At 35.7% G+C, this 103,869-nt stretch carries 109 protein-coding genes and 2 pseudogenes (1 of these 111 cut by a window edge); 96 read left to right on the plus strand and 15 right to left on the minus strand.

The genetic code is table 11. The features are described 5' to 3' along the window. From PY093_RS05520 to PY093_RS05575, 12 genes are all read left to right on the plus strand, one after another. Window positions 1-332, plus strand: partial view of a nucleoside recognition domain-containing protein gene (locus PY093_RS05520; protein ID WP_275644879.1) — the 3' portion only. It extends 268 nt beyond the left edge of the window; 332 of the gene's 600 nt are visible here — the last part of the coding sequence; the start codon falls outside the window, past its left edge; its stop codon occupies window positions 330-332. Then, window positions 329-859 (plus strand): spore maturation protein, encoded by a 531-nt coding sequence (locus PY093_RS05525; protein ID WP_275644880.1) that lies wholly within the window; start codon window positions 329-331, stop codon window positions 857-859. The genes PY093_RS05520 and PY093_RS05525 overlap by 4 nt, the downstream gene beginning before the upstream one ends. Before the next feature lie 296 nt (window positions 860-1,155). Beyond that, complete coding sequence (rluB, locus tag PY093_RS05530) at window positions 1,156-1,893, plus strand: 23S rRNA pseudouridine(2605) synthase RluB (RefSeq protein ID WP_275644881.1); 738 nt, start codon at window positions 1,156-1,158, stop codon at window positions 1,891-1,893. A 227-nt stretch (window positions 1,894-2,120) separates the two neighbouring features. After that, window positions 2,121-2,642, plus strand: a complete 522-nt coding sequence (gene resA, locus PY093_RS05535; RefSeq protein ID WP_275644882.1) for a thiol-disulfide oxidoreductase ResA — start codon at window positions 2,121-2,123, stop codon at window positions 2,640-2,642. A gap of 11 nt (window positions 2,643-2,653) precedes the next feature. After that, window positions 2,654-4,303, plus strand: a complete 1,650-nt coding sequence (resB, locus tag PY093_RS05540) for a cytochrome c biogenesis protein ResB (RefSeq protein WP_275644883.1) — start codon at window positions 2,654-2,656, stop codon at window positions 4,301-4,303. A gap of 12 nt (window positions 4,304-4,315) precedes the next feature. After that, complete coding sequence (gene ccsB, locus PY093_RS05545; RefSeq protein ID WP_275644884.1) at window positions 4,316-5,488, plus strand: c-type cytochrome biogenesis protein CcsB; 1,173 nt, start codon at window positions 4,316-4,318, stop codon at window positions 5,486-5,488. Between the two features lie 283 nt (window positions 5,489-5,771). Then, on the plus strand, window positions 5,772-6,488 hold the full coding sequence (locus PY093_RS05550; protein ID WP_275644885.1) for a response regulator transcription factor: 717 nt from the start codon (window positions 5,772-5,774) through the stop codon (window positions 6,486-6,488). Next, the gene (locus tag PY093_RS05555) at window positions 6,485-8,266 is read left to right on the plus strand and encodes an ATP-binding protein (RefSeq protein WP_275644886.1); all 1,782 of its coding nucleotides are present in this window, start codon (window positions 6,485-6,487) and stop codon (window positions 8,264-8,266) included. The genes PY093_RS05550 and PY093_RS05555 overlap by 4 nt, the downstream gene beginning before the upstream one ends. Window positions 8,267-8,684: 418 nt before the next feature. Next, complete coding sequence (gene sigX, locus PY093_RS05560; protein WP_275644887.1) at window positions 8,685-9,236, plus strand: RNA polymerase sigma factor SigX; 552 nt, start codon at window positions 8,685-8,687, stop codon at window positions 9,234-9,236. Next, window positions 9,211-10,452 carry a hypothetical protein gene (locus PY093_RS05565; protein WP_275644888.1) on the plus strand — a complete coding sequence of 414 codons (1,242 nt, stop codon included), beginning with the start codon at window positions 9,211-9,213 and terminating at the stop codon, window positions 10,450-10,452. The genes sigX and PY093_RS05565 overlap by 26 nt, the downstream gene beginning before the upstream one ends. A gap of 261 nt (window positions 10,453-10,713) precedes the next feature. Beyond that, on the plus strand, window positions 10,714-11,715 hold the full coding sequence (locus PY093_RS05570; RefSeq protein WP_275644889.1) for a peptidoglycan DD-metalloendopeptidase family protein: 1,002 nt from the start codon (window positions 10,714-10,716) through the stop codon (window positions 11,713-11,715). Between the two features lie 120 nt (window positions 11,716-11,835). Further along, complete coding sequence (locus PY093_RS05575) at window positions 11,836-12,648, plus strand: histidinol-phosphatase (RefSeq protein ID WP_275644984.1); 813 nt, start codon at window positions 11,836-11,838, stop codon at window positions 12,646-12,648. Between the two features lie 540 nt (window positions 12,649-13,188). On the opposite strand, the gene serA is transcribed toward PY093_RS05575, so the two are convergent. Both serA and PY093_RS05585 read right to left on the minus strand, forming a co-directional pair. Then, the gene (gene serA, locus PY093_RS05580) at window positions 13,189-14,763 is read right to left on the minus strand and encodes a phosphoglycerate dehydrogenase (protein ID WP_275644890.1); all 1,575 of its coding nucleotides are present in this window, start codon (window positions 14,761-14,763) and stop codon (window positions 13,189-13,191) included. A gap of 286 nt (window positions 14,764-15,049) precedes the next feature. Next, window positions 15,050-15,298 carry a 4Fe-4S domain-containing protein gene (locus PY093_RS05585; protein ID WP_275644891.1) on the minus strand — a complete coding sequence of 83 codons (249 nt, stop codon included), beginning with the start codon at window positions 15,296-15,298 and terminating at the stop codon, window positions 15,050-15,052. A gap of 320 nt (window positions 15,299-15,618) precedes the next feature. Here PY093_RS05585 and PY093_RS05590 point away from each other — a divergent pair, with 320 nt between their 5' ends. From PY093_RS05590 to PY093_RS05605, 4 genes are read left to right on the plus strand one after another with little or no spacing between them, the layout of a single operon-like run. Continuing rightward, complete coding sequence (locus PY093_RS05590; protein WP_275644892.1) at window positions 15,619-16,686, plus strand: YpbB family protein; 1,068 nt, start codon at window positions 15,619-15,621, stop codon at window positions 16,684-16,686. Beyond that, window positions 16,676-18,208 carry a RecQ family ATP-dependent DNA helicase gene (locus PY093_RS05595; RefSeq protein WP_275644893.1) on the plus strand — a complete coding sequence of 511 codons (1,533 nt, stop codon included), beginning with the start codon at window positions 16,676-16,678 and terminating at the stop codon, window positions 18,206-18,208. The genes PY093_RS05590 and PY093_RS05595 overlap by 11 nt, the downstream gene beginning before the upstream one ends. Next, window positions 18,209-18,799, plus strand: coding sequence for a CPBP family intramembrane glutamic endopeptidase (locus tag PY093_RS05600; RefSeq protein ID WP_275644894.1), 591 nt, complete (start codon window positions 18,209-18,211; stop codon window positions 18,797-18,799). Window positions 18,800-18,812: 13 nt separating this feature from the next. Beyond that, entirely contained in the window at window positions 18,813-19,481 is a 669-nt protein-coding gene (locus tag PY093_RS05605) for a LysM peptidoglycan-binding domain-containing protein (RefSeq protein ID WP_275644895.1), read from the plus strand. Window positions 19,482-19,643: 162 nt separating this feature from the next. Here PY093_RS05605 and PY093_RS05610 read toward each other — a convergent pair whose 3' ends face one another. From PY093_RS05610 to PY093_RS05620, 3 genes are read right to left on the minus strand one after another with little or no spacing between them, the layout of a single operon-like run. Further along, window positions 19,644-20,213, minus strand: coding sequence for a manganese catalase family protein (locus PY093_RS05610; protein ID WP_275644896.1), 570 nt, complete (start codon window positions 20,211-20,213; stop codon window positions 19,644-19,646). Window positions 20,214-20,260: 47 nt separating this feature from the next. Next, window positions 20,261-20,521 carry a spore coat protein CotJB gene (locus PY093_RS05615; protein WP_275644897.1) on the minus strand — a complete coding sequence of 87 codons (261 nt, stop codon included), beginning with the start codon at window positions 20,519-20,521 and terminating at the stop codon, window positions 20,261-20,263. After that, window positions 20,518-20,748 carry a spore coat associated protein CotJA gene (locus tag PY093_RS05620; RefSeq protein ID WP_275644898.1) on the minus strand — a complete coding sequence of 77 codons (231 nt, stop codon included), beginning with the start codon at window positions 20,746-20,748 and terminating at the stop codon, window positions 20,518-20,520. Before PY093_RS05620 ends, PY093_RS05615 begins: the two co-directional genes overlap by 4 nt. A gap of 299 nt (window positions 20,749-21,047) precedes the next feature. Here PY093_RS05620 and PY093_RS05625 point away from each other — a divergent pair, with 299 nt between their 5' ends. From PY093_RS05625 to PY093_RS05650, 6 genes are all read left to right on the plus strand, one after another. Continuing rightward, window positions 21,048-21,446, plus strand: a complete 399-nt coding sequence (locus PY093_RS05625; protein ID WP_275644899.1) for a hypothetical protein — start codon at window positions 21,048-21,050, stop codon at window positions 21,444-21,446. Between the two features lie 10 nt (window positions 21,447-21,456). Then, window positions 21,457-22,227 (plus strand): metallophosphoesterase, encoded by a 771-nt coding sequence (locus PY093_RS05630; RefSeq protein WP_275644900.1) that lies wholly within the window; start codon window positions 21,457-21,459, stop codon window positions 22,225-22,227. A 90-nt stretch (window positions 22,228-22,317) separates the two neighbouring features. Continuing rightward, on the plus strand, window positions 22,318-23,229 hold the full coding sequence (locus PY093_RS05635; protein ID WP_275644901.1) for a MerR family transcriptional regulator: 912 nt from the start codon (window positions 22,318-22,320) through the stop codon (window positions 23,227-23,229). A 120-nt stretch (window positions 23,230-23,349) separates the two neighbouring features. After that, window positions 23,350-23,958 carry a genetic competence negative regulator gene (locus PY093_RS05640; protein WP_275644902.1) on the plus strand — a complete coding sequence of 203 codons (609 nt, stop codon included), beginning with the start codon at window positions 23,350-23,352 and terminating at the stop codon, window positions 23,956-23,958. A 590-nt stretch (window positions 23,959-24,548) separates the two neighbouring features. Next, on the plus strand, window positions 24,549-25,829 hold the full coding sequence (locus PY093_RS05645) for a Glu/Leu/Phe/Val family dehydrogenase (protein ID WP_275644903.1): 1,281 nt from the start codon (window positions 24,549-24,551) through the stop codon (window positions 25,827-25,829). Between the two features lie 311 nt (window positions 25,830-26,140). After that, complete coding sequence (locus PY093_RS05650) at window positions 26,141-27,106, plus strand: YpdA family putative bacillithiol disulfide reductase (protein ID WP_275644985.1); 966 nt, start codon at window positions 26,141-26,143, stop codon at window positions 27,104-27,106. A 129-nt stretch (window positions 27,107-27,235) separates the two neighbouring features. Here PY093_RS05650 and PY093_RS05655 read toward each other — a convergent pair whose 3' ends face one another. Next, entirely contained in the window at window positions 27,236-28,207 is a 972-nt protein-coding gene (locus PY093_RS05655; RefSeq protein WP_275644904.1) for an asparaginase, read from the minus strand. 118 nt (window positions 28,208-28,325) lie between these two features. Between PY093_RS05655 and prsW the strand changes: the two genes are divergently transcribed. The 9 genes from prsW to fni all read left to right on the plus strand — a co-directional run bounded on the left by prsW (window position 28,326) and on the right by fni (window position 36,792). Continuing rightward, window positions 28,326-28,964, plus strand: coding sequence for a glutamic-type intramembrane protease PrsW (gene prsW, locus PY093_RS05660; protein ID WP_275644905.1), 639 nt, complete (start codon window positions 28,326-28,328; stop codon window positions 28,962-28,964). A 286-nt stretch (window positions 28,965-29,250) separates the two neighbouring features. After that, on the plus strand, window positions 29,251-30,486 hold the full coding sequence (gene sleB / locus PY093_RS05665; protein ID WP_275644986.1) for a spore cortex-lytic enzyme: 1,236 nt from the start codon (window positions 29,251-29,253) through the stop codon (window positions 30,484-30,486). Between the two features lie 14 nt (window positions 30,487-30,500). Beyond that, the gene (ypeB, locus tag PY093_RS05670) at window positions 30,501-31,853 is read left to right on the plus strand and encodes a germination protein YpeB (protein WP_275644906.1); all 1,353 of its coding nucleotides are present in this window, start codon (window positions 30,501-30,503) and stop codon (window positions 31,851-31,853) included. Window positions 31,854-32,018: 165 nt separating this feature from the next. Continuing rightward, on the plus strand, window positions 32,019-32,681 hold the full coding sequence (locus PY093_RS05675; protein WP_275644907.1) for a flagellar brake protein: 663 nt from the start codon (window positions 32,019-32,021) through the stop codon (window positions 32,679-32,681). 74 nt (window positions 32,682-32,755) lie between these two features. Continuing rightward, window positions 32,756-32,938, plus strand: a complete 183-nt coding sequence (locus PY093_RS05680; RefSeq protein ID WP_275644908.1) for a YpfB family protein — start codon at window positions 32,756-32,758, stop codon at window positions 32,936-32,938. 68 nt (window positions 32,939-33,006) lie between these two features. Next, window positions 33,007-33,678 (plus strand): (d)CMP kinase, encoded by a 672-nt coding sequence (gene cmk, locus PY093_RS05685; protein ID WP_275644987.1) that lies wholly within the window; start codon window positions 33,007-33,009, stop codon window positions 33,676-33,678. 6 nt (window positions 33,679-33,684) lie between these two features. After that, complete coding sequence (locus tag PY093_RS05690; protein WP_275644909.1) at window positions 33,685-34,263, plus strand: lysophospholipid acyltransferase family protein; 579 nt, start codon at window positions 33,685-33,687, stop codon at window positions 34,261-34,263. A gap of 300 nt (window positions 34,264-34,563) precedes the next feature. Then, the gene (gene rpsA / locus PY093_RS05695) at window positions 34,564-35,715 is read left to right on the plus strand and encodes a 30S ribosomal protein S1 (protein ID WP_275644910.1); all 1,152 of its coding nucleotides are present in this window, start codon (window positions 34,564-34,566) and stop codon (window positions 35,713-35,715) included. Window positions 35,716-35,727: 12 nt separating this feature from the next. Beyond that, entirely contained in the window at window positions 35,728-36,792 is a 1,065-nt protein-coding gene (gene fni, locus PY093_RS05700) for a type 2 isopentenyl-diphosphate Delta-isomerase (protein WP_275644911.1), read from the plus strand. A 106-nt stretch (window positions 36,793-36,898) separates the two neighbouring features. On the opposite strand, the gene PY093_RS05705 is transcribed toward fni, so the two are convergent. Further along, the gene (locus PY093_RS05705) at window positions 36,899-37,030 is read right to left on the minus strand and encodes a YpzI family protein (protein ID WP_275644912.1); all 132 of its coding nucleotides are present in this window, start codon (window positions 37,028-37,030) and stop codon (window positions 36,899-36,901) included. A 268-nt stretch (window positions 37,031-37,298) separates the two neighbouring features. Between PY093_RS05705 and PY093_RS05710 the strand changes: the two genes are divergently transcribed. The 39 genes and pseudogenes from PY093_RS05710 (at window position 37,299) to PY093_RS05895 (ending at window position 73,877) form a co-directional block, all read left to right on the plus strand. After that, window positions 37,299-37,907, plus strand: a complete 609-nt coding sequence (locus PY093_RS05710; RefSeq protein ID WP_275644913.1) for a YphA family membrane protein — start codon at window positions 37,299-37,301, stop codon at window positions 37,905-37,907. 1 nt (window position 37,908) lies between these two features. Next, window positions 37,909-38,805, plus strand: a complete 897-nt coding sequence (locus PY093_RS05715; protein ID WP_275644914.1) for a YIEGIA family protein — start codon at window positions 37,909-37,911, stop codon at window positions 38,803-38,805. Further along, the gene (locus PY093_RS05720; protein WP_275644915.1) at window positions 38,802-38,987 is read left to right on the plus strand and encodes a capping complex subunit for YIEGIA; all 186 of its coding nucleotides are present in this window, start codon (window positions 38,802-38,804) and stop codon (window positions 38,985-38,987) included. The genes PY093_RS05715 and PY093_RS05720 overlap by 4 nt, the downstream gene beginning before the upstream one ends. Before the next feature lie 241 nt (window positions 38,988-39,228). Beyond that, window positions 39,229-40,539 carry a ribosome biogenesis GTPase Der gene (gene der / locus PY093_RS05725; protein WP_275644916.1) on the plus strand — a complete coding sequence of 437 codons (1,311 nt, stop codon included), beginning with the start codon at window positions 39,229-39,231 and terminating at the stop codon, window positions 40,537-40,539. Window positions 40,540-40,560: 21 nt separating this feature from the next. After that, window positions 40,561-41,592, plus strand: a complete 1,032-nt coding sequence (locus PY093_RS05730; RefSeq protein ID WP_275644917.1) for an NAD(P)H-dependent glycerol-3-phosphate dehydrogenase — start codon at window positions 40,561-40,563, stop codon at window positions 41,590-41,592. A gap of 315 nt (window positions 41,593-41,907) precedes the next feature. Then, window positions 41,908-42,132, plus strand: a pseudogene (locus PY093_RS21375) (IS4 family transposase); the annotation flags it as partial. Between the two features lie 1,334 nt (window positions 42,133-43,466). Continuing rightward, window positions 43,467-43,667 (plus strand): DUF2768 domain-containing protein, encoded by a 201-nt coding sequence (locus PY093_RS05735; RefSeq protein WP_275644918.1) that lies wholly within the window; start codon window positions 43,467-43,469, stop codon window positions 43,665-43,667. A 30-nt stretch (window positions 43,668-43,697) separates the two neighbouring features. Next, window positions 43,698-44,432 carry a hypothetical protein gene (locus tag PY093_RS05740; RefSeq protein WP_275644919.1) on the plus strand — a complete coding sequence of 245 codons (735 nt, stop codon included), beginning with the start codon at window positions 43,698-43,700 and terminating at the stop codon, window positions 44,430-44,432. A 198-nt stretch (window positions 44,433-44,630) separates the two neighbouring features. Next, the gene (gene spoIVA / locus PY093_RS05745; protein ID WP_275644920.1) at window positions 44,631-46,109 is read left to right on the plus strand and encodes a stage IV sporulation protein A; all 1,479 of its coding nucleotides are present in this window, start codon (window positions 44,631-44,633) and stop codon (window positions 46,107-46,109) included. Between the two features lie 341 nt (window positions 46,110-46,450). Next, window positions 46,451-46,723, plus strand: a complete 273-nt coding sequence (locus PY093_RS05750) for an HU family DNA-binding protein (RefSeq protein ID WP_275644921.1) — start codon at window positions 46,451-46,453, stop codon at window positions 46,721-46,723. 383 nt (window positions 46,724-47,106) lie between these two features. Further along, window positions 47,107-47,673, plus strand: coding sequence for a GTP cyclohydrolase I FolE (gene folE / locus PY093_RS05755; protein ID WP_275644922.1), 567 nt, complete (start codon window positions 47,107-47,109; stop codon window positions 47,671-47,673). 197 nt (window positions 47,674-47,870) lie between these two features. Beyond that, on the plus strand, window positions 47,871-48,101 hold the full coding sequence (mtrB, locus tag PY093_RS05760; RefSeq protein ID WP_275644923.1) for a trp RNA-binding attenuation protein MtrB: 231 nt from the start codon (window positions 47,871-47,873) through the stop codon (window positions 48,099-48,101). A gap of 211 nt (window positions 48,102-48,312) precedes the next feature. After that, window positions 48,313-49,107, plus strand: a complete 795-nt coding sequence (locus PY093_RS05765; protein WP_275644924.1) for a heptaprenyl diphosphate synthase component 1 — start codon at window positions 48,313-48,315, stop codon at window positions 49,105-49,107. A gap of 43 nt (window positions 49,108-49,150) precedes the next feature. Next, complete coding sequence (locus PY093_RS05770) at window positions 49,151-49,867, plus strand: demethylmenaquinone methyltransferase (RefSeq protein WP_275644925.1); 717 nt, start codon at window positions 49,151-49,153, stop codon at window positions 49,865-49,867. 63 nt (window positions 49,868-49,930) lie between these two features. Then, window positions 49,931-50,893, plus strand: a complete 963-nt coding sequence (gene hepT, locus PY093_RS05775; RefSeq protein ID WP_275644926.1) for a heptaprenyl diphosphate synthase component II — start codon at window positions 49,931-49,933, stop codon at window positions 50,891-50,893. Window positions 50,894-50,999: 106 nt separating this feature from the next. Continuing rightward, window positions 51,000-51,446 (plus strand): nucleoside-diphosphate kinase, encoded by a 447-nt coding sequence (ndk, locus tag PY093_RS05780; protein ID WP_275644927.1) that lies wholly within the window; start codon window positions 51,000-51,002, stop codon window positions 51,444-51,446. 176 nt (window positions 51,447-51,622) lie between these two features. Next, window positions 51,623-52,396, plus strand: coding sequence for a CheR family methyltransferase (locus PY093_RS05785; RefSeq protein WP_275644928.1), 774 nt, complete (start codon window positions 51,623-51,625; stop codon window positions 52,394-52,396). Window positions 52,397-52,586: 190 nt separating this feature from the next. Next, on the plus strand, window positions 52,587-53,759 hold the full coding sequence (gene aroC / locus PY093_RS05790) for a chorismate synthase (RefSeq protein ID WP_275644929.1): 1,173 nt from the start codon (window positions 52,587-52,589) through the stop codon (window positions 53,757-53,759). Continuing rightward, window positions 53,759-54,832: a 3-dehydroquinate synthase gene (gene aroB / locus PY093_RS05795; RefSeq protein WP_275644930.1), complete on the plus strand. Its 1,074-nt coding sequence runs from the start codon at window positions 53,759-53,761 to the stop codon at window positions 54,830-54,832. Before aroC ends, aroB begins: the two co-directional genes overlap by 1 nt. 11 nt (window positions 54,833-54,843) lie before the next feature. Continuing rightward, entirely contained in the window at window positions 54,844-55,212 is a 369-nt protein-coding gene (aroH, locus tag PY093_RS05800) for a chorismate mutase (protein WP_275644931.1), read from the plus strand. A gap of 420 nt (window positions 55,213-55,632) precedes the next feature. Continuing rightward, window positions 55,633-57,153: an anthranilate synthase component I gene (gene trpE, locus PY093_RS05805; protein ID WP_275644932.1), complete on the plus strand. Its 1,521-nt coding sequence runs from the start codon at window positions 55,633-55,635 to the stop codon at window positions 57,151-57,153. Continuing rightward, a complete protein-coding gene (gene trpD / locus PY093_RS05810) occupies window positions 57,146-58,171 on the plus strand; it encodes an anthranilate phosphoribosyltransferase (RefSeq protein WP_275644933.1) in 1,026 nt (341 codons plus the stop codon). The genes trpE and trpD overlap by 8 nt, the downstream gene beginning before the upstream one ends. Beyond that, entirely contained in the window at window positions 58,161-58,937 is a 777-nt protein-coding gene (trpC, locus tag PY093_RS05815) for an indole-3-glycerol phosphate synthase TrpC (protein WP_275644934.1), read from the plus strand. Before trpD ends, trpC begins: the two co-directional genes overlap by 11 nt. Next, window positions 58,918-59,574 carry a phosphoribosylanthranilate isomerase gene (locus tag PY093_RS05820; RefSeq protein WP_275644935.1) on the plus strand — a complete coding sequence of 219 codons (657 nt, stop codon included), beginning with the start codon at window positions 58,918-58,920 and terminating at the stop codon, window positions 59,572-59,574. Before trpC ends, PY093_RS05820 begins: the two co-directional genes overlap by 20 nt. Next, a complete protein-coding gene (gene trpB, locus PY093_RS05825) occupies window positions 59,555-60,784 on the plus strand; it encodes a tryptophan synthase subunit beta (RefSeq protein ID WP_275644936.1) in 1,230 nt (409 codons plus the stop codon). The genes PY093_RS05820 and trpB overlap by 20 nt, the downstream gene beginning before the upstream one ends. After that, entirely contained in the window at window positions 60,747-61,556 is an 810-nt protein-coding gene (gene trpA, locus PY093_RS05830) for a tryptophan synthase subunit alpha (protein ID WP_275644937.1), read from the plus strand. The genes trpB and trpA overlap by 38 nt, the downstream gene beginning before the upstream one ends. A 10-nt stretch (window positions 61,557-61,566) precedes the next feature. Then, window positions 61,567-62,664: a histidinol-phosphate transaminase gene (hisC, locus tag PY093_RS05835; RefSeq protein WP_275644938.1), complete on the plus strand. Its 1,098-nt coding sequence runs from the start codon at window positions 61,567-61,569 to the stop codon at window positions 62,662-62,664. A gap of 384 nt (window positions 62,665-63,048) precedes the next feature. Next, entirely contained in the window at window positions 63,049-64,155 is a 1,107-nt protein-coding gene (locus PY093_RS05840) for a prephenate dehydrogenase (protein WP_275644939.1), read from the plus strand. Window positions 64,156-64,189: 34 nt separating this feature from the next. Continuing rightward, complete coding sequence (gene aroA / locus PY093_RS05845; protein ID WP_275644940.1) at window positions 64,190-65,482, plus strand: 3-phosphoshikimate 1-carboxyvinyltransferase; 1,293 nt, start codon at window positions 64,190-64,192, stop codon at window positions 65,480-65,482. Window positions 65,483-65,723: 241 nt separating this feature from the next. Further along, complete coding sequence (locus PY093_RS05850) at window positions 65,724-66,638, plus strand: hypothetical protein (protein ID WP_275644941.1); 915 nt, start codon at window positions 65,724-65,726, stop codon at window positions 66,636-66,638. A 24-nt stretch (window positions 66,639-66,662) separates the two neighbouring features. Further along, entirely contained in the window at window positions 66,663-67,919 is a 1,257-nt protein-coding gene (locus tag PY093_RS05855; protein WP_275644942.1) for a tetratricopeptide repeat protein, read from the plus strand. A gap of 59 nt (window positions 67,920-67,978) precedes the next feature. Continuing rightward, window positions 67,979-68,527, plus strand: a complete 549-nt coding sequence (locus PY093_RS05860; protein WP_275644943.1) for a ReoY family proteolytic degradation factor — start codon at window positions 67,979-67,981, stop codon at window positions 68,525-68,527. Between the two features lie 178 nt (window positions 68,528-68,705). Beyond that, entirely contained in the window at window positions 68,706-69,170 is a 465-nt protein-coding gene (locus PY093_RS05865; RefSeq protein WP_275644944.1) for a YpiF family protein, read from the plus strand. Between the two features lie 178 nt (window positions 69,171-69,348). Further along, window positions 69,349-69,858, plus strand: a complete 510-nt coding sequence (locus PY093_RS05870) for a Rieske (2Fe-2S) protein (protein WP_275644945.1) — start codon at window positions 69,349-69,351, stop codon at window positions 69,856-69,858. A gap of 3 nt (window positions 69,859-69,861) precedes the next feature. Further along, window positions 69,862-70,536, plus strand: a complete 675-nt coding sequence (gene qcrB / locus PY093_RS05875) for a menaquinol-cytochrome c reductase cytochrome b subunit (protein WP_275644946.1) — start codon at window positions 69,862-69,864, stop codon at window positions 70,534-70,536. 61 nt (window positions 70,537-70,597) lie between these two features. Continuing rightward, window positions 70,598-71,383 (plus strand): menaquinol-cytochrome c reductase cytochrome b/c subunit, encoded by a 786-nt coding sequence (locus tag PY093_RS05880; RefSeq protein WP_275644947.1) that lies wholly within the window; start codon window positions 70,598-70,600, stop codon window positions 71,381-71,383. A 221-nt stretch (window positions 71,384-71,604) separates the two neighbouring features. Then, the gene (lhaT, locus tag PY093_RS05885) at window positions 71,605-72,198 is read left to right on the plus strand and encodes a lipoprotein heptaprenylglyceryl N-acetyltransferase LhaT (protein WP_275644948.1); all 594 of its coding nucleotides are present in this window, start codon (window positions 71,605-71,607) and stop codon (window positions 72,196-72,198) included. 134 nt (window positions 72,199-72,332) lie between these two features. Then, window positions 72,333-73,127 (plus strand): sporulation protein YpjB, encoded by a 795-nt coding sequence (gene ypjB, locus PY093_RS05890; RefSeq protein WP_275644949.1) that lies wholly within the window; start codon window positions 72,333-72,335, stop codon window positions 73,125-73,127. 75 nt (window positions 73,128-73,202) lie between these two features. Beyond that, window positions 73,203-73,877, plus strand: coding sequence for a zinc metallopeptidase (locus PY093_RS05895; protein ID WP_275644950.1), 675 nt, complete (start codon window positions 73,203-73,205; stop codon window positions 73,875-73,877). Between the two features lie 72 nt (window positions 73,878-73,949). On the opposite strand, the gene PY093_RS05900 is transcribed toward PY093_RS05895, so the two are convergent. Next, complete coding sequence (locus PY093_RS05900) at window positions 73,950-74,819, minus strand: YitT family protein (RefSeq protein WP_275644988.1); 870 nt, start codon at window positions 74,817-74,819, stop codon at window positions 73,950-73,952. Between the two features lie 191 nt (window positions 74,820-75,010). Here PY093_RS05900 and PY093_RS05905 point away from each other — a divergent pair, with 191 nt between their 5' ends. The 19 genes from PY093_RS05905 to PY093_RS05995 all read left to right on the plus strand — a co-directional run bounded on the left by PY093_RS05905 (window position 75,011) and on the right by PY093_RS05995 (window position 93,151). Next, window positions 75,011-75,343, plus strand: a complete 333-nt coding sequence (locus tag PY093_RS05905; protein WP_275644951.1) for a nucleotide pyrophosphohydrolase — start codon at window positions 75,011-75,013, stop codon at window positions 75,341-75,343. Between the two features lie 20 nt (window positions 75,344-75,363). Next, window positions 75,364-76,164 (plus strand): 4-hydroxy-tetrahydrodipicolinate reductase, encoded by an 801-nt coding sequence (gene dapB, locus PY093_RS05910; RefSeq protein ID WP_481769277.1) that lies wholly within the window; start codon window positions 75,364-75,366, stop codon window positions 76,162-76,164. 13 nt (window positions 76,165-76,177) lie between these two features. Then, complete coding sequence (mgsA, locus tag PY093_RS05915) at window positions 76,178-76,597, plus strand: methylglyoxal synthase (RefSeq protein ID WP_275644952.1); 420 nt, start codon at window positions 76,178-76,180, stop codon at window positions 76,595-76,597. Beyond that, entirely contained in the window at window positions 76,590-77,300 is a 711-nt protein-coding gene (gene bshB1, locus PY093_RS05920) for a bacillithiol biosynthesis deacetylase BshB1 (protein WP_275644953.1), read from the plus strand. Before mgsA ends, bshB1 begins: the two co-directional genes overlap by 8 nt. Before the next feature lie 2 nt (window positions 77,301-77,302). Next, window positions 77,303-78,436 (plus strand): N-acetyl-alpha-D-glucosaminyl L-malate synthase BshA, encoded by a 1,134-nt coding sequence (bshA, locus tag PY093_RS05925; protein WP_275644954.1) that lies wholly within the window; start codon window positions 77,303-77,305, stop codon window positions 78,434-78,436. A gap of 11 nt (window positions 78,437-78,447) precedes the next feature. Further along, window positions 78,448-79,644, plus strand: a complete 1,197-nt coding sequence (locus PY093_RS05930; protein ID WP_275644955.1) for a CCA tRNA nucleotidyltransferase — start codon at window positions 78,448-78,450, stop codon at window positions 79,642-79,644. After that, entirely contained in the window at window positions 79,641-80,618 is a 978-nt protein-coding gene (locus PY093_RS05935) for a biotin--[acetyl-CoA-carboxylase] ligase (protein ID WP_481769279.1), read from the plus strand. The genes PY093_RS05930 and PY093_RS05935 overlap by 4 nt, the downstream gene beginning before the upstream one ends. Before the next feature lie 552 nt (window positions 80,619-81,170). Continuing rightward, window positions 81,171-82,010 (plus strand): 3-methyl-2-oxobutanoate hydroxymethyltransferase, encoded by an 840-nt coding sequence (panB, locus tag PY093_RS05940; RefSeq protein ID WP_275644957.1) that lies wholly within the window; start codon window positions 81,171-81,173, stop codon window positions 82,008-82,010. Then, window positions 82,007-82,855 carry a pantoate--beta-alanine ligase gene (gene panC / locus PY093_RS05945; RefSeq protein WP_275644958.1) on the plus strand — a complete coding sequence of 283 codons (849 nt, stop codon included), beginning with the start codon at window positions 82,007-82,009 and terminating at the stop codon, window positions 82,853-82,855. Before panB ends, panC begins: the two co-directional genes overlap by 4 nt. Before the next feature lie 63 nt (window positions 82,856-82,918). Next, window positions 82,919-83,302 carry an aspartate 1-decarboxylase gene (gene panD, locus PY093_RS05950; RefSeq protein WP_275644959.1) on the plus strand — a complete coding sequence of 128 codons (384 nt, stop codon included), beginning with the start codon at window positions 82,919-82,921 and terminating at the stop codon, window positions 83,300-83,302. Between the two features lie 98 nt (window positions 83,303-83,400). Next, on the plus strand, window positions 83,401-86,214 hold the full coding sequence (gene dinG / locus PY093_RS05955) for an ATP-dependent DNA helicase DinG (protein ID WP_275644960.1): 2,814 nt from the start codon (window positions 83,401-83,403) through the stop codon (window positions 86,212-86,214). A gap of 113 nt (window positions 86,215-86,327) precedes the next feature. Continuing rightward, the gene (locus tag PY093_RS05960; protein WP_275644961.1) at window positions 86,328-87,182 is read left to right on the plus strand and encodes a ComEC/Rec2 family competence protein; all 855 of its coding nucleotides are present in this window, start codon (window positions 86,328-86,330) and stop codon (window positions 87,180-87,182) included. 257 nt (window positions 87,183-87,439) lie between these two features. Further along, entirely contained in the window at window positions 87,440-87,610 is a 171-nt protein-coding gene (locus PY093_RS05965; RefSeq protein WP_275644962.1) for a YpmA family protein, read from the plus strand. Between the two features lie 13 nt (window positions 87,611-87,623). Beyond that, the gene (locus tag PY093_RS05970; RefSeq protein ID WP_275644963.1) at window positions 87,624-88,094 is read left to right on the plus strand and encodes a cell wall elongation regulator TseB-like domain-containing protein; all 471 of its coding nucleotides are present in this window, start codon (window positions 87,624-87,626) and stop codon (window positions 88,092-88,094) included. 19 nt (window positions 88,095-88,113) lie between these two features. Further along, the gene (locus PY093_RS05975) at window positions 88,114-89,298 is read left to right on the plus strand and encodes a pyridoxal phosphate-dependent aminotransferase (RefSeq protein ID WP_275644964.1); all 1,185 of its coding nucleotides are present in this window, start codon (window positions 88,114-88,116) and stop codon (window positions 89,296-89,298) included. 182 nt (window positions 89,299-89,480) lie between these two features. Next, window positions 89,481-90,773: an asparagine--tRNA ligase gene (gene asnS / locus PY093_RS05980; RefSeq protein ID WP_275644965.1), complete on the plus strand. Its 1,293-nt coding sequence runs from the start codon at window positions 89,481-89,483 to the stop codon at window positions 90,771-90,773. A gap of 145 nt (window positions 90,774-90,918) precedes the next feature. Continuing rightward, entirely contained in the window at window positions 90,919-91,632 is a 714-nt protein-coding gene (locus PY093_RS05985) for a DnaD domain-containing protein (RefSeq protein ID WP_275644966.1), read from the plus strand. 324 nt (window positions 91,633-91,956) lie between these two features. After that, window positions 91,957-92,625: an endonuclease III gene (gene nth / locus PY093_RS05990; protein ID WP_275644967.1), complete on the plus strand. Its 669-nt coding sequence runs from the start codon at window positions 91,957-91,959 to the stop codon at window positions 92,623-92,625. After that, window positions 92,618-93,151: a YpoC family protein gene (locus PY093_RS05995; protein WP_275644968.1), complete on the plus strand. Its 534-nt coding sequence runs from the start codon at window positions 92,618-92,620 to the stop codon at window positions 93,149-93,151. Before nth ends, PY093_RS05995 begins: the two co-directional genes overlap by 8 nt. Before the next feature lie 127 nt (window positions 93,152-93,278). Here the strand turns inward: PY093_RS05995 and PY093_RS06000 are convergent, their stop codons facing one another. After that, window positions 93,279-95,807 (minus strand): transglycosylase domain-containing protein, encoded by a 2,529-nt coding sequence (locus PY093_RS06000; RefSeq protein ID WP_275644969.1) that lies wholly within the window; start codon window positions 95,805-95,807, stop codon window positions 93,279-93,281. A 102-nt stretch (window positions 95,808-95,909) separates the two neighbouring features. After that, entirely contained in the window at window positions 95,910-96,509 is a 600-nt protein-coding gene (recU, locus tag PY093_RS06005; RefSeq protein ID WP_275644970.1) for a Holliday junction resolvase RecU, read from the minus strand. Window positions 96,510-96,791: 282 nt separating this feature from the next. Here recU and PY093_RS06010 point away from each other — a divergent pair, with 282 nt between their 5' ends. The 4 genes and pseudogenes from PY093_RS06010 (at window position 96,792) to PY093_RS06025 (ending at window position 99,770) form a co-directional block, all read left to right on the plus strand. After that, window positions 96,792-97,814: a DUF2515 domain-containing protein gene (locus PY093_RS06010; RefSeq protein ID WP_275644971.1), complete on the plus strand. Its 1,023-nt coding sequence runs from the start codon at window positions 96,792-96,794 to the stop codon at window positions 97,812-97,814. Window positions 97,815-98,043: 229 nt separating this feature from the next. Further along, a pseudogene (gene tnpA / locus PY093_RS06015) lies at window positions 98,044-98,505 on the plus strand (IS200/IS605 family transposase). Between the two features lie 550 nt (window positions 98,506-99,055). After that, window positions 99,056-99,328, plus strand: a complete 273-nt coding sequence (locus tag PY093_RS06020; protein ID WP_275644972.1) for a hypothetical protein — start codon at window positions 99,056-99,058, stop codon at window positions 99,326-99,328. 58 nt (window positions 99,329-99,386) lie between these two features. Further along, window positions 99,387-99,770 carry a YppE family protein gene (locus PY093_RS06025; protein WP_275644973.1) on the plus strand — a complete coding sequence of 128 codons (384 nt, stop codon included), beginning with the start codon at window positions 99,387-99,389 and terminating at the stop codon, window positions 99,768-99,770. Window positions 99,771-99,790: 20 nt separating this feature from the next. Here the strand turns inward: PY093_RS06025 and PY093_RS06030 are convergent, their stop codons facing one another. After that, the gene (locus PY093_RS06030; RefSeq protein ID WP_275644974.1) at window positions 99,791-99,961 is read right to left on the minus strand and encodes a hypothetical protein; all 171 of its coding nucleotides are present in this window, start codon (window positions 99,959-99,961) and stop codon (window positions 99,791-99,793) included. 122 nt (window positions 99,962-100,083) lie between these two features. Next, window positions 100,084-100,281 carry a YppF family protein gene (gene yppF / locus PY093_RS06035; protein ID WP_275644975.1) on the minus strand — a complete coding sequence of 66 codons (198 nt, stop codon included), beginning with the start codon at window positions 100,279-100,281 and terminating at the stop codon, window positions 100,084-100,086. A 198-nt stretch (window positions 100,282-100,479) separates the two neighbouring features. Here yppF and PY093_RS06040 point away from each other — a divergent pair, with 198 nt between their 5' ends. From PY093_RS06040 to PY093_RS06050, 3 genes are all read left to right on the plus strand, one after another. After that, a complete protein-coding gene (locus PY093_RS06040) occupies window positions 100,480-100,899 on the plus strand; it encodes a YppG family protein (protein WP_275644976.1) in 420 nt (139 codons plus the stop codon). Between the two features lie 83 nt (window positions 100,900-100,982). Next, entirely contained in the window at window positions 100,983-101,261 is a 279-nt protein-coding gene (locus tag PY093_RS06045; RefSeq protein ID WP_275644977.1) for a phage holin family protein, read from the plus strand. Window positions 101,262-101,415: 154 nt separating this feature from the next. Next, entirely contained in the window at window positions 101,416-102,678 is a 1,263-nt protein-coding gene (locus PY093_RS06050) for an MFS transporter (RefSeq protein WP_275644978.1), read from the plus strand. A gap of 35 nt (window positions 102,679-102,713) precedes the next feature. On the opposite strand, the gene PY093_RS06055 is transcribed toward PY093_RS06050, so the two are convergent. The 3 genes from PY093_RS06055 to PY093_RS06065 all read right to left on the minus strand — a co-directional run bounded on the left by PY093_RS06055 (window position 102,714) and on the right by PY093_RS06065 (window position 103,327). Next, window positions 102,714-102,857 (minus strand): hypothetical protein, encoded by a 144-nt coding sequence (locus PY093_RS06055; protein WP_275644979.1) that lies wholly within the window; start codon window positions 102,855-102,857, stop codon window positions 102,714-102,716. Window positions 102,858-102,865: 8 nt separating this feature from the next. Beyond that, entirely contained in the window at window positions 102,866-103,117 is a 252-nt protein-coding gene (locus PY093_RS06060; RefSeq protein ID WP_275644980.1) for a sigma-G-dependent sporulation-specific acid-soluble spore protein CsgA, read from the minus strand. An 81-nt stretch (window positions 103,118-103,198) separates the two neighbouring features. Beyond that, window positions 103,199-103,327, minus strand: coding sequence for a hypothetical protein (locus tag PY093_RS06065; RefSeq protein ID WP_275644990.1), 129 nt, complete (start codon window positions 103,325-103,327; stop codon window positions 103,199-103,201). Between the last annotated feature and the right edge of the window lie 542 nt (window positions 103,328-103,869).

Below are 103,869 nucleotides of genomic sequence, written 5' to 3' on the forward strand. Positions count from 1 at the left end.
GGTATATGCTATCTAATATGATTGCAAATATGTTTGGACTTGGTAATGCAGCAACCCCAATGGGAATAAAAGCAATGGAGCAATTAAGAGAACTAAATGGTGGAAGCGTTGAGGCTAGTCGTTCGATGATTACTTTTCTTGCGATTAATACGTCTAGTCTTACACTTATCCCGACAACCGTTATCGCGATTCGCTTAACATATGATTCCACAAATCCCACGGAGATTGTGGGTACAACTTTAATCGCTACAATGTGCTCAACTATAGGAGCCATTCTAATTGATCGTTTCTTTTATTATAGGAGAACTCGCAAAGGAGGAAGACAAAGATGAGTGTTATTAGTTCCATCTCCCTGTGGCTTATTCCTATAATTATTGGGTTTATACTAGTATATGGAACGATAAAAAAGGTCCCAACCTATGAAACGTTTGTTGAGGGTGGGAAAGAAGGTATAAAAATAGCTTTTTCAATTATCCCTTATTTAGTCGGTATGTTAGTAGCAATATCAGTTTTCCGTGCTTCGGGTGCATTAGAATTTTTTATCGGATTATTAAGGCCAGCTCTAGATGCTATGGGAATTCCTGCAGAAATTGTGCCACTTGCTTTAATTAGACCTATTTCTGGTACTGCAGCTCTAGGTATGACAACAGATATCATAGCTACATATGGACCAGATTCTTTTATTGGACGGTTAGCCTCAACCTTGCAAGGAAGCACCGATACAACTTTTTATGTATTGACGGTATACTTTGGTGCTGTCGGAATAAAAAAGATGGGGGACGCACTAAAAGTAGGATTATGGGCAGACTTAGTTGGAATCATTGCGGCCATTTTAGTAGTTACATTAATGTTTGGATAAAGGGAAAATATATTTTAGATGCACGCTTGGAGGTTTGATTACCAGGCGTCTTTTTTTCGTTTCTTAGTAAGTACAACCTTTCACGATACTCTGCAAAAAATAAACAACGGTAACCAAAAGGTTTATATCCATAAATTCTAAAAGGCATAAGTGCAACTACGTCTCTGTCTTCGCCCTTTGGGCTCGCCACTCGGCGAGCTTTCTTTATGATTAAAGACATATAACGAGGGGAAAACTAAGAAGAAAACTTGTGAAAAATGTCGTAAAGAAGTAAGATGTTTAAAGAGGTGAACGAGATGGAACGATTACAAAAAGTTATTGCGCATGCAGGGGTAGCTTCGAGAAGAAAAGCAGAAGAGCTAATTCTTGATGGAAGAGTTACTGTGAACGGGAAAACGGTAAGAGAATTAGGGATAAAAGTAGGACCAAATGAAAAAATTGAGGTGAATGGTGTTCCTCTTGATAAGGAGGAGCCTGTATATCACTTATTATATAAGCCGCGTGGTGTGATATCTAGTGTTTCAGACGATAAAGGACGAAAAGTAGTAACTGATTTTTTCCCTCATATAAAACAGCGGATTTATCCAGTAGGAAGACTCGATTATGATACTTCTGGCCTATTATTAGTAACTAATGATGGTGAATTTGCCAACTTACTGATGCACCCAAAACATGAGGTTGAAAAAGTGTATGTTGCTAAGGTTAAGGGAATTCCACTAAAAGAAAAGCTACGCGAATTAGAAAGAGGGATAAAGTTAGAAGATGGAAAAACAGCTCCAGCTAGAGTTAAGATGATGTCAATAGACAAAAGAAAACAAACAGCCATAATTGAAATAACCATCCATGAGGGTAGGAATAGACAAGTTAGAAGAATGTTTGATGCAATTGGGCATGAGGTACTTAAACTAAAAAGAGAAAAGTATGCATTTTTAACTTTGGCAGGTTTAAGTACCGGTGATTCAAGAGAGCTAACACCTCATGAGGTTAAGCAGTTGCGTGCATTTGTTACTATGGAAGGACATAGACTCCGCTAGTAACCTGAAGAAATCGCCGCTACGGTCGATTTCTTCATTGATTTTAAAATTATAAAAAAGTGAAACTTGCTTGATTTTGTCACATAACATTCATAATATTATGAAAGTCATTATAGTGAAAAATGGTATAATTTAGGGAAGTTTATATCAACAATAAAAAATGACCAATGCTTACTAATGTTGGTCGACTATTGGCGTGCAAATTGATAGTAGGAGAGTATAAATTTATGAAGAAACAACGTTTACTAATTCGTACCATCATCCTATTATTACTGGCTTCTGCTCTTGGTTACACTTTATATAGTAACTTCTTTGTAAGTAAAGAAAAAATAGTAGTAGGCGATCTTGCACCTGACTTTGTTTTAACAGATTTAAATGGTGAAAAACATCGTTTGTCTGATTACCGTGGGCAAGGTGTTTTTTTAAACTTTTGGGGTACATGGTGCAAGCCTTGTGAAAAAGAAATGCCATACATGGAAAATCAGTATAAAATCTATAAAGATCAAGGTGTCCAGATTTTAGCAGTCAATGTAGGAGAGCCGGTTTTCAGTGTAAGCAAGTTTGTTGAAAAGTACGGGTTAAGTTTTCCTGTAGTTATTGACAAAGGGAATCAAGTATTAAATGCTTACGGTGTTGATCCATTACCAACTACTTTTCTAGTAGATAAAGAAGGTAAAATAGTTGAGATTATAACTGGGACACTAACTGAAAGAATGGTTCAAGAAAAAATGGAGCTAATAAAGCCTTAGGGAGTTTTTTTATGGAACAAGTTAAATGTGAGTGTGGTCATGTTAATCCACATGGAACGGTTCTATGTGAATCATGTGGAAAACCACTTGAAGATGATCAAAATAAACAACTAATAGATATGCGCTATGAAGGAAGTGCGCGACGATCACAAACCTATAATAAAACTTTCATTGATAGAATATGGAATTTCTTTTCTTCTGTTAAGGTAGGGGTATGGCTTATTGTAATTACCTTAGTTGTTTCAGCACTAGGGACGATATATCCACAAGTAATGTATATCCCGCCCACTGTAAGTCCTAGTGACTACTATAAGCAAGAGTATGGTTTCACAGGACAATTATATTACCAGTTGGGCTTCCATAATCTTTATGGTTCCTGGTGGTATATGATACTTATTGCATCGATCGGAATATCACTCGTGATTTGTAGTTTGGACCGTGTCGTCCCATTATATCGTGCTTTAAAAAAACAGGGTGTTACACGACATGAGAGGTTTTTAAGACGACAACGTTTATTTAGTACAACAAGTGTAGATAACTATGAAGATACCTTAAGAATAATTAAAACAAATTTAATGAAGAAGCGTTATTCGGTGCGCGAAGAGAATGGTAATATATTAGCTGAAAAAGGCCGTTTTTCAAGGTGGGGTCCATATGTAAACCATATTGGTCTTATTATCTTTTTGGGTGGAGCAATGCTCCGTTTTGTGCCCGGTATGTACATAGATGAAGTCATGTGGGTTCGAGAAGGTGAAACAATAAGCATCCCAGGAACTGAGGGAAAGTACTTCTTGAAAAATGAAAGTTTTGTTATGGAAGTATATGAAGAAGGGAAGGAAAAAGAAGTATTTGATGATGCTATCGAGCGAGCGGGAAACGGAATGGTAGTTAAAAACTATCAAACCACTGTTACGCTTTACGAAAAATCTCCAGATGCTATTCCTGGAGAAGAAGCAGAGCTAAAGAAAATAAAGGATCATGAAATAAAGGTTAACGTACCACTTAAGCATGATTACTATGCACTTTATCAAGTTGATTATAAACTTAATGAATTAAGTACCATGTCTTTTATGTTACTAGATAAAAACAAAGAAGAAGCTCATGGGACAATTAAAATAGACCTTCGCGATCCCAAACTAATGTACGAGTTAGATACTGGTTATTCTGTTGAAATTATTAGTTATTTTCCAGACTTTTACTTTGATTCTGAAGGAGCACCTACAACCAAGTCTAAAATACCAAATAATCCAGCTTTTGTATTCAAAATGTTTACACCTGATAAGCCTAATGGTGAAATAAGTTTCGTTGCGATACAGCAAAATATAGAACCATATGGTGACAACCAGTATAAAATGGCTTTTGCTGGGATTGAGACAAAAGATGTTTCAGCTTTAACTGTAAGAAGGGACTTCACGCTTTGGTTACTAGGATTAGGTGGAACTGTCTTCATGATAGGTGTAATTCAAGGCATGTACTGGCAACACAGGAGGGTTTGGATCCAGCAGGTAAATGGAGAAATGCTTATCGCGGGACATACGAATAAAAACTGGTTTGGGTTAAAAAATGAGATTACTTCCATTATCAAAGATACTCATTTAACTCCACCTATTGATCAGGTTCAAGAAGAACAAATAGATCATAATTATCAAAAAGTCACATAAGGAGGGGTTTGAGTGGCTGAACTAAGCAGTAACTTGTTATACGTAGCCTTTATTTTATATTTAATTGCAACATTTGTGTTTGGCGGGTCAATTCGTGATAAAAAAAGCACATCAAATGTAAATAAATGGGCAAGGGTAGGCATTACCATAACCATAATTGGATTTTTATTTCAATTAGGTTATTTTTTCACACGTTGGATAGCTGGGGGACATGCCCCAGTGAGTAATTTGTTTGAATTTATAACATTTTTTGGTATGATGCTCGTATTTGCTTTTATTCTCATTTATTTTATATATAAAACAAGCGCGCTAGGCTTATTCACGCTGCCAGTTGCATTATTACTTATAGCATATGCAAGTATGTTTCCTAGTGAAATCTCGCCGTTAATTCCGGCTTTGCAAAGTGATTGGCTGGCAATACATGTATCGACTGCTGCTACAGGTCAAGCGATTTTAGCAATTAGCTTTATTACTGGCGTACTTTACTTAGTCCGTGTTGTTGACCAATCAGTTAAAAGTAAGAGAACATTTTGGCTTGAAGCTATCATGTACACACTCATAATAACACTTGGTTTTGTTATTGTGTCCCTCGTATACAGTACAATGGGATATGAAGCAACTTATAAGTGGATTGATAAAAATGACAATGAAGCTGAAATGGTTTACCATTTACCTTCAATTGTTGGACCATACGAAGGCGAGTTGCTAACAGATAATAGATTTGAAGCGTTATTTGAAGTACCTGCGATTATTAGTGCAAGAAAATTAAATACTGTAATCTGGTCGTTTATGGCTGGAACTATACTGTATGGAATAATTAGATTACTATTACGTAGACGGATTGGCGCAGCTATTCAGCCATTGGTTAAAAATATAAATCTTGATTTAGTAGATGAGATTGGCTACCGTTCAGTTACAATCGGATTCCCAATATTTACTCTAGGAGCCCTAATTTTCGCAATGATTTGGGCTCAAATTGCTTGGACGCGATTCTGGGGATGGGATCCTAAAGAAGTGTGGGCCCTAATTACATGGTTATTTTATGCAGCATTTTTACATTTGCGTCTTTCAAAAGGATGGCATGGCGAGAAGTCTGCATGGTTAGCGGTAATAGGTTTTGCAATTATAATATTCAATCTAATATTTGTTAACTTAGTAATAGCTGGGTTACATTCCTACGCGTAACCGTAGTGGATTATCGTAGAAAGACCTTCCCCAAGGCTTGGTGAAGGTCTTTTTTACAAAGGTAAGAAAGTATAAAAGTTTGTACCTCTTTTAGTGTCTAGCTCCGTGCGCCCTGCGCTTTTCGACGTAAAAGTTTTTTTGTGTATGTGACAAATGATATAGAAGAAATAGTTACACAAGGATACTATTAAGAGATAAAGAAGATTTTAGATTTTATAGTTTTAAAAGGTAAAACGTGAAAACGTGAAAAAAATTCGATAACCTTGTAAGGAGCTGTTTAGTGATGGAAAAAGAAGCAAGAATATTAGTTGTAGACGATGAGGAAAGAATTCGCCGTTTATTAAAGATGTATCTTGAGCGTGAGGATTATGTAATTGAAGAAGCAGAAGATGGTGAGCAAGCGGTTGAGAAAGCGCTGAAAAATGATTATGACCTTATATTATTAGATATTATGATGCCGGGTAAAGATGGTATTGAAGTTTGTAAGGAAGTTCGAGAGAAGAAAACAACACCAATCATAATGCTTACAGCAAAAGGTGAGGAAATAAACCGTGTACAAGGGTTTGAAGTAGGTACAGATGATTATATTGTAAAACCATTTAGCCCAAGGGAGGTCGTACTACGTGTTAAGGCATTACTACGACGGTCATCTCCAACTTCATATGTGAAAACTGAAACAACTTCAAAAGATGTTATATTTTTTCCACATTTAACAATTGATAATGATGCACATCGTGTAACTGCAGATGGAAAAGAAGTAGGTTTAACACCAAAAGAGTATGAACTTTTATATTTCCTTGCTAAAGCACCAGATAAAGTATTCGATAGAGAGCAGCTTCTTAAAGAAGTGTGGCATTATGAGTTCTTTGGTGATCTGCGGACGGTTGATACACATGTAAAACGTTTACGTGAGAAACTGAGTAAGGTTTCTACTGATGCTGCGAAAATGATTGTAACAGTATGGGGAGTTGGCTATAAATTTGAGGTTGTTAATGGATGATGTTCTGGAGGAGTGTAGTAGGTAAACTTTGGTTTACCATTCTTTTATTGGTGTCATTTGTATTACTAACATTAACGATTCTATTATTAGAGTTCTTTGAGAACTATCAAGTGGATGAAGCAGAACAGGGTTTAACACAATTAGCATCAAAAATTGCGGTCATCATGGAAGAATATGAAGATAGGGAACTAGCCAGATCGATTTCATGGGAGCTTTTAGATGAGTATACACAAGTGATTATTATTGAGGATGAAAACACCTATTGGTATTCACCTGACCGAGAAGGTGTAGGGAACCTGTCATTGTCTTATATTAATAATAATCCTGAATTGGTTAAGGTTTTTACCGAAAATGCAACTGTAAATTTGAGAGTAGACCCTTCAACTAGTAACTTAGCTACAGGTGTGACAGACGAGATGTTCATCATTGGTGCGCCACTTCATGTTGAAGAAGATAAAATAGGTGCGGTCTTTTTATATCAATCTCTAAATGAAGTTAGAGAGACTACAAAGCAGACAACAAGATTTATTCTATTAGCTGCTGGAATAGCGATTGTCCTAACAACGGTGTTCGCATTCTTTTTATCAACAAGGATTACTGCGCCCTTACGAAAAATGAGACAAGCAGCTTTTGAAATAGCAAGAGGTAAATTTGATACGAAAGTGCCAATGCTCTCACATGATGAGATTGGAGAGCTTGCTCTTGCATTTAATCAGATGGGTCGGCAATTGAAGTTTAATCTCAATGCATTAAGCCAAGAAAAGGAACAATTATCAAGCATTTTAAGTAGTATGGCTGACGGTGTTATTACTTTAAATAGAGATGGAACAGTACTGGTTACTAATCCACCCGCAGAACGCTTTTTACAGGCGTGGTATTACCAGCAAGGTATGCAAAGCAATGATGGAGAAGAGCTTCCAAGTGAGGTAAACGAGTTATTTCAAAGGGTTGTATCCTTTGAAAAAGAACAGATTGTAGAGATAAGTTTACAAGGAAGAAGTTGGGTTATATTAATGAGTCCACTATATAATCAAACGTATATACGAGGAGCTGTAGCAGTAATAAGAGACATGACAGAAGAACGACGCCTAGATAAATTGCGGAAAGACTTTATTGCTAACGTTTCACATGAATTGCGAACACCTATTGCAATGTTACAAGGTTACAGTGAAGCAATTATCGATGATATTGCAAGTACAGATGAAGAAAAGAAGGAAATTGCAAGAGTTATTTATGATGAGTCACTAAGAATGGGACGTTTGGTTAATGATTTATTAGACTTAGCGAGAATGGAAGCAGGTCACATTACGTTAAATGTTGAAAACACAGACGTGAATGATCTAATAGATCGGGTTATTAGAAAGTTTCAAGGATTAGCTAAAGAAAAGGGAATTAGCTTGATTGTAAATAAAAGAAATATTCTTGACTTTAGTTTAGATCCTGATCGGCTGGAACAAGTATTAACTAACCTTATTGATAATGCGATTCGACATACAGAAGAAAATGGTACTGTCAATCTTTTTGTTGAATTACAAGAGAATGGTTTACTAATTGATGTTAAAGATTCTGGATCTGGAATACCTGAAGAGGATTTACCCTTTGTTTTTGAAAGGTTTTATAAAGCCGATAAAGCTAGGACAAGAGGACGATCAGGCACTGGTTTAGGGCTTGCAATTGTCAAAAATATTATCGAAGCACATCAAGGTCATATATCTGTTCATAGCAAAATAAATGAAGGTACGACATTTATTTTCTTTTTACCTCGAAAAACAGAATAATTTGGATAGTGTTGACGTAAAATCTTGTTCCATAAGAAACATTATACTTTTTCCGTGCAACAAATATTGCCCATCCAATCTGAATGGGCAATATTTGTTTTTAACAAACTAAATGCTAATATATAGCTTTTCTCACGGTTTTATCTATGGTAAATTAATAGAATAATATAAAGGATGAATATCCCTAGCTATTCTCCCAAGGTTTTATTTAGAAAATGGATTAGAGTTTGTTCAAAAAGGAGGACAAACAGAGCCGAGAAGTTCGAGGAAAGAAAGACTGAGATGCGGGCCGTCGGATCTGCACTTCCTGTTCTTAGTAAATTTGACAACTGTTTTTCCCGGTCTTTTTGAACATCCTCTTAAAGTGTAACTTTTTTAAGATGTGTACGACTAATATGTTGAACGGGAGGTAAAGGAAATGGACGCCGTGTTCCAAGAGCTCTATGAAAAATATCATCACGATGTCTTTTCATTTTTGTTCTATATGGTAAAAAATCGTGAGCAAGCTGAAGACCTCGTTCAAGAAGTATATATAAGAGTGTTAAAATCCTATGACCGGTTTGAAGGAAAAAGTAGTGAAAAAACATGGCTGTTTTCAATTGCACGTCATGTGGCAATCGATTCCTTCCGCAAGCAAAAAGGGTGGAAGCAAAGAATCCTTGATACATTTGATTGGAATAAACAGCAAGTAATAGATTATGCTCCTTTACCAGAGGAAATTACATTGCAAAATGAGCAAGTACACATGATGTATCGATGTTTAGATAAATGTACAGTCGATCAACGCCTTGTTTTAATCTTAAGATATATTCAATCATTATCGATTACAGAAACAGCTGAAAGCTTAGGTTGGACTGAAAGTAAGGTTAAAACAACCCAACACCGTGCCTTAAAGATTCTAAAAGGATACATGGATGAACATGTCGAAAAGGAGGAGATCGAAGATGAAAAAGTCCGAGTGGAGCGATGAACAACTTGAGCATTTCTTAAAGCAGATGCCTATCGTTAAAGATAATCGTAATCCTCATGATATTTATCAGAGCATTTCCTCTAAGGTAAGGAGAAAACAGAAAAGATCATGGATAGTACCAACACTTGCAACGGCATCAGCCCTTTTCTTAATGGTGTTAATCGGATCGTCTTTCTTGAATCAGTCTAATAGTAGCGATTTATTTTCTAATAGTTCTCAGGAAGGAAATGCAAACGAAGCAAGGATGTTCATAACTAATGATGCGGAGGATAAATTGGCTGAAAATTCTCGTGCTGCAAAGAGCGAAGATAGAGACAATTTTGCTGATACGCAAATCACTAGCATGGAACCTACTACATTGGAAAGCTATGTAATTAGAGATTTTACTAACAAAAAGTTATTTACTTTTGGAATTCCTGACCAAACTGTGCAAGCTGTGATACCAATAAGTGTTTTGATTGATAATACGAATGTCAGCCATATTGATTTATTGCCAGATGTCGTTCAAAAGGTCAATGAAAAGTTGATAAGCTCAGATTATGGATTAGCTGATTTTCCATTAAGTAGATATTCTTTTTCAGAAAAACTAAATAAAGATGAATCTAAAAATATTATTCTTGATTTTCCAAAAGAAATGAACGCTGAGTCTTTTGCTTCTGCAGAATCATTTGCTTTTTGGGGATCTTTAGCAGAAACGTTCCGATGGTTTGATGCTGACTACAAAGAAATTGAGTTTTATCAAGCAGGAAAAATGGGAGTTAGTATCGGGCAATCTGGGGTTGAGTCGACGACTTATGAACTGAATAAGGCTGGAAAACGAGCTTACTTTATGTATAGGCCGTTCGAAAATGGCCGTAAATTTTTAGTGCCATATGAAGTACAAGGCAAATCAGTAACATTCACAGATGCACTTGAAACAATGAAGAATGACTTAGAGAATGGTACTTTTAAGCTCAATCCGACAATCTTTAAAAATGTTAACTTCAAAATAGATGAAACTGATACTGACAATGTAACAATAACCTTTACGGAAGAGACTAGTTTAGAGGATAATGATCCGTTTGTCTTTATGATTGATGCAATCATGCTAACAGCAAAAGAATTTGGCTATAAATCAGTTACATTTGAAAATGCAAAGCTTGAAAAAATTGGTACTTGGGACTTATCAAGTAAAAATGATGTGCCAGTTGCACCAAATCCAATTATATTAGACTAAGAGAAGGGCTTATACCCTTCTTTTTTTGATTGAAAGGAAAGTATAAAAGTTTGTACCTAGTGATAGTAACTTATAAAAAATTATATACATATTTTAAGAAATTATTTCAAATAATGTAAGGGTGCTTATTAACACTTGTTCCTGAAGGCAACTCTCTTAGTAGCGCTTCTTTAGTGTGTTTAAGCACTTGTTCTATTTTTAGACAGGCACACATAGGATACATATAGAAATTGCAAACTTGAGCACACGAGGAGGATTACAATGCAAGATCTAATAAAACGTCTAGCTGTAGTAGTAATTATGGGAATTTGCATAGGGCTATTATTTATTGGTGGTCGTTCAATAAGTGCACAATCACTATCTAATCAAGAAATTACAGAAAATTGGGTATGGCCTGTTTTAGGTGAAATTACCGACAATTTTGGCACTAGGTCAGGTAGACATAAAGGAATAGATATAGCCGCTCCTCTAGGGGAGAATGTTTACTCTGTTGATGAAGGCACTGTAAAAAAATCTTATTACTCATATACATACGGTAATGTCGTCTTTATTTCAAATCCAGGTGGATTTGAAACAGTATACGCACATATGAATAAAAGAAGTGTTGAAGAAGGAGCAATAGTTAAACGTGGCCAAAAGATTGGTGAAATAGGTAGTACCGGAAGATCAACTGGTGCACATTTACATTTTGAAGTGCATGTAGGCGAATGGGATTATGAAAAAAATAACGCAATTGACCCGCTTGCTGTTTTAAATAAAAATAATCCTGTTACGATTGCAAACCAAACGTCTAAAAAAGTTAAGAGTATAAATAAACCGGTGAGAAACGTTGAGGAGAACTTAGTGCGGCAGGAATATAGTGAGCCATTTGATAGTTGGAATGCATTTGCATATGAATCAGGAAAACTTCTATCAAGCTCGATTGTAGTTTCAAATCAATTAAAAAGTTCAGCTGACCAAATCGCTGGAAAAAAAATAATAGTTAAAAAAGATGATACCTTATGGGATATTTCTCAAGATAACTTGGTATCGATAGAATCAATAAGAAAATGGAATAGCCTTGAAGATTCATTGTTGTTAGTTGGTCAAGAGCTTGTATTATACCCGGAAAAGGAAGCTGTTTATATTGTAAAGCCGGGAGATACGATACCTGAAATCGCTAAAGAAGTAGGTAGTACAGTTGAAAAAATCATAGAATTAAATTTCTTAGAAAATGAAGTGCTATATCCAGATCAGGTGTTAATTGTTAATGAGTTTTATTAAAAAGATTAAATATTTAGTTAATTGTTAATGAATTTGTGTCAGATTATTGTATTCCCAAAAGGCTAAGCTATAATATAATAAAAAACTGCTTGAACTTGGAACATAAGAGGGGAGAAAATGATGCTGACTGATTACCATAACCATTTAGAACGAGGAACACTGACACTTGAATATTTAAAAAAATTTACTGATGAGGCATTACATCAGGGGATAGAAGACTTTGGGATTTCTGAGCATGCATATCATTTTCATCAAACAAGAGATATACTAAGTAATCCCTGGGTAGATGAACGAAGATCCTATGATATGGATGACTATGTAAATCTTTTTGAATTGGCATGGAAGAATGATATAAACGTAAAAATGTCGATTGAAATGGACTACACCCCAGGCAGGCATTTAGAAATGAAAAAGTTTATTGAATCATATGAGTTTGACTATGTTATTGGATCAATTCATTGGGTTGGAGATTTTGGGATTGATTTAGCTGAATATAGAAAAGAGTGGGAAAAAAGAGATTTATACGAAATATATAGAAAATATTATGACCAAGTAGTTACACTTGCTGAGTCAAATTTATTTGACATTGTTGGTCACCTTGATTTAGTTAAAATATTTAACTACGTTCCGACGGACGAAAACTTTTTACTTGAACAATACGATCGCGCAACAACTGCCTTGGCTAATTCAAAGACATGTGTTGAGATAAGTACAGCAGGTTTAAGGAAGCCAACTGGACAACTATATCCTGACCCCAAATTATTAACAATGTGCTACCAAAAAGGAATTCCTATTGTACTCTCATCAGATGCTCATATTCCAGAGCATGTCGGTGCTGATTATGACCAAGCTATCAGCCTTGCAAAACAGACTGGCTATAATACGATTATGACCTTTAATAGGGGTCAGCGTAAGGAGGTTGAATTGGGCTAGAAAATAAATAGTAGAAAGGTACAAAACACATACCTTTCTACTATCAAAGAAATAAATATAAATGTGTGAACATAGTTTTAATGTCGTACTTAAAGCCTTCCAGCCGGCTCGTCTTATGCTTGACTTGCACAGGATGTGCTGATGTCGATGTTCGCCACAGTACGTGGCGAGTTTTAATCGACGCGCCCAAAGGCGGGCGCCCTGCGCTTTTCTTAAAAGGTAAGAAAGTATAAAAATTTGTACCAAGTTTTAGTGTCTAGCTCCGGGCGCCATCGACTCTATGGTATAAGCCAATCCGTCCGGAAGGTAAAGAACAACCTTCCAGCCGGCTTGTCTTATGCTTGTCGCCGATAGGCGGGCGCCCTGCGCTTTTCTTAAAAGGTAAGAAAGTATAAAAGTTTGTACCTAGTTTTAATGTCTAGCTCCGGGCGCCATCGGCTCGAGGTCATAAGCCAATCCGTCTGGAAGGTCAAAGAACAACCTTCCAGACGGCTCGTCTTATGCTTGTCGCCGAAAGGCGGGCGCCCTGCGCTTTTCTTATTACAAGTCTATTTTTCGTATAGAAACAATATCTTGTGATTTATGAAGTCTTTCAATCACTTCATCTTGAAGTGGCATATCAAATGATAGCATCATAATGGCTTCTCCACCCAATTGTTTTCGTCCAACTTGCATCGTTGCAATATTAACATCAATATCACCAAGTATTTTTCCAACCCTACCTATAACACCCGGTTTGTCAGTATGTTGGATATAAAGCAGGTTTCCTTCAGGGCTAAAATCTATTTTAAAGCCGTTTAAGCTAACGATACGTGCACCATAACCTGTAACATGGGTACCTTGTATTTCAAATGAGTTACTCTCACCAGTAGCTCTAACAGTGATCGAGTTAGCATACCCAAAAGTATTCGAAGAAAATGTTTCTCCAAACGTAATTCCGCGTTCTTGTGTGATGACTGCTGCATTCACTGCATTAACAGTTGTAGCTACTCTTGACTGTAAAAAGCCTGACAATAAACTTCTTGTGATAAAAGTAGTTTCTAAATTAGTGACAGTACCTGCGTAGGTAATTGAAACTTCCTTGACAGCCTGTTTCATACATTGTGATAGAATTGAGCCGATTTTGTTAGCAAGCTCATAAAATGGTTGGATTTTCTCATATAAGTCTTTTGATAAGGTTGGTAAATTTACTGATGACGTGACAGGTTTTCCTTCTAAGAAGCTAACGACTTCTGTTGCTACCTGTGAAGCAACATTAAGCTGGGCTTCTTTGGTAGAAGCACCTAAGTGAGGAGTAACAATTACTTGATCAAACTCTAATAATTTATTTGACATTGGTGGTTCAACTTCAAACACATCTAAAGCAGCCCCGGCAACATGGCCATTTTCTAAATAAGTAACAAGTGCTGACTCATCAATGATTCCACCACGTGCACAATTGACCAGATAAACGCCTTTTTTTGTCTTGGCTAAATTTTCATTTCCTAATAAGCCTCTTGTTTCATTTGTTAAGGGAGTATGAACAGTAATAATATCCGAGGTTGCTAGTAATTGATCTAAAGTACAAGATGTGACACCTATTTCCTCTGCTCTTGATTTGGTTAGAAAGGGGTCATAAACATAAACTCTCATATCAAAGGCTTTTGCTCTTTTAGCAATCTCCGAACCAATGCGCCCTAAACCAACTATTCCTAATTGTTTACCGGCTAATTCAGTACCAACAAATGCAGAACGATTCCATTCTCTCGATTTTACCGATATATTAGCCTGGGGTATATGACGTACTAACGATGATATCATGGCAAATGTAAGTTCTGCTGTTGATAAAGTGTTTCCATCGGGTGCGTTAATTACAACAACACCATGTTTAGTAGCTGCTTCGACATCTATATTATCAACACCTACACCTGCTCTTGCAATAATTTTAAGATTTGTCATTTTCGATAGAAGTTCTGCCGTTACAATTGTAGAACTTCTGACAAGTAATGCATCAAATTCATGTAAAAAATCTTCTACTTCCTTGACATTTTTCTGAATGACTTCGATGTTGGGTTTGCCTAGTAGAGGGGTTAACCCTTCTCCACTCATTGAATCAGAAACTAAAATCTGGTACATTCTTATCGCTCCTTCATAATCGGATCTAGAAAAGCAAAAAAACAATAACACAATTTTTCGATAATTTAACACAATAATAATTACCTGTCAATTAGTTTGTGAAATACTTCTCAAATGAAAGCGCTTATATCGTTTTTTTTACAACGTAAGAAAGTATAAAATTCTCACCAGGTTTTAGTGTCTAGCGCAAGCCACCCTGTGGATGTTCTTAAGACTGGGCAGGCTAAGCCTACTATTACCGATAAAAAAACCCTCTGCATAATAATCAGAGGGTACAGGCTATAAATTATTCAAACTTAAGTGCATCGCCGTCAAATGATTCGTCCGCAACTTTAATTGAGTCTGTCGGACAGCCTTCGAATGCATCCATCATATCTTCTTCAAGAACTTCTGGAATTTCTACGATACCTTGGTTATCGTCTAGAGTTACGTATGCAATACCATCGTCATCATAATCATAAATGTCTGGTGCTGCAGCGCCGCAAGCCCCACATGCGATACAAGTTTCTTTGTCAACAATTGTGTACTTTGCCATGTGTAAATACCTCCCAAATATCAATACAAAAATATAGTCGACTTTCCTATATTAGTCCCTCATCCCAAATAATGAATATAGCTATAAGATGGAAACGTATGCCTCAACACTTATTGTAAATCTGTTTTGAAAACTTTTCAATAGAAAAGTATAGTGAGAATGCTTATCAGACAAGGTTTGTCTAATTATTATGTTCCACAATTTTTTTCATTCTAAACATAACATTAGAAAAGAATAATTTGCTACAATATAAAATAGAATGTAATCTATTTCGACAAAAAGTATAAGTTAATTGTCGAATATTAACCAGGTGAGTGATAATGAAGTTAAACGACCTATCATTTCTAATTCTATTATGTATTCATAAATTTAATGGTGAAAGATCTATATATGGGGTTTATCATTTATTAACTGGAAAAAAATCTTCACAAACTATATTTGATGGCAAGTTATATGAACTTTCACATTTATTCTCTATAATGCATTTTTTAACAAGAGATAAACTAGAGGAAATAATCCAGCAATTGCAAAGAAAAAAATTGATAAAAAAAATCGAAGAACATAAATATGTGGTGACTAAATATGGTTTTGACTGCCTGATCGTGTATAAAGAACAAAACCCTTTACCTAAGGATTTAGATGGATGGAAGTACTATGATAAAGGTGTTACCTTATGGGAAAGACTTTCATTACTAATTCAAGTTCTATCCAACCTTAACCATAGAAAATCAAAGTATACCCCAATTAATCATGATGAAGAACTACAAAATTGGATTAAAGCTTATATTTTAAGGTTTAGACTGACTCGGGGTGAACTAGCTGAACAAATACATGAAGAGTGTGTCCAACTTTTATCAACTGTTCAAGATGAAGATGCGCTCCTATTTGTAAGCCGATTAACGAGTCATGATCGCATTGGGTCAACATTTGAACAACTAGCCAACCTACTTCATAAGGACATAGTACGTATTCACATACTTTTTCATGGTGTGTTACATACGTTTTTAAAAGAAATCGAATCAGCTACTAAAAAATATCCATATTTATTTGAGGTCGTAAAAGATCTCTATCACGAGGAATCGTTAACGATATCTTCGAGACAAACATTGAGGATGATACAAGAAGGTAAATCAATTAATGAAATTGCTGCTATTAGGCACTTAAAACAAAGTACAATTGAGGACCATGTGGTTGAAATTGCTCAAAATGTTAGCGACTTTTCGATTGATTCTTTTGTTACATCTGGGAACCAAGACAAGATTATAACCATGCAAAAAGAACTTAACTCCAAAAAAATGAAGGTAATCAAGGAAGAACTGGGTCAAACTGTTTCATACTTTGAAATAAGGCTTGTATTAGCGAGAAATGGTGAAAATAATGGAACTTGAGAATGTACTTAAAGAAAAATTCAATTACGATACCTTTCGAGATGGACAGCGGGAAATCATTACAGATGTACTTGAAGGTAATGATGTAATTGCAATGCTTCCGACTGGAGGTGGTAAATCAATATGTTACCAAATTCCAACATACATAAATGTTGGAAGTACGTTAATTGTATCACCACTATTATCTTTAATGGAGGACCAAGTACAACATTTAAAAAAGAGTGGAGAAAAGCGCGTTATAGCCTTAAATAGTTTTCTTTCTTTCTTTGAGAAAAGATATGCAATTAATGATTTACGTCACTATCGATTTATTTTTACATCACCCGAAATGTTACAGTCTAGCGCAATTATAAAGGCTTTAAAACAAGTAAGGCTATCATTATTCGTTGTTGATGAAGCGCATTGTATATCACAATGGGGCCACGATTTTCGTCCTGATTATTCTAGGCTGGGCCATATTCGAAAGCAACTAGGCAATCCTCCTTGTTTAGCGTTAACAGCAACAGCAACGAAGAACGTAATTGAAGATATATCATCATCATTATTATTAGCTCAAGAGAAAAGACACATCCACACAGTGGATCGCTCAAATATAGCTTTAGCGGTTGAAAAGACGAATTCGTTGGATGATAAAATTAGCTCTTTACTCTCCAATGTAAAGAAATTAGCTGGCCCGGGAATCATTTATTTCTCTAGTCGAATATGGGCTGAAAATATGGCGAAGTACCTTTTTGATCAAGGTGTGTCAAGAATTGCGTATTATCATGGTGGGATGGATCAAGAACAAAGATTGCTAATACAACAACAGTTTATAAACAACCAATTGGATATTATCTGTTGTACAAGTGCTTTTGGGATGGGGATTAATAAACCAAATATTAGATATGTTATCCACTTTCATCTTCCGTCCCAGCTAGAGTCATACCTACAAGAAATTGGGCGTGCAGGTCGAGATGGAGCAAAAAGTATAGCTATCTTATTGTATAGTCCACATGATGAGGAGATTCCTGAGTCATTAATTAACTTTGAACTACCAAATCGAGAGAATGTTCGTGACATCCTTTACTACCTAGAAAGATTAACTCAAAATGAAAAGACAGTATCCTTATCTAAAGAGTTAGAAGAAGAAATAATAAGGAGAACAGGAGTATCCGAAAATTACTGGAGGTTTGTAAGACATCACCTCAAAGAAACATCTGTCATTTCTGAAAACAAAATACAAAAGTTGGTTCAAATAGAACAGGTAGCTGAGTATATTGGAAAAATTATTGCCCAGAGAATTAATGACAAACATCAAAAACTGTTGTTTATGAAAAAATGGCTATTTTCTGATGGATGCCGTCGTGAACAGATCCTTTCATATTTTGGAGAAGACGTAGGAATAGATAAACCGATTCCGTGCTGTGATCGATGTTCAATTGAATTATCGGATTATGAGAAAAAGACGTTTACCAATGAAGCAATCCAACTTAATGATTGGAGACAAGAGCTCGCTCGCATTCTCCTAAAAGGTAGTGAATAAATGCGTAATCGACAAGCTGACATTGTTAATGGAATGAAAGGTAGCCAAATAATATTTCATTTATATGCAACACAATTTTTACTCTTAGTCGTTTCAATCATACTTGGTTTCTTTTTATTTAATGATATGGATTCTTTTTTTATGCTTTGGACCCTAGATCTGAAACAAATTCTCATCTACGGTGGGGGTAGTGCGATTCTTGTTATTATCATTGATTTTTTAATCAAGAGATGGGTAGCAAAACATGTATATGATGATGGCGGTATAAATGAACTAGTATTTAGGAACAGAAATTATTTTCATATTTTCTTTTTATGTATTATTATTGCATTTGCTGAGGAGCTGCTATTTCGAGGTATTATTCAAACTCACTTTGGAATAGTAATAGCTAGCGTCATATTTGCACTACTACATGTTCGTTATTTATATAAATGGGTATTGTTCACAGCAGTTGTTTTACTTAGCTTTTTATTAGGTTATTTATATTTAATGACAAATAACCTGCTAGTCACTTTTTTTGCCCATTTCTTAATTGATTTCGTTTTTGCGTTAAAAATAAGAAAAGATTATCTGCAATCAGATAATGAATAGAGGTGACATTTCTTTGGATAATCAAACAAATAATGATCAAGCGAAACAGCTGAGACAGACTGTTAAGGACAATCGTGACGGAAACAGAAATTTAACAAAACTCCCACCTAGAAGTGAAGTTCATAAGGATAAGAAGAAAAAAACAAAATTTAAAATAAAATATCCGGTTATTCGTTTATTAGCACTTCTATTTGTATTAATTCCGATTTTTATCTTAAGCTATATGTACCAAAATAAAGATGAACTCATAAAAACAAATGCACCAAAGCAATCAACTGAGAACCACGATACGATAGACTTTGCAGAAAATAGTAAAATCGAATTGGAAGAAGAGGAAGAGAGCAGCAATAGTGAAGAAAATAGTAGAAATAGTGAGAGCACTACGGAAAACGATGATATTAAAACCACATCTAAACCTGAAGATGATTCTGTAGAAGGTCCTTCTAGTAGTGATAGTAATACACCTTCAACAAAGCCTTCATCGTCAGAAAGCAAAAATGAAAGCTATACGATTACATACCACAAGGTAAAAGATGATGAGACACTCTTTAGTATTTCCATTCAATACTATAAGAGTAGGGATGGCGAGCAATTAATTAGGGAATGGAATAACCTAGATCATGCGAAGATATTCGAAGGGCAAGTCTTGAAGATTCCTATAAAAGATAAAACCGGGAAGTAAAATCATTTTACAAGGAAAGTAAGTAGCTGATTTTAAATTTTCAGCTACTTTTACTTTGCTTTATGTTGGTGTCAGTCATGTTTTCTTTAAAATATAAGAAGAGTATAAAAATTCAAACCGAATTTTGGTATCTTGCTCCGGGTGCGCCTTGCGCTTTTCTTACTAGAAAAATATCTTTTTATCCTTTTCATCTTTAAGGATCTCTACCGCTTCTCTAAATCGTTGTGAATGTATTATTTCGCGTTCGCGTAAAAAGCGAAGACTGTCGTTTAAATCGGGATCATCGCTCATGTTAATAATCCATTGATAGGTTGCTCTTGCTTTTTCCTCAGCAGCAATATCCTCATATAAATCGGCAATTGGGTCACCTTTTGCTTGAATATAAGTGGCAGTAAAAGGGGCACCCGCAGCGTTATGATAAAATAAAGCTGAGTCATGATTAACATAATGTGGAGCCAAACCTTCTGCTTTTAACTGCTCAGGAGTGGCGTCCTTTGTTAGTTTATAGATCATCGTTGCAATCATTTCTAAATGAGCTAACTCCTCAGTTCCAATATCATTTAGTAGTCCTATTACCTTATCTGGAATTGTATACCTTTGGTTTAAATAACGCAGTGCAGCAGCTAATTCTCCATCAGCCCCTCCATATTGTTCAATTAAATACTTTGCTAATCTAGGATTACACGTACTAACTTTAACAGGATATTGTAACTTTTTTTCATAAACCCACATTCGATGTCATTCCTCCCCCTTGATTTTTCTGTTGCCATTTCTATATTTTAAACCTGCCAAGGCCATGGGGTGTCATTCCAACTCCAAGGATAAGTAGAGTAGCTATGACCATATTGAAGCAATGGACCAAACTGTGCTTCATACTGTTTAGCAATCTTTTTTCTCTCAAGTGCATAGGAGTTAAATTGTTGAATTGCTTGATAATCATTTGGGTGGGTGTCTAGGTACAAATTAAGTTCTACTAGAACGAAATCAACTGCCTGTAATTCTTCAAGTAATGAGTAAAATTCTGGGGGCATATTTTTCATTGACCTTCCTCCCTTTTAGAAGTTTCGTAAGGGTTATAGTAAGGGTCGTAAAATATAGGCCATAATGTACCTTTATATAACGCTTCTTTTGGAGAAAATTGTTGTAAATTGGGTGGTTGAAAGCCTACGTATAAATTTGGCGGAGTAACATATGTTTTAAATGGAATTGGGCGGCATGGATCATATGGGCTTGCATAAGGGTGATAACTTTTTCTGTAAGTAATCATGCTGTAACCTCCTTGGGAGTGAGAAATAGTAACCCTGACTTCAAATCGTCAGTAAGATAATTAGCACATGTCTCACTTTCATCCTTTAATTTAAGGGTTTGTGTTTTAGTCAAATTGAACAGTAATAACAATGGTGTCATTCCATTTTTATGAGAATTATTAAAAATAATACCAACTATTAGGTCATTTACTGCAGTATGTTAAATAAAATAGTGAATACTCCCTTTATTTGTTAAAAGGATAGTAATGATTCATAAATAATGACAAATTTAATATTTGTATAGAAAGGGGGTTTTAGAATGGGATTTAAATTGCTTTGTGGGGTTATCGGGTTTATTTGTGGCTTATTGCTTACAAAATTACTTATTATCGATTCGCCATTTAACGCTTCAGAGTTAATGATAGAATTTATTTTAAATCCTCTCCTATTTTTTGCTGTAATGGTTTGTTTCTTAATTGGCTTTGTAGCTAACTCAGTACTTGTTAAAGAAGCAATACAACAAACCTATTCGTTTTTTTGTAAACAGAACTTTTCAATGGCAAACTTGCTGGTTAGTTATTGTGTAATCATTATTAATTTTGTGGTGTTATTTCAATTAGGCTTTTGGCAAACACTCGTGCTTTCGTGCTTTACTATAATTTATGGTATTATATCAATAGAATTTAAGAGCAACACTGTGTATGAGAGGGATCGTTGAGGAGGAAGTAATGTTTTATTTATATGGAATTATAATTTTTGTATTGCTTTTATTTTTTTATATGTGGAGAGAAGCACATAGGAATAGTGTGAAAGAAGATATAATTTATTTTCAGGATTTTCCTGGTAGCTTTAAACAGTTTAGAATATTTTTCATATCCGATATACATAGAAGAAAAGTTTCACAGCAAATGATTAATAGTGTTATGGGTAAGGTGGATATTGTCGTAATTGGAGGGGATCTTGCAGAAAAGGGAGTTCCTTTGGAACGAGTAAAAGATAATATTCTAAGATTAAAAAAATTGGGCCCTACCTACTTTGTATGGGGAAATAATGATTATGAATTAGATTATCATATGCTTGATGCTCTATTATTGGATAGTGGCATTAAAATTTTAGATAATACTGCTGTAATTTTTGAATCTCAAACAGGTGATAAGGTAGCATTACTAGGTGTAGATGATTTAAATGAACAGCGTGATCGCTTAGATCTTGCTCTATTGGATGCAAATAAAGCAGCGTTTAAAATATTAATCTCCCATGATCCTCGGATCATTAGAAAAATAAAGCCAGAGGATGATATTCAATTTGTACTTAGTGGTCATACTCATGGTGGACAAATCCGATTTCTCAATTTTGGATTGTATGAGAAGGGTAAAATAAGCAAAAGAGGAGCTACGACATTATTAGTCAGTAATGGTTATGGTACAACGGCTGTACCACTAAGATTAGGAGCACCGCCAGAAACTCATTTGCTTACCTTAACGGGAGTAAATAAGTAAACATTTTCCAATAGTTATACAAAGTTTACACATAATGTTCAATTCGATATAATCGTTTTAACAATGTTAGGCGCTTTATTGGAGGATTTTATGGAAACACATGGAGGTAAATATAATATAAAAGCAATTTCAAAAATAGTAGGAATCCAACCAGGAACCTTAAGAGCGTGGGAACGACGCTATAAGATGATTGCACCCATCCGTAACGAATCCGGACACCGCTTATATACAGAAGATCACGTAAAAATTATTAAATGGCTAATTGACCAAGTAGATAAAGGCTTTACGATATCGCAAGCAGTCGCATTACTTGAAAATGAGAAGTTTTCTCCACCTTTGACAGAGGAACTAGTAGAAAATGGTGATTTGTCACAAGCTTTCGTACTGGAGTTATTGGATGCTTTACTTTCCTTTAACGAAAACAGTGGAAATGAAATCATGAATAGAGCATTTAGTATATATACAATTGATAAAGTTGTTATTGATATCTTAGGGAACTTGCTTGTAAATATAGGAAATTTACGGGAAGTAGGTAAAATTACATCTGCACATGAACATTTTGCTACTTCTTTTTTAAGAACAAGGATTGGAATGATCATACATTCAACTCCGGCTAACTCAGTATATCCTAAAGCTATTGCTGTATGTGGGCCTAATGAATGTCATGAACTAGGATTATTAATTTTTACGCATTATATTCGCAGACTCGGTTTTGAGGTCATTTATCTTGGTACAAGCATTTCCGAAAATGATTTTGATATAGTATTTGAGCAAGTTAAACCTAAATATCTTTTTCTATCATGTACACTTGAAGAAAATAAGTCTAGTACACTCTCTCTCGTTGATCGCTTGTCGGTACAGCAACCTAGATTAACAATAGGAGTGAGCGGTCATGGTGTTTCAAAGCTTACTTGCGATGAAAAACACCAATATCAAACATATATAGTAGGGGACACAAAAAAACAGTGGGACCAATGGTTGGGTGATAAGCTATCCCATTGATTGATTGTCAAACTACATAAAAAACTTTATAAAATGATTCTAAATATGTAAGAACCATCTTTGGATACTTTCATAAACTAATTGTAGGGAATGTAGGTGTGACGGTTTGGAGGGGTGCTAATGCGACTTGAACGTTTGAACTACAACAAAATCAAGATTTTTTTAACATTTGATGATTTGGTTGATCGCGGCTTGTCGAAAGAAGATTTATGGCATGATTCACTTAAAGTGCATCAGCTTTTTAGGGATATGATTGAAGAGGCTAGTGATGAGTTGGGTTTTGAGGCTAATGGTCCAATAGCAGTCGAAGTATATTCATTACAAGCACAAGGAATGGTTGTAATTGTAACAAAAGATGTGAATGATCTAGAATCATATGACGAAGATTTTACCGATGATTATATTGAAATGCAGGTAACACTTGATCAAAGTGACGAAATATTTTATGAATTTCACTCATTTGAAGATATTATTCAACTGTCAACTAGATTGAAAAATATAAATGTTCTCAGTGGTAAATTATATTCGTTTAATAATAGGTTCTATTTATTATTTGAAGATGAAAACCTTGTTCAAACTGAGAATTTAATTTCTTTATTAGCTGAATTCGGCAATCCTTCAACAATAACAACCTATAAAGTACATGAATATGGTAAACTTTTAATGGCTGAGAATGCAATTCAACAAGTATATAGCTATTTTATTAAAAAGAATACAGAAGACCTCTAAGAACTTGTAGAGGTCTTTGTCATTCTTAAGGATAACAACTAAAAATATCCCTGCAAATATGTATTGTGTAAAAATATATTGTAGTATCGATATAATTGTAATCGTTTACAAAAAGCTAAAAAATTATCCAAAAGTCAATTTTTTAGCTTTGCATGGATGTAAGGAAAGTGTATACTATGTCATGAAAGGCAGACAATAAGATAAAGAGGAAACTCAGTGAAGGTAGCGTGGTGTATAAATAGTTCTTAACTTAATTCAAATAAGAGAGGTTATGTCCATTACGTTTATTTGATTCTTTCATTCATATAATTAGCATTAGATTTTAAATAATAATAAACCAATATGGCAGTGCTTCTTGCCACCGTCTCAAATGATAAAAGGTGAGGCAGCGTCTGTATAATGGTTGTATTTGGGTATCCTGTTAAATTGTTGTATGAATAAAATGGTGTGTTTTCATACAAATAAAGTAAGTAATATACATACTTAGGTTTTTTTATTTTAGTGAAAAGCTAGGTAATAAGTGTTGAGTTTTATTCCTATTTTGTCGCCTTATACTACATTACCAGTGAAAATTTTTGGGAGGTTTACAAATGGTAGCCGATAAGAATACCGATAGTACACAAAACAATCATGATAAACTAGATGTCCTTAAATCAACTCAAACAGTCATACATAAAGCATTAGAAAAACTAGGGTATCCTGAGGAAGTGTATGAATTACTAAAAGAACCTATTCGAATGATGACCGTAAAGATTCCTATTCGAATGGATGACGGTTCAGTTACAATATTTACTGGCTATCGTGCCCAACATAATGATGCAGTTGGTCCGACAAAGGGTGGCATACGTTTCCATCCAAATGTTACAGAAAAAGAAGTAAAGGCTCTTTCAATTTGGATGAGCTTAAAATGTGGTATTGTTGATTTGCCTTATGGTGGGGGTAAAGGTGGTATCGTGTGTGATCCTCGAGATATGTCTTTCCGTGAGCTTGAAAGACTAAGCCGTGGCTATGTACGTGCAATAAGTCAAATCGTTGGACCTACGAAAGACATTCCTGCACCAGATGTCTTTACAAACTCACAAATTATGGCATGGATGATGGATGAGTATAGCCGAATTGATGAGTTTAATTCTCCAGGTTTCATTACAGGAAAACCATTAGTACTGGGTGGATCACACGGTCGTGAGTCTGCTACAGCCAAAGGTGTGACAATATGTATCCGTGAAGCAGCTGCGAAATTAGGTATCCAACTTGAGGGGGCAAGAGTTGTAGTCCAAGGGTTTGGTAATGCAGGAAGCTTCCTTGCTAAATTTATGCATGATGCTGGTGCTAAAGTAATTGGTATTTCAGATGCATATGGTGGTTTACATGACGAGAATGGTTTAGATATTGATTATTTACTAGATCGTCGTGATAGCTTTGGAACTGTAACTAAATTATTTAATAATACAATAACGAATAAAGAGCTACTTGAGCTTGATTGTGATATTTTAGTTCCTGCGGCCATTGAAAATCAAATCACTGAAGAAAATGCCCATAACATTAAAGCAAGTATTGTAGTTGAAGCGGCCAATGGTCCAACAACATTGGAAGCAACTGAAATCCTAACAGAACGTGGAATACTTTTAGTCCCGGATGTATTAGCTAGTGCTGGTGGGGTAACAGTATCATACTTCGAGTGGGTTCAAAATAACCAAGGGTATTATTGGACTGAAGAAGAAGTCGAAGAAAAGCTTGAGAAGGTTATGGTTAAGTCATTCAATAACATTTATGATACATCGCGCAACCGTCGTGTTAATATGCGCCTTGCAGCTTACATGGTTGGTGTTAGAAAAATGGCAGAAGCCTCTCGCTTTAGAGGTTGGATTTAATAGATATTCTGTTTTATCCCACACTTAAGGGGCAATATGACCGCCGCCTCAAAACTTTTAGGGATTCTATGATGTTTAGGTGGGGGATTAACTGCCCATAAAGGTCCGACGAAACACAGGACGTGCATGGCTCCCTAGCATTATAAGTTCAACATACAATCAGTTGGGATGAAGGTAACCCACTATTTTAAGGTTCACTTTATTTGCATCTTTGAATGAAATCTCCTATCATTTTATGATAGGAGATTTTGGTTGTCTAGGGTGACAATTAAACAATGATACAGGTTATTGTATTGTAGGGAGTGGAAATGTTGCAAAAAGAAGAGGTTATCATAGTCGGGGGAGGTCCTTGTGGACTTTCTGCAGCGATTGCACTTGAAGCAAAGGGATACAAACCTTTAGTTATCGAAAAGGGAAATATCGTTAATGCTATATTTAACTATCCAACACATCAAACCTTTTTCAGTTCAAGTGAGAAACTAGAAATTGGTGATGTGCCTTTTATTACAGAGAATAGGAAGCCTGTAAGAAATCAAGCACTCGCTTATTACCGGGAAGTTGCCAAGAGAAAGGAACTTCGAATCAATGCATTTGAAAAAGTTACCTCGATTGATAGAAATGGTAAAGGGACATTTATTGTCGAAACAACTAAAAAAAAATATGAAGCTAACTATATTGTTATCGCTACGGGGTACTATGACCACCCAAATTATATGAATATCATTGGTGAGGAACTAGAAAAGGTGTCACATTATTTCAAGGAAGCACATCCGTATTTTAACAAGGATGTCGTTGTTATCGGTGGAAAAAACTCTAGTATTGATGCTGCCTTAGAGTTAGCAAAAGTAGGTGCAAGGGTAACTGTATTGTATAGAGGATCCGAGTATTCACAGAGTATTAAGCCCTGGATTTTACCAGAATTTGAAGCGCATGTTCGAAATGATTCAATAAAAATGGTATTTGAAGCAAATGTTAAGAAGATAACCGATGAATCAGTTATTTATAGCGTGGAAGAAAGTGAAAAACAAATCAAGAATGACTTTGTGTTTGCTATGACAGGTTATCACCCTGATCATAACTTTCTTAAAAAAGTCGGGGTGCTAACAGAGGAAAGTACAGGGCGTCCTGTTTATAACCAAGAAACAATGGAAACAAACATTAAAGGAATATTTATAGCAGGAGTTATAGCTGCAGGAAATAATGCCAATGAAATTTTTATTGAAAACGGAAGGTTCCACGGTCAATTAATTGCAGACTCGTTAAGACAGAATAATTAAGGGGAACTTACATGGCTCAATTGTCAAATGGTCGCATGAGCCATGTTTATTTATCCCACCTTAAAAGTGCGGTAAGACTCCCCTAATTGCAGTTTCACTTTTTAGTACTTATCTTTACTTGAATTAGGATTATTTTGAAAATAGAAGTTGTAATTCAGCAAGATCCGTTGTTTCCTCCAAGCTAATTAGGAGCTTAATTCTAGCCTTTTGTCCGTTTAGTCCATTTGATAAAATAACTCCAAGTTCTTTTAGTTGTTTTCCTCCTCCATCATAGCTATAAACATCTTGAACAAATCCGTTAAAGCATCTAGATACTAATACAACTGGAATTCCATTTTCAATAAGACTTTTTATTCCACTAACCATACTTGGAGGGAGGTTACCTTGTCCTAACGCCTCAATTATAAGTCCGTTAAACGGGATAGTCCGGATAGCTTGAAGAATCAGATTGTCCATACCAGCATAGGCTTTTAAAAGTAGGACATTTTTTGTTACAGATTTTATATTATAGGTTTCTCTTTGCACAGGGGTATGATGAAACGAAACACCTCGTTTTGTAACAATTCCTAATGGTCCATATTGTGGGCTTTGAAAGGTTGCAATATTACTTGTGTGAGTTTTCGTGACATTTTTTGCTGTATGTATTTCATCATTTAATACGACTAGGACTCCCTTCCCCTTAGCATCATCGCTAGCGGCTACTTTCACAGCTGATATAAGGTTATAAGGCCCGTCCGCTCCTAACTCATTACTAGATCTCATTGCACCAGTCACAACAATCGGTATATCAGATTGAACTGTTAGATCAAGATAATAAGCTGTTTCTTCAAGTGTATCTGTCCCGTGAGTAATAACCGCACCTTCTATATTATCAAACCTTATTCCATCTTCAATTCGCTGTCTTAACATTTGCATTTCTTGTGGTGTAATATGGGGTGATGGTAAGTGAAATAGTTCTTCAACTACGATATTAGCTATATTTGACATAGACAAAGTTGTACCATGAAGCGGATTTTCTTTATCCGGCGCCACAGCTCCAGTTATTTTATCTTCCTTCATCGATATAGTTCCGCCAGTATGAATAATAAGTATTTTTTTCATGGTGTAATAACTCCTTCCAAAATATACAAAACCCTCTATTTTTAAATCTTATAAGTCGTTTTCAATTTAACAATATCATGTTACGATAAAAAAAAATAGAAAGAAATGAGGATCACTTATGTTGGGGGTCATTTCAGCTGGTATTGCACCAGGATTAGCTTTGCTAAGCTATTTTTATCTAAAAGACAGATATGATTCAGAGCCCATTACAATGGTCTTTAGGATATTTGTTTTTGGTGCAATGCTAGTTTTTCCAATTATGTTTATTCAATATGTTTTAGAAGTGGAAAATGTATTTCAATCAACTTTACTAAATGCTTTTATTTCTACAGGATTATTAGAAGAGTTTTTTAAATGGTTTATTTTATTTTACACAGTATATCAGCATTCTGAATTTGATGAACACTATGATGGGATTGTCTATGGAGCATCTGTATCATTGGGTTTTGCAACTTTAGAAAACATCTTGTTTTTAATAGCAAACGGTGTCGAATTCGCAGTTGGCAGGGCGTTATTACCAGTATCAAGCCATGCTTTATTTGGTGTAATAATGGGATTTTATCTTGGGAAAGCAAAACTATCAAGTAAAGATGCTAAAAAAAAATGGGTATTCCTTGCTTTATTTATACCGTTTCTCCTTCATGGTTTTTATGATTATATCTTACTTACTAGGCAAAAGTGGTTATTTTATATGCTTCCATTTATGATTTTTTTATGGTGGTTTGGATTAAGAAAAGTAAAATTAGCAAGACAGTAACTATACATTCGGTAGCAATCATCTAGGTCTGACACGTTGTCAGGCTTTTTTCGTTGTTTAGGAATTTATAAAATTTTAAGGTTGTGTATAACTTCGTGTCTCTGTCTATCTACGTCTAGCTCCGTGCGCCTTGCGCTTCTCTTATTTTCTCAGGATGAAATTTCTCAGAATCTGAATAAAATACCAACTTCTACAGAAAATACAATTAAGTGTATATAGAATTTTATTAGGGAGGTAAATAAGAATGAACTTTAAAACGTTCATATTGTTCCCAATAATTATTGTTATGTTTGGAACAGTCATATTTGGAAGTTTTAATGCAGCTAAAGTAGATGCATTTTCAGAACAAATCATCCAAAGAGGAGCGACTGGTGATGATGTAATAGAGCTGCAATCAAGACTCCAGTATAATGGATATTATCATGGAACAATTGACGGTGTATATGGTTGGAGCACTTATTGGGCAGTCCGAAACTTTCAAAAAGCATTTGGTTTAACAGAAGTAGATGGCTTAGTAGGGCATAGTACAAAAGATATGTTAATAAGAGCCACAAAATATAATCAACCTTTTGTATATGACAACCTAAAAAAAGGTAACCGATTTACGCATTATGGTGGTGTCCCGTGGAAAATACAATCCGCACCATCACAAGAAACAATTGAAAAAGCAAAGAAAAGTGCTGAAAAAATGAAAATTGCGCAGGAACAACAATACCAAGCGCAAGGCCAAGGGGAAAATCAGCAAGATCAACAACATCAAGGACAAGGCCAAAAACAGCAAAATAAGCAACAGGCTGGGCAAGAAGGGGAACAAAATCAAGGACAGCAACAACAAAATCACCAACATACCAAGCAACAAGGTCAACAACAGCACGAGCACAAAGGACAGCAACAAGGTCAGCAACAGCACGAGCACAAAGGACAGCAACAGGCACAGCAACAAGGTCAGCAACAGCACGAGCACAAAGGACAGCAACAGGCACAGCAACAAGGTCAGCAAAATCAAGAGCAGACCCAGGAACAACAAAAGCAGCAGCCCCAAACGAACCAGCAACCACCACAGGAACAACAGCAAGAACCAGAGCCCGAGGCCCAGAAAAAACAGCCAGAGACTCCGCAACAAGAGGAAAAACAAGGTCCTACTGCTGCCAATATGCCGGGTGGGTTTTCGCAAAATGATATCCAGTTAATGGCGAATGCTGTGTATGGAGAAGCAAGAGGAGAAGAGTATATTGGACAGGTTGCGATTGCAGCGGTTATTTTGAACCGTCTCAATAGTCCAACATTCCCTAATACAGTATCAGGAGTAATATTTGAACCATTAGCTTTTACTGCTGTTGCAGATGGACAAATTTGGTTAACTCCAAATGAACAGGCAAAAAAAGCGGTATTAGATGCTGTTAATGGTTATGACCCAACTGGAAATGCTACTTACTACTTTAATCCGGATACAGCAACAAGTAAATGGATTTGGGGTAGACCTCAAATCAAGAGGATCGGAAAGCACATTTTCGCTAAATAGGAAGGTGAATAATAATGCTAAGAGGTATTTTTATTACTATATTAACAATAGGAGTTATAGGAACATCTTATTGGGGCTATAAAGAGCATCAAGAAAAAAATGCCGTATTAATTCAGGCGGAAAATAACTATCAACGTGCGTTTCATGATTTAACATACCAAATTGACTTACTAAACGATAAGATTGGAACGACTTTAGCAATGAGTTCTCGTGATTCACTATCTCCAACTCTTGCAGAAGTTTGGAGAATCACATCTGAGGCTCATTCAGATGTAAGTCAGTTACCTTTAACGTTACTTCCTTTCAATAAAACGGAAGAGTTTCTGGCTAATATAGGTGATTTTAGTTATAGAGCAGCGGTGCGAGATTTAGAGAAGGAACCATTAACAACTAAGGAGTATGAATCCTTGCAGAGTCTGTATAAAAACTCTGCGGAAATTCAAAAGGAATTGAGAACAGTTCAACATTTAGTTATTGATAATAACCTACGTTGGATGGATGTAGAATTGGCGTTAGCCTCTGGTGAAAAACAGGCAGATAACACAATAATTGATGGTTTTGAAACAGTTGAAAAGAATGTAGCTGCATATTCTGAATCAGAGTTCGGAGAAACGATGACAGTAATGCAAAAAGGACGTGGAGATGGCGAATTTAAGAATTTAGAAGGTGAAGAAATAGATGAAAATGAAGCGAAAGAAGTGGCTAGAAAATTCTTAGGCTTGAAAAAAGAGATTAAAATGAATGTCGCTGAAAATGGTGAAGGTGCCAGCAATGGTTTTTATAGTTTATCTATCCATGACCCTAAGGCGAAGAATGAAACGTTTATGGATATTACAAAAAAAGGTGGATATCCAATTTGGGTGCTCCAAAATAGGGAGATTAAAGACCAAAAAATAAGTTTGAACGAAGCTTCTACTATAGCAGCAAAGTTTCTCAAGGATCATAAGTTTGATGATCAAGTATTGTATGAAAGTGCTCAATATGATAACGAGGCCGTGTTTACATTTGTAGCAAATATCAACGGGGTGAGAGTGTATCCAGATTCTATAAAGATGAAAGTTGCGTTAGATGATGGGAAAATTAGTGGATTTTCGGCAAGAGATTACTTAATTTCCCATCAAGAGAGAGAGATTCCAAATCCGACAATTTCAATCGATGAAGCAAAGAAAAAGATGAATGCAAACCTAACTGTTATGGAAGATTATAAAGCGCTAATTATTAATGATATTGGCGAAGAAGTACTTTGTTATGAGTTTTTAGGTACGATTGATAACGATACCTATCGTATCTTCATTAATGCTGAAACTGGTTTCGAAGAAAAGGTAGAGAAATTAAAAAATCCAGAGCCGTTATATAAGCAAATTTAAACAAGTAATTGTTGTACTAAGACAAGGGAAGGCGAATAATGCTTTCCCTTTTTTTTAATCCATGATTTAATATTAGTATAGGATACCATCGTAAATAGTAGGGGTCTTTCTCTTAATGAGAAATATTTAGGTAAATATATATAATAGCGGAGAGAGTGATTAACTTTGTTGAAAATAGGGGATACGATCACCCTTGAGCCAAAATATAATGTTGAAGATGAATCATACAGGTGTAGGGTCGTCGAAAAAAAGGCAAATAAAATTTATATTGATTATCCCATTAATGACAAAACTGGTCGTACAGTCTTTCTAATTGATGGTACCCAGTTAAAGGCCTCTTTTGTAGGTAAGGATAATACTGTATACCTCTTTGATACAGGTGTGTTAGGTCGTTATAAACAAACAATACCGATGATAATTCTTGCTTATCCAGGTATTGAAAATCTTATTCGTGTTCAAAGAAGACAATACGTACGAATAGATACAGCGATTGATGTTGCTGTACATTCCGAAAATAAGAAATTCACTCCGTTTGTATCAGTTACAAATGATATCAGTGCAGGGGGGTCATCGATTATACTTCCCAAAAATTCAAATTTGAGTGCGGGTCAATCAATTCTAACTTGGTTTGTGATACCACTTCTTTCAGGTGAATATCAATATTTGAAACTAAAAAGTAAGGTTATTAGAATTGTACTAGGTAAAAACGGTGAAAGGAATAAGGCATCCCTACAGTTTACAGAAGTTAATGAGATTAAGCGGCAACATTTAATAAAGTTCTGTTTTGAACGTCAACTAATCCAGCGGAAAAAAGGTGTTTCCCAATAGCCCTGGTTAATTTCCCAAATTTTTTCACATACTATAACTATAGTGTCTAAATTTGGTAAAGGATGTTGATTGGAATGAAAAGATTAGAAGGAATTCTGTTAAAGCTTGCAATAGTACAGTTTATTTTTTTAATTATTGCCCAAATGCTGCTTATGCAAAGTGAACTCACTCCATATTTAACAAAAATTCAGGATTATGAAGGAATCAACGGTAATAAATATGTTAAAACAATAGAAACGATGTTAGAGGAACAATAAACTTCATAGGTTCCCATAGCGTCAAATCGAGGTAGGTTTTTTAGGAGGTAAAGATTGGATTGAGAATGATGAAAAAAAGTATATCAATCGCTATAGATGGTCCAGCCGCAGCTGGTAAAAGTACTGTAGCAAAAATAATAGCAGATAAACTATCGTACATATATATTGATACTGGAGCTATGTATAGAGCTCTTACTTATAAAGCACTTCAACAGGGTGTTGACCTAAATAATGAAGAGCTTTTAATGAATGTCCTTACTTCTACATATATTGAATTAAAGCCCGGTAAAAATGGACAATTAGTGTTTGTAAATGAGGAGGATGTAACTGATCGAATACGATCTGGTGATGTAACTAATTCAGTATCAATTGTAGCAAAACATCGGTTAATTCGAGCAGAGATGGTTAAACGACAACAGCAACTTGCACGTAGTGGTGGAGTTGTAATGGATGGTAGAGACATCGGTACGCATGTATTGCCAAATGCTGAAGTGAAAGTGTTCCTACTTGCTTCAGTTGAGAAGAGAGCACAACGTCGCCACGAGGAAAATTTATCAAAGGGTTTTCATTCAAATCTAGAAGTACTTATGAAAGAAATAGGAATCCGCGATAAACTAGATTCTGAAAGAGAAGTAGCTCCATTACGTAAAGCTTGCGATGCAATTGAAATTGATACAACTTCATTATCAATTAATGAGGTTGTGACACGTATTATCGAGTTGGCCCAGGAAAGGAACTGATCTTATATGAATTTTTATTCTTTTGCCAGAGGAGTAGTTTCTATTGCATTGTCCCCTCTTTATAGAATAGAGGTCATTGGGACTGAAAATATACCTTCAACTGGTTCAGTATTAATTTGCTCAAATCACATAGAGAATTTTGATCCGCTTATAGTGGGTATTACATCCCCGCGGGCAATCCATTTTATGGCGAAGGAAGAGCTTTTTAATGTTCCTGTTATGGGAAAAATAGTATCAAAAGTGAATGCTTTTCCTGTTAAAAGAGGAATGAGTGATCGAGAAGCACTTCGTAAAGGGTTAAAAGTCCTAAAGGATAATAATGTGTTAGGCCTTTTCCCTGAGGGGACACGAAGTAAAGATGGCAAATTAGGTAAGGGGCTTGCTGGTGCTGGTTTTTTTGCTATTAGGTCTAATGCTACTGTTATTCCCTGTGCTATAATTGGTCCATATAAGCTATTTGGTAGATTAAAAGTAGTCTATGGTAGACCAATTGATATGGAAGCATTACGCGAACAAAAAGCTTCGGCTGAGGAAACAACAGACAAAATTATGAATTCGATTGGCGAATTAATTGAAAAATTTTAATAGTTTAGCAATTTTCCCTTGACAAAAAGTAGCATTTATTAGAAGTTAGTAAAAAGAGAATTTTTTACTTTTTATTTTAAGATAAGAAACCAACATGGCTACCATTCAAATAGCCACCATCTACAATGAAAAAGTTAATTCATTGATTGAATATTGTAGTTCTATTTTGGAAATGCTATTAATTTTTTTGTGTTAAAAAAGTGGTATTTTCATAAAGGTGATTAATATAACCACATACATAACATAAAAATTCAGGGAAAAGACAGTAGTTAAGTTGGTGGGATTTAAGGAGGAATTGGAATGGTTGAAGACATGAATCAAGTAGAATTTAGAGACCTAGAAGTTGGAGAAATCGTAACTGGTAAAGTGACTAAGGTTGAAGAAAAACAAGTAATAGTAGGCATAGAGAATAGTAAATTGGATGGCATCATTCCAATTAGTGAACTGTCAAGTCTACATGTAGAAGCAGCTAGTGATGTGGTGGTAGAAGGTGAAGAGTTAGAGCTAAAAGTAATTAAGGTTGAAGAAGAGGCTTTAATCCTATCAAAGAAGGCTGCACTTGCTGATGTTTCTTGGACTAACTTGGAGCAAAAGTTCGAGTCTGGAGAAGTTTTTGAAACTGAAGTTAAAGATGTAGTAAAAGGTGGACTTGTGGTTGACCTTGGTGTAAGAGGTTTTATACCCGCATCATTAGTTGAGGCACATTTTGTGGAGGATTTTACTGAATACAAAGGCCGAAACTTAACGGTTAAGGTTGTTGAACTGGATAAAGATAAAAATCGTGTGATATTGTCACATCGTGCTGTGGTAGAACAAAACCAAGCTAACAAAAAACAACAAGTTTTTGACTTAATTAAAGTTGGAACTGTTATTGAGGGAACTGTTCAACGTTTAACTGATTTCGGGGCATTTGTTGATATTGGTGGCATTGATGGACTTGTTCATATTTCTCAGTTAGCTCATAGTCATGTCGAAAAGCCTTCAGACGTAGTGCAAGAAGGGCAAAAAGTAAATGTTAAGATTCTTTCAATTGACCGTGATAATGAAAGAATATCTCTTTCTGTTAAGGAAACACTACCTGGACCATGGGCGAATATTTCTGAGAAACTAAAACGCGGAGATGTTGTTGAAGGTACAGTAAGGCGCCTTGTTCCATTCGGTGCGTTTGTAGAGGTTTTATCTGGTGTGGAAGGATTAGTCCATATTTCCCAAATTTCGCATAAACATATTGGCGCTCCTAGCGAAGTGTTAAAAGTAGGTCAAAAAGTAAGTGTGAAGATCCTAGAAGTAAATGAAGGAGAACAACGTATTTCTCTAAGTATTAAAGATTTAGAGGAAGATCCATCTCAAGAAGATTATAGCCAGTATCAACAACAGCAAGATGAGCCTTCGGGTTTTCAGCTTGGTGAAATGATAGGTGATAAATTAGATAAACTAAATAAACTAAAATAATGGTGATAAATTGTGAGCAGAGCAAAGCGAAAATTAGATCATATACAACATGCAATTTCAACGGGTCAAAGTCGAGCTCATGGGTTTCTTGATATAACTTTTGTTCACCAAAGCTTACCTAATGTATCAGTAAGTGACATCGATCTACAAACTGTTATAGGCGAACTTTATATAAGTTCGCCCATTTTTATAAATGCTATGACAGGTGGTGGTGGTGAAGAAACGCGTAGAATAAATGGTGCACTTGCAAGAGTGGCGAACTTATGTGGGATTGGTATGGCAGTTGGTTCACAGATGTCAGCAATAAAAGACCCTAGTGAGCGTCCAACCTATGAAATAGTAAGAGAATCTAATCCAAATGGAATTATATTTGCTAATCTTGGTAGTGAGGCAACGATTGATGATGCTAAGCAGGCTATTGACATGATTGAAGCAAATGGTCTTCAAATTCATTTGAATGTTATACAAGAATTGGTCATGCCTGAAGGGGATAGAAGCTTTACGAATGCTCTTAAAAGAATTGAGGCAATCGTTAAAGCTATCGAAGTTCCTGTCATGATTAAGGAAGTTGGTTTTGGTATAAGTGTAGAAACAGCTGAACAATTAAAAAATAGTGGGGTATCCATTATTGACGTAGGCGGTTATGGTGGTACAAATTTTTCTGCAATTGAAAATAAGCGACGTAGTCATATCTTAGATTATTTTGATGATTGGGGTATAACAACATCTGCATCCATTGTGGAAGTTAGTAGTGTACAGGATCCATTACCTATAATAAGCTCAGGTGGTCTACAAAGTGCCTTGGACATTGCTAAATCTATCTCATTAGGTGCATCAGCTACTGCGTTTGCAGGCTATTTCTTAAAGATTCTTTTGTCAGAAGGTGAAGAAAAGTTAATTGTTAAAATCACCCAAATTCAAGACGATTTAAAAATGATAATGACAGCATTGGGTAGAAAAACAATTAATGAACTTCAGCAAGCACCTATCGTGATAAGTGGAGATACCTACCATTGGTTACAACAACGTGGGATAGATACAACTAAATTTAACCGAAGAAAAACGTCTCTAAAGTAGAGACGTTTTTTCAATTTTTTATACCTGATTCTCAGGTTTCCGACATGGGAACTAATCAGAGGGTCTAAAATTTATTTTTTTAACCTTTTCTAAATAGTTGAAATTGCTATTTATTTCTTTCTCTCGACTCTTTGGCACTCTCTAATCTTGTCGAACCAGGATAGTCTAGTGATTGATTCCGGTCAGATTCAACACGCTTATTTTCTCTTAACTTTTTTTCCTGACGATCTCGTCCCATCTTCTATTAATCCCTCCTTTTGTACTACAACTCAAATGTATCCCGGATTAACGGGCAAAAAGACCCCCACTTCATAACTAAGAGAATACGAAGAAGTTTAAGTGGGGGATGAAAGCAACCCCCCACTTAGGGAAGTTTCCTTTATGGAGTTCACTTTATAGTATTTGTGAAAAAAATCACGAATATTCAATGGATTTTTGTTTTTTTTGTATTAGTGGGATTAATTTTCATAAAAAAAGAAATAATGGGGATGATAGGAGGCAGGGATATGGATGGTATTTATTTTTATTGGATAGCTTGGATAATATGGACATTAAGCACATTTTTTATGAAGAAAAATAATGAAAGATTAATCATTACTATCATAATTTTAATGCTGATTATATTTTCGGCAACTATATTACAGGTAGCTACTTTTAAAATTAATGCTTCCCTCCTTATTGCACTACTAAGCAGTTATTTATTTTTATCAATAAATACCAAAAATAAAACTAGAAGAATTGTATACATCCTCTTATGTACGTTAACGATAACAACTGCGTATGTCAGCTTTCAATTATTCGAGCTGTTTGACCCTATTTGGCTCGTATTTAACCGTAAAATTATGCTAGCCTTTTGTTTAGTGTACTTAACTTTATTGTTAGTAAAAGATGCAAAGACCAGAATAATCTGTGCGGTGATTGGTGCTAGTCAAGGAGAGTTTTTATACGCCTTTATTCTAAGTGACTTTCGTTTTGATTACGAAGTAGGTTCTTTGCTATTTTTTGATGTTCTTGCCATTAGTGTCTTTACTCTCTTTATATGGGGTTCATTAGAGGATCTCGTGCAATATTTTGATACATATTTTCAGAAAACAACAAAGGAGAAACATGGATGATATGAATGAATATACGTATCCTATACTTTTGGGAGTATTTTTTGGAGTAATTAGTAGAATTTATATGCTTAAGACTGATTATCGTCAATACCCTACCTATTTACATGGGAAAATAATACATGTTGCACTTGGATTTATTGCTGCGGGGTTGGGTACAATTGCTGTACCTTCGATAATGGAACAAGAATTTACGGCAATTACATTTCTAACAATTGCTGCATCACAATTTCGTGATGTACGAAATATGGAGAGAAATACGTTAACTGAACTAGATCATTATGAACTTGTTACACGAGGAACTACATATATTGAAGGAATTGCTATAGCATTTGAGAGTCGAAATTATTTAGTTATTTTTACATCCTTTTTAACTACTTTTGCTTATCTAGTCTTCAATGTATGGATAGGGATAATCGTTGGTATTATCACGATTATAATTTCTAAAAAACTAATGTCTGGTAGTAAACTTAAACAAATAGTAGATATCGAATATGTAAAACCAAGATTTGAAGGTGCGGGATTATATGTTGATAATATTTATATTATGAATATCGGTTTGCCAGCAAGACAAGCTGATGTTCTTCGCTATGGGATGGGGTTTGTTTTAAAACCGAAAAGTTTTAATGCTCGCTCTACAATTGCAAATCTTGGTCAAAGGCAGGCGATTTTACATGATGTATCAACGGCATTGGGTGTATATCGTGATTCGGGTACACCAGCATTAGTGCCACTTGCTAAACGGGATTTAGATGATGGGCGTGTAGGAATCTTTGTTTTACCACAAGAAAAAGACATTGAGAAAGCAATTGCGATAATTGGTCAAGTACCAACTCTTGAAAATGCAATTCGGATGCCAACGGAATCAAAAGCGAATAAGAAAGGTCGAAAATTGGAATGAATATAGAAAAGTTCATATTGGCTGTTATAACTACAAAACCTAATATGGTCACAGGTAGTGCTTCAGTTTTCACCTGTGCAACAAAAGAAGAAATGGAATTCATTGCTGCAAACCTCGAAGCTATCTTAGATGGTATTGCCCACGCATTAGGTGATGATTTATACGTAATAGTTAAGCATTAACATGTTTAGATTGTTGAATTATAACATCTTTGATAGAATGTAACAGTTAGGCCCTTCTTCGATTCGGAAGGGTTTCTTTAATAATAGTAGAGCCATGTTCCACAATAGGTTAACGATACTATAAAGTGTAAAGCATACATATGCAATATAATATTATTTTTTGAACAAACCTTATACCTACTACGTTAGGAAAAATAAATGAATCGAAAGGGAATAGAACATTTAGGAAGGATGTTTTTGTATGGTAAAACCAGTTGTTGCAATCGTTGGACGTCCCAATGTTGGAAAATCAACAATCTTTAATCGGATTGTAGGTGAAAGAATTTCGATTGTTGAAGATATACCGGGTGTGACGAGAGATAGAATTTATAGTTCTGCGGAATGGTTAAATAAAGAATTTAATATAATTGATACGGGTGGTATTGAGATTGGTGATGCTCCATTTCTTACTCAGATCAGGCATCAGGCTGAAATAGCGATAGATGAAGCAGACGTGATCATTTTTATGACAAATGGTCGAGAAGGGGTTACGGGAGCTGATGAAGAAGTTGCTAAGATCCTTTATCGGTCGAAAAAGCCTGTTGTTTTAGGTATTAACAAAGTGGACAATCCCGAAATGAGAGAGCAAATTTATGATTTTTATGCACTAGGTTTTGGTGAACCTTTACCTATTTCAGGTTCGCATGGTTTAGGTCTCGGGGACTTGTTAGATGCAGTTATTGGTCACTTTCCTACTGAGGGAACAGAAGATTATGGTGATGACATAATTAAATTTAGTCTAATCGGACGCCCTAATGTAGGGAAATCTTCATTGGTTAATGCATTGTTAGGTGAAGAACGAGTTATTGTGAGTGATATAGCCGGGACAACTCGTGACGCAGTTGATACAAAATATACTTATGAAGGTAGAGAATATGTCATCATAGATACAGCAGGTATGAGAAAGAGAGGAAAGGTGTATGAGAGCACTGAAAAATATAGTGTTCTAAGAGCACTACGAGCAATCGAACGATCTGATGTTGTCTTGGTGGTTTTAGATGCCCAAGAAGGTATCATTGAACAAGATAAGAAAATAGCTGGTTATGCCCATGAAGCGGGTAGAGCTGTTGTCATTGTTGTGAATAAATGGGATGCGATTGAAAAAGATGAAAAAACAATGAAAGAGTTCGAAGAAAAAATTAGAGCCCATTTCTTATTTTTAAGTTATGCACCAATCGTTTTTCTATCTGCATTAACGAAAAAAAGAACACATACGTTGGTCCCAATGATTGATAAAGCTAGTGAAAATCACGCCTTCCGTGTCCCTACAAATGTATTAAATGATGTTGTCATGGATGCAGTAGCAATGAACCCAGCACCTGCGGATAAAGGTGTGCGTTTAAAGGTCTATTATGTAACACAAGTGGCTATTAAACCACCTACTTTTGTTGTTTTTGTTAATGAACCGGAATTAATGCACTTTTCATATGAAAGATTTTTAGAAAATCGCCTACGTGAATCCTTTGGGTTTGAAGGTACACCCATTAAGCTAATAGCAAGGGCACGAAAATAAGCCATAGGGATGTGATTACTTGTGGAACGAATAACAGTAGTTGGTGCGGGTAGTTGGGGAACAGCTCTTGCAATGGTGCTTGCCTGTAATGGGCATGAGGTTAGGCTATGGGGCCATAAGGAAGAACAAATTAATGAAATAAATTCAAATCATACTAACGCTAAATACTTACCAGGTATTTCTTTACCTCCATCAATAAAAGGATATTATTCGCTTGAACAGGCTTTGGAAGGTATAGCAACGATAATTTTGGCTGTCCCCACAAAAGCTATACGGGAAGTATTAAAAAATATTTGTTCTATCATAAATTCCCCACTGACCGTTGTCCATGTAAGTAAAGGAATTGAGCCTGATTCACTAATGAGAGTATCAGAAATCATTGAAGATGAAATGCCTGATTACCTTTTAAACAGTGTAGTGGTATTGTCAGGTCCGAGTCATGCTGAAGAAGTTAGTTTAAGACATCCAACAACTGTCACGGTTTCTTCGAAAGATATGAAAGCCACTGACTATGTCCAAGACCTTTTTATGAACCAACATTTTCGTGTTTATACGAATCCAGACATTGTTGGGGTTGAAATTGGTGGGTCTTTAAAAAATATTATCGCACTAGCTGCTGGGATAACAGATGGTTTGGGTTATGGAGATAATGCCAAAGCTGCATTAATTACCAGAGGTTTAGCTGAGATTGCAAGACTTGGCAGTGCATTGGGGGCAAATCCATTAACGTTTTCAGGACTAACTGGAATTGGCGATTTAATCGTTACCTGTACAAGTGTTCATTCCAGAAACTGGCGTGCAGGTAATTTATTAGGAAAAGGCCAAAATCTAGAACAAGTTCTTGAAAATATGGGGATGGTTGTCGAAGGGGTAAGAACGACAAAAGCAGCATATCAGCTTGCAGAAAAAATGGATGTGAAAATGCCAATAACGTATGCTTTATATGATGTACTCTTTAACAATAAGGATGTAAAAGCTGCTGTCGATAGCCTAATGACAAGAGTAAAGACGCATGAGATGGAAGATTTAGCAAACATATTAGGAGAACGGTAATCTAAACTCTTAAGAGGCAAAGTTTGATGTTTGAAGGTCGGTTGTTTGATAATCTTATATCTTGAGTTTCGCACCTAGCAACAATGCGATTTAACCCTTTTTTTAATCGGAAGAAAAAACACGACAGTCCGCATGAACACAAGGTTTTTGGTATGATTAAGGTACCTTACCAAATCTACCAAAAAGGGCGTGTTATCATGCGGACTAACTTGGATGAAATCCAAAAAGTGATAAAAACTCATGGATAATCTATTAATTCGATTATAAGTGATGTGATGAAAACATTCAAATTCAAATCCCTCTGTCACAAGGTTGGCTTCAAAACATGAGGTTAAAGCAAAGTATGTACTAGTGGACAGCTAATTTAGCAGTAAGGGGTTTATCCAGTCCATAAGAGAAAACAAAAATAAATCCCTGCATGTGATTTGTGCCGTTCGATAAGATAAACGAAATTACACCTATAACGGGACTAAACTAAATGCCAAGCAACTCTTAAGTACGTTGAAGAAAGAGAGAAAAGAAAAACGCTGTCGCAAAAGAATAAAGGGTTCCGTTTTGAGGTGCATTACGGAAAATTGACATTAGAAATGGCATACGAATCGAAATATGCCATTTTCCTTTTATATAGGGATTTATAATACCTCTTATAGTAAAATAAAACCACTAATGACAAAATAGATTTAAAGGACAATGCTTATTGGACACTCAAAATTAAGTGTCAATTGGGATGTCCATTCTTACACATTTTCATATACATAAGAATTCATCTCCTATATTTAGTACCCAGTGATAGTTAAAATAAGAGGAGATTTTCCGGTTAAATTACGTAATAAGGCTTGGTTCGGGGTATATAAGCGGAGGTTTTCCGCCTATGCAATGCAAAATGATCCATTTTGACGTTTTTTGTGTAAATAGTCGGAATCCTTCCGTCTATTTAAGCTATTTTAAGTGCTATTTCGTAATTAAGAGAAATTTCTCCGCTTATTTATTAAACCATGCTGATTCCCTCATCTCTTGGTCCTTGAGGGTTCGCTCATTATTTTTATTATGGGTGTCAAAGATTGCACGCCTTTTTCATTGTTTAGGAATTTATTAAATTGTAAGGTTGTGTATAACTTCGATTCTTTGTCTATCTACGTCTAGCTCCAGGCGCCATCGGACCTGAGGTCATAAGCCTTATATAACAAGGGTTAAGGCAGGATTATGAGTTAGAAAATCCTGTTTATTAAGGGTGCGAAACTTAAGTTATATTTTCTTTTGAAAAATAATTTGAAGATAATCTGTTACTTTTACACAGTGTACTCGCATATCACATACTATAAGATGAGTGTTGGGATAAGGAGGTTATGCTATGGGATTAAGTGTGTATTATCTATATTTAAATGTATTTGTCTTTAAAGAAAGAGGTACATTAACATAATCGTTCTGATCTAGGACCTTACAATAAAACAGTGTGACCCAGTTTTAACATATTAATTTTTAAATAATTCTTAAAACATAGGCATTAGACGATACAAATTGAACGGAATATGCATATTATGCAACGTATTACTTTATCTCGTTAGAAAAGTCGCCCCTATTTTCATGCATGCCACTAAATGTGGGGGGGGGCAAACGACACTGATAGCTTGGTAAATCGACTAAACTTCAGAGTGTTTAAAGCTCTGATTTGAAGGAAGTAATACATTTATGAGTTAAAGCTACCGGTTAGGTATTTAGTTTGTTTCTTGTTGAAGTAGAGTGCCCCTCTTTACTTCAGCTTTTTTTTGCTTTATATGATATAATACTTTTCGTCTATAGGTAAGAATTAGGTATTGTTGACTTAACTCAGTTTTAGTTAACGATGATTTAAAAAGTAAAAGGAGCGGTTTTTAATGACACCAGGGTTACTTAAGATGTGGTTTGCGCTTGCTTCAATGGGATTTATGTTTATTGCAGTTATTTCGATTTATCTTAGTAGATATAAATTAAAGGGCTTTTTAAGGACAATCTTATCAGTAATTGCCTATTTTTTTATGGTGGTTGCCGGTATAATTATCTTCTTTGTCGTATTTAGTGGCCCGGTAAGTGAATAGAGAAGACAAAATGAAGGACGGATTTATACTATGAAAGTAACCAGAAAGAAGCTATTATTACTTTTACATTTGATTATAGCTATCTCCTTATTATCAGGTTGTTTATACCCAGAAGATAAACTGAAGCAAAACCAAGTTCCGTATTTGGACCAACTAGCTTCGGTTCAATTAGCAGTAGAACAATTTCAGCAAGATAATTCAGGGCTATTACCTATTAAAACAAGAGATATGACTACACCTATCTATCAAAAATATCCAATCGATTTTAATAAATTGATACCTAGATATATGCAGGATACACCAGGGACTTCTTTTGAAAGTGGTGGTGTTTATTTATACGTTTTAGTAGATGTTGAGACAAACCCAACGGTGAAACTATTTGATTTAACTTTAACTGAGACGATTCGCGAAATAAATTTCAGGTTAGATGATTATAGAAGAAAAAACGGTTACCCACCATTCAAAGAGGTTGTATCAAATAAAGTGTTCACTCTGGATTTTAAAAAACTAGGGTACACAGAAGAACCCTATGTTGTAAGTCCATTCACAGGCAACAATCTTTCATTTGTGATCAATGATGAGGTAGATATATTTGTGGATTACAGACCAGATCTTTATGCAGCGCTACAAAAATCTAAGAACTCGTACGTAACAGGTGATGATATAAGAGATATTTTAGTACAGGATTCAATGTTTGTACCTGCACACTCCCTTCCGTATACAATTGATCCAGATAAAAAAGAGCCTATTTTTTTAGATAAATAAGTCATGAACCCTTCTTTAGAGAATAAACTCTAACAGAAGGGTTTTTATTTTATAAGACCTTGAGTTCAAATGGGGGTAAAAAAATAACTTCTTAGGATTAGTCATAATTAAGTAGGACAACATCATACATATATAATGTCCTATATTACTTATTCGGATAGTATTATCCCAAGAACTCTAAGATCGGGAGGGGATCACTTGGAAAAGGTAGACGTTTTTAAAGATATCGCTGAACGTACTGGAGGCGATATCTACTTAGGAGTAGTTGGTGCAGTTAGAACAGGTAAATCTACTTTCATTAAAAAATTTATGGAATTAGTAGTCTTACCGAATATCGGTAATGAAGCAGATAAAGCACGTGCACAGGATGAACTTCCTCAAAGTGCAGCTGGTAAAACGATAATGACAACTGAACCAAAATTTGTTCCAAATCAAGCTGTTTCAGTACATGTAGAAGATGGACTCAATGTAAATATTCGACTAGTAGATTGTGTTGGGTATACTGTTCCAGGGGCAAAAGGGTATGAGGATGAAAATGGACCAAGAATGATTAATACGCCTTGGTATGAGGAACCAATTCCATTCCATGAAGCTGCTGAAATTGGAACAAGAAAGGTTATACAAGAACATTCAACAATTGGTGTAGTAATTGCTACTGATGGCTCTATTGGTGATATTCCAAGAAAAGATTATATTGAGGCAGAGGAAAGAGTGATAGAGGAATTAAAAGAAGTTGGTAAACCATTTATTATGGTTGTCAACACTGTACACCCGCATCACCCTGAAACCGAAGCCCTACGTCAACAATTAAATGAGAAATACGATATTCCTGTCCTAGCAATGAGTGTAGAGAGTATGCGAGAGACCGATGTATACAACGTACTACGTGAAGCTTTATATGAGTTCCCGGTGCTTGAGGTAAATGTAAATCTACCAAGCTGGGTAATGGTATTGCGTGAAGATCATTGGTTACGTGAAAGCTACCAAGAGGCTGTTAAAGATACAGTGCAAGATATTAAACGCTTACGTGATGTAGATAGAGTTGTTGGTCAATTTAGTGAATATGATTTTATTGACCAAGCAAGCTTAGCTGGTATTGAAATGGGGCAGGGAATCGCTGAAATTGATCTATATGCTCCCGATGATCTGTATGATCAAATTTTAAAAGAAGTTGTTGGGGTGGAGATTCGCGGCAAAGACCATTTGCTTCAGCTAATGCAAGATTTCGCATATGCCAAAGCTGAGTATGATCAAGTTGCTGATGCTTTAAAAATGGTGAAGCAAACTGGTTACGGTATCGCCGCACCTGCACTTTCTGATATGAGCCTTGATGAACCTGAAATTATTCGACAAGGATCACGATTTGGTGTCAGATTAAAAGCGGTAGCACCTTCCATTCATATGATTAAGGTGGACGTAGAATCTGAATTTGCACCTATTATCGGTACAGAAAAACAAAGCGAAGAGTTAGTAAGGTATCTAATGCAGGATTTTGAGGATGATCCACTATCAATCTGGAACTCAGATATTTTTGGTAGATCATTAAGCTCAATTGTAAGAGAAGGTATTCAAGCAAAGCTTTCTCTAATGCCTGAAAATGCCCGCTATAAATTAAAGGAAACTCTAGAAAGAATAATAAACGAAGGTTCTGGTGGTTTAATCGCTATCATTTTATAAGACAAAAGAATCGAATTCAATTACGACTCCTTATTTGGAGTCTTTTTTTGATTTCTATAAGTTTGTTAAAAATTCTCAATAATTATGGCGAAATATCCCTAAATAGTAAAGATTTCCGTTGAAAAATATTGAATTATGTCGGATAATCGTATAATATAAGGCTTGTTACCAATTAGTAGTTCTATAAAGGTATAGAACTTGCTCAAATTGTGAAGTAATGAATAATAGGATTAGTTGGATTCTTTATAGTAGGAGAGTAAAAGGAATTTTTCGTCCCTTTAGAAAACTTCTATTAAGATCCCATACTCTGAAGAAATACTATTTGGGAGGAGGTGAATAGCATGAACAAGACAGAACTAATTAATGCTGTAGCAGAAGCTAGCGAGATTTCTAAGAAGGACGCTACAAAAGCTGTTGATGCTGTTTTTGATTCAATTTTAGATGCACTTAAAAGTGGAGATAAAGTTCAATTGATCGGTTTTGGAAATTTCGAGGTTCGTGAACGTGCTGCACGTAAGGGACGAAACCCACAAACAGGTGAAGAAATCGAAATTGCTGCAAGTAAAGTTCCTGCATTTAAACCAGGTAAAGTATTAAAAGACGCAGTTAAATAATGTACATAATTACCTGATAAAAAGGATGATCCGTCTTATGCGGGTCTCTTTTTTGTTGTTTAGGAATTTATAAATTGTAAGGTTGTGTATAACTTCGTGTCTCTGTCTATCTACGTCTAGCTCCGGGCGCCCTGCGCTTTTCTTGAAAGATAAGAAAGTATAAAAATTTGAACCTAGTTTTAGTGTCTAGCTCCGGGCGCCATCGGCTCGAGGTCATAAGCCAATCCGTCCGGAAGGTAAAGAACAACCTTCCAGCCGGCTTGTCTTATGCTTGTCGCCGATAGGCGGGCGCCCTGCGCTTTTCTTGCTTTCAGCTCTTTTTATATGCTAGAATCGCCTTACGTGACATTAGATTATGGTTTTTTGGGAGGAGATTAGTTTACATGTCTTCAATTAATCACGCACAAATTGAACAGGCAGTAAAGTTAATTATAGAAGCAATTGGTGAGGACCCAAACCGTGAAGGTCTACTTGATACCCCCAAACGGGTAGCGAAGATGTATGCTGAGGTTTTTTCAGGCATAAATGAAGATCCTAAAGAGCATTTTAAGACGATTTTTGGTGAAGACCATGAAGAGCTTGTTTTGGTGAAAGATATTCAATTTTATTCAATGTGCGAACATCATTTGGTCCCATTTTATGGTGCAGCACATGTTGCCTACATACCTAAAGGGGGAAGGGTTACAGGATTAAGTAAGCTAGCGAGGGCTGTTGAAGCAGTTGCAAAGAGACCTCAGCTTCAGGAAAGAATTACTTCAACAATTGCCGATTCTATTGTTGAGTCGTTAGATCCTTACGGAGTAATGGTTATTGTTGAAGCCGAACATATGTGTATGACAATGCGAGGGGTTAAAAAGCCTGGTGCTAAGACAGTTACTTCTGCGGTACGAGGTATTTTTAAAACAGATACTGCCGCGCGTGCAGAGGTTCTATCATTTCTTAAAGATTAATGATTATGATTAGTCTTCTCTGAAAAATTGTTGTAGTTCACAAAAAACACTTTAAAAAACAACAAAAATTAGGAAGCAGCTTACATTAAGCAAATGGTTTACTTTAAAATCTCTCACTAATTGACATAATTAAGGTTTTAGTGGATATTTAAATAAAAGAATTCGTTTTATTCTTCGTTTAAAGGAGAGAGCTAAAGATGGGCGTAAATACTAATAATGATTTTATCGTTATAAAGGCTGCAGAGGATGGTGTAAATGTGATTGGTTTAACACGTGGAACGGATACACGTTTTCATCATTCTGAAAAGCTAGATAAAGGTGAAGTGATGATTGCTCAATTTACGGAGCACACCTCAGCTATTAAGATAAGAGGAAAGGCTTTAATTCAAACTGGACATGGTGAAATTGAATCAGAAACAAAAAAATAGCAGGTAGCCCCTGCTTTTTTAGCTTTTTAGGTAGTTAAATGTGGGTCGATTTGGAAAGCATCAAGAAAAATGTAACTTTTAGGGCTAATAAGACACATAACACTTTGCTTTATGTTATAATGATGGTTGTCAAAAATGTTAATGAATGATAACCATTTTCTTTGGGGAATTTGGTTTAGTTAGATATAACGGGGAAACAAGGGTGATTTAATTGCATGACATCAATGTGAAAATGGCTGAGATTAAGGAGCTAATAGAAGCAAAAGTTAGACATCCTTATATAAATCAATATATTAACACGCCAAAAATCGACGAGGACAAGCTTCTTCTTTTGTATTCTATTTTTAAAGAGTTGAAGCTACCACAGCATCAGATTGAGAGTTATATTATAACGACGATGCTCGTTCAAATAGCCCTTGATACCCATGAAACAGTTTCAAACTCTTCTGTTTTGACGTTACCGAATACTTTAAAAAATCATCAACTTACAGTTTTGGCTGGAACTTACTTTAGTGGTTTGTACTACTATCTTTTAGCGGATATTGATGACATTAATATGATTCGAACCCTAGCAGAGGCCATTAAAGATATTAATGAGCATAAGATAAGATACTATCAAAAAGATGCCGATCACTTTGACACTCTTATTAACACTGTCGAAATGATTGAAGTTTCTCTTTTTAGAAAAATAACGGAATTTTTCCATCTGCCAAAGTTGACTGAGCTTGCTACAAAAATGTTACTTTTAAAAAGGTTAGTGAGCGAAAGAGAGACATTTGCAAGTAAAGGCTACTCAATTTTATTTGACACCATGCGAAATCTGTTCTTTCCGGTATCTACTAATGTAGAAATGGTTGCAATGGGCATAGAGGAAGAAACCTATCTTCTTCAAATGATTGATAAATACATTGCTCATTTAAAACAACTTATTGAAAAATGTTTAGTATCAAATCAAACGGTTAATAAACTCTTGGAAGTTCGTGTAAAGGAACTTCTTATTTCATAGTAAATTTATTATTCTGAAAAGATTGTGGAAGAAGGGTCAAAAAATGAAGCAATCCAAAGAAGAACGAGTGCATAAGGTTTTTGAGAAAATCTCCGAGAATTACGACCAAATGAATTCTGTCATCAGTTTTCAACAACATAAAGCATGGCGTAAAGATACGATGAAACGTATGGATGTCCAAAAAGGGGCTAAAGCATTAGATGTATGCTGTGGCACGGCAGATTGGACGATTGCGCTCGCTGATGCTGTCGGACCAACAGGCGAGGTATATGGACTGGATTTCAGTAAAAATATGCTTAAAATTGGCCAAGATAAAATTGAAACATTGCAAGTAAAACACGCTAAACTGATACACGGTAATGCAATGGGGCTTCCTTTTGAAGATAATACGTTTGATTATGTCACAATTGGTTTTGGATTAAGAAATGTACCTGATTATCTTCAAGTGTTAAAAGAAATGTACCGTGTGGTTAAACCAGGTGGAAAAGTAGTGTGTTTAGAAACCTCCCAACCAACTTTAGTTGGTTTCAGGCAATTATACTTCTTTTATTTCCGCTTTGTTATGCCGGTTTTTGGAAAACTATTTGCAAAAAGTTATGAGGAATATTCATGGCTTCAAGAATCTGCAAGAGACTTTCCAGGAATGAAAGAATTAGCTCAGATGTTTGAAAAAGCAGGGTTGCGAAATGTTAAAGTTAAACCTTACACTGGTGGGGTTGCAGCAATGCACTTAGGAGTTAAAGACAAAAAAGATAAGTAGTTTAAAACTACTATGTTAACATGGCTACTACAAATTATGTCTACGTAAGTTAAGGTGAATCTCATGAAATTGAAGATGATGTATTCCTTTTTGAATACGGATATAGCTATAATTGAAAAAGAGCTTGAGGCGACAATTCAAGCGGAGCACCCTCTACTTAGACAAGCAGGGTTGCATTTATTACAAGCGGGCGGAAAGAGAATTCGCCCGGTATTTGTTTTGCTAGCTGGAAAATTTGGGGAGTATAATATTGATAATATCAAAAACGTTGCTGTGGCGCTAGAGTTAATTCACATGGCATCACTTGTACATGATGATGTAATTGATGATGCCGATTTGAGAAGAGGTAAACCGACTATAAAAGCGAAGTGGAATAACAAAATCGCAATTTATACTGGTGATTACATTTTTGCTCGTTCTTTAGAATTAATGACTAGAGTTGATCGAGTTGATGCACACAAAATATTATCACAAGCCCTTGTTGAACTAAATATTGGAGAAATTGAACAAATAAAAGATAAATATGATTTTAACCAAAATCTACGCTGCTATTTACGTAGAATAAAAAGAAAAACTGCTTTGCTAATAGCTGTGAGTTGTCAACTTGGTGCGATTGCATCCGATGTACCTAGTGAAGTACATCGGAAATTATATTTATTTGGCTACTACGTTGGTATGGCATTCCAAATAACAGACGACATCCTTGATTTTACAGCAACTGAACAACAACTTGGAAAACCTGCAGGAAGTGACCTACTCCAAGGGAATGTAACTCTTCCGGTATTATATGCATTACAAGATCCTGTATTAAGTCAAGAGATAATAAAGGTTTCAGAAACAACTACCCATGAAGAAATTCAACCTCTTATCAATCTAATAAAAAATTCAAGCGCTATTAAAAAGTCAACAGAAATCAGTAATAGATACCTAGATAAAGCATTCGATGTTCTAAGTGAACTTCCAGTGAACAGAGCTAGAAATACGCTTTATAATATAGCTAAATTTATCGGCAAAAGGAAATTTTAAAGAATAATTATCTAGACAAACGTTGATAACCGATCAAAATAGTGTTACTATTTTGATTGGTTGTTAATTAGACAATCTTATACATATTTTAATGGGGTGGGTTATCATGGAAAAAACTTTTTTAATGGTAAAACCTGATGGAGTACAACGTCAGTTAATCGGTGAAATTGTGGCTCGTTTTGAAAGAAAGGGCTTTCAATTAGTTGGAGCTAAACTAATGCAAATTACTCCAGAACTTGCTGAGCAACACTACGGCGAGCATAAAGAACGTCCATTCTTCGGTGGATTAGTAAGCTTCATTACATCTGGCCCAGTTTTTGCAATGGTATGGCAAGGTGAAAACGTTATCACAACTGCACGTACGATGATGGGGGCTACAAACCCTAAAGATGCTGCACCAGGAACAATTCGTGGAGACTTCGGTTTAACAATCGATAAAAACGTGATTCACGGTTCGGATGCTTCTGAAAGCGCTGAGCGTGAAATTGGCTTATTCTTCAAAGAAGCTGAGCTTGTTGAATATACTCGACAAATTAATGAATGGATTTATTAAGATCAAAAAGAACCAGCTAATTTTAGCTGGTTCTTTTTTAAAGATAAGAAAGTATAAAAATTTGAACCTAGTTTTATTTACTGTCTTTTACTACTCATTTTTCTCGAATTTGCGTTATACTGAATGTATGTTTTTAAAAATTTGAATACCGTTAATATAGAGGAGAACTAGTGACGATGTCATATGATTATGAAGATTTTATCGTAAAAGTAAAGCAAAAAACAGGTATAGACCTTGCATTTTACAAAGAAGCACAAATGAAACGTAGACTAACATCTTTATACGAAAAAAAGGGATATAAAAGTTTTCATGATTTCTATAAGGGAATTGCTATTGATAATGTGTTGTTCCATGAATTTTTAGATAGAATGACTATAAATGTTTCTGAATTTTACCGTAATGGCAAAAGGTGGGAGGTGCTGGAAAAGAAAATCCTGCCTAATTTGTTTGTGAAAAATAAGCGTTTAAAAGTTTGGAGTGCGGCTTGTTCTACTGGTGAAGAACCCTACACGCTTGCAATGATGCTATCCAATTTCGTGCCACTTACTTCAATTTCCATTTTAGCAACTGATATTGACGAAAATGTTATTGCTCGTGCAAATCTTGGTATCTACCCAGAACGGTCACTCCAAGAAGTTCCCGACATAATGAAAAAGAAATACTTCACCCAGGATGGTACATACTATAAAATTAGTGAAGAAATTAAAAAAACCGTCACCTTTAAAAAACAAAATTTATTAGCAGATAGGTTTGATAACCAATTTGATTTAATTGTTTGTCGTAATGTATTAATATACTTTACTGAAGATGCCAAACATGTTTTGTATAAAAAATTTAGTGATGCATTAAAGAAGGATGGGATTTTCTTTGTAGGAAGTACGGAGCAAATTTTTAATCCAGCTACCTATGAATTCGAGACAGAGGACACATTCTTTTATAGAAAAAAATAATAGTTTTAGTGGAGTTCATCATAGGATGGATTCTTTTTGCCTATCCAAATTTCATACTATATTATATCATTAAGTAGGAGTAATCTTTTTTAAGATTATTTTTACAATTTATTAAATTCTCTTACTAATTTGTGTTTTGATATGATATATTGGTACATAATCGCTTTAAAGAGTTGAAGGGGGATTGTAGATGAGATATTTAACAGCAGGAGAATCACATGGCCCACAATTAACAACCATTCTAGAAGGAGTACCCTCGGGTCTTGCTGTAACAGCGCAACAGATAAACGAAGAATTAGCTAGAAGGCAAAAGGGACATGGTCGTGGTCGAAGAATGCAAATCGAAAAAGACCAAGTGCAAATAGTAAGTGGTGTTAGACATGGGAAATCATTAGGCTCGCCAATTACATTAATGGTTGAAAATCGTGATTGGAAGCATTGGACAAGCATAATGGGAATTGAGCCATTGGAAGATGTTAAGGAGGAAGACGTAAAGCGACAAATTACTAGACCTCGTCCTGGACATGCCGACTTAAACGGTGCAATAAAATACGGTCATCGCGATATGCGTAACGTTTTAGAGCGTTCGTCAGCTCGAGAGACAACTGTCCGTGTAGCCGCAGGAGCAGTTGCCAAGCAGCTCCTTTTAGAATTAGGAATTAAGGTTGCGGGGCATGTATTGGAAATTGGTGGAGTAAGAGCGAATGATCCTACATATAAAACAATTGAGGAACTACAGGTTATAACAGAACAGTCACCAGTCAGATGCTATGATGTTAAAGCTGAGAAGGAAATGATGGCGCAAATAGATCTTGCGAAAGAGAATGGTGATTCAATCGGTGGTATAGTCGAGGTTATCGTTTGTGGAATGCCGGCTGGAGTTGGAAGCTATGTTCACTATGATCGTAAGCTAGATGCAAAAATTGCCGCGGCAATGATAAGTATTAATGCTTTTAAAGGCGTCGAATTTGGCATAGGTTTTGATGCTGCACGTAAACCTGGAAGTGAAGTTCATGATGAGATTATTTGGGACAAAGAAAATGGGTATACCCGCAGAACAAATAATTTAGGTGGTTTTGAAGGCGGAATGACAACAGGAATGCCTATTGTCGTTAGAGGAGTAATGAAGCCGATTCCAACCCTCTATAAACCACTCAAAAGTGTTGATATCGAAAGTAAGGAACCATTTGCAGCAAGTATTGAACGTTCAGATAGTTGTGCGGTACCAGCAGCTAGTGTTGTTGCCGAGGCGGTTGTTGCTTGGGAAATTGCTGCTGCAATTGTAAGTCAATTTGGTCAAGATCGAATGGAGCTAATTAAAGATAACATTATGAAAATGAAGGAATATTCGAGGGACTTCTAATGGCGGCTATTAATATTACGACTGATTCGAAACAGTACCCTTTATATATAGGTAGTGGAATAATTTCGGAATTACCAAAGGTATTACAACAACTTACTAATCCTATTTCGAAGATATTGATTATTACGGATAACGTCGTGGCACCATTATACTTAGAAAAAGTGGTTTCGGTCTTAGCTAGGGATTACGCTACCGACAAGTTTATTATTTCACACGGTGAAACAGCAAAAAATATTGATACTTACTATGAGTGCCATACATGTGCATTAACGAATGGGCTTGATCGTTCTTCTTTAATCTTAGCTCTAGGAGGCGGTGTCGTTGGGGATGTAGCAGGGTTTGTTGCTGCAACTTACCAACGGGGTATACCATTTATCCAAATTCCAACAACTCTTTTGGCGCATGATAGTGCTGTAGGCGGGAAAGTTGCTATTAACCATTCTTTGGGGAAGAACATGATTGGTGCTTTTCATCAACCAGAAGCAGTTGTTTATGACACTGATTTTTTAGAAACTTTACCCAAAAAGGAGCTCTTATCAGGATTTGCTGAAGTCATAAAGGAAGCAATCATTTGGGATAAGGACTTTTATAAATGGATTAAAGAAAATATTATGACTTTTTCAGATTTAAATGGCGATCAGCTTCAATATGCCATTCAAAAAGGCATAGCAGTTAAGGCTGAAATTGTTTCAAAGGATGAACGTGAAAACGGTATCCGTGCCTTTTTGAATTTTGGCCATACACTTGGCCATGCAATAGAGACAGAATTGGGATATGGGGAAATTACTCACGGTGAGGCAGTCCTAATTGGTATGTTATATGCCATAAAAGTTAGTGAGCAATATTTTGAAAAAAATTTAAACTACCAAGAATATGTAGATTGGTTTAAGAAATACGGTTATGCAACCACAATTCCAGCTGGACTAGATCCTAACAAGTTACTACTACGTATGAAAAAAGATAAAAAATCTACTGCTGGTAACATAAGAATGGTTCTTTTAAAAGAAGTTGGGCTTGTTGAAGTACATGAAGTGAATGATGAGTTACTGTATACACTACTTAAAAGTGAATAAGGAGGAGTTACATGGTTCGCGGAGTAAGAGGAGCAATTACAGTTAAGGAAAATGAATTAAATGAAATTATTGCCGCAACAGAGTTTCTCCTTCAAGAAATGATAAAGGCAAATAATATTAATCCCAAGGACGTGGCACAAGTATTAATATCCGTTACAGAGGACATTGATGCGGGATTCCCTGCTGCAGCACTTAGACGTATTGATGGCTGGAGCTTTGTACCTGTAATGTGTATGAGAGAAATACCTGTACCAGGCTCTTTGGCTAAATGTATTCGAGTCATGTTGACGGTCAATACAAAGGTTACACAAGAAAATATTTTTCATGTGTACCTAGAGGATGCGATACAACTAAGGCCTGATCTCGTTGAGAAGAATTGAATCTTCTCGTATTTTGGCTGCTTGTGCTAGGGAACAAAGACTGAAATGGTCTTATGCCCCTATAATAAATTAACGAACAGTAAATCGTTGACAAATAATCAAGAAATGTAATAACATTAGAAATAGTAAGATTCTTTAGTTGAGTTAAGAGAACTATGAGATTGGCAAGAGTGCCATTCTATAGCTAGGGTAGATGAGAGTGAGTGAGTTTAGTTGAGGTTAGCTGAGAAAGATTAATCATATCAACTCTACCCCAATGACGTTTATTTGTCTTGGGGTTTTTTAATATCATTATGGTATTAAAACTTAAGTTGATCATTTTTTTATAGCTTTTATTAACCCCCTCCTAAATCCTCATTCTCCATAAGACAGTTAGTGTAGCGAATATTACACAACTTAAAAATATGGAGGAGTGAGCACATGAGTACAGAAGATTTATCCTCATTTCTGTCAAATTGCAACGAATACAAAACAATTCCGATTGTCAAAACAATTGTTGGTGACACGCTGACACCAATACAAATTTTCCAAAACCTAGAACAAGAAGCGTCCTTTATTTTAGAGAGCAAGGATGAACAATCATTATGGTCACACTATTCTTTCATAGGCCTTAGTCCATTTTTGTTTGTCGATGAAATAAATGGTGAATTTATCATAAAGAATGGCAATCAACAAAAAATCGCCAAAAAGAGTACCCTTAAAAAAGCGTTCGCTTGGATTCAGGAACATTTAGCGGTTATGGATGTTGATTTACCCATCCCATTTACTGGGGGAGCTGTTGGTTATATTGGTTATGATGCAATATCAACCTTTGAAAAAGTAAATGAACATCAAAACAATGATATGAACATCAAACGATATCACTTCTTCTTTTGTGAAACACTATTAGCCTTTAATCATCATAAAAAAGAACTTTCAATCATTCATTACATTAGTTTAAATGGCGATGAAGACACTAGATGTAAAAAGGCAGTTTTTGAGCATGCATTAGCAAAAATAAATATTTATCTTACTAAGATTTTGCAAAATAATAAACATCAAGAACTTGTTCCACTACACAATATGAAAGCGGAAGTTAGCTTTGATGATATTAAATCAAACTATGAAAAAGAAATGTTTATCCGAGATGTAACTAAAATTAAAGATTATATAGCTGCTGGTGATATTTTTCAGGCAGTGCTTTCACAACGGTTTGAGGTTCCTGTGAGTATAAGTGGATTTGAATTATACCGAGTCTTGCGGATGGTAAATCCATCACCATATCTATTTTATATAAAAAGCGATGACGTTGAAATTATCGGTAGTTCTCCAGAAAGGCTAATCAACATTCAAGAAGATCATTTAGAGATTCATCCAATTGCAGGCACAAGACGCAGAGGGCGTACGCCTGAAGAGGATGAGTTATTGGCGCAGGAGCTTTTACATGATGAAAAAGAAAAGGCTGAACATTATATGTTGGTTGATCTAGCAAGAAATGATATTGGTAGAGTGTCGAAATTTGGAACGGTGAACACACCGGTACTAATGGAGTTAGGGCGATTCTCCCATGTTATGCATCTTATTTCAAAGGTTACAGGTGTTATTTCCGAAACTGTCGACCCAATTGATGCATTACTGGCAGCTTTTCCAGCTGGAACTGTATCGGGTGCTCCCAAGATACGAGCAATGCAAATATTATCTGAGCTTGAACCAACTGCAAGGAATTTATATGCTGGAACGATTGCTTATATAGGATTTGATGGGAATATTGATTCATGTATAACTATTCGAACAATCGTATTAAAAGATGGTGTCGGTTTTATACAGGCGGGTGCTGGAATTGTTGCTGATTCCGTACCAGAGCTTGAATGGAAAGAAACACTCAATAAAGCTAGCGCCTTAATTAAAACTATAGAGCTGGCGCATAAGATGTTTGCAGGTAAGGAGGGTCAATATGTTTAAAGAATTATTAAATAAATGTATTAACGGGAATGTTTTGACCGAATCAGAGGCCAATGCGGTTATGGATGAAATAATGAGTGGAAGAGCCACACCTAGTCAAATTGCAAGCCTCCTCTCGATTTTACGTTTTAGAGGAGAAACTATTGATGAAATGACTGGATTTGCAAGGGCTATGCGGTCCCATATGATGGCATTAGAGTCTTACGATGATCAAGTAATCGATACATGTGGTACTGGAGGAGATGGATCTTCAACCTTTAATATATCAACCGCTACAGCTATTGTTGTTTCTTCTTTAGGAGTAAAAGTTGCAAAACATGGAAATCGAGCTGTCTCTTCAAAAAGTGGAAGCGCGGATGTACTTGAGTACTTAGGCATCGAAATCCAAGCTAGCCCAGAAGAAGCTAAGAGGGCAATGCGAGAAAGAGGAATGAGCTTTTTGTTCGCTCCGTTTTATCATTCAGCAATGAAGCATGCTGTTATACCTAGAACTGAGATTGGATTTAGAACTGTCTTTAATTTGTTAGGCCCATTAGCTAATCCAGCCCGTTGTAAAAAGCAGGTTATCGGCGTATACTCACCTGATTATGCAGAAAAAATGGCATATACATTGCGGAATTTAGGATCTGAGCATGTTCTTTTCGTAACAGGTAGGGATGGGCTTGATGAATTCAGCATTAGTTGTGAAACAGATGTAGTAGAACTGAAAAATGGCGAAATTAAGAAATTTGTGATCACACCTGAGGACGTTGGATTAGTAAGAGGAAATATCAAGGATATTCAAGTCAGCTCTGTAACAGCAAGTGCTTTGTTGCTAGAACAAGTCTTAAATGGGGAAGGAAATCACAGTGCCACAGATATCGTTTTATTTAACGCTGGTGCTGCTTTATATGTAGCAGGTAAAACAAATTCTATATCTGAAGGAGTCAAGACGGCTAGGGAAGCATTGCAAAAAGGAGTAGTACAGAGTCATTTTAAAAAATTACGCAGTAAAAAGGAGACTCGGTATGCTAGGTAAAATAATTCAATCAAAGTACAAAGAAGTGAAGGAGATTGTTCTACCTGATTTTTTAGAAGTTAAGAGAAAGTCCTTATATGAAGCACTTATCAACCCTAATAGGAATATTGGCTTAATTGCAGAAATCAAAAAGGCATCACCATCCAAAGGCGTCATTAGAGAAGAATTTTATCCTCTTGAAATAGCTAAAGAATATGAAAATGTAGGGGTAGACGCTATCTCTGTTTTAACTGATAAAGAGTATTTTCAAGGATCAATCGACTACCTTAAGCAAGTGAAGAGTGAAGTGGATGTTCCAGTACTAAGAAAAGACTTTATTGTCGATCCCATCCAAATTGAAGAAAGTGTAAGGATAGGTGCAGATGCCATCCTGTTAATTGGAGAGGTCTTATCAATTAGCCAGCTATATGAATTTTACTTAGAAGCATATGAGTTGGGTCTAGAATGTCTGGTTGAAGTGCATTCCTATGACGCCTTAGAGAAAGTCTTAGCTAAATTTGAGCCACAAATAATAGGTGTGAATAATCGAGACCTAAAAACCTTTGCAACGTCTATTCAACATACTAACGAAATAGCACATCATATTCCAGTTGATAGCTTGTTAGTAAGTGAGAGTGGTATTCACACAAATAATGATCTAAGGAAGGTACAAGAATACGGAGCTAATGCAGTATTGGTCGGGGAAGCGTTTATGAAGGCAGAGAAGCCTAGTGAGGGCATTAAGCAAATGTTTGGAGAAGATCGACATGACCGGATTACTACTTAAGTATTGTGGAAATAAATCATTAGAGGATTTACTTGTAACAACGAATAGTAATGCTCATTATATTGGATTTATCTTTGCTGGGAGTAAACGACAGGTATGTGTTGATGAGCTTAGTGAATGGCTCTCACAAGTCGATATAAAAGACAAAAAGTTGGTCGGTGTGTTTGTGAATGCCACAGCAGAAGAAATTGCTACTATTGTATCAAAAGTACCTCTATCAATCATTCAATGTCATGGCAATGAAAGTGTAGATGTGATTTTAGATATTAAAACGAAAGTTAATTTACCAGTTTGGAAGGCTATCCATCATCAAGAAAATGCCTTAAAGATAATGCAGAGCCTTAGTGGAATAGTGGATGGATATATTGTTGATAGTAGGGTCAAGGGAGTGTGGGGTGGCACAGGAATTTCGTTTGATTGGAATGCGGTACCAAACTATTTAGAGGAAGCAAAAAGGCAAGGTGTTCTTTGCTTTATTGCAGGTGGAGTAAGCTCAAAAAATGTCGATGGGCTCCTTAAACATTGTCCGCAGGGTATTGATCTTTCAAGTGGGATTGAACTAAATAATGTAAAGGATAAACAACTAGTAGATCAATTAGAGGAAAGGGTGGGAATATATGAATCAAGCACCAGATAAAAACGGTAGGTTTGGTGATTTCGGAGGTAAATTCGTTCCAGAAACATTAATGCAACCATTAGAAGAAATCGAGGCTGCATTGGATGCAGCGTTGAAAGATCCATCATTTGCAATGGAATATCATAGTACCTTAAAGGAATATTCAGGCAGACCAACAGCTCTTACATTGGCAGAAAATCTGACCAAAAAGCTTGAAGGTGCAAAAATATATTTAAAACGTGAAGATTTAAACCACACGGGTGCACACAAAATTAATAACGCTATTGGTCAGGCGCTGCTAGCTAAGCGTATGGGGAAAAGGAAACTAATTGCTGAAACTGGAGCTGGTCAGCATGGGGTTGCTGCAGCAACAGTAGCTGCTAGATTTGGAATGGAATGTAAAGTGTTTATGGGCGAAGAAGATATTGCAAGACAACAATTAAATGTATTTAGAATGCAACTTCTAGGTGCAGAGGTAATCCCGGTTTCAAGTGGAAGTAAGACACTAAAAGATGCTACCAACGAGGCTATTCGCTATTGGGTACAGCATTGTACTGATCATTTTTATATGATTGGTTCTGTTGTTGGCCCACACCCCTATCCAAAGATGGTACGCGATTTTCAAAGAATTATAGGTGACGAGGCGAAACAACAATTTCAAGCAAGAGAAGGGAAACTTCCTACAACCGTTGTGGCATGTGTTGGAGGTGGAAGTAACGCGATGGGAATGTTTTATCCTTTCTTAAAGGATGACGTCCAACTAGTAGGTGTTGAGGCAGCGGGAAAAGGAGTGGAAACATCTTTACATGCTGCAACAATTACAAAAGGTACACGGGGCATTATTCATGGAGCTATGACTTACCTGCTTCAAGATTTACATGGACAAATTATTGAACCTTACTCAATATCGGCAGGGCTCGATTATCCTGGGGTTGGCCCAGAGCATTCCTATTTAGCCAGCGTTGGCAGGGTTAAATATGAGAGTATCACGGATGTAGAAGCGTTAGAGGCACTTCAAATGCTAGCGAAAGAAGAGGGAATCATTCCTGCGATTGAATCTGCCCACGCTCTTGCAAAAGCTTTTGAACTTGCAAAAGATATGAGTGCACAAGAATCAGTACTAGTGTGTCTTTCTGGTAGAGGGGACAAGGATGTCCATTCTCTAATGGAACATTTGAAAGGGGGAAAAGAGTATGAGCACAACGTATTATCAGAGACTGTTAAAGCCTGACACAATGTTTATCCCATTTATAGTAGCAGGTGATCCCCACCCAGACGTTACAATAGAACTTGCTTTAGCTTTACAGGAATCCGGTGCGACTGTAATAGAAATTGGCATTCCTTATTCTGACCCTTTAGCTGATGGTCCTGTAATCCAACGGGCAGCCAGCAGGTCATTGCGAAATGGTACAACATTAGAAAGCTCACTAAAGTTAATAGGAGTAATGAGAGAAAAAGGATTAAAAATTCCAGTTGTTGTCTTTACCTATTACAATCCTGTGCTACAATTAGGGGAAGATATCTTTTTTTCTTTAGCGCAGGAATATGGTGTAGATGGACTGTTAATACCAGATTTACCATATGAAGAAAGTGTGGACTTACGAGAAAGATGTGCTCAAAAAGGAATTGAATATATTTCATTAGTAGCACCTACGTCAGCCAAAAGAATTCAAAAGATTGCATCCAATGCTCAAGGCTTTCTTTATTGTGTTTCCTCACTTGGGGTGACTGGTGTTCGAGATACTATCCAAGAAGAAGTATATTCATTCCTTCAAGAAGTTAAACAATACAGCACCATACCAGTTGTTGTTGGGTTTGGAATTTCTAATGCAAACCAAGTTAAAGCATTACAAAATCATTGTGATGGAATTGTCGTCGGAAGTGCCATTGTTCAACAAATCGAGGTTCTTGGAGATAGACTTTTTCATGAAGGATCTCGAAGTGATGCGGTTGAAGAATTTAAAAGGTATATTCTGTCCATAATTTCACCTATAAATAGTTGAGAGGTGTAAGATGAAGATTAAAGAACAATTAAAGAATTTAAAGCCATACCAACCTGGAAAACCTATTGAAGAAGTTAAAAGACAGTATGGTCTAGACAAAATTACAAAGCTTGCATCAAATGAAAATCCATTTGGTTTCTCAAAACAAGCAAAAATTGCAATTCAAAATAGCATTGAATCACTAGCAATTTACCCTGATGGTTATGCGGCTGATCTAAGAGAGAAATTCGCAGGGCATTTAGAGGTAAGTCCAAAACAAATTATTTTTGGTAATGGTTCAGATGAAATACTGCAAATAATCTGTCGTTCTTTGCTCTCGCCAGGAAAAAATACAGTGATGGCTACACCTACCTTTCCACAATATCGCCATAATGCCATTATTGAGGGCGCTGATTGTAGAGAAGTAGAATTAATAGATGGTTATCATGATTTAGAAGGTATGTTAGCTCAAATTGATAAGGAAACTGCTGTTGTTTGGTTATGTAGCCCAAATAATCCAACAGGTACCTATATTAAAGAAAATAATTTACTAGCCTTTTTGAATCAAGTACCAAGTGAGGTCTTGGTAGTGGTAGACGAGGCTTATTATGAATATACACAAGTTGATGACTATCCAGAAACAATAAAACTTATAGATCAATTCCCAAATTTAATTGTACTTCGAACGTTTTCTAAAGCGTATGGATTAGCGGGATTACGAATTGGGTACGGTATTGCTCAAAGTTCTCTTATTACCCAAATAGAACCTGCGAGAGAACCTTTTAACACAAGTAAAATGGCCCAAGTAGCAGCTTTAGCTGCATTAGACGATCAACAATTTATTATAGAATGTGCCAAAAAGAATAAACAAGGCTTAGAACAATACTATACATTCTGTAATGAACAAGGACTTTTCTATTATCCTTCAGAAGGAAATTTTATCCTAATTGATTTTAATAGGCCAGGGGACGAAGTATTTCAATACCTGCTTGAAAGAGGTTATATTGTAAGATCTGGAAACGCTCTAGGTTTTCCAACGTCCGTTAGGATTACAGTAGGAACGAAAGAACAAAATGAAGGTATTATCAGTATTTTAACGGAAATGCTTGTAGAAAAAGTAGCTAATTAATATGAAGTCGAGAGTATAGTGGTGTAATCATACTTCTCACTTCTCTTTTTTTAAAGCTCTATTCTGAAAGATTATTGCTTATTACATTGGATAACAGAGTAATAAGGGCAATTTCAAGCGATTATTATGGCGGCGCCCTGCGCTTTTCTTAAAAGATAAGAAAAATTTGTACCTAGTCTTAGTGTCTAGCTCCGGGCGCCATTGACTCTATGGTATAAGCCATTTCCTTTAAGAAGGAAAAACCACCTTCTTAAAGGAACCGTCTTATGCTTGACATGCACAGGATGTGCTGATGTCGATGTTCGCCACAGGACGTGGCGGGTTTTAATCGACGCGCCGATAGGCGGGCGCCCTGCGCTTTTCTTGTTATATGGAGATGATGAAATGGAAGGTAAGGTTTTGTTGATAGGATTGGGTCTTATTGGTGGCTCAATTGCATTAGCTTTAAAAAAAGAACACCCGAAAAGTATAATTATTGGTTGTGACATTAATTTAGAACAAGCAAAGTTAGCACAAACACTTCAAATCGTGGATGACATTACAGTCACTATAGAAGAACATGCACAAACGAGTGATTTAATCATTATATCTGCCCCAGTTCAGCAAACAGAAATAATCATTGAACAATTAGCACAGTGCAATTTGAAAAAAGATGTAATTATTACTGATGTTGGAAGCACAAAACAACGAATTGTCGAAAAAGCTAAGAATTTATTGAATAATGGATACTCATTTATTGGTGGACATCCAATGGCTGGATCTCATAAAAGCGGTGTAGCGGCTGCAAAAGTGCACTTATTTGAAAATGCCTTTTACATATTCACCCCTACTGCCGAAGAAGCGAGTGCAAATAAACTTTCAGTCTTGAAAAATTGGTTGAAAGGGACAAAAGCTAATTTTATCACGATGTCAGCAAAAGAGCATGACCGATTAGCTGGTGTTATAAGTCACTTCCCGCATATAATTGCCGCAAGCTTAGTTCATCAAGCTGAGCAGCTCCAACATGAAAATGCGCTAGTAAGCAGGCTGGCTGCAGGAGGATTTCGCGATATTACAAGAATAGCATCAAGTAATCCTGCAATGTGGAGAGATATTCTACTCCATAATAAGGGAGAATTATTAACACTGTTCGAAAGCTGGATAGTTGAAATGGAAAAAGTACGTTCATTAATTGTTGCAAGCGATAGTAGTAAAATATATGATTATTTTAATAATGCAAAAGACTTTAGAGATGCATTGCCCACGCGAGTCAAAGGGGCTATTCCATCCTTTTATGACCTTTATGTTGACGTACCGGATTATCCAGGTATAATCTCAGAAATAACTGGTTATTTAGCGAAAGAACGTATAAGTATAACGAATATTAGAATTATAGAAACCCGAGAGGAAATTTATGGGGTGTTACGGTTAAGCTTTCAAAGTGAAAATGATCGTGAACGTGCAAAAAGCTGTATAGAAAAAGAAACAAATTTTGATACATATTACGGATGAAATTTACACTGAACCTGCTATGAGGAGTGTTTAGATGAAAAAGAAACAATTATTTACAATGGTTAACGGCCTTACTGGAACAATCGATATACCCGGAGATAAATCGATTTCACATCGTGCTATCATGTTTGGGTCAATTGCAAATGGGAATACGACAATTACGAACTTTTTAGAGGGAGAAGATTGTTTAAGTACAATTGATTGTTTCCGAAAAATGGGTGTTGAGATTAAGCGAAATGAAGACACTGTAGAAATTTTTGGGACTGGATTATCGGGACTTAAGGAGCCAGTTGAGATTTTAAATGTTGGAAACTCAGGTACGACAACACGTCTGCTACTTGGAATTTTAGCTGGTACACCATTTCATAGTTGTTTAATTGGCGATGAATCGATTGCTAAAAGACCAATGAATCGTGTTACAAACCCTTTAAGGCAAATGGGAGCGTCTATCGATGGAAGGGAACAGGGTAACTTTACCCCATTATCGATACGTGGTGGAAAAACGAAAGCGATAGCTTATAAATCTCCTGTTGCAAGTGCACAAGTGAAATCTGCGATTCTATTAGCTGGTTTACAAAGTGAAGGAACGACGTCTGTAACTGAACCACATAAATCAAGAGACCATACCGAGAGAATGCTTCGAGCATTTGGAGGAGAGGTTGTAGAAGCTGGATTAACTGTTTCTGTAACAGGGAAACAAGAATTACATGCAGTAAATATTATCGTGCCTGGTGATATTTCTTCAGCAGCTTTCTTTTTAGTAGCAGGTGCAATCATTCCAAATAGTCGAATTACGCTTAAAAAAGTTGGATTAAACCCAACAAGAACGGGAATTATTGATGTGTTGCGTAATATGGGTGCTAATGTCTCTATCTCAAATGAAACGATAGAGAATTTTGAACCTGTTGGGGATCTCACTATTTCAACTTCTGCACTTACAGGGATTGAAATTAGTGGCGATATAATCCCACGGTTGATTGATGAAATTCCGATCATCGCCTTACTTGCTACACAAGCAAACGGTAAAACAGTAATTAAGGATGCAGGTGAATTAAAAGTAAAAGAAACAAACCGAATTGATACAGTAGTAAGTGAGCTCTCAAAACTAGGAGCTTCCATTGAATCAACAGACGATGGGATGATAATCTATGGTCAATCAGGTAAACTAACTGGAAAAACAGTTAATAGTTATGGGGATCATCGAATTGGAATGATGCTCGCAATTGCTGCATGCTTAACAGAGGGGCCTATGGCCTTAGAAAATTCTGAGGCAATTGCTGTATCCTATCCATCATTTTTTGAGCATTTAGAAAGTTTAATTGGCTAGTAACTCCAAGTGTGTGATTTAGAAATACATAAAATATTATAAGTAATAAGGATTGTTATTGAAAAGCGCAAAGTGTCCAGAGCTAGACACTAAAACTAGGTACAAATTTTTATCCTATATTATCTTTAAAAAGAACCATTTCAAGTGAATGGTTCTTTTTTATTCATAGAATCAAGTCCGTCATCATAGCTTGTCTTAAGAAGCTTTTTCGACTTAAAACTAATATGATGGGGGAGGTTTCATGGCGTATATAATTGATCGTGCAAATGTACTAAAGGAAAATAAAATTGCTAAATGTTCCTTACTTGTTAAGGGTGAACGTATTGACTACATTAGTGATAATTTGAACCGATACAACTGTAATAAAATGGATATTTCACAATTCCTACTAACTCCAGGACATGTCATGATGGACTTTTCATTAGGTTCATCATTAAAGCCTTTTCATCAATTTAAGCAAGAAATGATTGATGATTTTATTTCGAAAGGGTGCACGACCATACTATCCATCTGTGATGTGAAATTTGAGCGGGAGCTATCTAAAGCGCTAAATGAGGCAAGACACCGCTTATTGAATTGCCCGGTCGACTACTTTCTAGGGATTAGAGTTCCTTTGAAATTAACTACACCTTCCCTCATTCGATCCTGTAAAAGAAAAGGTATTTCACTGGTTATTGTCGAAATTGATGAAGAAGATAATTTATTTCGAATTCCCTGGGGGTGGATTCGAGATGCTCAATATTCATACCCTGTGCCAATTGTGCCACAATGGAATACAAAAAATAAATCTCAATCTAAAAAAGATAGGCAAAGTAGCCTATGGCAAGAAATAACAGAAGACAACCATATTTCCTCCTTACATGATTGTCCTAATGAGAAAGATCCACTTTCATTAAACGTCTTAAAGAAAATTGGTATATACCCTGCTAAAGGAGGTATACGTGTTGGTGGAGAATTAGATTATAACCTCTATGATTTGAATGACGTTAGCTATTCAGTTGAACAAAAGCCGCTTCTAGATTATCATAGTCATATCCCAAAGGTAACAATGCACAAAGGTAAATTTTTAAAGGTTGATAATCAAATACTGTTCCGACCTGGATTTGGTGACGAATGTAGAGTGAAAATACCTGGGCATTTTGCATCTTCCTTTTAATATTTGTAAAGGAGTAATAATATAATGAGCAAATTAGATGTAGCAATTGATTTAATAGATAACGGAGAAATAGAAAAGGGACTTGAATACTTAGACCAGATAAAAAAAGGTTGTACAGATGAAGAAAAATACACGATTGCCGAGAATTATTACAGATGGGGCTTTGTTGATCAAGCGAAAGAAATTGTGGAACTTTTACACGAATTTTATCCTGAGGAAGGTGAATTATCTCTATTTTTGGCTGAGATTATGATTGATTTGGATGAAGAAGAAGATGCTATTGAGGTATTGGCAACTATAACTGAAGAAGATCCAGCATATGTCCAATCCTTATTACTTCAAGGTGATTTATATCAAATGCAAGGATTGAGTGAGGTCAGTGAACGAAAGCTTTTACTGGCAAAGAAAAAACTACCACAAGAACCTATAATCGACCTTGCACTTGCTGAGTTATATTCAAGTCAGGGTGACTTTAAAAAAAGCATTGAGTATTACAACATTGTTTTAGATGAACATGAAGTAGTTGCTGGAATAAATGTTAATTCCAGAATTGCTGAAAGTTTAAGTGCGGCCGGTGAATTCGAGGATGCACTACCTTTTTATGAAAAGGCAATCAAAGCAAAGGAAGAAATTGACACACTTTTCCGATACGGTTTTACGGCCTTTCAAGCAGGATATTATAAAACTACAATTGAAAGTCTAATAAAATTGAAGGAAATCGATCATGAGTACAGTTCACTATACCTATATCTTAGTAAGGCATATGAGCATGAAGGAATGCTAGAGGAGAGCTATAATACAATTGTCAGCGGTTTAAAAGTAGATGAATTTAACAAAGAACTACAGCTATATGCTGGGGAAGTATCAATGAAGGTTGGTAGAAAAGAAAATGTAGAGCAACATTTAAGAGAGGCGATTGCACTGGATCCGGGTTATATAGAAGCGGTCCAAATGCTTACAAAATTTTTGCTTAAAGAAGAACGTTATGATGAAATTATTGAATGTATAGAGCAAGTCTCTTCTTACGGAGAGTTTGATCCTGGGTACGATTGGGACTTGGCTACTGCAAAAAACAAGTTAGAACAATATTCTGACGCATTAAACCATTATCGTCAGGCATATACTTCTTTTAAGGATGATATAGATTTTCTAGAGGAGTATGGATACTTTTTGGTGGAGGAAGGAAAACGTGAGGAAGCATTAATAGTATTTAAACGAATTTTAGAAATTGATCCCACTAAAGTAGAGATTGAAGAGACTGTAAATAGCTTTGAACTGTAAACTTGAAATGTGTAGGTATGCTAACAAAAATATGTAACGCAGAGGAGGGAAGCATAGCGATGACTACCCCTGTATCTGTCAACGAGAAGAAAGATTTTATTCGCTGGTTTCTGAATAATTATCAGTTAAAAAGAAGAGAATGTGTATGGATATTAAATTATTTGATGAGTCACGATCAGTTAATGAAGAATGTACACTTTGTTGAACAGGCGCAATATTGCCCAAGAGGCATCATCATGTCAACACATTGTGTAGATGACGTGCCATTTCGTTTTTATAAAGAAAATGTGATGACTACTGATGCTGAAAAGTCGTTTCATGATATAAGGTTGAATCGAGATGAGGAAATTTATATCCAATTAAACTTTCGTTCTTCCTTTCACTCTCCACAATATGTTGCGGTTCTTGAAGAAAATCCTTATATGCCTAAACATCTCCAAGTTAATGAGAAGGACGAATTGATTGCCGAACGTTTTCTAGAAGAATCCATACAAACATTTCAAAAAGAAAAAATACTAAGATTAATTGACGATGCTCTCGACAAACATGACCAAGTTGAGTTTAAGAGGTTGACTGCACAGTTAAGAAAATATAATGAACAAACCTGACCTTGTTGATTTAAACAAGGTTTTTTTTATACAGAAAGATTTGTTGTTAAATGTGACAGATTTTTGAACATATTAAGAATAAATGGGATTATAAATAATGCGTTTTTGGCACGGTATGGTTATTTATGTTATCTTTTAAAGGATATCTAGCTTACAATTTTGAAAGAGGCGAAATAAGATGAAATGGATTACAAAGGATATAGACCTTTATTTACAAGCAAAGGAATATGTAGATTCTGCTGTAATACCCTTGCTACCAGTTACATGGGAACAAGATATGAAGTCAACTGTAGCAATGGGAGAATTTATTTCAGTTTTAACAACTGAAATTGAGAGACAATTTAAGGGAAGAATTATTCTTTTCCCACCTTTTACATATACCGCCAGCGAAAGTATAGAAGAACGCTTAGAACGCTTAGCAGCATGGACAATGGAATTAGCGGATAAGGGAATTAAACATTTCTTTTTTGTGACCTCTGATAGTTTGTGGAAAAAGCACGAGGAAAAGGTCGATACAGGAACATTGATTTGGCTTCCCACCTTACCGTTAGAATATGTAGAAGAAAAATATAAGCAAACCATGATCCAAGACCAAATGAAGCAGTTAATTACTATTTTTATGACAATCTGGCAAAAACACTAAGCTCAATCACTAATAAATAGGATTTAAATTTTTTAAATGCAGATACATAGTTGCCATGTTTTACGAGAATGATAATATTGACCTTAATTAAATATTGATATATCATGAGTATGTCCTAGTTTTATATGTGTTAATTTATGTCCGGATGGACTTAGCTTTGTATAGAGGGGGGAAAATAATGAGCGAGAAAAAACATCGAGTATCAAGACGTCAATTCCTTAACTATACCCTAACTGGTGTAGGTGGATTTATGGCTGCAGGTATGTTAATGCCAATGGTTCGTTTTGCAGTGGACCCTATACTTAAGCCTACTACCGAGCAAGAGCTTGTTCAGGTTGTAAGTGTAGATGAAATAACAAATGAACCACTTCGATTTGACTATAAAATTGATCAAATAGATGCTTGGTATGAATCTGTAGAGCCAATATCTGCTTGGGTATACAAAAATGAAAGTGACGATATTGTAGCATTGTCACCTATTTGTAAACATTTGGGTTGTATTGTTGACTGGAACACAGATCCTGCAAATCAAAACAGATTCTTCTGTCCTTGTCACTATGGGTTATACGAAAAGGACGGAACGAACGTTCCTGGTACACCGCCACTTGCTCCTTTAGATGTGTATGTACACGAAGTAAAGGATGGCTATTTGTACTTAGGAAAAGCAAAACCACGAGGAGGGGCGTAATTCATGCTAAACAAGATTTATGATTGGGTTGACGAGCGATTAGATATTACCCCTATGTGGCGTGATATTGCTGACCATGAAGTACCTGAACATGTTAACCCAGCGCATCATTTCTCTGCGTTCGTGTATTGTTTTGGAGGATTGACATTCTTTGTTACTGTTATCCAAATCTTATCTGGAATGTTCCTAACTATGTATTATGTTCCAGATATTAAAAACGCATGGGAATCTGTTTATTATTTACAAAATGAAGTGGCATTTGGACAAATTGTCCGTGGAATGCATCACTGGGGAGCTAGCTTGGTTATCGTTATGATGTTTCTACATACTCTTCGTGTGTTTTTCCAAGGAGCATATAAAAAGCCACGTGAATTAAATTGGGTTGTTGGAGTTTTAATTTTCTTCGTAATGTTAGGATTAGGATTTACTGGATATCTACTACCTTGGGACATGAAAGCTTTATTCGCAACAAAGGTAGGCTTACAAATTGCAGAAGCGACACCGCTAATTGGTACGCAAATTAAAACATTACTATCAGGTCATCCGCAAATTGTTGGCGCACAAACATTAACTAGATTCTTTGCGATTCATGTATTCTTCCTTCCAGCAGCGTTATTTGGATTGATGGCAGCTCACTTTGTTATGATTCGTAAACAAGGAATTTCAGGTCCGCTTTAAAATTTAACCTTAATAATAAAAGATCGAAAAATACATTCTAATTAAAGGAGGGAGACTGAATATGCATCGTGGAAAAGGTATGAAATTTGTTGGGGATTCACGTGTTCCTGCAACTCGTAAACCTAATATTCCAAAAGATTATTCTGAGTATCCTGGAAAAACAGAAGCGTTCTGGCCTAACTTCTTACTGAAGGAATGGATGGTAGGTGCAGTTTTCTTAATTGGGTTTTTAAGTTTAACAGTAGCTGAACCAGCACCATTAGAACGTATGGCAGACCCTACTGATACTGCTTATATACCACTTCCTGACTGGTATTTCTTATTCTTATACCAACTACTTAAATACTCGTATGCTTCAGGTCCGTATACTGTTATTGGAGCAATGGTTATGCCTGGTTTTGCTTTTGGTGCCTTATTGCTAGCACCATTCCTTGACCGTGGTCCAGAACGTCGACCATCTAAACGACCTATTGCAACCGCATTGATGCTTTTAGGCCTAGCAGCAACAATTTTCTTAACATGGGAAGCTGTCGCCGAGCATGACTGGGAAGCGGCTGCCGAACAAGGTAAACTTGTTGAAGAGGTTCAGTTTGACGCTGAAGCAGAAGGATATAAAGTCCTTGAAGCAAACACTTGTTTATCCTGTCATGGCCAAAATTTAACTGGAAACGGCGCATTAGCTCCTCCACTAGTTAATTTAGAACTGACAAAAGAAGAAATTATGAATATTGCTAAAAACGGTTCTGAAAGCGGAAAAATGCCGGCTGGTATCTTCACTGGTACTGATGAAGAACTTGAAAAACTTGCTGATTTCCTAGTGGAATTAGGTGCAGGTGCGGGTGAATAACCGCTACAAAAGCTGACTTTTTAAAGTCAGCTTTTTTAAAATTTCAAATTTTATAGGTGGAAGCATAAAATTTTGTGCTTAGTTTTGTGTCTAGCACCGGGAGTCCTGCTCTTTTCTACACTTTAAAAAATTATTTGAATGTAGCACGGTAAGCTTGACTATTATTATGATTTTTCATAAATTTTATATTGATGGTAAAAAGAGAAAATTGGAGAGTATTTATGAAAGCTATTCTTTATCAGCTAGGTCAGCGTAGGATATTACTAACATTACTTATAATTAATACTGTGGGAACTATCTATGGCTATATTTGGTATGAAAGTCAGTTGATGACAACGCCTACTAAATTTCTGATTTTTGTTCCTGATAGTCCTACCGCAAGTTTGTTTTTTGTCTTTGTTCTGGTTGCTTTTTTACTTAAGAGAAACTGGTCGATAATTGAAGCATTAGCAATTGTTACTCTATTCAAGTATGGAATTTGGGCTGTTGTAATGAATGTCCTTGTGCTTGCAGTTACAGGTGAACTTGGAATAGCAGGTTATATGTTAATGTTTTCTCACCTCTCGATGGCGCTACAAGGACTTTTATATGCACCGTACTATAGAATTAGACCCATTCACCTTGTTTTGGCAGGGGTTTGGACATTACATAATGATGTAATTGATTATGTGTTTTTCATGATGCCCCGTTACAGAGTTTTAAATGAAATTATGCCTCAAATAGGGTATTTCACATTCTGGTTAAGTATTACGGCCTTGTTAATTACATATATTCTTTGTGTTAGAAAGGAAAGATTACAGTTAAAGCTTCAATAGGATTAGAAATTATCCCACGATATGGGACAGTAAGTCCCCTATCTCAAAAAGTGTAGTTGGAAAATTATAAAATAAATGGTCTACTCTTGTCCACCTTCTCATACATTTTATTAGAAGTTTGAGGAGGGACAAGTATGAAGGTAAGAATCTTAACCGGACTAATTATTCTGCTACTTATATTTCCGACCACTATGAATGCTGAAACGACAGATAATTGGGATAAGCTTGATGAACTGTCAGGTCAAGCGCTTATGATGGTAAAACAAGAGCGCTATGAGGAGGCAAAACAGCTGTTACAGCAATTTTCAAATGAATTCTTAATGGTTAATATTCAAAATCGGTCGTTCTCAATGGATGAACTTAGAATTATTACAGTAACCCATAACAGTGCGGTAGAAGCTGTTACCTCCACATCCTTAAGTGTTGAAGAAAGGATTAGAAAAGTAACGCAGTTTAGACTGGTAATCGATGCAATTAGCTCTGAATATCAACCGTTATGGACTGAAATGGAAGATTCTATTATGACTACCTTCAGTGCAATGAAACAGACTTTGCTTGAGGATGGCGATAATAAATCGTACCAGCACCAGCTCAATTTATTCCTAAGTAAATATGAGATCATTCAACCTAGTATTAAAGTTGATATTCCTGCGGATAAAATTCAAAAAATAGATTCTCATATCAACTTTTTGGATAGCTACCGTGAAGAAGAGTTGAAAAAATCTACCCGCCTACAGCAAATGGAACAGATGGAGATAGATCTCAAACAATTGTTTGATAAAATGACGGAAGATGACGCAGACCCATCGTTGATTTGGGTAATGATTTCTACTGGAAGTGTAATAATTCTTACATTATCTTATGTTGCATGGAGAAAATATAAAGGCGACAAACAAAAGAAACTACCTAAAAGAGAAACAGAAGAATAGGGTTTAAAAAAATTGAGGGATATTTCCTTTCATACAATAGGTGATAATCTGTAACGTAAGATGGAGGATAAGGTTATGTTCTTATTATATTTTGCGATTATTATTATTGTTCCACTATGGGCACAAATGAAAGTGAAAGGCACTTACAAAAAATACTCAAAGATTCAAACATCATCAGGTATGACTGGAGCACAGGTGGCTAGAAAAATTTTAGATAATAAAGGCCTTTACAATGTTTCAGTTGAAGAAACACCCGGATTTCTTTCAGACCATTACGATCCGAGGTCTAAAGTAGTTCGGCTTTCAACATCTAATTTTCATGGTAATTCTATTGCTGGAGCAGCCGTTGCAGCACATGAGGTTGGGCATGCAATGCAGGACCAAGAGGATTATGCTTTTTTACGTTTTAGACATACGTTAGTTCCAGTTGCGAGCTTTGGATCAAACATATCATGGATCTTAATTATGGTCGGTATTATAGCAGGTTTTGCTGACTTACTCTTGATTGGAATCATTTTTATGGCCGCAGCGGTGTTATTCCAGCTGGTTACTTTACCGGTTGAGTTTAACGCTTCTAATCGGGCTATGGAACAAATAGTATCTGTCGGAGTGATTCGTAATGAAGAAGAACGAGAAACTCGAAAAGTATTAAATGCAGCAGCACTAACCTATGTTGCAGCTGCGGCGGTAGCAGTTCTAGAACTGATTAGGCTAATCTTGATGTACACAGGAATGACAAGAAGCGAGTAATAATTGCAAATATAATTTAGAACCCTACCTACCTGGGTAGGGTTTTAAATTTTTATTGAGTTATAAAAACACTTACCGTTCAATCGGATTTTTATTTTCATCCAAAGTAAAGCCTTCACCTAAAACATCATGTACATCACTAACTGCTACAAAAGCATGTGGGTCAACAGATGTAATAACGTGTTTTAATCGAACGATTTCATTTCTCCCTACTACACAAAACAATATATTTCTATCCTGTTTTGAAAACGAGCCTTGGCCTTTAAGGATGGTAACACCTCGCTCCATTTCCTGTAAAATCTTTGTAGATATTTCTTCATTTCTATCGGATATAATCGTAGCCCCTTTTGCTGAGTATGCCCCTTCTTGCATAAAATCAATGACTTTCGCGCCCACAAATACTGCGACTAAGGTGTACATTGCTTCTTTGTAAGATAGATAGGTGATAAGGGATAATGTTATCACAAAAGCATCAAACAAGAACATTGTCTTTCCCATGCTCCAGCCAATATATTTATGTACTAGTCTTGCGATTATATCAACACCGCCAGTTGTCCCTCCATAGCGAAAGATGATTCCTAGGCCAACACCAATACTAAGGCCTGCAAAAAGAGCAGCAAGTGTTAGGTCGTCGTGAAGCGGCATGTCAATTTGATAGCGCTGAAAGATCCAAAGAAATACGGATAAACTCACTGTTCCAATCACGGTGTATAAAAAAGATGTCCTACCAAGCAATTTCCAACCTATGAAAAATAGAGGAATGTTTAGAAGTAGGTTTGTGTATGAGGGGTCAATTCCCCAAAGAAAATATAACAACAGTGTAATACCAGTAAAACCGCCTTCTGCTAAATTGTTTTGCATGTTAAAATGAACTAATCCAAAAGCAAAAATCGTAGTACCAAACAAAATAAAAAATATATTTTTCAGTTTTAAGCCTAGCAGTTTAACCACTCCTATAAATGCATGATAGCAAAGAAATACTAACCAGTGGTGGGGCTTTAGATAACCCACTAGTAAGAAGTAATACTTAATTATAGAACATGGTCATATTGTGTAGCAAACTATGTTGAATTATATCGTAATATTTGTCAAAATCTAATGTTTTAGCTAACATATAGACAGAGGTGAGCACAATGTCTAATAAAAGTATGAAAAAAATGCAAGATGAGGTAGACGCCTATATAAGTCAATTTAAGGAAGGGTACTTTAGCCCTTTAGCATTACTTGCAAGAATGACGGAAGAATTAGGTGAATTAGCACGTGAAGTAAACCATTATTATGGAGAAAAACCGAAAAAAAATACAGAAAAAGAACGTACGATTGAAGAAGAAATGGGAGATGTCTTATTTGTTCTGATATGTTTTGCTAATTCATTAAATATAGATCTTGAAGAGGCACACAAAATGGTGATGGATAAATTTAATACCAGAGATAAAGACCGCTGGACAAGAATTGAAAAAGATTAAGTTGTAGGAGTGTCATACATATGGAAATGATAAAAATTGTAGTTGCTGGTCCGAGAGGAAGAATGGGTATAGCAGCATTGAATTTGATAAAAAATACGGAGCATTTTACTTTGGTAGGGGCTGTTGATCGCATTAATAACGGTCGGAAAGTTTCTGATGTTGAAGGTTTACCACAACTAGATGCACCTATATATACTGATATAGAAGAATGTTTTTCTGCAGTAAAACCTGATGTTTTGCTTGATTTAACAACACCAGAAGTTGGAAGGCTTCATACGGAAATCGCACTTAATCATGGCGTAAGGCCAGTTGTTGGAACAACTGGTTTTTCGCAAGAAGGATTAGATAAAATATCAAAGCAAGCTGAGGATAAAGGTATTGGGGCGATTATTGCGCCGAATTTTGCTATCGGAGCGATTTTAATGATGAAGTTTTCCCAAATGGCAGCAAAGTACTTCCAGGATGTAGAGATAATTGAACTGCATCATGATAAAAAACTAGATGCCCCATCTGGAACCGCTGCTAAAACAGCTGAATTAATTTCATCCGTTCGAGAGTATAAAAAACAAGGACACCCAGATGAAAAAGAAACAATGCAAGGTGCTAGAGGTGCAACATATGATGGCATTCATCTCCATAGTGTTCGGTTACCAGGCTTAATTGCACATCAGGAAGTATTATTTGGCGGTGATGGGCAAATGCTCACCATTCGTCATGATTCTTTTAATAGAGAATCCTTTATGTCTGGTGTAAGGCTGGCAATTGAAACTGTTATGAAAATTGATTTATTAGTCTATGGTTTAGAGAACATTATTGAGTAAAGGGGATAAACTTTTGAAGATAGCATTAATTGCACATGATAAGAAAAAGCCTGCGCTTATTCAATTTGTAACAGCATATCAAAAGGTTTTAGGTCAATATGAACTCTTTGCAACAGGTACTACGGGCTTAAGGCTAATTGAAGCTACAGGCTTAAGTATCCATCGTTTTCAATCTGGACCATTAGGTGGGGACCAAGAGATTGGGGCTATGATTGCAAAAAATAAAATGGATATGGTTATATTCTTTAGAGATCCATTGACATCTCAACCACATGAACCAGACGTAACGGCTCTGATTAGGCTTTGTGATGTATACGATGTCCCACTCGCTACAAATATGGGAACTGCCGAAATTTTAATACATGGTTTAGAACGTGGTGACCTTAAATGGCGAACAATTGTTAATAGTGACGAAGGTGCGCAAAATGAATAAGTATAATTTAGACATACTAGCTTTTGGTGCGCATCCTGATGACGTTGAAATTGGTATGGCTGGAACAATCGCTAAATATGCAAAAAAGGGTTATAAAATAGGTCTATGCGATTTAACACTTGCTGAATTATCCTCAAATGGAACTGTAGAGATTCGCTCAAAGGAAGCAAAAAGGGCATCAGAAATTTTAGGTGTTTCAGAAAGAATCAACCTACATTTCCCTGACCGTGGGCTATACCAAATAGAACCATACATAAAAAAGATAACAACGATTATTAGGAAATACAAACCAAAGCTTGTCTTTTCACCTTATTATGATGACCGTCATCCAGATCATGGTAATTGTTCAAGGTTAGTTGAGGAAGCTGTGTTTTCAGCTGCAATTAGAAACTATCTTGATGAAGAGAGCCTTACTGCACATCGCATAAAGTCGTTATATTTTTATATGATAAATGGATTTCACAAACCAAGTTTCGTAGTGGATGTATCTGAAACAATGAATGTTAAACTAGAAAGTTTAAGAACCTATGTGAGCCAATTTGAAAAAAACAATCTTGCAGCTGATACTCCTCTTGTAAACGGTTATATAGAAACAGTGGAGAGCAGAGAGAGGTTATTTGGAAAAGAAGTTGGGGTTCAATATGCAGAAGGGTTTATGTCTAAAAAGACTCTCCTTCTATCGTCAGACTTATTAGGAGATTAGAAATGAAGCTAAAAATAGGCATTACATGCTATCCAACTGTAGGGGGTTCAGGTGTTATTGCAACAGAGTTAGGTAAATTGTTAGCTGAAAAAGGACATGAAATTCATTTTATAGCATCAAGTATACCTTTTCGGTTAAATAAAGTGTACTGTAATATTTACTATCATGAGGTTGAAGTAAATCAATATTCTGTTTTTAAATATCCCCCATATGATTTAGCACTTGCAAGTAAAATGGCGGAGGTTGTGAAAAGAGAAAAGTTGGATTTGCTGCACGTACATTATGCAATACCCCATGCAGTGAGCGCATATTTAGCAAAACAAATGGTTGGAGCTGACTTGAAGGTTGTTACTACACTGCACGGTACCGATATAACTGTTTTAGGCTCAGATCAATCTTTAAGTAATTTAATTAAATTTGGAATAGAACAATCAGATTCAGTGACAGCTGTTTCTAATTCTCTTGTTTCTGAAACCCATCAGTTAATTGAACCAAAGAAGCAGATCGAAACAATCTATAACTTTATTGATGAAAGAGTATACTGTAAAAAAGACACCCAACACTTACGGAAAGAGTACGGAATACTAGAAAATGAAAAGATAATCATTCATGTTTCGAACTTCCGCCAAGTGAAAAGAGTACCTGATGTTATTAATTCCTTTAACTTAATACAAGAAAAAGTACCATCAAAATTACTATTGGTTGGTGATGGTCCTGAAATGACTGGTGTCTGTCGCCAAGTGGAACAATTGGGACTTTCTGAAAAAGTGCTATTTTTAGGGAAACAGGAAAATGTCGAAGACTTGTATTCAATAAGTGATTTGAAACTGCTTTTATCTGAAAAGGAAAGTTTTGGGTTAGTCTTACTTGAAGCTATGGCCTGTGGTGTTCCTTGTATTGGTACGGATATAGGGGGGATCCCTGAAGTCATTTCTCCTGGGGAAAATGGATACCTATGCCACCTTGGTGATGTAGAGAATATAGCAAAAAAAGCAATCCATCTCTTATCAAACAAGGAAATACATAATGTGATGTCAAATAATGCTAGACAAACTGTTAAGGATAAGTTCAATACAGATAAAATTGTAAGTCAATATGAAAATATATATTTAAATTTAGTAAATAGAAAAGAGTAAGGGGCTTTGTTATGAAAGAACCTTTTTTAAAGCCACTAGCCATTGTCGAACAACTACATCTGCATGGTTTTGAAGCCTTTTTTGTTGGTGGATCAGTTCGGGATTTACTTTTACAACGAGAAATAGGGGATATAGATATTGCGACTTCTGCTCGCCCAAAAGAGGTGATAGGGCTATTCCCTAGGACCGTGGATGTAGGTGCAAAACACGGAACTATTATTGTTATTTATGAAGGATCTATGTACGAAGTGACGACCTTCCGTAGTGAAGAAAATTATAATGACTTTAGGCGTCCAGATAATGTTACGTTTATTCATTCTTTAGAGGAAGATCTTAAACGCCGTGATTTTACAATGAATGCCATTGCAATGAATCATAAAGGGGAAATAATTGATCCTTTTAATGGGGTCGAAGCAATTAATAAGCGGATAATCCAAACAGTAGGAAAACCATCGGAAAGATTTTCAGAGGATGCACTTAGGATGCTTCGGGCAGTAAGGTTTGTAAGTCAGTTAGATTTTTCTGTAGTTGAAGAAACCAAAACGGCAATTGCTAAACATTCTCATTTATTAGATAAAATCTCTGTTGAGAGAATGACAGTAGAGCTAGAAAAAGTAATGCGCGGTCATAATACAACTAGTGCATTCAAGTTACTAATAGAAACAGAAATGTATAAATACCTACCTGGATTGTTAGAAAAACGAGAGAGGGTTGAAAAACTAGCTTTATATGATTGGAGTAATTTCAAAGAAAGGCCAGAATACTGGACTTTATTAGCTTACGTAATAGAACTAAAAGATATTGAAACCTTTCTTCGTTTATGGAGGTTACCAAATAAAATCATAAGGGCAGTTGAAATAAATATAAATGGCTTGATTAAGGTGTTAGATAGTGGTTGGACAAACCAGCTTTTATATCAGCTAGGATTAGATAGAGCGCTACAGGTTCAAAGAGTATATGCCGTATTAACATCACAAGATCCTAAACAGCTAAATGAAACTGTTAGGACGCTTTTTTCCCTGCTTCCAATTAAATCAAGGGACGAGCTAGTAGTAAGGGGGAAAGATTTATTATATTGGTTTAATAAAACACCCGGTCCCTGGGTTTCAAAGTTGATTGAAACAATTGAAGACAACATAATAAAAGGAAATGTTGTCAATGACAAGGCTGTTATAAAGGAGTGGCTGGACCATTGCAATCTGAAATGAGAAAAAAGTTATTAGAGGTTTTCTCAGGTGCGAAAGGTGATTTTCTTTCAGGCCAGAAAATCAGTGACGAGTTAGGGTGTTCAAGAACTGCTATTTGGAAGCATATTGAAGATTTACGAAAAGAGGGCTATGAATTAGAAGCGGTCCGAAGACTAGGTTATAGGATTATAAAAAAACCTGATAAAATAAGTGGGAATGAGATTCAATTAGGATTAGAGACAGAGTCTTTAGGACGTTACGTCCATTTTGAAGAGTCTGTGACTTCGACTCAAAAAATTGCACACCGTTTGGCTTATGAGGGGACTCCAGAAGGAACTATTGTAGTTGCTGAGGAACAAATTTCTGGACGTGGTAGACTAGACCGAGTTTGGTTTTCTCCAAAGTATACCGGAGTCTGGATGAGTATCATTCTACGTCCTAATATCCCGCCCGCGCAAGCACCACAGCTTACGCTTCTCGCAGCTGTTGCTGTAGTTCAAGGAATCCAGGAATTGACCGGTCTAGAACCTGATATTAAGTGGCCTAATGATATATTATTAAAGGGAAAGAAAGTAGTAGGTATTCTAACAGAGCTACAGGCTGAGGCAGATCGAATAAATTCAGTTATCATAGGTATCGGAATCAACGTTAATCATTCAGAAGACCAATTTCCTGACGAAATTAAGTCAATTGCTACATCTTTATCGATTGAACTTGGAGAAAAAGTCAATCGAGCAGCGCTAATTCAGCGCATCTTAGCAAAGATGGAACATTTGTATACTAGTTATTTGAAGAATGGGTTTGGTGTTATTAAGCTATTATGGGAAAGCTATGCCATTAGTATCGGACAACAAATAATTGCAAGAACATTAAATGGCTCGATTGAGGGTCGTGCTAAAGGAATTACAGCTGAAGGTGTTTTAGTTCTTGAAGAACTTGACGGGACGATTCATCACATCCATTCAGCTGACATAGAACTAGTTTCCAAAGGCTAAGATTTTTAATGATTTCAGAATTTATATACAAAAAATTTGGGGCATAGTTTTGGTGACTAGCTCCGGGTTCCTAGACCTTTCTTAAAAGATAAGAAAGTATAAAAGTTTGTACCAAGTTTTAGTGTCTAGCTCCGGGCGCCATCGACTCTATGGTATAAGCCAATCCGTCCGGAAGGTAAAGAACAACCTTCCAGCCGGCTTGTCTTATGCTTATCGCCGATAGGCTGGCGCCCTGCGCTTTTCTTGTTAAACATAATTGTAGAAATATTGTCACATTTATTGTTATAATTAAATGAAACGGGTAGTATCCATTGGAACTACACCAATAGTAAAAGCTTAAAGGGTACTTTTTTTCAAAACTTAATTTAATGTCTGCCTTGATCCAGATGATGGACTGGGACAGAGGGATGATTTAAACCGGATTTTTTATGATGCAATCCTTCTTTCTCAACTGAAAGAAGTTTTTTTATTGGTAGAATCCTTCATTATACAAAAGTCGGTCTTCTATCATTCGGTTTTTCATCTCCTCTAAAAAAAGGAGGAGGGTATTTAATGAAACAAACGACAGACTTTTTAAAAATGAAACAAAATAGTGAACCAATTGTGATGTTAACAGCTTATGACTTTCCGTCTGCAAAACATGCAGAGCAAGCGGGTGTTGACATGATATTAGTTGGTGATTCATTAGGAATGGTAGTTTTAGGATATGATTCAACAGTACCTGTTTCAGTCGATGATATGGTACATCATACAAAAGCAGTAAAACGAGGAGCTAAAAATACGTTTATCGTTACAGATATGCCATTTATGTCATATCATGTTTCGATTGCTGAAACGATGAAAAACGCAGCTAGACTTGTACAAGAAGCTGGAGCGCATGCGGTAAAAGTTGAAGGAGCTAAAGATGTCTTATCTGTAATTAAACTTTTAACTGATGCGGGAGTACCAGTGGTTGCGCATCTTGGATTAACACCCCAATCTGTTGGGGTTTTAGGTGGATATAAAGTTCAAGGCAAAGATGTAGAAAGTGCACGACAATTAATCAATGATGCTAAAAAATGTGAAGAGGCTGGAGCAATTGCATTAGTGTTAGAATGCGTACCTAAGCAATTAGCCGAACAGGTCACTGAGGCTCTTACAATTCCAACGATAGGAATTGGAGCTGGACATAATACAGATGGCCAAGTGCTTGTTTATCATGATGTGATCGCCTATGGAGTTGACCGTGTTCCTAAATTTGTAAAACAATATACTACGATTAATGAAGAAATTAGTAAAGGCTTAGATAGCTATGTAAAAGAAGTGAAATCGAGGCATTTTCCTGAGGATAAACATGCGTTTACAATGAAAGAAGACCAACTAGAAGCGTTATATGGAGGAACAGGGAAATGAAAATTATTGAATCAATAACAGAAATGCAAAAGCTTTCTCAAGAAATGAGATTGAAGGGCCAATCAATAGGATTTGTTCCGACAATGGGATTTCTCCATGAAGGGCATTTAACATTGATTAATAATGCAAGAAAAGAAAATGATGTTGTTGTCGTGAGTATATTTGTAAATCCTTTACAGTTTGGGCCTAATGAAGATTTTGGAAGTTATCCTCGTGATATTGAGCGGGATCAAAAGTTGGCACAAAATGCAGGTGTCGATGTACTATTCAATCCAAGTACTGATGGGATGTACCGTGGTACCACCATGTCCGCATCAATTCAAGTTAAAGAAAGAGTGGATGTACTTTGCGGAAAAAAACGGGAAGGTCACTTTGATGGTGTTGCAACTGTGGTTTCAAAGCTATTTAATATCGTCTTACCACATCGCGCCTATTTTGGCATGAAGGATGCGCAACAAGTTGCAGTTATTCATGGGTTAATAGAAGACTTTAATATCCCAGTTCAGTTAGTACCAATTGAAACGATTAGGGAAGAGGATGGCTTGGCAAAAAGCTCTCGTAACGTATACCTTTCGTCACAAGAAAGAAATGAAGCACCTGTGCTTTATAAAAGTCTTGTTAGGGGTAAACAAGCAATTGAAGAGGGTGAACGGGATCCTGAGAAAATTAAATCAATGATTATAGAAAATATTACCAGTGAAACTACCGCAAAAATCGATTATGTTGATATTTATAGTTATCCAGAATTGAAACCGCTAACAGTAATATCTGGAAAGGTAATTATTGCACTAGCTATTAAGTTTACAAAAGCTCGACTTATTGATAATATATCTTTTGACGTATAAAAAGTTTTACAGCAGTTAGAGAAAAATAAGTAGAGAAATGGTTAGGTTAAAGGGGGAGTCATCATGTTTAGAACAATGATGAATGCAAAAATTCACCGTGCTCGAGTTACCGAAGCTAATTTAGAATATGTTGGAAGTATAACTATAGATGAAAATATATTAGATGCTGTAGGTATGGTTGCAAATGAAAAAGTACAAATTGTGAATAATAATAATGGTGCTCGTTTTGAAACGTATATTATTCCTGGTGAAAGAGATAGTGGTGTATTTTGTTTGAATGGGGCTGCTGCTCGGTTAGTTCAAAAAGAAGATGTTATCATCGTTATATCCTATGCACTCATTTCTGAGGATAAGCTTTCATCACACACACCAAAAGTAGCAATTATGGATGAAAATAATCGTATCAAAGAATTAATTGGTCAAGAACCTGCAGCTACTGTATTATAATAGTAGCCCCCTTAATGGGGGTTTTTTGTTTTAATAATAGAAACAAGTAAACACTAAATAGTGAATAAACTTCACTTCTAAAACTGAGGTGTTTTTTGATGAAGCAACGTTTTGTTGTAGTAGATATAGAAACAACTGGTAATTCCCCGAAAAAGGGGGATAAAATTATACAGTTTGCAGCCGTTGTAATTGAAGACGGAGAAATATGTGAGCGCTTTGCAAGCTTTATTAACCCAGGAAGAGATATACCACCGTTTATTGAACAATTCACCGGAATCACGAGTGAAGTGGTTTATAATGCTCCTAGTTTTGATTTAATTGCTCCTGAAATTAATTTATTATTAGAAGGGGCCTATTTTGTTGCACACAATGTTCCGTTTGATTTAACCTTTCTTCAAGAGGAACTAACAAATTGTGGTTACGATCATTTTAAGGGGCCAACACTTGATACGGTAGAATTAGCTCGGATTATGATACCGTCGACAGAAAGTTATAAATTAGGTCAGCTTGCTGAAAATTTTTCACTTTCACATGATAATCCACATCAAGCCGATAGTGATGCTGAAGTAACAGCCGAGATTCTATTGAAGATACTTACAAAGGTAAAATCACTACCACTTGATACATGTGCGCGATTACTGCAATACGCACCCTATTTAAAAAGCGACATACATAACATTTTAATTTCTATCATCGAAGAAAAGGAAAGAAACGTAACGTCTGAAGGGAAATTATTTGATATTTATCGAGGGATAGCATTAAAGGTGAAAAGCAAAGATCAAATGAAAGATGATACGAAACCTTATATATACGACACATTCAAAAAGCAACTTTTTGGCGAGAATGGTTTGCTCTCTACTAGCATGGATAGGTACGAAGAAAGAGAAGGCCAAATAGAGATGATGGATATTGTGAATGCAGCTCTTGACGACCATCAACACACATTAATTGAAGCAGGTACAGGCATTGGTAAAACACTTGCGTACTTAATTCCTAGTATCATTTATGCAAAAAATCATGGAAGGCCCATTGTTATTAGCACAAATACAATTCAGCTACAACAACAACTTTTAGAACATGATGTCCCTATATTAAAAAAAGTAATTCCCTTTTCTTTTGACGTATCATTACTAAAAGGACGTAGTCACTATTTATGCTTAAGAAAGTTTGAACAAGTTCTATACGAGCAAGAAACAAATTATGATTCAATTCTTGCCAAAGCACAAATATTAGTGTGGTTAACAGAAACCGATACAGGGGATGTAGATGAGTTAAACCTACCATCAGGAGGTAGACTCCTATGGAATCGAGTGAAAAGTGATAGAAACACATCCTTAGGTAAGGAATGTCCATGGAGATCACGTTGCTTTTACAGAAAGGCCAAAAGGAAGGCGCAAATTTCAGACTTAATTATTACAAATCATGCATTATTGTTTAGCGATTTAACATCCGAAAGCGACATCTTACCAAGCTATAAAGAAGTGATTATAGATGAGGCTCATCATATTGAGAATATAGCTAGTGAACATCTTGGCTATAAGCTCGATTACCTGGAGCTACATAATCTATTCATAAGAATTGGCACAATTGATAGTAAGGACCTATTTGCAAAGGTTGTGAAAATATTCAAAGGGATTGGGCTTGGTAATGAAAAATCAATCGATTTAATTGATTTAGTGGTTAAAGAAATTAGAATACAATTGGATGATCTTTTTACGCTCATTCGGTCGTTTGTATTACAACACACTAAACAAATTGATTCGTCGAATAATCGGGTATACTTCCGTTTGGATTCTTCTGTAGAGGACCATAATAGTTGGTGGGGTATTTCAGAGGGTTCAACTAAACTCATTTCAAAATTAAAGACATTTCATGCGTTAATTGTTGAGCAAAGAAACCTTTTTAAACCGCTTCAGAAATTAGTAACCCCACTTCAAAAAGGTATTATTTATGATTTCTTTTCAATTTCAAATTCAACAAGCACTGCAATTGACAAAATCACAACTTTAATACAGAGAACAAATAGTAAAGGGGTTACTTGGTTTGAAGCAGATACAAAAGGAGCAAAAAATTCAGTATTTCTTTATAATCAGCCTACAGATGTATCAGAAAAGTTAGCGGATTTATTTTATTCAAACAAAAAATGTGTGATTATGACATCTGCTACCCTTTCGATTAAAGGATCATTTAGTTATACGGTCAATAGGCTAGGGTTAGAAGATTTTCAACCGCAGACGTATTCTATACCATCACCTTTTGACTACAAAAAGCAGGCTGCAATCATGATACCAACTGATCTGCCAGATATTAAAGTTGTATCTCTTGATGAGTACGTTCATTCAATTGCTATTCATATAGCAGAAATTGCAAATAAAACGAACGGAAGAATGCTTGTTTTATTTACATCATATGAAATGTTAAAGTTAACATATTCTACTCTAAAAGAAATTCCATTTCTTACTGAATTTATCATTATTGCACAAGGTGTTAGTGGCGGTAGTCGGACAAAGCTAACTAAAAACTTTCAGGCATTTGCAAAATCAATACTACTTGGAACGAGTAGTTTTTGGGAGGGTGTAGATATTCCTGGTGAGGATTTGACAACGTTAGTAATAGTAAGGCTTCCTTTTTCTCCACCAGATGATCCTGTATATGCTGCTCGTGCAGAACAAATAAAAAAAATCGGTAGAAACCCATTTAAAGAACTTGCGCTGCCTCAGGCAATTATTCGCTTTAAACAAGGATTTGGAAGGTTAGTTCGAACAAAGGATGATAAAGGGGTCGTTTTCGTATTTGATCGCCGTATAACTACAACTACCTATGGGAATCAGTTCCTATTAGCACTACCTGAAATTTCAGTCCAAGAGGAGCCACTTCATACATTGTTAGACAAGCTTGATAAATTGATCTAAGTAGGAACAGGTGAGCTTTATGCCTAAAGCCTTAGTCTTTAAGTCCATGTATCAAAGGATATTTTTGCTTTAATAACACACGCTAAATCTAGACCGTTTTTGGAGGAATAGATGTGAGATATTTAGTAGTAGTAGCAATGATTTTTCTAAGTGTTTTTCTAACAGGATTCGCCGATACAGAAATTCCAACAGAAATTGAAAAAGTAAATCTAAAACTTGATGATGATGAATTAGCAATAACGTTTTTAGACTTATCAAGCGGTGAAGCAACACTAATTAACCACGTAGACGGGGGAAATATCCTTATAAATGCAGGGGGACCAGGAACTAAAGAGGAACTTGAAAATCTTTTAAATATGTACAATATAACCAATCTTAAATCAATTATAATTACAAAAGAGGATGCGCAATACCAATCAAATCTAGATTGGTTAATCAAAAAGTACAGTCCAAGTGAATTGATTATAGGAAATTTATTTACCGAAGTTATTAATTCTAAAACAATTCCTAAAGTTATTAAATGGAAACAAACTGATAAACATGAACTTTTACCTGGTATGAAGGTTGAAGTAATTCAACAAGGGATTAGTCATGATGGAATAATGGGAATGGATTTGTTATTTGAATTTGGAAGCCATCATATTTTGTATATGACTACTTCAAATAAGAATGTTGAAACATCACTAATAGCTAGGAAGGATTTATCGAAGGTTAATATTATAAAGGTCGCAGACTTTGCTCGAGATGGAGGATCTTCTCAAGATTTTATTGAGCATATTGACCCACAAGTTGCAATCATTTTTCAAATGAAAGGGAAAAATCCTAGCTTAGATGTTATGGAAAGGCTAAGAGAAACATGGATTGATACCTATAGCACTAAGCAATTTGGAAATATCACAATTAAATGTAATCAAAATGAATATGATGTCATTACGATCTCAATTGAAAGTTCTCAAATAGTGAAATAAGCTTGTCATTAGGCAAGAAACTTTCCATAACTTACTCGTTCTTATCTTTTGAAAAAAACTGCCACGTAAATTGTGGCAGTTCCATTGTAGGTGTGGGTTAGGAGATATTTTATTGTACTAAATTAATATCATAAAGGTTATATCACCTGTTATAATGATAAAGAATACAACTTCGAATTGTTGTAGTAGTTATATTGTTACCTATGTGTGCATTCATATGAGTAACAAAATTTGTGATGCATGTAGGAGGATGGATAATGGAAAGTAAAATTGAGGTATTATCAACAGTTAAAATTCAACATTCACCTGAGCTTTATAAAATTGTTGATAATTTAAACAGAACATTAAAAACGAAGGATTTAATGTTCGGACTAGCATTAGATGAAAAAGATCAAAATCAAGCTATATTTACAATATATCGAACCTGATGATGTGAACATTATGAAAAAATTGTTGTTTTTTATTTTTTTAGCATTTGTTGTTGTAGTGTGGCAAGCGGTGAGCTTATATTTAGCGGCATTAGAGCCCAAGACTGCCCAAGAGGAAGTAGCCATCGATACTGCAAAAGTAGAAGCTGGTTTACAGACGATAAATGAAGTACATTCATATTATGGGAAAGTTGCCTATCAAGTAATCTTAGGAATTACAGCTGAAAATGAAAAAGTTGTTGTCTGGATTCCTGAAGATGAAGGTGAAATTGTTATAAAAAAACAAAACGAAGGTATATCAAAAGAACAAGTTATTACTGATTTAAAGGCTGAACGCAATCCGAAGGAAATAAGATCCGTAAAGCTAGGGATTGAAAAAAATATTCCTCTTTGGGAGGTCATATACATTAACGAAAATGATCGATTAACATATTACTATAGTGATTTTGAAACAGGAGAGCTATTAAAAAGAACAACGCCATAAAAATCTAGGGGGAAATAGAATGAACTTAGCTAAGAGAGTTTCCGCACTTGCACCATCAACCACGCTTGAAATTACTGCAAAGGCAAAAGCACTTAAAGATGCTGGATTTGATGTAATAGGCTTAGGCGCTGGAGAACCTGACTTTAATACTCCACAACATATAATTGAAGCTTCCATCCAAGCAATGAATGAGGGACATACGAAATACACTCCTACTGGTGGATTACCAGGTTTAAAAAATGCGATTATCAAAAAATTAAAGCAAGATCAAGATCTTACCTATAACCCAAATGAAATAATCGTTTGTTCTGGTGCAAAACATGCCCTTTATACATTGTTCCAAGTCATTCTAGATGAGGGTGATGAAGTCATTATTCCAACCCCATACTGGGTAAGCTATCCAGAACAAGTTAAGTTAGCAGGTGGTACACCTATTTATATCGAAGGCTTTGAAAAGAATGAATTCAAAATAACACCTGAGCAAATAGAAGGAGTTATTACTGAACGTACAAAAGCTATCATTATAAACTCGCCAAGTAACCCAACAGGAATGATTTATTCTAAGGAAGAGCTTAAAGCACTAGGTGATGTATGTTTACAAAAGAATATTTTAATTGTATCAGACGAAATATACGAAAAACTAACATATGGAGAGTATAAGCATTACTCCATTGCCGAACTTTCAACAGAATTAAAGGAAAAAACAATTGTTATTAATGGGGTTTCTAAATCACACTCGATGACAGGATGGCGTATTGGGTATGCAGCTGGAAATAAGGATATCATTAGTGCGATGACAAACCTAGCAAGTCACAGCACATCAAACCCTACTTCTATTGCTCAGTACGGGACGATTGCCGCATATGAAGGGACACAAGAGCCAGTAGAAGTAATGAGAAAAGCATTTGAAGAGCGATTAAATATAATCTATAAAAAATTAATTGAACTGCCTGGATTTTCTTGCATAAAACCACAAGGTGCATTCTACTTGTTTCCAAATGCAAAACAAGCGGCTTTACAAGCTGGATATAATACTGTTGATGATTTAGTCACAGCTCTGTTAGAGGAGGAAAAAGTTGCAATTATACCGGGATCTGGTTTTGGGGCTCCTGATTATGTTCGACTATCTTATGCAACTTCTTTAGATTCGCTGGAAAAAGCAATTGAACGAATTAACCAATTTATGATTAGAAAGTCTGAATAGAACCTTGTTTCTAAACATACCAGGCATTCGTGGTTAGTACTGAATGCCTCATGAATCTGTTGTTTATTCATTTGTTTGCACAAACGATATATCGAATTGTATAATAAGTAAGATGCAAGCTGCTTTATTTAGATAAATTACATAAAATTAAATATTTACCGAGGTTTTTGGAGGGAAATTCAGTGAAAACAACTATATCAGAAGTAAATAAATATGTTGGACAAGTAGTAACGATTGGCGCTTGGTTAGCAAATAAAAGGTCAAGCGGAAAAATTGCATTCTTACAATTACGAGATGGTACTGGATTCATCCAAGGAGTTGTTGTTAAAGCTGAAGTGGAAGAGGAAGTTTTTCAGCTCGCAAAGTCAATCACACAAGAATCATCTCTGTATGTAACAGGAGTGGTTCAAGAGGATGAGCGTTCACCATTTGGATTTGAATTATCTGTAACAAACGTAGAGGTAATTCATGAGTCTGTTAACTACCCAATCACACCGAAAGAGCATGGTACAGAGTTTTTGATGGATCACCGTCATTTATGGCTTAGATCAAAAAGACAGCATGCGGTTATGAAAATTCGTAATGAAATTATTCGTGCAACATATGAATTCTTCAATGACAATGGATTTTCGAAAGTAGACCCACCTATTTTGACGGGAAGTGCGCCTGAAGGTACAACAGAGCTATTTGCGACGAAGTATTTTGATGAAGATGCATATCTTTCACAAAGTGGACAATTATATATGGAAGCTGCTGCAATGGCATTAGGAAAAGTATTCTCGTTCGGGCCTACTTTCCGTGCTGAAAAGTCAAAAACTCGTCGCCATTTAATTGAATTTTGGATGATTGAACCAGAAATGGCATTTCATGATTTCGAGGATAACTTAGTTGTACAAGAAAATTATGTTTCATATATTATCCAAGCTGTCTTAAAAAATTGTAATTTAGAGCTAACGACATTAGGTCGTGACACTTCAAAATTAGAAAAGATAAAAGCACCATTCCCACGTATTTCGTATGATGATGCCATTAAATTCTTGCATGAAAATGGCTTTAATGATATCCAGTGGGGCGATGATTTTGGAGCACCTCATGAGACTGCAATTGCAGAAAGTTATGATATGCCTGTGTTTATTACGCACTACCCAACTAAAATTAAGCCTTTCTATATGCAGCCTGCAAAGGACCGATCAGATGTTGTCCTGTGTGCAGATATGATAGCTCCTGAAGGCTATGGGGAAATCATTGGTGGATCAGAACGTATTCATGATTTTGAGTTATTAAAAGCACGATTAGAAGAACATGGATTAACAAGTGATGCCTACAAATGGTATCTTGAGTTGCGCCAATATGGATCTGTTCCACACTCAGGGTTTGGATTAGGTCTTGAAAGAACAGTAGCATGGTTAAGTGGTGTAGAACATGTACGTGAATCGATTCCATTCCCACGCCTACTAAATCGTCTATATCCTTAAACTTATTATGAAAAACCCTCAAAAGATGAGGGTTTTTTCTTACTCGTTCGAGATTCGTTAAAGCATATGCAATTTTATGACTCCAAATATTTCATTCTTATCTCAAACATACCTTCATGTTATACTAGAAAAAGAGGTGTATTGAATGAACAATAATGATAAGTTTATTGAGTGGTTCCAACAAGGAAGTATAGCAATTCCAAAGCTGTTATTGATGAATTATAAAGAATTAGACCTTAATGAAGAAGAATTTATGGTTGTACTACAAGTACTGATGTTTATTGATAGTGGTAATTCATTTCCAACTCCAACAGAACTCTCTAGCAATATGACCCTTTCAAATACGAGGTGTACTGAAATTCTGAGGCATCTACTTCAAAAAGGCTATTTAGCGATAGAAGAAGATTATCATGAGAAAGCATTAATAGTTGAAAAATATTCGTTAAAGCCACTTTGGGAAAAACTATTCCAATATTTGATGTCGGAGACAATCGAGCAAGAAAAAATCGAATCTCTTAATGAAGAAATGAGTTTATATACTGTGTTTGAGCAAGAGTTTGGACGACCTTTATCCCCATTTGAATGTGAATCTTTATCAATGTGGATTGATCAAGATCACCATGATCCTATCATAATTAAGGCTGCATTAAGAGAGGCCGTTATGTCAGGAAAGCTAAATTTTCGTTATATTGATCGAATTTTATTTGAATGGAAAAAGAATGGGATAAAGACAATTGAACAGGCACAATCACATTCAAAAAAATTTCGACAACATCAGCAAAAACAAAAACAAGGGGAACAGAATTCTACAAATGAATATCAACGCACAATCCCTTTTTATAATTGGTTAGAAAACTAAGAAAGAGAGAAATTTGCTTCTCTCTTTTCTTATTGTTTAGGAATTTATAAAATTGTAAGGTTGTGTATAACTTCGTGTCTCTGTCTATCTACGTCTAGCTCCAGGCGCCATCGGCTCGAGGTCATAAGCCATTTCCTTTAAGAAGGAAAAACCACCTTCTTAAAGGAACCGTCTTATGCTTGTCGCCGATAAGCGGGCGCCCTGCGCTTTTGTTCTGTATTGATGATTCTAGTCAAAGTGCAACTACGCCTCTGTCTTCGCCCTTCAGGCTCGACACTCGGCGAGTTTTCTTTACAAAAAAATAAAACAGGAGAGGTAGCTCTAATGTTAACAAAAATACAAATTAGACATTGTTTAGATACGATGGGCGAAATGTTTCCAGATGCACATTGTGAATTAACACATAGTAATCCGTTTGAATTAGTAATTGCTGTCTCATTATCAGCACAATGTACTGATGTACTTGTAAACAAAGTAACAAAGTCGTTATTTGAAAAGTACAAGACCCCAGAAGATTACCTAGCTGTAACAGTAGAAGAATTACAACAAGACATCCGTTCCATTGGACTTTTTAGAAATAAAGCAAAAAACATAATGAAATTATGTCAGATGTTAATTGATGATTATGGTGGCATATTACCACAAGATCGTGATGAATTAACAAAACTACCTGGTGTTGGTAGAAAAACAGCTAATGTAGTCGTTTCAGTGGCCTTCGGCATACCTGCAATTGCTGTAGATACACATGTAGAAAGAGTGAGTAAGCGACTAGCGATTTGTCGCCTTAAAGATTCTGTCCTTGAAGTTGAAAAAACACTTATGCGTAAAGTACCAGAAGAGGAATGGGCTGTTACACATCATAGACTGATATTCTTCGGGAGATATCATTGTAAGGCACAGGCTCCACAATGTGAAAGTTGTCCATTATTAGATGTATGTAGAGAAGGAAAGAAACGAATGAAAGGCAAAAGCGGGGTTGGTAAAAGTGAGTAAAAGGATGGTTAAACTGCCTATACTTTTTCAAGATCCATTATTTTATCCTAATCAAGACATTGAATTAATTATTTCAAATACTATTTCACTTGAAGATGTACTTTGTCAACATTATTTTTTATATGATATAGCTGTATATTCGCGTATGAAAGGCTTCTATGAGCCTTGGAAGCATAGTGAACAATCCATTCCACTATTATTGAAAAGCTGGGAAGGAAAAAAAGAAGAACTTAAAATGATATTTGGGGATCGAGATAGAAGAATGGCTAAGGAGCCCATGATTCGTTCCATTTCTTATTTTATATGTTTTTTATTTTGGGGAAATCAACTATCCGTTCCCTATTTGAAGAATATAAATCAAGCAATAGTACAATTAAAGTGTAAACCTATAAACATAGAAGAACGCCTAGCATTCATCTATAGTAAGCCAGACTATTATCAGTCTTTTATACAACTATCACAGCTATTTGAAGAATTTGAAAAGCAATACTATAAATTACTTATTTTAAAAAGAACAAAAATTTAAAAAAAAGAAAAATGGCTTGGATTCAATGATCCAAGCCATTTAGTATTTTAAAAAGGTAAGAAAGTATAAAAGTTTGTACCTAGTTTTAGTGTCTAGCTCCTGGCGCGCCTAGGTTTTAGCCTATCTTCTATTCTTCATCATTTTCTCGTCCAGGTGGTATAACGATTCCAGGGTCAGTGATTCCTGGATCATTGTCTTCACTGTTACCATCATCGTCACCGTTAGTAGGATCATCCTCATTTTCATTCTCATCTTGATCTTCGTCTTCATCAGGAATTATATCTAATTCATCCTCAAGCATTGAAGGGATTTCTATATCGATTGTTGCAGGTTCACTTCTGTTTTCAGGGTTCTCATCACTTATCGCAGAAATGGAGTACATATATTTCGCTTCTGGAATTGGATTAGGGATCACAAGTATCATTTCTTTTTGTGATGATATCACTTTAAATGCACCTTCATCTATTGATTCACTTATTTCAAATGAAACCCCTTCACGTTCTTCCTCAGGATATGACCATGTCAATGTCAACTCGTCTAAGGTTTGGTCGTAATTCACATTAGGAAGGGTAGGGGATAAGAGCTCTTTGTATCTATCAGATACTTCAGTGGGTTCGGTACCCCTTACAAAATACTCATAGATAATTTTATCCTCTGGAGTATATTCACTTGCTAATTTAGCAGGATTAGACCCATTTTCGACTCCAACCTCTACGACGCTATTTGGAACAGGGAAATCTTGTGTATCTTTACCTTCTGAAACAGTAGTTATAATAGTTTTAAATAACTGCTTAGCAATCTGTTGTTCTTCCCTCGTTTTCATCCATTCAGTATTATCCCGGTAACCAGTCCATACTGCTGCAGTATAGTTGGGGGTGTAACCAACAAACCAGGCATCAGGAACTGCTCCTGAAGGGATATCGTATTTATCCAAAGTATCCTTATCAAAGTTAGTTGTTCCAGTTTTACCTGCAATATGAAGTCCACTTACATTGTATCCTGATGCAGTTCCTCCAGGAAGCATCACGGATTTTAACATGTCTGTTATCATAAATGCAGTTGACTCCTCCATAACCGACTCAGGTTTTGGAGACAAGGTGACTTCTGTATCATCAGGATAGATAATCTTTTTTATAGCATGCGGCTTTATAAAGATACCTTTATTACCAAAAGCACTGTATGCACCTGCCATTTGTAAAGGTGAAATGCCTTCAGATATACCACCTATTGAATAGGGTTCATAAATTTGTTCTTCAAGAGGAATTCCCAGGCTAACAGCAAAGTCACGAGCCTGAGGTAGTCCCACAGCTTGAATAGCCTTAAGTGCTGGTATATTTCTTGACTTTGCAAGGGCAGTACGAATCGACATTTGCCCTAAATGTTTACCATCCCAGTTTTTAATAGGAGTCCCGTTTGCATACGTATAGGGTTCATCATCAATTTGATGATAAGTAGACCATTTCAAGTATTCTATAGCAGGCCCATAGTCTAGAATAGGCTTAATTGTCGATCCTGGTTGATTTAATGGATCTAAGGCAAAGTTGATACGCGATGTTTCGGATTGATTTCTGCCACCTCCAAGAGCTCTTATTTCACCTGTAGTCGTATCTAATAATGCTATTCCGGCTTGAAAATCTTCATTAGGGTAGTTAATTGTATCATTTGAAGCTAAAAGTTGGTCAATTTGTGCTTGTGCACTTGGGTCAAATGTAGTGTAAATTTCTAAACCAGCTGAATAAACATCAATGTCTCCAAGTTCTTTAATTTCTAACTTGACTTGATCTAAAAATGTGTCAATCGGTACTGATTCGGGTTTAGAGTCGACAATTGAGTCTTGAACAGGTATTTCTTTTGCCATATTTGCTTCTTCAGTTGAAATAAATCCGTGCTGATCCATTAGAGATAATACGGTATTTCTTCTTTTTTCAGCAGCTTCTGGATAATTAAATGGATTATAGTTGTTGGGGCTCTGTGGTATACCAGCTAGAAGAGCTGCTTCATGCAACTCGAGTTCACTTAACTCTTTACCAAAGTATGTTTCAGCCGCTTTTGCTACCCCATGTGTTCTGCCACCAAACAATATTTTATTTAAATAGATTTCAAGTATTTCTTCTTTAGAATATTTGCTTTCAAGTTGAAAAGATAGCCATAACTCTTGTGCTTTTCTTTTTAATGTTTTTTCAGGTGTTAAAAAATAATTTTTGACAACCTGTTGAGTAATCGTACTAGCTCCCTGAGAACCAAACCCATCAGTTATATTTGCTAGCACAGCACCACCAAAACGAATAATGTCGATACCGTTGTGCTCATAGAAACGTACATCCTCAGTAGCTATAAAAGCATTGCGAACAAGCTCAGGAATTTCGTTGTACGATACATAAGTTCTCTTCTCGATTCCTAGCTCAGCAATAAGATCACCATTCATATCGTATACCTTCGATGACAATGGATCCTTAAGTAATGACGAATCAAGTGGTGGTGCATCCTTTGCTAATACAAAAAAGGTTGTAGCACCGGTAATCATCGCTATAATTCCGATAACTAACATCGTTAAAATAAATTTTTTGAAAAATCCTGATACTTGCATCTGTGACTTTTTTTTTCCCTTTGCGTTTCCTTTCTTTCGCTGTTCACGGGTTTTATATTTTTCAGACATAAAATTCACTGCCTCTCAAAAAGATGTAAATTACTTATATAGTATAAGATAATAACTCTTATAATAAGACGAATACAAATGAATAAAGTTCCATTCTTAGCCTTAGAAATAAATACGCTCTATAATTTTTATATAATCAAGCCTTGGATTATATCCCATAGGAATAGTATGGCCAAAAGTTTCGACTTCCTTTTTAGAAATGGATTTACGACCGCCTTGTTGCTGTCTGTCCCAAAATGTTAACAGGTGTATCGCTTCAAGTAAATAGACTTCATCTAGAGACGAAAAACGTAGAATAACAAAACAGATCCCTTGTTGTTGCACCACATCTCTCATATGTTCAATCTGGTGGTTATGAAAGTTTTGTAGTGGTAGTGCGGTTTTATTTCTTGTTTCTTTTGCTTCAAAGTCAATGTAACGGCCTTTATATATACCATTATAATCTGTAGTTGAAGCCTGTTTAAAGTAGGCTTCTTTAATAACTGCTGCACTTCTTTTTGGGAAATCAACATTAACTATCTGGACTGGCGTAGGTTTTTTATGTATAACCGCTTGTTTGTATGTTAAATAATACTTATTAGTTTCATTTAAATCTTCCTCCAAAGTCATACCACGATTACTGTATATCTGTTGTTTCAAATTTGGAGTATCAGTGATTTTCTTTGACTGATACAATTTACCATTTGGATAACGAAAAGTCATCAATAATACCCTCCTATAAAAATCGTAGGTTCCCCCTAGGGTTGTACACTCTTAAAAATTAAAATATTTATTTTTTCTTATCCTTTAAAAAACCTAATATCTACTATATCAGAAAATCATTGAAAATAGTTGTATTATTTGGATCAGGACAATTAGCCTATGTCTTGTATTCAATAGTCAAACTTGAAGATAAAAGTAATTCTTTAAGTGCATTTATTTTACTTTTTGCTTATATAGCGATAAATGGGGAAAAGCTATTTTTATGAGGTGAATAGCATCGATATGATTATCACTAAACAGATCGTGGATAAGTATTTAAATAGAAGAAAAACACATAATACAACGACAAAGCATGAGCTCAATCTAATTAGACATATAAAGCAGGAAACGATGAGTAGAAATCTTGACAATGTATCAAGAACACGTAGTTATGGTGAGTTTTATGAAAGAAATAAGGAGATTCGTTGGTCTTTTTTAGCGAGTATGGTATCAAGAAATGCTGGCTGGAATATGACCGATTTAGAGGGAGCTTGGTTTCCGCAAGTATTGGATAAAGAAACCCGGAAAACATTATTTATGAACTATGAAAAGGCAAATTGGCTCATTTTTAATGATGCTTACCCACAGCTATTGTTATATGAATTTTCTAAAAAGCTAAGGGCACCGTTATTTTATCTGTTGAAGGAGTTTGCTGTTTCATTATTTATGGAAATACAGTGGGAAAGGTTTTGGGAACTAGGAAATGGGGACTTGCTCATTATATCGCAAATTATAAATGAGCAGAATGTTATACAAAAGCCCGTTATTGAGCATCCAATCTACAAGAAAAAGGTGTTCTCATCATTTGTATTTCGAGTGCAGGATTGGTTTCATTTTAGCTCGGTGCTCTTTCCAACTTTAAGTGGAGAACTGTACGGCTTTTCAGTACATGATTTCAGAAAAGTTACTTCCAGAATTGAATTAGGGAAGAGGCTTGCTTGGCTACTCTTTCATAAGGAATATTACAACCTATTTTATCGTTTTTCAAATAAGACAGAGCATACCGGTTCACGTTACGATTACGAACAATATTTCACAACTAAAAAACTAAGAGACACTCCTTATTTAAGAACGACATTTCCGTTGATAGATCACCGAGTTTCTAAGCAAAATGAATGGTTTCACCAGGGTATTAACTTTGTAAAATGGTTTGGCCCCATCTACCAACAGCAAAACTTTGAGCTAACAAATTGGTATAGGAAAAAACAACGGCAGCTACAATTGGGAATAAGCATTGAGAAACTCTTAAAAAATGAGCAAGGATAACCCTTGCTCATAGCTAGTAGGTAAGAAAGTGATGTTTTTGAACATTGTTTTGGCGGTCAAGCCCCGGGCGCCTGCGCTTTTCTTATGGTTTAGAAAACCCCTGGCTATGCCGGGGGTTCTAGAGAGCTTATAGCGTGGTATTTAAAAAAAACCTCGCTTCATGGTAGGATAAAGTAGGTTTCCCGACCACTTTATCTCACCGTAGAAGGAGGCATGCCCTGTGAAGGACATGAATAGTTTAGCACACACAACATGGAATTGTAAGTATCACATAGTTTTTGCCCCAAAGTACAGAAGACAAATAATTTATGGGAAATATAAACAAAGCATTGGGAAAATAATAAGAGATTTATGTGAACACAAAGGTGTAGTTATCCATGAAGCAAATGCCTGTCCGGATCACATCCATATGTAAGTTAGTATTCCACCCAAGTTAAGTGTATCTCAATTCATGGGTTACTTACAAGGAAAAAGTAGTCTCATGATATTTGACCGACATGCCAATTTGAAGTATAGATACGGGAACAGAAAGTTCTGGTGTCGGGGATTCTATGTTGATACAGTGGGCAGAAATAAGAAACAAATACAAGAATACATTAGGAATCAGCTGAAAGAAGATTACATGGGTGACCAGTTAACATTATTCGAAGAATATGACCCATTTACAGGAGAGAAAAATAAGAAGAAATAAAGAAATTCTTTAGAATTAGTGAGTGAATGTGGTGCAGACGGGAAACCTTCTCAGCGGGCCTCTTAGGCCTAGGCCGGTAAGAGAGGCTTTCAGCCGCAGAGCAAACCACCAGTTCACACTGGTGGTTTTGATTATTCTGCTGGGCGGTTTGGTCCTTCTAGTTTCTTATTCCCGTATCCAGGTGCAGTTTCTTCATTTGGTTTAACTTGCTGTCTTTTTTTATTTTCTTTTTTAGCCATTATTAACACCTCCTAAATTGTAGTGTTAACAACAAACAGTATTTCATTCTTTACTTTAAAAGGTGTAATTATTTAAAGTATAAAAGTTTGTACCTAGTTATAGTGTCTAGCTCCGGGCGCGCCTTGAGCTTTTCTTGATTGAAGAGCTCCGTTTTGTAAAAAAACAGGAAGTTTTGTATAAAAAACTGTTGTCGAAATTAAAAGAAAGTCATTTTCTTTGCCGAAACATAACTAGTTTTGTCACGTGTGAAGGTTGTTTCAAAAATGTATAGAATTACTTGAATATCAAGAGCTTAAAGGGAGGTACTTAGATGAATACTCTAACGGCAAAAAATGATATTTTAAATGAATTTGATGGTTTATTTCAGCAATTAGATTTACTTGAAGAACAGCTAACCAAAGAGGTAAAAATGTTTACGGAAGATCATTATAGTACAAAGATGTCTGAGCTGCATAGCATAAATGGAACATTAACTAGCATTGATGAATGTATTTGTAGTTATAATGTAGAGAAGTGTCCTTCTATTTTAGAAAAAACAAAAAGAAAGTTAAATCGTCCCTACACATATAAATTAGGGTATTAATTCATTCTTTTCTCTTATAGGTATTATCTGTTATGATAATATAATGAGGTGAATTAGGATGTCAAAGTATAAGGAATTATATGACTTAAGTATATATCTGTTGGAATGTAATGATAAATCTCTTAGGCAATTAGAAAGTATTAAAAATGAAGAAGGGTATGAACCTGACTTTTTTCATGCTGTAAAACCATTTGCTGATAAAGTTCATGAAGCACTTAAAGAATGGAAAAAACTTTCATTAGAATGGATTAAGGAACAGCATCCGAAATATATATATCAAATGCAAATAGATACTGCATATGAGAACATTGAATTAGTCACAGTCCAGTCATTTTATCAAGATACTAGAATTAAGAAGTTTAAAGATATGCACCAATCGATACAATATCTCCTTCAAAGCATAATAGAACAAATTAATGAAAGAAACGGTGCCCAGTTATAATACTTGGCACCATTTATTTTTTAAAGGTCTTTGTCGACTTTAATTGTAACAGGCCGTGCTCCTTCGCTTGCAACAGGTTCAATCCCATATTCAACTTTCTGATTATGCTTTGAATGAACATTATCTCCATGTATCGGTATTTTAGGCTCATGTCCTTTTTGTTTATGATCGAAATGTTTTCCGCGACCCATGATATCAAACCTCCAATAAAAATCTGACTTTCATTTATTACTATCTCTATAAAATTTCACACTATGAGAGCTTTTTATTACCAATAAGGTAGACAAAAAAAGAGAGGTGAACTTCCCTCTCTCTACATTTCAACATATTCATCTGTGTAATCCGGTTTTTTTGCTCCACTGATTTCTAGTTCACGTACAATATTACGGTATTCTACAATCGTTATTTCGTTTTTTACATAGGTCTGGCGAACATAATCTAACAACTCATTTACATCAAGTGGCTCATACTTTCTATTCGTAATAAATTTATTGCGAAGTTCGTTTAGCATATTATAAATCCCCCTTGATATTGATGATCTGTAAAAAGAATAACATGGCCAGGCCGTTTTATTTGATTTTTTAAATATTGAAACTTCCGACAATTTACGTCAACATCTGTCGAACGGTGACGTGAAAAAATAAAAAATTAACATTTTACTTACAACATCATAAAATAGGGTAACTGTATTTTTAGAGGAGGTAAAAACATGTTTTCATCTAGAAAAAGTATGCGGAGGTCTGGTATTCCACCAAGCCAAAATTATTATCAACAGCCTTCTTATGATCAGTATCCACAAGCATTTGGATCATACTATCAGAATCAAAATCAGAATATGCAAATGCCCTATCAACAACCATATAATCAAAACGTACCATATCCAACACCATATTCATCACCATACCCAACACCATATTCAGCATCGTACCCAACACCGTATCCCACTCAACAGCAGCAACCATTTCCGCAACAGTCTCCATCGGGTGTTCAGTCCATAATGGGGCAATTTAAGAATAAGGATGGAACATATAATGTCGATAAAATGATGAATACGGCAGGTCAAATGATGGGTGCAGTAAACCAAATCGGTTCAATGGTTTCAGGTCTGTCAAAAACGTTTAAAATATAATTGCAAAAAATAGATAAATTGATTATTATCCCTATGCTTTTCCGTAAGCCTCTTGAATAGTATGGAAAAGGAGGGAAAAAAACATGTTAGAAGGTATCTTTAGTCAAATTGCAATTCATCCTCAGCTAGTTTTGGTGGTACCAGCATTACTAATATTAGGTTATGCCTTAAAAAACACGCCCAAAGTACAAGACTGGATGATAATTTGGATACTATTACTACTTGGAATAATGGCGAGTATTCTAAAACTAGGTTTCACAGTGAATGGAATTGCAAATGGAATGATTGCCGCTGGTGCTGCAATAACTACACATCAAGCGATTAAGCAGTCCTTCAGATCTCATAGAAAAAAAAAGCGTTGATCAAAGCTATCACATATGTTGTGGTAGCTTTACGATTGTCTCAATTCATTTTACAAAATTTGAGTGAAAATTTATATTGCAACTTTTAAAATTCAGGAGTAAACTCCATCTATAAACTTTTCGGGAATCGAATAATATAAAAGGAAGATGAAACATGGTTTACACACCTGAGAACATAAAGGGCAATGAAAAGTTAAGTATTTTAAATGGTGCTGCGTCAATAGTAACGAATAGTTTTGTAACTGGATTTTTACCTTTATTCGCAATAGGGGTTCTTGGAGCAACGAATCAACAAATAGGTTTACTTAGTTCTTTACCATCCTTAATGAGTATGATAGCAATGATTCCAGGTGCGATTTGGATAAATAAGCTGGAAACTAAAAAGAAGTTTACAGGCTTAACCATTCTTTGTGCACGCTTTTTCCTATTATTAATGCTATTTATTCCGTTCATTTCTTTTGTTAATCAAGCATGGATTCTGGTTATATTAATTGCGTTAATGAATTTACCTAATGCAATTGCAACACTATCCTGGCAATCATTTATTGGTGACTTGATTCCTGATCAGAGAAGAGGAGCTTTTTTTAGTGAAAGAAGCCGTATACTAACTTTCGTAGGCATGATTGTAACGATATGTACGGGAGTAATTTTGAATAATTTTGATAAAACAAATGCATTTCCTTACCAGATTTTATTTTTACTGGGGTTTTTATTTGGGGTTATTGAAGTTTATTTTTTAATGAAACATTTTGAAATAAAGCGAGAGATAGAAAAAGCGAAAGTAAAGTATTCTTTTAAAAATACAATAAAAAAAGTAATAAACCACAAACCATACTTCTGGTTTCTACTCTGTGCAGTTCTATTTAATTTTGGTTGGCAAATGGCATGGCCGTTATTTACGATTTATCAAATCAATGATGCACATGCTTCAGCAATTTGGATTAGCTTATTTACAGTTGTAAATCAAATTTCTCAAATGCTCAGCTATAAATGGTGGGGGAGATATGCTGACAAGCATGGGAACTCTGCCATGCTATTTATAGCGGGAATAGGTATGGCAACTGCTCCTTTTTTAACAATTTTATCAACGAATCTTATCTATTTGACCATAATTAATTTATATTCGGGAATATTTGTGGCGGGGACTGTTATGCTCCTGTTTAATCAATTATTACATGTCTCGCCAGAAAAGTACCGTACATCATTTTTAGCGACATATAATATTGTTTTAGGTGCAGTAGGTTTCATTGCACCTCAAATCGGTGTTTTCCTTCTTGAAATATTTACCATATCAATTGCGATGTCAATTTCTTCAGTTATTCGCTTAGTAGGGGGAATTTCGTTTCTCCTAATTGTCATATATGTTGAAAGAACAATCAATAAGAAGCCACTAAAGCAGTTTCCGATGCAAGGTTAGAAATAGGCATTCACAGCGTGGTGAATGCCTATTTACTATTTTTTAGTTTCGATGTACTTCCTAGCCATTAAGGCCTTCACTTCATTATAAGAAAGGCCTGAATTTGCATTTAATCTCTTTACTTCTTCAACGTTTGTATTCGAATATACTTTTGAACCCAACTGTTGGCTTTTCAACATTAATCACCTCAAAACAATAATTCATATACCTCATTAAGTTCTTTAACTCGCTTGAAATCTTGTTCTTCCATTGCATAATTAATTTCATCTGGAAGGACTTTATTTAGAAATTCAATTTCTTCCTCATCCAATACCCTTACGAAGGCACCTTCACTTTCAAATGGTTTCTGCATAAGCTTTTCATATATTCTTTTAGGGACCTTTTGCTCATCGGAATAATTAGATATGGATTCACGTAAATAGGCCAATGTCTGTTCCAATTATATCACCTTATTTTCCTTCAAAATAGTTAGTTAGATCTTCGTTATTTATTTGCATTTATATGGTACGGATTTTCTTTTTTAGGGTTCTTTTGGATCCAGGTTTGTTTTTATGACTAGAAAGGGTTCACTTGTTGGGTTAGCAATAAATCGATCTTCTAATTGCTTCATGTCGGGCATATCATTGTTGCCAATTGGTTTATCCTTCATTAAAAGCACCTCCTAAAAGTAGGTTGCTTTTTAATCGTTGAAAGTATGTATTTTTACTAAAACAGCCTTCATTAAAGATAAAAAGAGCGCAGATTAAATTCTAATTAGTTCGGTTATGAAGTAGAAAACTCAATTTAACAAGTTAAATAACCAGCCAATTCACACAATTTTTTTTTTTTTTTTTTTTTTTTTTTTTTTTTTTTTTTTTTTTTTTTTTTTTTTTGACAACTCAAAACGCATAGAAAACGCAGAGGTTTTAACATTAAACCGTTCCGTTTTGAGGTACATAACGGAAAATTGACACTAGAAATGGCATACGAATCGACGTATGCCATTTTCCTTGTGCGCCCTGCATGGGTGAATACTCGGTGGTGAAAGTCCACTACAGGCTTGGCAGTAGGAACTGTTAGCGAATGACAAGGTGGCTATCGTGAGGTAGTGGCTGAAGGAAGTCGGACGCAAACTCCTGAACTGACGAACAGAAACTAGATATAAGGCTGAATTAGGTCGGATAAGGTTGCAAGACAAACTGAAGTCCAATA

This window comes from Cytobacillus sp. S13-E01 (assembly GCF_029193815.1).
GTDB lineage: Bacteria > Bacillota > Bacilli > Bacillales > Bacillaceae_L > Bacillus_BV.

What these genes read in the sequence shown, in the direction of transcription:
- resA (WP_275644882.1), top strand. Translation starts at nt 2,121, where the DNA reads ATGAAGAAACAACGTTTACTAATTCGTACCATCATCCTATTATTACTG.
- aroA (WP_275644940.1), top strand. Translation starts at nt 64,190, where the DNA reads ATGAAAAAGAAACAATTATTTACAATGGTTAACGGCCTTACTGGAACA.
- PY093_RS06045 (WP_275644977.1), top strand. Translation starts at nt 100,983, where the DNA reads ATGTTAGAAGGTATCTTTAGTCAAATTGCAATTCATCCTCAGCTAGTT.
- hepT (WP_275644926.1), top strand. Translation starts at nt 49,931, where the DNA reads ATGAAATTGAAGATGATGTATTCCTTTTTGAATACGGATATAGCTATA.
- PY093_RS05975 (WP_275644964.1), top strand. Translation starts at nt 88,114, where the DNA reads ATGAACTTAGCTAAGAGAGTTTCCGCACTTGCACCATCAACCACGCTT.
- PY093_RS05610 (WP_275644896.1), bottom strand. Translation starts at nt 20,213, where the DNA reads ATGTGGGTTTATGAAAAAAAGTTACAATATCCTGTTAAAGTTAGTACG.
- PY093_RS05630 (WP_275644900.1), top strand. Translation starts at nt 21,457, where the DNA reads ATGTTTTATTTATATGGAATTATAATTTTTGTATTGCTTTTATTTTTT.
- sleB (WP_275644986.1), top strand. Translation starts at nt 29,251, where the DNA reads ATGTTTGGAACAGTCATATTTGGAAGTTTTAATGCAGCTAAAGTAGAT.
- PY093_RS05935 (WP_481769279.1), top strand. Translation starts at nt 79,641, where the DNA reads ATGAGAAAAAAGTTATTAGAGGTTTTCTCAGGTGCGAAAGGTGATTTT.
- PY093_RS05595 (WP_275644893.1), top strand. Translation starts at nt 16,676, where the DNA reads ATGGAACTTGAGAATGTACTTAAAGAAAAATTCAATTACGATACCTTT.
- qcrB (WP_275644946.1), top strand. Translation starts at nt 69,862, where the DNA reads ATGCTAAACAAGATTTATGATTGGGTTGACGAGCGATTAGATATTACC.
- PY093_RS05735 (WP_275644918.1), top strand. Translation starts at nt 43,467, where the DNA reads ATGACACCAGGGTTACTTAAGATGTGGTTTGCGCTTGCTTCAATGGGA.
- ypeB (WP_275644906.1), top strand. Translation starts at nt 30,501, where the DNA reads ATGCTAAGAGGTATTTTTATTACTATATTAACAATAGGAGTTATAGGA.
- PY093_RS05525 (WP_275644880.1), top strand. Translation starts at nt 329, where the DNA reads ATGAGTGTTATTAGTTCCATCTCCCTGTGGCTTATTCCTATAATTATT.
- PY093_RS06020 (WP_275644972.1), top strand. Translation starts at nt 99,056, where the DNA reads ATGAATACTCTAACGGCAAAAAATGATATTTTAAATGAATTTGATGGT.
- PY093_RS05895 (WP_275644950.1), top strand. Translation starts at nt 73,203, where the DNA reads ATGTTCTTATTATATTTTGCGATTATTATTATTGTTCCACTATGGGCA.
- ypjB (WP_275644949.1), top strand. Translation starts at nt 72,333, where the DNA reads ATGAAGGTAAGAATCTTAACCGGACTAATTATTCTGCTACTTATATTT.
- PY093_RS05640 (WP_275644902.1), top strand. Translation starts at nt 23,350, where the DNA reads ATGCGACTTGAACGTTTGAACTACAACAAAATCAAGATTTTTTTAACA.
- trpB (WP_275644936.1), top strand. Translation starts at nt 59,555, where the DNA reads ATGAATCAAGCACCAGATAAAAACGGTAGGTTTGGTGATTTCGGAGGT.
- mtrB (WP_275644923.1), top strand. Translation starts at nt 47,871, where the DNA reads ATGGGCGTAAATACTAATAATGATTTTATCGTTATAAAGGCTGCAGAG.
- folE (WP_275644922.1), top strand. Translation starts at nt 47,107, where the DNA reads ATGTCTTCAATTAATCACGCACAAATTGAACAGGCAGTAAAGTTAATT.
- PY093_RS05965 (WP_275644962.1), top strand. Translation starts at nt 87,440, where the DNA reads ATGGAAAGTAAAATTGAGGTATTATCAACAGTTAAAATTCAACATTCA.
- dinG (WP_275644960.1), top strand. Translation starts at nt 83,401, where the DNA reads ATGAAGCAACGTTTTGTTGTAGTAGATATAGAAACAACTGGTAATTCC.
- PY093_RS05620 (WP_275644898.1), bottom strand. Translation starts at nt 20,748, where the DNA reads ATGATTACTTACAGAAAAAGTTATCACCCTTATGCAAGCCCATATGAT.
- PY093_RS05550 (WP_275644885.1), top strand. Translation starts at nt 5,772, where the DNA reads ATGGAAAAAGAAGCAAGAATATTAGTTGTAGACGATGAGGAAAGAATT.
- PY093_RS05655 (WP_275644904.1), bottom strand. Translation starts at nt 28,207, where the DNA reads ATGAAAAAAATACTTATTATTCATACTGGCGGAACTATATCGATGAAG.
- PY093_RS05855 (WP_275644942.1), top strand. Translation starts at nt 66,663, where the DNA reads ATGAGCAAATTAGATGTAGCAATTGATTTAATAGATAACGGAGAAATA.
- PY093_RS05860 (WP_275644943.1), top strand. Translation starts at nt 67,979, where the DNA reads ATGACTACCCCTGTATCTGTCAACGAGAAGAAAGATTTTATTCGCTGG.
- PY093_RS05840 (WP_275644939.1), top strand. Translation starts at nt 63,049, where the DNA reads ATGGAAGGTAAGGTTTTGTTGATAGGATTGGGTCTTATTGGTGGCTCA.
- PY093_RS06055 (WP_275644979.1), bottom strand. Translation starts at nt 102,857, where the DNA reads ATGTTGAAAAGCCAACAGTTGGGTTCAAAAGTATATTCGAATACAAAC.
- PY093_RS05645 (WP_275644903.1), top strand. Translation starts at nt 24,549, where the DNA reads ATGGTAGCCGATAAGAATACCGATAGTACACAAAACAATCATGATAAA.
- PY093_RS05870 (WP_275644945.1), top strand. Translation starts at nt 69,349, where the DNA reads ATGAGCGAGAAAAAACATCGAGTATCAAGACGTCAATTCCTTAACTAT.
- trpD (WP_275644933.1), top strand. Translation starts at nt 57,146, where the DNA reads ATGTTTAAAGAATTATTAAATAAATGTATTAACGGGAATGTTTTGACC.
- PY093_RS05565 (WP_275644888.1), top strand. Translation starts at nt 9,211, where the DNA reads ATGAAAAAGTCCGAGTGGAGCGATGAACAACTTGAGCATTTCTTAAAG.
- aroC (WP_275644929.1), top strand. Translation starts at nt 52,587, where the DNA reads ATGAGATATTTAACAGCAGGAGAATCACATGGCCCACAATTAACAACC.
- sigX (WP_275644887.1), top strand. Translation starts at nt 8,685, where the DNA reads ATGGACGCCGTGTTCCAAGAGCTCTATGAAAAATATCATCACGATGTC.
- PY093_RS06040 (WP_275644976.1), top strand. Translation starts at nt 100,480, where the DNA reads ATGTTTTCATCTAGAAAAAGTATGCGGAGGTCTGGTATTCCACCAAGC.
- bshB1 (WP_275644953.1), top strand. Translation starts at nt 76,590, where the DNA reads ATGAATAAGTATAATTTAGACATACTAGCTTTTGGTGCGCATCCTGAT.
- serA (WP_275644890.1), bottom strand. Translation starts at nt 14,763, where the DNA reads ATGTACCAGATTTTAGTTTCTGATTCAATGAGTGGAGAAGGGTTAACC.
- PY093_RS05985 (WP_275644966.1), top strand. Translation starts at nt 90,919, where the DNA reads ATGAACAATAATGATAAGTTTATTGAGTGGTTCCAACAAGGAAGTATA.
- hisC (WP_275644938.1), top strand. Translation starts at nt 61,567, where the DNA reads ATGAAGATTAAAGAACAATTAAAGAATTTAAAGCCATACCAACCTGGA.
- PY093_RS05750 (WP_275644921.1), top strand. Translation starts at nt 46,451, where the DNA reads ATGAACAAGACAGAACTAATTAATGCTGTAGCAGAAGCTAGCGAGATT.
- resB (WP_275644883.1), top strand. Translation starts at nt 2,654, where the DNA reads ATGGAACAAGTTAAATGTGAGTGTGGTCATGTTAATCCACATGGAACG.
- PY093_RS05690 (WP_275644909.1), top strand. Translation starts at nt 33,685, where the DNA reads ATGAATTTTTATTCTTTTGCCAGAGGAGTAGTTTCTATTGCATTGTCC.
- yppF (WP_275644975.1), bottom strand. Translation starts at nt 100,281, where the DNA reads ATGCTAAACGAACTTCGCAATAAATTTATTACGAATAGAAAGTATGAG.
- PY093_RS06030 (WP_275644974.1), bottom strand. Translation starts at nt 99,961, where the DNA reads ATGGGTCGCGGAAAACATTTCGATCATAAACAAAAAGGACATGAGCCT.
- PY093_RS05635 (WP_275644901.1), top strand. Translation starts at nt 22,318, where the DNA reads ATGGAAACACATGGAGGTAAATATAATATAAAAGCAATTTCAAAAATA.
- PY093_RS05590 (WP_275644892.1), top strand. Translation starts at nt 15,619, where the DNA reads ATGAAGTTAAACGACCTATCATTTCTAATTCTATTATGTATTCATAAA.
- rpsA (WP_275644910.1), top strand. Translation starts at nt 34,564, where the DNA reads ATGGTTGAAGACATGAATCAAGTAGAATTTAGAGACCTAGAAGTTGGA.
- PY093_RS05555 (WP_275644886.1), top strand. Translation starts at nt 6,485, where the DNA reads ATGATGTTCTGGAGGAGTGTAGTAGGTAAACTTTGGTTTACCATTCTT.
- cmk (WP_275644987.1), top strand. Translation starts at nt 33,007, where the DNA reads ATGAAAAAAAGTATATCAATCGCTATAGATGGTCCAGCCGCAGCTGGT.
- rluB (WP_275644881.1), top strand. Translation starts at nt 1,156, where the DNA reads ATGGAACGATTACAAAAAGTTATTGCGCATGCAGGGGTAGCTTCGAGA.
- PY093_RS05880 (WP_275644947.1), top strand. Translation starts at nt 70,598, where the DNA reads ATGCATCGTGGAAAAGGTATGAAATTTGTTGGGGATTCACGTGTTCCT.
- PY093_RS05705 (WP_275644912.1), bottom strand. Translation starts at nt 37,030, where the DNA reads ATGGGACGAGATCGTCAGGAAAAAAAGTTAAGAGAAAATAAGCGTGTT.
- PY093_RS05625 (WP_275644899.1), top strand. Translation starts at nt 21,048, where the DNA reads ATGGGATTTAAATTGCTTTGTGGGGTTATCGGGTTTATTTGTGGCTTA.
- trpC (WP_275644934.1), top strand. Translation starts at nt 58,161, where the DNA reads ATGCTAGGTAAAATAATTCAATCAAAGTACAAAGAAGTGAAGGAGATT.
- PY093_RS05850 (WP_275644941.1), top strand. Translation starts at nt 65,724, where the DNA reads ATGGCGTATATAATTGATCGTGCAAATGTACTAAAGGAAAATAAAATT.
- PY093_RS05785 (WP_275644928.1), top strand. Translation starts at nt 51,623, where the DNA reads ATGTCATATGATTATGAAGATTTTATCGTAAAAGTAAAGCAAAAAACA.
- PY093_RS05905 (WP_275644951.1), top strand. Translation starts at nt 75,011, where the DNA reads ATGTCTAATAAAAGTATGAAAAAAATGCAAGATGAGGTAGACGCCTAT.
- panB (WP_275644957.1), top strand. Translation starts at nt 81,171, where the DNA reads ATGAAACAAACGACAGACTTTTTAAAAATGAAACAAAATAGTGAACCA.
- PY093_RS05930 (WP_275644955.1), top strand. Translation starts at nt 78,448, where the DNA reads ATGAAAGAACCTTTTTTAAAGCCACTAGCCATTGTCGAACAACTACAT.
- aroB (WP_275644930.1), top strand. Translation starts at nt 53,759, where the DNA reads ATGGCGGCTATTAATATTACGACTGATTCGAAACAGTACCCTTTATAT.
- trpA (WP_275644937.1), top strand. Translation starts at nt 60,747, where the DNA reads ATGAGCACAACGTATTATCAGAGACTGTTAAAGCCTGACACAATGTTT.
- der (WP_275644916.1), top strand. Translation starts at nt 39,229, where the DNA reads ATGGTAAAACCAGTTGTTGCAATCGTTGGACGTCCCAATGTTGGAAAA.
- prsW (WP_275644905.1), top strand. Translation starts at nt 28,326, where the DNA reads ATGTTGGGGGTCATTTCAGCTGGTATTGCACCAGGATTAGCTTTGCTA.
- PY093_RS05865 (WP_275644944.1), top strand. Translation starts at nt 68,706, where the DNA reads ATGAAATGGATTACAAAGGATATAGACCTTTATTTACAAGCAAAGGAA.
- PY093_RS05575 (WP_275644984.1), top strand. Translation starts at nt 11,836, where the DNA reads ATGCTGACTGATTACCATAACCATTTAGAACGAGGAACACTGACACTT.
- PY093_RS05585 (WP_275644891.1), bottom strand. Translation starts at nt 15,298, where the DNA reads ATGGCAAAGTACACAATTGTTGACAAAGAAACTTGTATCGCATGTGGG.
- PY093_RS06000 (WP_275644969.1), bottom strand. Translation starts at nt 95,807, where the DNA reads ATGTCTGAAAAATATAAAACCCGTGAACAGCGAAAGAAAGGAAACGCA.
- PY093_RS05820 (WP_275644935.1), top strand. Translation starts at nt 58,918, where the DNA reads ATGACCGGATTACTACTTAAGTATTGTGGAAATAAATCATTAGAGGAT.
- PY093_RS05715 (WP_275644914.1), top strand. Translation starts at nt 37,909, where the DNA reads ATGAATGAATATACGTATCCTATACTTTTGGGAGTATTTTTTGGAGTA.
- PY093_RS05710 (WP_275644913.1), top strand. Translation starts at nt 37,299, where the DNA reads ATGGATGGTATTTATTTTTATTGGATAGCTTGGATAATATGGACATTA.
- lhaT (WP_275644948.1), top strand. Translation starts at nt 71,605, where the DNA reads ATGAAAGCTATTCTTTATCAGCTAGGTCAGCGTAGGATATTACTAACA.
- PY093_RS05720 (WP_275644915.1), top strand. Translation starts at nt 38,802, where the DNA reads ATGAATATAGAAAAGTTCATATTGGCTGTTATAACTACAAAACCTAAT.
- PY093_RS05615 (WP_275644897.1), bottom strand. Translation starts at nt 20,521, where the DNA reads ATGAAAAATATGCCCCCAGAATTTTACTCATTACTTGAAGAATTACAG.
- panC (WP_275644958.1), top strand. Translation starts at nt 82,007, where the DNA reads ATGAAAATTATTGAATCAATAACAGAAATGCAAAAGCTTTCTCAAGAA.
- PY093_RS05740 (WP_275644919.1), top strand. Translation starts at nt 43,698, where the DNA reads ATGAAAGTAACCAGAAAGAAGCTATTATTACTTTTACATTTGATTATA.
- dapB (WP_481769277.1), top strand. Translation starts at nt 75,364, where the DNA reads ATGGAAATGATAAAAATTGTAGTTGCTGGTCCGAGAGGAAGAATGGGT.
- PY093_RS05970 (WP_275644963.1), top strand. Translation starts at nt 87,624, where the DNA reads ATGAAAAAATTGTTGTTTTTTATTTTTTTAGCATTTGTTGTTGTAGTG.
- PY093_RS05570 (WP_275644889.1), top strand. Translation starts at nt 10,714, where the DNA reads ATGCAAGATCTAATAAAACGTCTAGCTGTAGTAGTAATTATGGGAATT.
- nth (WP_275644967.1), top strand. Translation starts at nt 91,957, where the DNA reads ATGTTAACAAAAATACAAATTAGACATTGTTTAGATACGATGGGCGAA.
- PY093_RS05770 (WP_275644925.1), top strand. Translation starts at nt 49,151, where the DNA reads ATGAAGCAATCCAAAGAAGAACGAGTGCATAAGGTTTTTGAGAAAATC.
- PY093_RS06025 (WP_275644973.1), top strand. Translation starts at nt 99,387, where the DNA reads ATGTCAAAGTATAAGGAATTATATGACTTAAGTATATATCTGTTGGAA.
- bshA (WP_275644954.1), top strand. Translation starts at nt 77,303, where the DNA reads ATGAAGCTAAAAATAGGCATTACATGCTATCCAACTGTAGGGGGTTCA.
- PY093_RS06065 (WP_275644990.1), bottom strand. Translation starts at nt 103,327, where the DNA reads ATGAAGGATAAACCAATTGGCAACAATGATATGCCCGACATGAAGCAA.
- panD (WP_275644959.1), top strand. Translation starts at nt 82,919, where the DNA reads ATGTTTAGAACAATGATGAATGCAAAAATTCACCGTGCTCGAGTTACC.
- trpE (WP_275644932.1), top strand. Translation starts at nt 55,633, where the DNA reads ATGAGTACAGAAGATTTATCCTCATTTCTGTCAAATTGCAACGAATAC.
- PY093_RS05680 (WP_275644908.1), top strand. Translation starts at nt 32,756, where the DNA reads ATGAAAAGATTAGAAGGAATTCTGTTAAAGCTTGCAATAGTACAGTTT.
- aroH (WP_275644931.1), top strand. Translation starts at nt 54,844, where the DNA reads ATGGTTCGCGGAGTAAGAGGAGCAATTACAGTTAAGGAAAATGAATTA.
- ndk (WP_275644927.1), top strand. Translation starts at nt 51,000, where the DNA reads ATGGAAAAAACTTTTTTAATGGTAAAACCTGATGGAGTACAACGTCAG.
- PY093_RS05600 (WP_275644894.1), top strand. Translation starts at nt 18,209, where the DNA reads ATGCGTAATCGACAAGCTGACATTGTTAATGGAATGAAAGGTAGCCAA.
- PY093_RS06010 (WP_275644971.1), top strand. Translation starts at nt 96,792, where the DNA reads ATGATTATCACTAAACAGATCGTGGATAAGTATTTAAATAGAAGAAAA.
- recU (WP_275644970.1), bottom strand. Translation starts at nt 96,509, where the DNA reads ATGACTTTTCGTTATCCAAATGGTAAATTGTATCAGTCAAAGAAAATC.
- PY093_RS06050 (WP_275644978.1), top strand. Translation starts at nt 101,416, where the DNA reads ATGGTTTACACACCTGAGAACATAAAGGGCAATGAAAAGTTAAGTATT.